This is a genomic window from Nocardioides sp. BGA-UO-ETr-FS32, assembly GCF_059567905.1.
Map to the genome: position 1 here is coordinate 279,723 of NZ_JCAQOX010000017.1, position 113,811 is coordinate 393,533.

Here is a 113,811-nt window from a genome sequence, read left to right on the forward strand (position 1 = left end):
GGAGAGGATGACGGTCGCGGGACCGGTGAGCGAGGTCTTGCCGACGTCCTTGACGGGGCGGTACTCGGTGCCGGTGTAGTAGCCGGTGAGGGCGAGGATGCCCGCCGCCATGACGATGCCGATGACGACCGCGGCGCTGGCGATGAAGCGCGGGTCGCCTTCGATGCCGGCGAAGGACTCGCCGAACTCGGCGAAGTCGCCGGGCAGGTAGACGTAGGAGAGGATCACCGACGCCACGGCGCCGACGGCGGCCGAGATGTAGAACGCGCGGTTGATGGTCGTGAGGCCGTTCTCCTCGGGCCTCGGCTTGGTGATGTAGATGCCGAGGACCGCGGTCAGCGCGCCGATGGCGGGGATGAGCAGCGGGAAGACGAGGCCCTTGTCGCCGAAGGCGGCCGCGCCGAGGATCAGCGCGGCGACCAGCGTGACGGCGTACGACTCGAACAGGTCGGCGGCCATGCCGGCGCAGTCGCCGACGTTGTCACCCACGTTGTCCGCGATGGTCGCGGCGTTGCGGGGGTCGTCCTCGGGGATGCCCTGCTCGACCTTGCCGACGAGGTCGGCGCCGACGTCGGCGGCCTTGGTGAAGATGCCGCCACCGACACGCATGAACATGGCGAGCAGAGCGGCACCGAAGCCGAAGCCCTCGAGCACGACCGGCGCCTCGTCCTTGAAGAGCAGGACGACGACGCTCGCGCCGAGCAGGCCCAGGCCGACGGTCGCCATGCCGACGAAGGCGCCCGTACGGAAGCCGATCGTCATGGCGGGGTCGCGGCCCTCGGACTCGGCCGCCGCGGCCACGCGCAGGTTGGCGCGCACCGCCAGGCTCATGCCGAGGTAGCCGATCGCGGCGGAGAAACCCGCGCCGACGAGGAAGAAGATGGAGCGACCGATGCGGACGGTGAGGTCGTCGGCGGGCAGCGCGAACAGGACCACGAACGCCACCGCGGCGAAGATCCCGAGAGTGCGGAACTGCCGCTGCAGGTAGGCGTTGGCGCCCTCCTGGACGGCCTGGGCGATGGTCTTCATGTTGTCGGTGCCCTCGCCCGCGGCGAGCACCTGCGACCTGAACATCGCGGCCATCCCGAGCGCGCCGAGCGCGATCAGGGCGACGACGACGACCAGGACGAGGTTGCCACCTTCGAGCTCCGGTTTCGCGACGACCGCGGGCAAGATCCCCGTCATGCGTGTCCTCCTCGGACTTGAGCCAAGCACTGGAAACATCCGTGAACGCGCCGGAGTCTACGCAGACGTGACCCAGATCACCGGGCAGGGTGACCGACACCACACCGGGTATCTGGTCCACCTCCGGATTCGAACGTGAAAAACCCCTCCGGACACGTCCGGAGGGGTGATCGGCGGGGCCGGGTGGGTGCCGGGGGGATTAGGCCCCGGGGGTCAGGCCGACGGCGTCGTGGATGGTGAAGACCTTGGCCAGACCGGTGATGCGGAAGATCTTGAGCAGCCGCTCCTGGGTGCACACGAGGTCGAGCGAGCCGTCGTGGGCGCGCACCTTCTTGAGCCCGCCGACAAGCACGCCGAGGCCGGTGGAGTCGAGGAACTCGACTGCCTCGAGGTCGATGACGATGTCGTAGGTGCCGGCGCTCACCAGGTCGGTGATGCAGTCACGCAGCTTGGGGGCGGTGTAGACGTCGATCTCCCCGCCGACGGCCACGACGGCACGACCGTCCACCTCGCGTGTCGCAAGGGTGAGATCCACGACTGCTCCCCGGTCCCCGAACTCGTTCGGACAGTGCGGTGCGGGCACACCTGTGCCCCTGTTCCATTCCGGGTGGTATCAAACCACGAGTCACAAGGGTTCCGCAGGACTCCTCTCCACATCCCGGGCCGATGCCCGGTGGGCGCCCCCTCCGCCGACGTCCCCGGCCTTTGCCAGACTGCGCCCGGTGAGCCCCTCCCGTCCCGGCCCCGCGCCTGCGGTGGACGCCCTGGTCCGTCGCCTCGTCGGCGTGCCCGGGCGCGAGGACCGGCTGCGGCACCTGGAGGTGCTGCCGGCCCGGGAGGCGGTCCACGAGGACTGGCCGGCCTGGGTGCCCGACGACGTCCGCGGGGCGTACGCCGCCCAGGGCGTGGCGCGTCCGTGGCGGCACCAGGTGGTGGCCGCCGACGCGGCCCACGCGGGCGACCACGTGATCGTGGCGACCGGCACGGCGTCCGGGAAGTCGCTGGCCTACCAGCTGCCGGCGCTGTCCGCGATCCGCGCGGCCCGAGGACCCCGGGGTGAGCGTGGTGCCTCGGTGCTCTACCTCGCGCCGACGAAGGCGCTCGCCCACGACCAGCTCGCCGGGCTCGAGTCGCTCGGGCTCGACGTACGCCTCGCCGCGCACGACGGCGATTCCTCGCGCGAGGAGCGGGACTGGACGCGCGACTTCGGGGAGTACGTCCTCACCAACCCCGACATGCTGCACCGCTCGCTGCTGCCGTCGCACCACCGGTGGGCGCGGCTGCTCGGCTCGGTGCAGTACGTCGTGGTCGACGAGTGCCACCACTACCGCGGGGTCTTCGGGGCGCACGTCTCCCACGTGCTGCGCCGGCTGCGGCGGGTGTGCGCGATGTACGGCGCGCACCCGACCTTCGTGCTCGCCTCGGCGACCGTCGCCGAGCCCGAGGTCACCGCAGCCCGGCTCACGGGGCTCGACGTGGTCGCCCTGACCCGCGACGACTCGCCGCGCGGCGAGGTCTCGCTGCTGCTCTGGGAGCCTCCCTTCACCTCGCACGCGGGGGAGAACGGCGCGCCCGTGCGGCGAGCGGCGTCGTCCGAGGTCGCCGACCTGCTGGCCGACCTGGTGGCCGAGGACGTACGCACGCTCGCCTTCGTCCGGTCCCGACGCGGGGCCGAGCAGGTGGCCCTGACCGCCGCCGACCTGCTCGCCGAGGTCGACCCGTCGCTGCCCGGGCGGATCGCGGCCTACCGCGGGGGCTACCTGCCGGAGGAGCGACGAGCGCTCGAGGCGGCGCTGCGGCGCGGGGACCTCATCGGGCTGGCGGCCACCAACGCGCTCGAGCTCGGCATCGACATCAGCGGTCTCGACGCCGTCCTCATCGCCGGGTTCCCCGGGACCCGCGCGGCCTTCTGGCAACAGGTCGGGCGCGCCGGGCGCGGTGCGCAGGACGCGCTCGGGATCCTGGTCGCCAAGGACGACCCGCTCGACACCTATCTGGTGACCCACCCGGAGATGCTCATCGGGGCCCCCGTCGAGGCGTCCGTCTTCGACCCGTCGAACCCCCACGTCATGGGCCCGCACCTGTGCGCGGCCGCGCAGGAGCAGCCGCTCACCGAGGCCGACCTGCCGCTCTTCGGGCCGACCGCCCGCGAGGTCGTCGACGAGCTGGTCTCCCTCGGCCTCCTGCGACGGCGACCACGCGGCTGGTTCTGGACGGACCGGTCGCGAGCAGCCGACCTCGCCGACATCCGCTCGGCCGGCGGCTCGCCGGTGCAGCTCATCGAGACCGGCACCGGGCGCGTGGTCGGCACCGTCGACGCCAGCGGAGCCCACAACCAGGCCCACCCTGGGGCGGTGTACGTCCACCAGGGCGAGACCTGGCTCGTCGAGGAGCTCGACCTCGAGCACCACGTCGCGGTCATGCGCCGCGACGAGCCGGCGTACAGCACCACCGCCCGCGAGGTCACCGACATCAGCGTCGTGTCCACCCGCGAGCGGCAGTCGTGGGCGGGCTGCGAGCTCGCGCTCGGCGAGGTGGACGTGTCGCACCAGGTCGTCTCCTTCCTCAAGCGGCGCCAGCCCGGCGGCGAGGTGCTGTCGGAGGACCCGCTCGACCTTCCCGAGCGGACGCTGCGCACCACGGCCGTGTGGTGGACCGTGCCGGACGACGTGGTCGCCGAGGCCGGACTGGCCGCGCTCGACGTGCCGGGCGCGGCCCACGCCGCGGAGCACTGCTCGATCGGCCTGCTCCCCCTCTTCGCGACGTGCGACCGCTGGGACATCGGCGGCGTCTCGACCGCCCGGCACGCCGACACCGGACTGCTGACGGTCTTCGTCTACGACGGACACCCGGGCGGGGCCGGCTTCTCCGAGCGGGGCTTCCGCACGGCCGCCACCTGGTTGTCGGCCACCCGTGAGGCCATCGCGAGCTGCGAGTGCGCGAACGGGTGCCCGTCGTGCATCCAGTCGCCCAAGTGCGGCAACCAGAACAACCCCCTCGACAAGGCCGGCGCCATCACTTTGCTCGACGCCCTCCTCGCGGGTGCACCCCGAGACGAGGGATGGGGCTAGATTCGGCCCCATGGTGATCCTCGGACTCGGCCTCATGATCCTCGGCGCGATCGCCGTGCTGTCCGCCCTCTTCGTCAGCGAGCCCGGCACCGGCGGCGAGCTCCTCGGCTTCGAGGTCACGACGTTCGAGTCCTTCCTCGTGGGTGTGGCCGCGGGCGCCGCGATCCTGTGGGGCTTCGCGCTCCTCAAGTGGGGCACCCGGCGCACCCTGGCCCACCGCAAGGAGCGCAAGGAGCTCACCAAGCTCAACGAGAAGCTCGAGCGGGTCGAGGCCGAGCGCCGCGAGGACGACCCCGAGCGCCGCGACCCGGCCTGACCCACCCCGGCCCGACTCACCCCGGCCTGACGCTCACCCGGGCCCGGCACGCGCCTCGGCCGTCACCCGGACCTGCGACCACCTCGACGCCCACGGGAGCTCGGGACCGGGCACCGACACCTCGACGCTGACCTCGTCGCCGTCGAGCCGGCACTGGTCGAGCGCGGCGTCGTTGGCTGCGGCGACGCGGCCCGCCTCGGTGCAGGCGTCGCCAGCGGCCGTCGCACCGGCGAGCGCCGAGAGGTCGGCGGCCGCCTGGGCGCGCCGCTGGGCCACGACCAGTCCGCCGGCCGCGCCGAGGCCGACCATCACGAACATCAGCACGCCGGCCATCGCCACCACCACCACGGTCGCCGCCCCCGTGTCGTCGCGCCGGCTCACGACTGCTCCACCACCGCGACGGACTCCGACGAGACCGTGACGCCCGGCAGCGACCCCATCAGACCGCCCGGCCCGGATACTCGCGCGGAGGTCGTCACCACGACCTCCGCGTCGCCCACGTGGATGGTGACCTCGGCGGACTCGGGAGCGATCCGCAGGGCCACCGCCTCGGCCGAGGCGACGTCGTCGCCCCGGGCCACGATCCGGGCGGCCTCGCGGGAGGCGTCGACGACGCGGACCTGGGCCGCACCGACCGCCAGCATCCAGACGAGGCCGGCGGTCAGCGCGACCAGCAGCGGGATCCCCAGCGCGAGCTCGGCGGTCGCCGCACCCCGCTCCTGCCGAGCACGCGTGACCATCAGCCGATGCCGAGCAGACCCATGACGTGCTTGAACAACCGCTCCAGCAGCTGGTCGCCGAACGCCCCGGTGAGCAGCGTGTAGAGGAGGCCGGCGAAGCCCGCCCCCGCTGCGGTGCCCACGGCGTACTCGGCGGTGGTGATGCCGGCCTCCGACCTGTCGTGACGCTGGACCTTCATCGATTCCCCTGTCGTCGCGGGGCTCCCGATGAACCCCGACCGGGACCCAGCCTGCGAGCACCCGACTCCTCCTGCACGACCCCGCCGTCGAGGCTGTGGAGGACGCCCGTAAAGGCCTCCCTGTGGACGTCCTGCGGCCCGTCACGGCGCCACCGCACCGAAGAGCGAGGCCACCGTCGGCACCACGCCGAGCAGCATGAAGGCCGGCAGCAGGCACACGCCCAGCGGGACGGCGGCCGCCACGCCGACCCGCCGCGCCGCGTCCTCCGCACGGGCCAGCGACTCCCGCTCGAGCTCGTCGGCGAGGCGCTCGACGGCCTGGACGACGGAGGCGCCGAACACCTGCGAGCGGACGAGGGCTCGTGCGAGCGGTGCCAGGGCGTCGTCGTCGTCGATCGCCGACCAGGCGTCGACCCCGGCTCCCCAGCGGGCGCGCTCGACCACCGGGGCCAGCCGGTCGGCCGCCGGGCCCGGCAGTGCCGCACAGACCTGCGCCAGCCCCGCGACCGGCTCGGCACCGGCACGCAGCGTCGAGGCGAACAGGTCGACGAGGTGGGGCAGGGTCCTCTCGACCTCCGCGCGCTCGCGCCGGTCCGGTGCGTGCTCCGCACCTGCGAGCACCTGACGGGCCGCCACGGCCGCGACCAGGCCCACGACGACACCGGCCAACCCGCCGACGAGCAGCCACGCGCCGATCGCGACCCCGACGACCGCCACCGGACGCAGCCCGGGGCCCGACGAGCTGGCGGCGCGGACGGACCGGGGCGGCGGCGAAAACATCGCGGCGACCGCGGCCGAGGCGAGGGCCGCGCACACCCAGGTCACGGCGCGGCCGCCCGGTCGGCCATCCGCTCGATCCACCAGAGCCCGACGCCGATGAGGCTCACCCCCACAGCAGCGCAGGCCCATCCGACCGGCGTGCCGAGCAGGAAGGACCACGGGGCGGACCCGGCGCCGGACCCCATCACCAGCACGGCCAGGGGCAGGCAGGCGACCAGGCGGGCGGTCGCCCGGGCGGACGCCAGCTCGGAGTCGACGAGACGGCGCGTGCGTCGTCTCCCCCGGAGGCCCCGGGCCGTGCGCTCGAGCGCAGCTGCCAGTCCGTGCCCCGAGTGCTGGGAGACCTGCCACGCGCCGGCGACCCACCGGAGGTCCGCGGCACCCCGCCGCTCGGCCGCGACGCGTCGCATGGCCTCGGGCACGTCGGCGCCCAGCCGGAGCGCGTCGACCACCCGACCGAGCGGTGGCCACCGCTCGGCAGCGGCGGACAGCGCGGCCTCGGGCGGACGCCCGGCCGCGAGGTCGGCGGCCAGGAGGTCGCACACCTCGAGCACCGCGGCCTGGTCGGCGGCGGTGCGGCGCCGGGCGGCGTAGGGGGAGGGTGGCCGCCGCGGTGGTGCAGGAGCGCGGCGCGCGGAGCCGGACCGGATCGGTGGCACGAGGGTCGCGACCGCCGCACCGGCGAGCAGCGCGGCGAGCACCGTCGCGAGCCAGGCGGTCACCACGCCCCCGAGCCGAGGCGCGCGGCCAGGGTGCCGGCTGCCGGCCCCCGCACCACGCGGTCGGGCTCGAAGGTGGCCGCCGTCCGCAGCACGACGAGGCCCGAGTCGTTCCGCTCGGGGACGCCGAGCTCCAGGACGCGTCGGCGCCCGTCGCGACCGCGGCCGAGGTGGATCACCACGTCGAGCGCCGAGGCGAGCTGGCTGTGCGCGGCCGCCCGTGGGAGGCCCGCGGCGAGGGCGAGCGCCTCGATCCGCGCCGGGACGTCGGCGGCCGAGTTGGCGTGGAGCGTGCCGCAGCCGCCGCCGTGGCCGGTGTTGAGGGCGGCGAGCAGGTCGACCACCTCCGCGCCGCGCACCTCGCCGACGACCAGGCGGTCGGGTCGCATCCGCAGGGCCTGCCGCACCAGCGTCTGCAGCGAGATCTCACCGGCCCCCTCGATGTTGGCCGGACGACCCTCGAGGGCCACGACGTGGGCGTGCTCGGGCCGCAGCTCGCTGGCGTCCTCGACCACCACGATCCGCTCACCGGGGTCGACGAGCGACAGCAGCGCGGAGAGCACCGAGGTCTTGCCGGTGCCGGTGCCGCCGGTGACGAGGAACGCGCAGCGCGAGTCGACGACCTCCTCCAGCAGGAAGGCGCCGTCCGGAGGCACCGCCCCCGCGGCCACCAGCTCGGGCAGCGTCCACACCCGGCCCCGCGGCACCCGCAGCGAGAGCACCGTCCCGGAGCGGGCCACCGGAGCCAGCACGGCGTGGAACCGGGTGCCGTCGGGGAGGCGTACGTCGGCGTGCGGGGTGGCGTCGTCGAGCCGTCGCCCGGCGGAGGCGGCCAGCCGCTGCGCGAGGCGGCGTACGGAGGTGTCGTCGGGGAAGGTCACCGAGACCCGCTCGAGGCCGGCGCCGCGGTCGATCCAGACCTCGTCGGGGCCGTTGACCAGCACGTCGGTGACGTCGGGCAGCCGGAGCAGGTCCTCCAGCGGACCCGCGCCGAGCACGTCGCGCCGGAGCAGGTCGTGGACCGCGAGCACGGTCGCGTCGCCGACCGGGGAACCGGACGCCCGCAACGCCTCCGCCACCCGGTGCGGGGTCAGCTCGCCCGCTGAACCGGACAGGCGGCGACGCACGTCGTCGAGGACCGCCGGCGGGACGGGGATGGGCACGGGGACCGCGCAGGCGGAGGTCGGCGCGCTCATGCCGCCTCCGCCAGGAGGTCGCGGGCGGCCCTCGCGAGCGGACCTCGCACTGCGAGTGGGCCGAGGCCGCGGTCGACCGCGGCGGCGAGGCCGCGCTGGTCGGCGACGGCGGCGACGACCGGCAGCCCCGTCACGCGCTCGGCGTCGGCGTCACCCAGCCCGCCGGGGCGCACGACCAGCCCCGCCCGGCCGGCTCGGCCGAGGGCGGCGACCAGGCGGGCGGTGGCCGCCAGGCCCGGCACCGTGGCGGGGGTGACCACGAGGAGGTCGTCGCACCGGTCGGCCAGCTCGGCGAGGTCAGCACCGCCCTGGCGGGCGAGGTCGAGCACGACCAGGCCGTGCCCGCGCACGGCAGCGGGCAGGATCCTGCGGGCAGTGGGCACGTCGAGCCGCCGCCTCAGGCCCGACCAGGTGAGGACGCCGAGGTGGTCCCGGCGGGGAACGCCCTCCCGCAGCGCCCCGGCGCCCAGCCGCCCCGACGTCTCCGCCAGCACCTCCCACCCCACCCCGGGCACGTCCTCCATCCCGAGCAGCCGGTCGACACCCGGCCCCAGCGGATCACCGTCCACCAGCAGCGTCGGTGCCCGGCGCGCGTGCCACTGCGCCAGCGCGCACGCCAGCGTGGTCGCGCCGGCACCTCCCGTGCCGCCGACGACCCCCACGAGGCGGCCCGGGGAGCCCCGCTCGCCCACGTCGGCGAGCGCGTCGGACAACCACGGCGCCCCCTCGGGCAGCTCGACCACCGAGTCGGCACCGAGCGCCACGGCGTGGCGGAAGGCGGCGTCGTCGGGCGGCATCCCGACGAGGTGCACCCCCGGCCGTCTCGGGGGAGCGAGCGCGACGACGAGCTCGGCGAGGTCGGACCCCACGAGGACCAGGTCGGCCTCGCGCCACGTCGCGAGCGACGGGCCGGGGTCGGCGCAGACGTCGGCGCCGATGCCCGCCGCCGCGCAGAGCGGGACGACGGACTCGTGGACGGACGGGGAGCGGGTGATCAGCAGCACGGGCATGCGAGGAGCGTCCGCGCCGGCACCGACGCCGGTCAGCACGAACGCCCCGGGCCTGTGGAGGGGCGCCGTTCGCGAGGACCTGTGGACGGTCGATGGCCCACGATCGCGGTCGTACGGCCCCTACGATGGCCGCATGACCCGCCCGACAGCGGCCTTCTTCGACCTCGACAAGACGATCATCGCCAAGTCGAGCACGTTGGCCTTCAGCCGCGAGTTCCAGGCGGGCGGGCTCATCTCGAGGCGGGCGATGCTGCGCTCGGCGTACGCCCAGTTCATGTTCTTCACCGGCGGCGCCGACCACGACCAGATGGACAAGATGCGCGAGTTCATGTCGCAGCTGTGCGCCGGCTGGGACGTGGCGACGGTGCGCGAGATCGTCCACGAGACCATCGACAACATCGTGGAGCCGCTGGTCTACGACGAGGCGGTGACCCTCATCGAGGAGCACCGCGCCGCCGGTCGCGACATCGTCATCGTGTCCGCGTCGGGAGCCGAGGTCGTCGAGCCGATCGGGCAGCTGCTCGGCGCGGACCGGGTCATCGCGACGCGGATGGAGATCGTCGACGGCAAGTACACCGGCACCATCGACTACTACGCCTACGCCGAGGAGAAGGCGCGCGCCATCGAGCACCTGGCCGAGACCGTCGGCTACGACCTCGACGCCTGCTACGCCTACAGCGACTCGGTCACCGACGTGCACATGCTCGAGGTCGTCGGGCACCCGTTCGCGGTGAACCCCGACAAGGAGCTGCGCCGCATCGCGGGTGCACGCGAGTGGCCCGTCCTGCTGTTCGTACGACCGGTGGCCCTGCGCCGTCGGCTGCTGGCGCCGGCCACCCGACCGACGCTCGCCGCCCTGGCCGTCGGGGGCGCCATGGCAGCTGGCGGCGTCCTGTGGGCGAACCGGCGCCGACGGATCACCGAGGCCTGAGCGGAACCCACCGAGGCCCGCCAAAGTCAAGGCTTGAAGGTGGCCGGAGACCGGGATAGAACTGAAGCAGAACTACACAGCAGCACGTGGTCCAGGTACCCACGCGGCGATCCACCCATCCGATGGGGTGCTGGCCGATCGGGATCTGCCCGAGGCAGCAATTAGACAATGCACGCTTGGTAGCCACGGCATCACGTGTCAGCGGCGGCACCCGATCCATGTGAACGGGTGCCGCTCGCATGTGCGGGGTCAGACGGTGCGCAGGGGCGACGCCTCGGCCCCCGCCGCGAACGCCTCGGCGCCGTAGAGCGCCCAGGCGTGCACCCCGCTCGGCCCGCCGTTGCCGTAGGCGCGCAGGTTCGACTCGTACGCCGCACGCTGGGCCAGGTGCCCGGCCTCGGGCACCACGAGCGACTTGGCGTCCACGCCGCGGGAGACGAGCACGAGCCGCTCCAGGGCGCGGGCGACGATGCCGTTGTGCGAGGCGAAGGGCGCCGCTGTCGCGACGTCGGCGTGGGCGATCGCGGCCACGAGCAGGGCCGGCGCCTCCGTTCCGGACAACAGCAGCTCGGAGACCCCGCGCAGCCGGTCGGCTGAGGCCGCGTCACGCGGGCGGCCGAGGTCCTCGGGGGACAGCGACGAGGACGCGACCACCGTGTGCAGCCGCGCGATCGCCTGCAGGGGCGCGGTCTTGAGCAGCGGCGCCAGCGCGAGCATCGAGGCGGACAGCCGGACGGCGTCGGCGGCGATCTCGTCGGCCTCCCCCGCCCGTACCTGCTCCAGCGTCGACGCCGATCCCTCGAGCACGGCGCTCGCGTGGGCGCCGCGCAGCAGCGACTCGGCGGTCAGCTCGGGGGACGTACGCCGCAGGCCACGGTCGCGCAGCATCACGTCGATCCCGTCGCGGGTGCCGGCGTAGGCCGAGCGGACGCCCTCGAGGTCGGTGAGCCAGGCGAGCGGGTCGGTCATGGGGAGGACGGTAACCGTGTGACAACCGAACGGCTCCGGCGGGCGTCAGACCAGTAGAACCGCCAACCGACCGAAGGACACACCGTGCGACGTCTCGTTCCCCTGCTCACGACCGCGTCGCTCGCGGTGGCCCTCACGGCCACCACCTCGACCGCGGCTGCCGCTGCCGGCACCTGCCAGGGCGTGCCCGCGACGCTGATCGGCACCCCCGGACAGGCACTGACCGGCACCGACGGCCCCGACGTCGTCCTCACCGACGGGGCGAGCCTGGTGAAGACCCTCGGTGGCAACGACCTGATCTGCGTCACCGGCGGGCCCTCCCAGGTGTACGCCGGCGAGGGCGACGACGTCGTCGACGCGTCCACCTCCACGAGGTTCGGCGCGCAGGTGCGGCTCGGCGCGGGCAGCGACCTGTTCACGGGATCGACCGCCTTCGACGTGGTCTACGCCGGCGAGGAGCCGATCCCGGGCGTCGCCCCGGCTGCGGACGCGGAGCGGGACGTCATCCACACGGGAGCGGCCGGCCGGGTCCGCGACACGGTCACCTCGGGCCAGCCGGGAACGCCCAACGACGACTACGTCCGGATGGGCAGTGGACAGCTCATCTGGGCGGGGATCCCGACCGCGGCCACAGAGATCCGCGGCGGCGGCAGCAGCAGCCTCAACATCGAGCCCGCCGCGGGCGAGCTCGTCACGCTCGACGGTCGTGCCGGCACCCTTGCGGTCTATGCGCAGCCCGTCCTGCACTTCGACGGCTTCGCCGAGTACCGGGTGTACGCGCCCACCGGCCTGGGGTACTTCGCCTTCCGTGGCGACAGCCGCACGGAGACCCTGAACCTCCACCTGGGTGCCGAGACCCCCCACCGCGTCATGATGGGCGCCGGGAACGACCACCTCCGCTTCATCCGGACCGACGCCCTGCCCGCGGGCGGGACGTACGACGGCGGCCGCGGACGCGACCAGCTCACCCTCGCCCTGCCCGACGAGGGGGACCTCGACCTCGACCTGCGCAAGGGCAGGCTGACCACCGGCCAGCGGTCCGCCGAGGTCACGGTCCCGGCACGACGGTTCGAGGACGCCCTGGTCATGGCCCGCGACGTCGAGATCGTCGGCACCTCGGCCCGCAACGACCTCGTCGTCGGCGCGTGCCGGTCGCGGGTGGAGGGTCGTGGCGGACGCGACGTGCTCTCGACGTTCGAGCAGTTCGACGAGGACGCCGAGCTGGAGTGCAAGCCGCGCGCCCGGCTGCTCGGCGGGAGCGGCAACGACCGGCTCACCGGCAGCCGCGGACCCGACGTGCTCCTCGGCGGCCCCGGCCGCGACCGCGCCGACGGCGCCGAGGGCCGCGACGTGTGCCAGGCAGAGGTGCGCAAGCGGTGCGAGGTGCGGCGCTGAGCCACCGGCGGCGGGCCCGCTTGTAGCCTGACCCCGATGAGCGACGACCCCACCTCCAGCCCCGCCCCCGTCGACCGCGCGCGGTCCTTCGGGTCCGTCGCCGAGGCGTACGACCGCGGCCGGCCGGCCTACCCCGCCGACGCGGTCACGTGGCTGACCGGCGGCGAGGCGCGGGTCGTCCTCGAGCTCGGCGCGGGCACCGGCAAGCTGACCCGCCAGCTCGTCGACCAGGGGCACGCGGTGTTCGCCACCGACCCCGACGAGGCGATGCTGGCGGTGCTGCGCGAGCGGGTCCCCGAGGTGAGCGCCAAGGTCGCCACCGCGGAGGAGATCCCGGCCAACGACCGCTCGGTCGACGTGGTGGTGGTCGCGCAGGCGTTCCACTGGTTCGACCACGAGGTCGCGCTCCCCGAGATCGCGCGCGTGCTCAAGCCGGGCGGCCACGTGGCCCTGGTGTGGAACAGCCGCGACGAGCGGATCCCGTGGGTGCGGCGGATGGGCGCCATCCTGGGGCGCCAGGACCTCGACACGTCGTCGTCGGAGCACCTCGTGCACAGCGACCTCTTCGGCTTCATGGAGGACGCGAGCTTCAAGCACTGGCAGGAGATCGACCGCGAGACGATCCTCGACATGGCGCGCTCGCGCTCGAGCTTCGCCGTGATGGACGACGAGGAGCGGGAGACCCACCTCGCCGAGGTGCTGGCGTTCTACGACGACTTCGGCCGGGGCATGGACGGCATGCAGATCCCCTACGTCACGCGCTGCTACCGCGCGGTGGTGGTCGACCGCGACGAGCCCGGGACCTCCCCGACCGACGAGCAGCCCGAGGGGCCGGTCGTGAGCGACGGCACCGACACCGACATGCTGCTCATCGACTTCCGCTGACGTCCGAGCGGGTGTCCGCAACCTTCGGGGCCCCGCGCGCATCACACCTCCGGAAGCACGAAAACACGAGACCTCGGGGGATCCCATGCGACGTACGACGCCACTCACCGCCGCCGGCCTGCTCGGCCTGGCCCTGCTCGCGCCGACCACCTGGGTCGGCCCCGCCTCCGCCGCGGGCGAGACCTGTCGCGGGGAGGCGGCGACCATCGTCGGCGTTCCGCGGCGCGACATCGTCGGGACCGAGGGCCGCGACGTCATCGTGACCAACCGGAGCCAGGACGTGGAGGCGCTCGGCGGCGACGACCTGATCTGCATCACCGGACCGGACCAGCGATCCGGCTACCGCCCGGTCGACATCGACGCCGGCGCGGGTGACGACGTCGTCGACGGCACCGCCGCCGCGGACTGGCCGATGTCCGGCAGCCTCGGGCCGGGAGCCGACACGCTCCACGGAGGTGCAGGCTCCGAGTACGTCGACACCGGGGCGCGCTCGGCCGACTACTCGCACGTCGACACCGACCACGACGTGGTGCTCGGCGGGGGCGGCGGCGACAGCTTCACCAGCGGCCAGGCCGGTGCGGCGAACACCGACGTGATCGACCTGGGCGACGGCGGTGACTACCTCAGCTATCGCGGGACGGCCACCGGCGGCAGCACCGTCACCGGCGGTCCGGGCGACGACGTGCTCTCGGTCGTCACAGCAGTCCACGCCCTCACCATCGACAACGGGATGGGCCGGCAGACGGAGGACGGCCTGCCCACCCTCACCTGGACCGGGCTCGAGGGCTTCACCGTGTGGGCGACGCACGAGGACCGGATCGACCTCGACCTCCAGGGCACCGAGGCGGACGAGAGCTTCACCGTCTACAGCGAGCGCGGCGTCGTCCGGGCGTCGATGCGCGGCGGCAGCGACACCTTCACCACCAGCTCGACCCTCCTCGACGGGAGCGTCGTCGACGCCGGAGCCCAGCGGGACCTGTTCTACGCCATGGACCGCGAATCCAGCCTCGACCTCGACCTGGCGGACCAGCGGCTCGTCACCAGCGACGGCACATCGTCGTCGGGGGCGGACGTCGAGGCCTTCGAGGACGCCGAGCTGCACGCCCGGACCGTCACGCTCTCGGGGGACACGGGCCACAACGACCTCGGCGTCTCGGCCTGCGAGGGCACCGTACGGGGTCGCGCCGGCCGCGACAGCCTGCGGCGTTCGTACGACTCCTGGTTCGAGACGTCGCCGGGTTGCGACGAGCGCTACACGATGAACGGTGGCGCAGGCGCCGACCGGATCAAGGGCCACGGCGGGGCCGACCGGCTCGTGGGCGGCTCGGGCAACGACGTGCTCGAGGGGTCCAACGGCGCCGACACGCTCATCGGCGGCACGGGGCGCGACCGGGCCGACGGCGGCCAGGGACGACCGGACCGCTGCGTCGCCGAGCGCAAGGAACGGTGCGAGCGATGAGGCGTACGACCTCCCTCACCGCTGCAGCGGTGATCAGCCTGACCGCCCCTGCCCTGGCCCTGCTCGGCCCGAGCGCCAGCGGTGCCGCCGAGACCTGCCAGAGCAGGACCCCGACCATCGTCGGCTCCGGACATGCCGTCAACGGCACGGAGGGGCCCGACGTGATCCTCACCAACGGCGCCCGCTCCGTCTACGCCAAGGGCGGCGACGACCTCGTCTGCATCACCGGGCCCTACACCGGGAAGTACTTCCCCGTGAACGTCCGCGCCGGTGACGGCAACGACGTGGTCGACGGGACGGGCGCACCGCGGCAGGAGGTCCACGCCTCCCTCGCCTCGGGCGTGGACACCTTCCTGGGCGGCGATGCGGGCGACGCGGTCGAGCTCGACTACCCCGATGCCGCTGGCGGCGTCGACACCGTGGACGGCGGGGGCGGCTCCGACTCGATCGCCATCCAGACCGGCCCCGGCGACGTGGTCGTCGACAACGCCGTCGGACGCCTCACCTCCGCCGCCGAGGTCCGCACGACGTGGGCGAACGTCGAGGGCTTCTCGATCGTCCAGTCCGCGGGGTCGCAGCGGATGACCTTCGTCGGCACGGACGCCGACGAGTCCGTCAGCTGGTGGTCCTACGACGACGCGACGGTCGACGTCACGCTCGGCCGTGGGGACGACCGGTGGTCCAGCCCGACGCCGCCGACCCCGTCGAGCCGGCTCCTCGGCGGCCCCGGTCGCGACCGCATCTACCTCGCCTCGGAGGAGGCCGGCATCGACCTCGACATGCCCGCCGGCACGATGGGCGTCGCGGCCTCCGCGCCCTACGTCGTGACGGCCTCGGACTTCGAGGACGCCGACCTCTTCGCCCCGAGCGTCACCGTGCGTGGCACCGACGGCCGCAACGACATCGGCCTCACCGCCTGCACCGGCGTCGTACGCCTCGGCGGCGGCGACGACTCGGTCCGCCGGCAGTACGACGCCAACTTCGAGACCGACATCCGGTGCGCGGAGACCCTCACCGCCAACGGCGGCTCCGGTGACGACAAGCTCTCCGGCACCCGCGGTGACGACACGCTCAAGGGCGGCTCCGGCAAGGACGTGCTGAAGGGCGGCTTCGGCAAGGACCGCCTCGTCGGCGGCGGCGGCCACGACCGGCTCGTCGGCCAGGCCGACGCGGACGTGCTGCTCGGAGGCAAGGGTCGCGACCGGGCCGACGGCGGCACCGGGCGCGACCGCTGCAAGGCTGAGCGCAAGCAGCGCTGCGAGCGCTGACCACCCTGACCCGCCGAGGAACGCACTGATGCGCACGACGACCTTGACCACCGCAGCCCTGCTGGGCCTGGGCCTGCTCACCCCGACGCAGGCAGCCACCGCCGCCGGCGAGACCTGCCGGGGCGTGCCTGCCACGATCGTCGGCGCGCCCGGCACCCGCGTCGTCGGCACCGAGGGACCGGACGTCATCGTCACCGACGGCGCCCTGTCGGTCGACGCCCTCGGCGGCGACGACCTGATCTGCGTCAGCTTCGAGACCGGCCTCCCCTACGACCGCGTCGAGGTGTTGGCCGGCGCCGGCGACGACGTCGTCGACGGCACCGCCTCGATCGACCGGGTCGCGGCCCACCTGGGGACCGGCGCGGACACCTTCGCCGGCGGTGACGCCGGCGGCGTCCTCGGGGATCGCATCACCCTCGTCCCCGACTCCTCCGCACCCGACGTCCTGCACGGCGGAGGTGGCACCGACGTCCTGACGTTCGACTCCGGAGCCGCGGACGTCGTCGTCGACAACGTCGCCGGCAGCGCCTCGGTCGGCGGCGCCACGGTCGCCACCTGGACGGGGCTCGAGCAGTTCTGGCTGACCCGCACGGGCAGTCGGTCGCTCACCTTCGTCGGGACCGACGTCGACGAGAAGGTGGTCGACAGCGGCACCGGGAGCAGCCTGCTCACAGTCGACCTCGCCGGGGGCGACGACTCGTTCTCGACCAGCGGCTCGCCCGCCCCGGGAAGCCGCGTCGGTGGCGGCGACGGCACCGACCGGCTCGAGGTCGCCTCCGCCGACGCGAGGTTCGCGCTCGACCTGGGCGGCGGGGTGCTCGTCGTCCGCGGTGACGCCGGCCACGACGTCGCGACGCCGGGCTTCGAGGACGCGAGCCTCACCGCCCGCCGCGTGGTCGTCGACGGCACGAACGGCCCGAACCGTGTCCGGGTCGACTCCTGCGACGCCGTGCTCCGCGGCTACGACGGGGCCGACGTGCTCCGGTCCCGCTACGCCAGCGCCCTCGAGGCCGAGGTGGACTGCCGACGACGCACGGCCGAGATCACCGGCGGACGCGGCAACGACCGCCTGGTCGGCACCGCGGGGCGCGACCAGCTCGCCGGCGACGAGGGACGCGACGACCTGCGCGGCGGCGGCGGTCCCGACCTGCTGCGCGGTGACCCGGGGCGGGACGTGCTCCTCGGGCAGGGCGGACGCGACCGGCTGGTCGGCAACAGCGACGCCGACACGCTCGAGGGCGGTTCGGGTCGCGACATCGGGGTCGGTGGCAACGGACGCGACACGTGCCGCACCGAGGTCCGGCGGTCCTGCGAGCGCTGACCCACCCGCGTCGGGGGTTAGTCTCCGGCCATGGCGTGGAGATGGCGGCGTACGTCGCTGGGAGGCGAGGCGGACCGCGCCGCCTTCCGCGCGCTGCACAACGCCTCGCTCGCGAGCCCGGCGCTGCGGGAGGGCCTGACCACCGCCAGCGCCGAGAAGTCGGTGGGCCACCTGCGCGCGCTGCTCGGCACGCCGGCAGCCGGGCTGGGTGACACCAGCGGGCTGCTCGCGTGGGACGGGCTCGGCGCGCACCACCGCTCACAGCTCGCCGCCACGATCCGGCAGGTCGCCGAGACCGGGCGCACGATGATCGTCGACGAGCGGACCCTGGTCTGCGACAACAGCGGCTGCGAGGTGCGGCAGGCGATCGTGAGCCCGCTCGTCGTGGAGGACACGCTCGTCGGAGCGCTCGTGGTCGGCGCGCCGCACACCACCGGCGGGCTGGTGCGCGCCGCCGACGAGGTCGCCTCCTGGGTGAGCGGGCAGCTCGAGCTCGCCGAGCTCGACGCGTCGCGGACCCGGCTGATGGAGGCCGAGGTCCGCGCGCTCCGGGCCCAGATCAGCCCGCACTTCATCTACAACTCCCTCGGCGCGATCGCCAGCTTCGTGCGTACGGACCCCGACCGCGCCCGCGAGCTGCTGCTGGAGTTCGCCGACTTCACGCGGTACTCCTTCCGCCGCCACGGCGAGTACACGACGCTCGCCGAGGAGCTGCGCTCCGTGGAGCGCTACCTCCTGCTCGAGCAGGCGCGCTTCGGCGAGCGCCTCCAGGTGACGCTCCAGATCGCGCCCGAGGTGCTGCCGGTGGCGGTGCCGTTCCTGTGCATCCAGCCGCTCGTCGAGAACGCCGTGCGCCACGGCCTCGAGGCCAGCGCCGACAAGGCCGACGGCGTCGGACGGCTCTCCATCACGGCACGCGATCTCGACCAGGAGTGCGTGCTCGAGGTCGAGGACGACGGCACCGGGGAGGACCCCGAGCGGGTGCGCCAGGCGCTGGCCGGTGACGCCTCGATGGACTCCGTCGGCCTCGGCAACGTGGACGCTCGGCTGCGCAACGCGTACGGCGACGACTACGGTCTGGTCGTCGAGACCGCACCCGGCGCCGGCACCAAGGTGATCGTGCGGGTGCCCAAGTTCGCCCCGGGGGTCCAGGTATGACACAGCTCAAGGTCCTCGTCATCGACGACGAGCGCCCCGCCCTCGACGAGCTCACCTTCCTGCTCGGCCGCGACCCGCGCATCGGTGAGGTCCGCGGCACCGACTCCGCCACCGAGGCGCTGCGGGTGCTGCAGGCCGAGGAGGTCGACGCGGTCTTCCTCGACATCCAGATGCCCGGCCTGACCGGGCTCGACCTCGCACAGGTGCTGTCGCGCTTCAAGACCCCGCCGCCGGTGGTGTTCGTGACCGCACATGAGGAGCACGCCGTCGCGGCCTTCGAGCTGCGCGCCGTCGACTACGTCCTCAAGCCGGTGCGCGAGGAGCGGCTCGCCGAGGCCGTACGCCGCGTCGTCGAGGCCGGCGGCCCCGCGCCGTCCGGCGACGTCCAGATCCCCGTCGAGCGCGGCGGCGTGACCCGCTTCATCAACCGCTCCGAGATCACCCACGTCGAGGCGCAGGGCGACTACGCCCGCCTGCACACCGCCGAGGGCTCGCACCTGGTCCGGACGCCCCTCTCCTCGCTCGCCGAGCAGTGGGCGCCCGCCGGCTTCGTGCGGATCCACCGCTCCGTCCTGGTCGCGCTCCCCCACGTCGAGGAGGTGCGCAGCGAGGGCGGTCGCGTCAGCGTCGTGATCGGCGGCGTCGAGCTGCCGGTGAGCCGCCGCCACACGCGCGAGCTGCGCTCGGTGCTGACGAGGCGCGAGACGTGACGGCCGCACCGTGAGCGACCAGCCGCCACCCCGCGTACGCGTCACCGGTCCCCCGCGGCGCCGCGCCCACGCCGTACGCTCCGCAGGCACCCGCGAGATCGACGCGGAGACCGCGCTGGGCGAGGTGTTCATGCGCTCCCTTCTGCGCGAGCAGCTGTTCCTCGCGCTGCGGGTCCTCGCGGCGCTGGCCGCGACGGTGGGGATGCTGCCGCTGCTGTTCCACCTGTTCCCGTCGCTCGGCGACGAGCGGATCGGGCAGATGCCGCTCGCCTGGGCGCTGCTGGGCGTGCTGACCTATCCGTGGCTGGTGCTGCTCGGCTGGTTCTACATCCGGCGCTCGGAGGACCACGAGCGCGACTTCGCCGACCTCGTCGGGTCGGTGGACGAGCCGGACGCGGTGGACCCGCGGTGACGACCGACGTCGTGCCCGGCCTCGTCGCCGTCACCCTCGTGTCGCTGGCCACCCTGGTCATCGGCACCTGGGGGCTGCGCATCTCGCGCACGACGAGCGACTTCTTCGTCGCCTCGCGCACCGTGCGTCCGCGGCTCAACGCGAGCGCGATCGGCGGGGAGTACCTCTCCGCCGCCTCCTTCCTCGGCGTCGCCGGGCTGCTGCTGACGTTCGGGGCCGAGATGCTCTGGTACCCCGTCGGCTGGACCGCGGGCTACCTCGTCCTTTTGGTCCTCGTCGCAGCCCCGCTGCGGCGCTCCGGGGCGTACACGCTCCCCGACTTCGCCGAGGCGCGGCTCGGCTCGCGCGGCGTGCGCAAGCTCTGCTCGGTGCTGGTCGTCGGGATCGGCTGGCTCTACCTGCTGCCGCAGTTCCAGGGGGCGGGCGTCACCCTGCGCTCGACGATCGGGGCCCCGCCGTGGGCCGGCTCGCTGGTGGTGGCGGTGGTGGTGCTGGCGTCGGTGAGCCCGGGCGGGATGCGCTCGATCACCTTCGTGCAGGCCTTCCAGTACTGGCTCAAGCTCACCGCCCTCCTCATCCCGGTGTTCGTGCTGCTCGCCGTCTGGCTGGCCGACGGCGCGGCCGACCCCACGACCGCCGCGCCGAGCTCGTGGTCGGTCCCGCTCGCCTCGCCGGGCGGGGGCATCGGCCTCTACACGACGTACTCCCTCATCGTCGCGACGTTCCTCGGCACGATGGGGCTGCCGCACGTCGTCGTGCGGTTCTACACCAACCCCGACGGCCGCGCGGCCCGCCGTACGACGCTCGCGGTGCTGGCGCTGCTGGGCATCTTCTACGTCCTGCCACCTGTGTACGCCGCCCTCGGCCGCATCTATGCACCCGATCTCGTCGAGGGGCGCTCCGACGTGCTGGTGCTCGAGCTCCCGAACCTGATGGTCGGCGGGGCCGTGGGTGCCGTGCTGACCGGGCTCGTGACCGCGGGCGCGTTCGCGGCGTTCCTGTCGACCAGCTCGGGGCTCACCATTGCCGTGGCCGGCGTGCTGTCGCAGGACGTGACGGGGCGGCGGTGGGGGTCCTTCCGCCTCGGCGGGGTCGCGGCCTTCCGCGTGGCCGCGGCGATCGCGGTGGTGGTGCCGCTGCTGATGTCGCTGCCCGCCCAGGACGTCGCGGTCGCGCGGACCGTCGGCCTGGCCTTCGCCGTGACGGCCTCGACCTTCGCCCCGCTGCTGATGCTGGGGATCTGGTGGCGCGGCCTGACGCCCGCGGGTGCGGTCGCCGGGCTGCTGGTCGGGGGGCTGGGGTCGGGCGTCGCCGTCGCCTGGACCCTCGCCACCTCGGCGTCCTCGGGCTGGACGTCGGCCCTGCTCGGGCAGCCGGCCGCGTGGTCCGTCCCGGCGGCGATCCTGACCATGGTCGTGGTCTCGCGACTGACCCGCGCCTCGGTCCCCGCCCACGCGGGCCGGTTCATGGTGCGTTTGCACACGCCCGAGGCGGTCGACCTCCAGCGCTGAGCCGTCACCAAGGAGCACCGTGCAGGCAGTTCGCGCCCGGGACCACGGCCGCCACGCTCAGCCAGCCGCAGCGGGCCACGAACTGCCTGCATGGTGTTCACGTTCGCGGCGCGTCTCCTCGGCCTCGACCTGCGACCGCTCGGGCGGGGCCTCCTGCACCGCCTCCGCGCCGCCGCGATCGGCGGTGAAGGCCGACGTCACGGTCCGCATCGCCTCGCTGAGCTCCCCGGGGATCACGAAGTAGCCGTTGCCGTTCTCCGCCAGGCGGGGAAGCATCTCGAGGTACTTGTAGGCCAGCACCTGGGGGTCGGCATCGTTGGCATGTACCGCTTGGAAGACCCGCTCCAGCGCCCGTGCCTCGCCGTCGGCGTCCAACACCTTCGCCTGCTGACGTCCCTCCGCCTCGAGGATGAGCTTGTTGCGGGTGCCTTCGGCAGTGAGGATCAGCGCTTGCCGCTGTCCCTCGGCCTGGAGGATCACCGCCCGCTTGTCCCGCTCGGCGCGCATCTGCTTCTCCATCGCTTCCTGGATGCTCCGTGGCGGATCGATCGCCTTGATCTCCACCCGGTTCACCCGGATCCCCCACTTCCCCGTCGCGTCGTCCAACACCTCACGCAGCCGCACGTTGATGGTCTCCCGGGAGGTGAGGGTGCTCTCGAGGTCCATCGACCCGATGAGGTTTCGCAGCGTGGTCACGGTGAGCTGGTCGATCGCCTGGAGGTAGTTGGTCACCTCGTAGGCAGCGGCCCGCGGATCGGTGATCTGGTAGTAGAGGACCGTGTCGATGGCGACCACCAGGTTGTCCTCCGTGATGACCGGCTTGGGGTCCGAGGAGTAGACGTGCTCGCGCACGTCGAGCTTCGTGTTCACCCGGTCGACCAGCGGGATGATCAGGTTCAGGCCCGGCTGGAGAGTCCTCTGGTAACGGCCGAATCTCTCGATGTTGTAGCGCCTCGCCTGCGGCACGATCCGGATCGACGAGGCCACCAGGAAGGCGACCAACGCGGCCAGGACCGCCAGTGGCACCAACACCTCCATCTCGCTCACTCCTCTCGGGTTCGGGGGTCGGGCAGGGGGACGCGCGGGTGCACCAGCGCGGTCGCACCCTGGATCTCGAAGACGTCGACCCGCACCCCTGGCGGGATCACCATGTCCTCGTCGTACGGTCGGGCGGACCAGTCCTCACCGGAGACGTGCACCACCCCTCCGGTCGCGCTCACCTCGCGGGTGACCACGGCCGACCGCCCGACCAGGGCGTCACTGCCCTCGCGGGTCACCGGTGGCAGCGCCAGGTGCCGCTTGGCAACGGGACGGACCGCCACGAGCCCGACCCCGCCCGCCACGGCGAAGACGAGCAGCTGGACCGGGACCGATGCGCCGAGCGCTGCGGCCACCGCGGCGAGGAGGGCCGAGCCAGCCAGCAGGCCGAACGCCAGCGTCAGCGTGAGGAACTCCACCACGCCGAGGAGAAGGGCTGCGATCAGCCAGGCAATCCACCACATTGACGTCGACCTCGAGGGACGCCTTCCAGCGTACTGCGTCCTTCGCGGGAAGGAGCTGCCGATGGACGTCCGTTCCCATTCGTGCCACGGTGGAGAGCACCGCCGCTCGGAGGGAGCTCGCAATGGAGCAGCCATCACCGTCGATGTCCTGTCCCGACTGCCACGCCTTGACCGACGACCTCGCGGCCCATGAGCGCTGGCACTCGCGCCTGGTCCACGACATCGCCGTCGCCGTCGACAACGAGAACCAGCGCCGCGACGCGGCCGGCTAGCGCCGAATCCGCCGCACGTGCGGAGCCCGAGCCTCAACGGCGGAGGCGGAACTCGTTCCCGTCCGGGTCGGCCATCTCGACGTCGTCACCGCGCGACACGACCGTGGCCCCGAGCCCGACCAGCCGCTCGACCTCGGCCTCGATGTCGTCCGCCACGAGGTCGAGGTGCATCCGGTCGCGGCCGTGGCGCTCGTCGAGCGGCGGCCCGCCCCATGCGATCTTCGGCCCGCCGCCGGGTGGCTGGATCGCCGTCTCACCGTCCTCGTCGTGCACGAGCGGCCAGCCGAGCGCCTCGCTCCAGAACACCCCGGTCTCCCGGGTCCCGTCGCAGGCCAGCTCGCCGAGGAACGGCGTACCGGCGAGCCAGTTGTTGCCCGCCTCTATCACGCAGAACGGATTGCCCTCGGGGTCGGTCAGCACGACGTGGTCCTCGTCGGGCTGCTGCCCGACGTCGACGTGCGACGCGCCGAGCGCCAGCGCGCGGGCGACCGTCTCCTCCTGGGTCGAGTCGTTGCTCGTGAGGTGGAGGTGGGCCTGATGGGGCAGGACGACCGGCTCGTCCGACCGGACGAAGGTGATGCCGAAGAGGGCCGAGGCCAGTTCCGTCCCGGTACGCGGCCAGCCGAGCAGGTCGCCCCAGAAGGACGCCGCCGCCTCGGGGTCGGCGGCGAGGATGGTCAGCGCGTGCAAGCGGACAGCCATCCGGGCAGCGTAGGCAGGTCAGGCTGCCGGCGCGAACCAGTCCACGGCCAGGTCGGCGACCTCGCCGGGTCGCGGCACACGCGCGAGAGCAGGTCCTCGGTCGTCGGCCGGTCGCGGCGACCGAACACGACGAGGGTCGGGACCATGAGCCGCTTGCGCCGGTAGACCCCCGCGGGCCATGCGCATCGCCTCGGGCAGCCCATCGCACGACGGAACTACACCTATAGTAGATCCGTGCGTGGGCGGTGTCCACGCCTCAGAACACGGTCCAGTCGGAGTACGTCGTGAACGCGTCGAGCGCAGCCAGCCCGGCGGCGGAGCTGCCGGACGGGCCGAGGGCAGGACTCCACACGCAGGCGACGCCGCGGTCGGGGATGACGGCGAGGATGCCGCCGCCGACACCGCTCTTGGCCGGGAGCCCCACGCGGTAGGCGAACTCCCCGGCCGAGTCGTACGTGCCGCACGTGAGCATCACCGCATTGATCCTCTTCGCCTCCCGCGGGCTCAGCAGCTGGCTCCCGTCCGACAGGACGCCGTCGCGGGCGAGGAACAGCCCGGCGAGTGCCAGCTCGCGGCACGTCATCGACAGCGCGCACTGCGTGACGTACTGGTCGATGACCTGCTCCACGGAGCACTCCAGGTTGCCGTAGCTGGCCAGCAGGTGGGCGACTGCCATCGTGCGGTGGCCGGCGTCGAGCTCCGAACGCGCCACCTCGAGGTCGCTGTCCACGTCCGTCCGGCCGCTCTCCCGCCTCATCAGGTCACGGAGGGTGCCGCTCGCATCGCCCGTCAGCGAGTGCAGCCGGTCGGTCACGACCAGGGCGCCGGCATTGATGAACGGGTTGCGCGGCTTCCCCTCCTCCTGGTCGAGCTGGAGGAAGGAGTTGAACGGGTTGCCCGAAGGCTCTCGGGAGACCCGTTTCCAGATCTCCTCGCCCTCGGCAGCCACCGCCAGCGCGAGCATGAAGACCTTGCTGATGCTCTGCACCGAGAAGCGCACGTCCGCGTCCCCGATGACGTGCACCTGACCGTCGAGCGAGGCGATCGCCATCCCGAACTGCTGCGGATCCACCGCGGCCAGGCTGGGGATGTACTCCGCCAGCCGGCCTCGGCCGACCTCGGGAGCGGCGGCCTGTTGCGCGCGCAGCAGCGCGTCCTCGATCCTCACGCCGCCATCCTCGCGCAGCGATCGGTGGGCGGCATTTCAGGAGCACCATGAAGGCAGTTCGCGTGTCGGACCACGATGGCCACGCTCAGCAAGCCGCCGCGCGCCGCGAACTGCCTGCATGGTGTTCACGCCTGACGGAGCCGGAGTCCGCGCGTTCACCCCACCGCCAGCCGGTATCCCCGCTTCACGACCGTGAGCACGGCCTTCGTACCGATCGCCGCCCGCAGCCGCGCGACCGCCATCTCCACCGCGTGCTCCGAACCGGCCTGCCCGGATGGCAAGGCGGCCAGGAGGGCGCGGCGGGACACGACGTGACCGGGGTTGACCAGCAGGGCGAGGAGCACGGACAGCGGCGCGGGCGAGAGCTCGACCGGTACGCCGTCGAGGAGCAGCGAGTCGGAGTGGACGATGAGGGTGCGTCCGTCCGCGAGGCGTACGTCGACCCCGTCGCGCCGCGTCGGCAGCTCGGTCTCGAGCTGCTTGACCATCCCGGCCAGGCGCGAACGCTCGGGGACGATCGTCGGGACGCCCCACATCTCGAAGGCCGCCGCGGTGACCGGCCCGACGCAGGAGGCGACGACGTCGGACTGGAAGGCGGAGACGACGTCGTCGCGACGGCCGACGGAGTACGCCGCCTCCATCAGCGCGCCGACGGCCGGTGCGGAGGTGAAGGTGACGGCGTCGAGCTCGCGGTCGGCGATGAGGTCGATCATGTGGAACATCGGCGACGGGTCGTCCGCCGACGCGACCCGGTAGATCGGCACGGTGATGACGGAGGCCCCCTGCCGGCGCAGGGCGTGCGCGGCCATCGACAGCGACTGGCCGTGCTCCTGCACGACGATCCGCTTACCGGTGAGGTCGCGGCCGCGCAGGTGGGCCAGGACGTCCTCGAAGCACTCCGACTCTGGCGCCCACAGCTCGCGCAGGCCGTTGGCCCGCAGCACGCCGACGCTCTTCGGGCCGCGCGCGAGGATCTCCGCGGCGCCGAGCGCGGCGACCAGCTCGTCGTACAGCCCGGCCTCGGACGCAGCCGTGAGCCAGGTCTTCATGCCGATGCCCGTGGTCGCCAGGAACAGGTCGACCGGCCCGACGAGGACCTCCTTGGTCGCGGCGAGGAGCTCGGCGAGGTCGACGTGGTTGGGCTCGAGCGACAGCGCCGCGGCCCACTCGACGGTCGCACCGCGACGCTCCAGCAGGGCCACCTGCTCCTCGGCCTTGCGAGCGGCGGTGACCCCGATCCGGAAGCCCTCGAGCGGGCGGGTGCTCACGTGACGCCCCCGACGTGCACGACGCCGTCGACGACTGAGACGGCGTACGCCGCCACCCGCGCGCTGTCGTCGTCGAGGCACTGCCCCGTGCGGAGGTCGAAGGCCTGCTTGTACATCGGCGAGCTGACCACCGGAGCGTCGCCGCGGTTGCCCACGATCCCGCGCGAGAGCACCGAGGCCCCGCTGAACGGGTCGACGTTGCCGATCGCGAACACCGAGCCGTCGTACGTCCGGAAGACCGCCACCGCCGAGCCGTCGACGAGTGCCGCCACCCCGCCCTCCAGCGGGATCGCCTCGACGGCGCAGACGGGGGTGAGGGACACGGGGGCCATCGACTCGGAACTCCTGGACTCTGTCACGGTGCTCACGCGGGCGCTCCGACCGGGATCAGGGCCGGCGCGATCGGCTGGATCTGGTCGCGCTCGGTGGTGAAGGCGATCGACGGGTCGGGGGTGCCGGGAGCGTTCACGAAGGACACGAAGCGCTCGAGCTTGGTCGGGTCCTCCAGCGTCGCGCGCCACTCGTCCTCGTAGCCGCCGACGTGCCGCGCCATCTCCGCCTCCAGCTCGGCACCGAGGCCGAGGGAGTCCTCGACGACGACCTCGCGCACCCGGTCGAGGCCGCCCTCGAGCTGCTCGATCCAGGTCGACGTGCGCTGGAGGCGGTCGGCGGTGCGGATGTAGTACATGAGGAAGCGGTCGAGGTAGGCCACCAGCGTGGCCGTGTCGAGGTCGCCGGCGAGCAGTCGCGCGTGGGCCGGGGTCGCGCCGCCGTTGCCGCCGACGTAGAGGTTCCACCCCTTCTCGGTGGCGATGACGCCGAAGTCCTTGCCGCGGGCCTCGGCGCACTCGCGCGCGCACCCGCTGACGCCGCCCTTGAGCTTGTGGGGGCTGCGCAGGCCGCGGTAGCGCAGCTCCAGCGCGATCGCGAGGCCGACGGAGTCCTGCACGCCGTAGCGGCACCAGGTCGAGCCGACGCACGACTTCACGGTGCGCAGCGACTTGCCGTAGGCGTGCCCGGACTCGAAGCCGGCGTCGACGAGCCGCCGCCAGATCACGGGAAGCTGCTCCAGCCGGGCGCCGAAGAGGTCGATCCGCTGGCCGCCGGTGATCTTGGTGTAGAGCCCGAAGTCGCGCGCCACCTCGCCGATGACGATGAGCTTCTCCGGGGTGATCTCGCCGCCGGGGATGCGCGGGACGACGGAGTAGGTGCCGTTGCGCTGGATGTTGCCGAGGTACTTGTCGTTGGTGTCCTGCAGCTCGGCGGTCGCCGGCTCGAGGATGTGGGTGCTGGTCTGGCTGGCCAGGATGCTGGCGATCGCGGGCTTGCAGATGTCGCAGCCGCGACCGGTGCCGTGGGCCTCGACGATGTCGTCGAAGCGCCGGTAGCCGTGCACCGCGACGACGTCGAAGAGCTCCTGCCGGGTGAGCCGGAAGTGCTCGCACAGGCCCTTGTCGACGACCTTGCCGACGCTCGCGAAGTGGTCCTCGATGATGTTCTTGACCGTCGAGACGCACGACCCGCACGTCGATCCGGCCCGCGTGCACTGCTTGACGTCGGCGACGCTCTCGCAGCCCTCGTCCGTCAGCGCGTGCAGGATGTCGGCCTTGGTCACGTCGTTGCACGAGCAGACCTGCGCCTCGTCGGGCATCCCGAGCTGCACGCCGCTCGAGGCCGGGAGGATCAGCTGCTCGGGGTTGTCGGGCAGCGCCATCCCGCTGCTGACCATCGGCCGCAGCACGCCGTACGCCGACGCGTCGCCGACGAGGATCCCGCCGAGGAGCCGGGTTCCGTCCTCGCTCACGACCAGCTTCTTGTAGACGCCGGCCACCGCGTCGGAGTAGGTCAGCTCGAGCGCGCCGTCGGTCGTCGCGAACGCGTCGCCGAAGCTCGCCACGTCGACGCCGAGGAGCTTGAGCTTGGTGGACATGTCGGCACCGGTGAAGGCGCCTGGCCCGTCGAGGAGGGCGTCGACGACGACCTCGGCCATGGTGTAGCCCGGTGCGACGAGGCCGTACATCGTGCCGCCCGGCGCTGCACACTCGCCGATCGCGAAGATGCGGGGGTCGGCGCTCCGGCACTGCTCGTCGACCAGCACGCCGCCGCGCGGTGCGACCTCGAGGTCGCACTCGCGGGCCAGCGCGTCGCGGGGGCGGATGCCCGCGGAGAACACGACGACCTGTGCGTCGACGACCTCGGTCGGGGCACCCTCCTCGGTGCCGGCCTGCCTCACACGCAGGCCGGTGACCGCCTCGCCACCCTCGCCGTGCTCCCAGAGAATGGCCTCGGTGAGGACACCGGTGTGCACCTTCACGCCGAGCTTCTCGATGTGACGCACCAACGTCGAACCGGCCGAGCCGTCGAGCTGGACGGGCATCAGTCGCGGCGCCATCTCGACGACGTTGGTCTCGAGCCCGAGCTGCACGAGCGCGTTGGCCGCCTCGAGGCCGAGGAGCCCGCCGCCGATGACGACACCGCTGGTCGCTCTCTCGCTGGCGGCCTTGATGGCCTCGAGGTCCTCGATCGTGCGATAGACGAAGCAGCCGTCCTTGCCGCGGCCCTCGACGGGCGGGACGAAGGGGGCCGCGCCGGTGGCCAGCACCAGGACGTCGTACTCGTGCACGGTGACGGCGCCCGGGTTCGACAGCAGGTCGGGCACCGCCGACGGCGGGGAGACGACGGTGACGGTCTGCTCGACACGGTCGACCTCCGTCACCACGCTGTCGAGGACCAGCCGCACCCGCGGGTCGTCGTACGCACCCCCGGGCAGCAGCGACAGCGCGTCGGAGCCCTGGCCGAACCAGCTGGTGAGCGCGACCCGGTCGTACGCCTCGCGCGGCTCCTCGCCGAAGATCACGATGTCGTGGGTCTCGGTGAGGCCGCGCTCGACGGCGGCCTGGGCGAACCGGTGGCCCACCATGCCGTGCCCGACGACGACGATCCGCTGACGCTTGCCTGTAGCCATGCCGAGGACGGTAGGAAGCGGATGTTGTCTGCGCCTTCCCGGAATGTTTCGGGCGTGAAAACTGGCCGGCACGACCTCACACGGGCTCGGCCAGCTCCGGGCAGAGGAGAGCCAGTGCGCGCAGCTGGTCGCGGGTGACGTAGGACGGGTTGCTGCCGGCGGGCATCCGGATCACCTCCAGACCGGCGAGGTCGCCGTGCCCGGTGAGCTCCGAGCGCAGCAGCGGCGGGTCGAGCGGGGCGAGGGCGACGGGCACCACGCCGTCGCGTGCAGGACCGGTCGTGCGCCCGTGGGCGTAGACACCGGCCGCCGTCCCGCTCACCCATAGCAGCACCCGCTGCCCGGCGTCCACCAGGTCGGTGCGGTACGTCGGTCGCACGCACCAGGACTCCGCGTCGGCGAAGCCGGTTCGCAGGTGCGCCTGCGTCGAGGGTTCCGAGCCGGTGGCCTTGAACAGCCACGCACCGAGCGTGTCGGTGGTGAGGGCACGGGTTCCAGCCACTCCCTGAGGGTGGCACACCGTCGACATGCGGGCCGCGCGGGTGCGAGCGTGGGCGGGTGAGCGAGTGGTTCCTGCCGGAGACGGAGCGGCCCTGGACCCGCGGCAACCTGGTGGTTCCGCGCGTGGACGGCGCTGCCTACTTCGCCCGGCTGGTCGAGCTCGTCGAGGCGACGGAGGCCGGCGACCGCATCTTCTTCACCGACTGGCGCGGCGACTCCGACGAGCGGCTCACCGAGGACGGGCCGACCGTCGCCGAGCTGCTGCGGGCGGCGGCGGCGCGCGACGTGGAGGTGCGGGCGCTGATGTGGCGCTCCCACCCGGGACGCCTCAACAGCGAGGAGAACAGCCACCTCGGCCGGATCATCAACGAGTGCGGGGGCGAGGCCCTCCTCGACGAACGCGTGCGCAAGGGCGGCTCCCACCACCAGAAGCTGTTCGTCGTGCGCCGCAGGGGCAAGCCCGATGAGGACGTCGCGTTCGTCGGCGGGATCGACCTCTGCTACAGCCGGCGCGACGACGCCACGCATGCCGGTGACCCGCAAGCTGCGCCGCTGGACGACCGCTACGGCGACGCGCCGCCCTGGCACGACGCGATGGCCGAGATCCGCGGACCGGCGGTCGCGCACGTGCTCGACACCTTCGCCGAGCGGTGGGACGACCCGACGCCGCTCGACCACCGCAACCCCTACCGCGCCGCCGCTCACCGGATCGCCCGGATGCCGCGCCGCCCCGAGCGGCTGCCCGAGCGGTGGGACCCTCCGCCCCCTGCCGGCCGGCACCAGGTCCAGATCCTGCGCACCTACCCGTTCAAGCGGCCCCGCTACCCGTTCGCGCCCGACGGGGAGCGGTCGATCGCGCGGGCGTACTCACGGGCCTTCGACCGCGCCCGGCGGCTGGTCTACGTGGAGGACCAGTACTTCTGGTCCGACGTCGTCGCCACGACCCTCGCCGACGCGCTGCGCCGCGAGCCCGGCCTCCAGGTCATCGCCGTCGTGCCGCGCTTCCCCGAGGAGGACGGCAGGGTCGCCGGTCCCCCGATGAAGCACGGTCAGCGCATCGCGTGGGAGCGGATGAAGGAGGCCGGCGGCGACCGCTTCGCGATGTTCGACCTGCACAACGACGCGGGCACGCCGGTCTACGTCCACGCCAAGGTCTGCGTGGTCGACGACGAGTGGATGACGATCGGCTCCGACAACCTCAACCTCCGCTCGTGGACCCACGACTCCGAGCTCACCTGCGCCGTCGTCGACCCCGACGGCGTGCTGCCGCGCGACCTCCGCGCGTCACTGTGGGCCGAGCACCTCGGCCTGCCGGAGGACGATGCGCGGCTCACCGACCTCGACGACCCGTTGAGCCTCTGGGCCTCGCGTGCCGGCGCGGACGGGAGCCGCATCGAGGTGCACGAGCCGCCCCGGCTGTCGCGGCGTACGACGCTGTGGGCGCGGCCCGTCTACCGCCTCGCGTACGACCCCGACGGCCGCCCGCGGCGGTTGCGGGGCACGACGGAGTTCTGAGCCCAGCTGCCGACCCGCGCCCTCGGGCCGTCATCGGCTCACTGGCTCAGCGCCGTGATGCGATGGCTGTTCGTCGAAGAGCGTGTCGTGGCCGCGAAGACCCGTCCACTGGCGAGGTGCACTGCGATGTCCTCCAACCAGATGTCCTTCCTGCGATCGACGAGGGGGCGCGAGATCTGTCTGCCACCGAACGTGAACGACCGGACCCGCGCCGTGTCGTCCGGGTAGCCGTTACCGGCCAGCACGTGGGCACGTCGGCGACGCGGGTCGATGACGACCTCCTGCAGGGTCCCATCGTTGTCGCCCTCGACGAGCCGGACGACGGCTGCGTCGAGGAGGCCACCCCGCGGACTCAGGGAGCGCAGCGACGCGCGGCGGTCGGTGACCGACGCGGCCAGGATTCCGCCGGTGGACGTCACCGCGAGCACCGCGTCGAAGCCCGTGCCCTGGTCCTGCCAGCCGGTCCTGAACCTCTTGCGGCCCTCGGCGTCGAAGGAGAACAGCCGCATCGCCCAGCCGTCGTAGGCAGGCTTGCCCAGCAGGTGGATGCGTCCGCGACCCGGGTCCAGGGACATTTCTACGTAGCTCGGGAACACCGCTCCTGAGCTGCTGCCCTGCCAGAGCAGCGTGCCCTCGGCATCGTGCGCGAGCAGCACGACCTCCTCGCGGCGCCCGGTGTACTCCCCGAACGGCCTGGACGTGCCTGCCGCGTAGACGCGATGGCTGATGGGGTCGATGGCGAGTGCACTGGGCTGCGACTGGCCGTCCGGAGGGGACCACGCATGGGAGAAGACCGGCGCACCCTGACTCGTCCAGCACGAGGTGACCCAGGTCTTCCCAGTGGTGCTGACACCCTTCGGCCCCAGCGTGCACACCTGACCGGAGGACGCATCGACCTCGAGCTCCAGCACTCGGGCGGTCACATCGGTGACCACATCCCGAAGGACAGCACCTTCGCCCGAGACGAACACCAGCCGCTGCACCCCATCGTCGAAGCCGGCCAGCACGACGCGGCCGGAGGACTGGTCGAGGGCCAGGTAGGTCATCGCCCCTGACAGCTCCACCACCCACTCGACAGACCCGGTGCGCCCATCGAGGCGGCGTACGACCTGGCCGGCGCTCCAGGCCGTGGAAAGGGCTAGGACGTCACCTGAGGCGGGGTCGACGGCGAGGCGTTGACCGTCTCCCATGATCGTGGCCTCATCTCGCCAGTCCACCTCGTAAGGGCGGGCAGCTGCGTGAGCAGCAATGGGGATCTCAGTGGCGAAGCCCGCAGCAGGCAGTGCTGTCGCGACCAGCAGGACTGTCAGCGGGACACGGACGAGCAGGCGAACAACAGGGCTCATGCTCCGACGGTAGGAACTGCTCGCGGACCCGGTCAGGGTCGAAGGTCCCGCCCGCAACCGGAACAGGTCAGTGCGAGGCCAGCATGGCCCCCGACGTGGTGGTGTCAGCTACTGGCTGGCCGCATCGAGGTGTACGACCCGGACGGCCGACCCCGGCGGTTGCGGGGCGCGGCGGAGTCCTACCGGAGCGCGGTGATCCGCTGGGTCTGTTCGGGCAACGGGGTGGTACCGGCGTAGACGCGGCCGCTGGCCTCGTGGACCGCGAGCGTGGCGCCGAGGACAGCACGGTCGTCGACCTCCACGCGTGACACCAGACGCCCTCGGGACGTGAGGGTCGCGACCGCCGATGCGGGGTAGTCGCCTCCGTCGCCAGCGAGCACGTGCACGAGCCCGCGACGCGTGTCGACCGCGACGTCGTCGACCCACCTTTGCTCGCTCGGGACCCACAGTCGCACGAGCTTCTTGCGGATGAGTCGACCCGAAGGACGGTAGGACCGCACCTCCGCGTGTTGGTAGGCGGCCGATGCGACGAGCACCTCGCCCTTCGAGGTCAGCCCGAGTCGCGACTTGAGCCAGGACTGACGACCTACCCATGACCTCGCGAACCTCTTTCGCCCGTCGGCGCCGAACGAGAAGAGCGTCATCGGGGCTTGATACCTCGTTGTTTCGCCGAGGAGGTGCACCCGCCGCCGCGCAGGGTCCACCAGGATGTGGAAGCCAACCGGGGAGGTCGCACCCGCGCTCCGCGACTGCCACAAGGGACGGCCGCCGGCCGTGTAGGCGAGCAGGATGGCGTCTTGGCGCGCGACCTTGTGCGAGGCGTACGGGGCCGACGCACCGACCACGTAGACGCGGTGGCTGCGCGGGTCGATGGCGAGCGCGTGGGGTCGGGAGTTCCCGCCTTCGGGCTTCCAGGCGCGAGAGAAGATCAGCGTCCCGTCAGCCGCCCAGCACGACGTCACCCAGAACCGTCCCGTGTCGCGGCGCCGGCGGGCGCCGAGGCTGCAGGCGCGCCGCGTCCCGGGATCCACCACCAGGTCGTAGACCTCGGCGTCGACCTGCGAGTCGACCGCGTCGAGCACTGCCCCTTCAGCGGAGACGAACAGGAGGGTCTGACCCTGCGCGCTCTGCCCCGCCAGCACAGCAACACCCGCACCATCACTGGCGACCCGGCTCATCCGAGTCGCCTCGACGGCCCACTCGACGGCACCGGTCCGGCCGTCGAGACGTCGGAGCAGGCTGGAGTCCCAGGAACTGGTGAGGGCCAGCACGTCCCCCGAGCGAGCGTCCACGACGAGCCTCTGGAAATCGCCGCCACGCTCGTCGTCCACCTGCCAGACGATCTCGAGGGGACGAGGGGCGTCGGAGCCGGCGGGGGCAGCGGCGACGGCAAGGAGCGGCGCCGGCACGACGAGAAGGCCGATCACGGCGGCCCTGGGCCAGATGCGTGCCCACGACATGACGACTCCCTCCTGCCCAGGTCGATTGTCCTCCACCACACCCGTCTTGCGGAAGGAGGTCGGCTCGGCTCGGCGAGACGTGGGCGGACAGTTCCGGCGGCACGAGGTGCCGGTTGGATGCAGGGCGGCGAACCTGCAGCCCCTTGACAGTGGTCAGTTCAACTGACCATTATGGTCAGATAAACTGACCACCTGGGGGAGTCGTCATGACCCGACCTCGTTCCGTGCGCGTGGCGTGATGGACGTCCTCGCGCAGGTCTGCACCGCCGTGGCGTCGCTGGTGCTGATCGCCGTCTTCCCGCTCGAGGCGTTCCTGGTCGACCGGCCGTGGGTGCAGCGATTCCTCGGCATCGAGCCGCACGGCATCGCCCATGTGCACCTGTGGTCGTTCTGCATCGGCGCCCGCAACGCGCTGGCCGGCGTCGGCGGGCTGGTCGGGCTCTGGATCGTCAACCGCGGCGACGAGACCGTCGGCACCGCCGTGGTGGTCACCGTGCTGGCCTACATGCTGCTGTCGTCGCTCGCGATGGCGGTGGCCGACCTGCTCGGCTACTGGCTTCCCCGCGGCGGCAGCGTCCGCGGGACGATCGCATCGTCGGTGCTCCCGGCGGTCGCCCTCGTCGCGCTGGCCGTCTGATCAGCCGTTCAGCCCCGAACGGAGCTCCTCCAGCGCGGTCGGCAGGTCGACCCGCGGCCGCCAGCCCCACCCCTCGGCACGGTCCGCGAGGATCCGCCCCGTCCACGCCGGTCCCTCGTCCCAGGTCGGCTCGAAGTCGAGCGCCTCGCCCAGCGCCGCGAGGTAGTCGCGTTGCGTCGCCGGGCCCGCCGCAATGTTGACGGGCGTGCACCCGCCCGCGACGGGTCCGGCGGACGGGTCGTCGGCCACGGCGATGGCGCCTGTCGCGAGGTCGGCCGCCACGCTCGCCAGGTCGTCGACGTGCACCCACGCGAAGGACTGCTCGGGGTTGGCGTGGCGCTGCGACTCGTCGTCGCGGAGGTGACCGGGGCGCACCGTGTTCCACACCGACGTGCCGCCCGCACCGAGGATCGCCGGAGGCCGGAGCAGCACCCGGGTCGTGCCGTGCAGCCGCTCCAGAGCGGCGTCGATGTCGCGCTTGACCACGTCGTACGCCGGCGAGTCGTCCGCCACCAGCGCGCCCGACTCGTCGACGTCGCCGGTCCCGGGGCTGCGGTCGTAGACGGCGGCGGTGGACACGTGGACCAGCAGGGGGACGCCGGCACCAACCGCGGCCTCGGCGACCACCATCGTGCCGTCGAGCCCGACCCGGCGCTGACTCTCCGCGTCGCCGCCGAGCGGGTGCACCGTGGTGACGAGCGCGTCAGCACCGGCCACCACGGTGGCGGCGAAGGCCGGATCGGCGAAGTCGCCGACGTGCTCCTCCACGCCCGGCAGCCGTGCCGCGGTGCCGGGTCGGCGTACGACGGCGCGCACCGTCGCGCCACGCTCGCCCAGCGCGGACACGACGTGGCTGCCCACGAACCCGTTGGCACCGGTCACGACGACGACGGGAGAAGTCATGTCCCCACCTTGGCAGGTGCCCCCTCAGCGCGCCGGTCCGGCCGCGGCACGAGGAGCACGCGGCTCACCACGACGAGCCAGGTGGTCGCGAAGACCACGCTGGCGAGGACGTCGGTGAGGTGGTGCGCACCCTGGTAGAGCCGCGAGGGGGCGACGACCAGCGGCACCACGAACAGCGGCCAGGTCCACCGCCGCCACCCCGGCCGCACCCAGCCGACCCAGAGCGCGATGCCGCCGTAGACCAGGATCGCGGTCGCCATGTGGCCGGACGGATAGCTGTGGTCGGGGACCAGGCCCGGGTCGAGGATCTCCACCGGCGGACGGTCGCGCGGGACGAGGTGGGTGACGACGAGGTAGAGCACGAGGTAGCCGACGACCAGCACGGTGAAGTAGACGACCGGGCGCCACGACCGCCTCGCCCTCGCGGCGACGAGCGCGACCACGAGCGCCAGTCCCACGCCGACGATCGTGTCCGCGACGTGGCTGCCCGCCGCCGCGGCCGTGTCGAGGGCGGGCGTGCGGTGGGAGGCCAGCCACCGCACGAACCGGTCGTCGGGGGGCTCGACCACCGACGACAACGGTCCGGTGATGAGCCGGCCCAGGGCCAGGGCGGCCGCGACGAGGACGACCCAGGTGAGGGCCAGGATGCGTGCGGCCGTACGGCGGCTCGGTCCGGTCAGGGTGGTCACCACGGCCTGCCGGGGCTCCTCCGCTCGGTGCGCGGCCCCGCGTCGTACTCGAGGGCGCAGAACCGTTCCACGGCGGTCTTGGGGCCCGAGACGATGATCTCGGCGCCCTCGCGCAGGACCGTGCTGGGGGTGGCATAGGTGAAGTCCTCGCCGAACGGCTTCACCCCGACCACCGTGATGCCGTACGCCTGCCTGACGCCGTAGCCGCCCAGGCTCCGGCCGATGAGGGCGCGCGGCGGCCGCGTCTTGGCGAAGGCGTAGCCGTCGTCGAACTCGATGTACTCGATCATCCGGCCGGTGACCAGGTGCGCGACGCGCTTGCCCATGTCGTGCTCGGGCCGGACGACGTGGTGGACGCCGATCTGGTCGAGGATGCGCGCGTGCGACTGGCTGATCGCCTTGGCCCACACGTTGCCGACGCCGAGCTCGAGGACCACCGAGGCCGACAGGATGCTCGCCTCGAGGTTGGTGCCGACGCCCACGACGGCCCGGTCGAACTCCGCCACGCCCAGCTCGCGCATCGCATCGAGGTCCGTGGAGTCGGCCTCCACGACGTGGGTCAGCCGGCCGGCGAGCGAACGGACGACGCGGGGGTCGGCGTCGACGCCGAGGACCTCGACGCCCTCCTTGGTGAGCTCGAGCGCCAGCGAGCGGCCGAAGCGGCCGAGACCGACCACGACGACGCCCTGGGAGTCGTTCCTAGCCAATGAGGGGCCTTCCTTCGGGGAGTCGGTGCAGGTGCGAGCGGTCCCGCATCGCGAGCGCCGACACCAGTGTGATCGGTCCCAGGCGCCCGACGAACATGAGGACGACGAGGACGAGGTGCGCCGCCGTCGGGAGGTCGGCGGTGATGCCGGTCGAGAGCCCGACCGTGGCGAACGCGGACACCACCTCGAACAGCGCGTCCTCCGTCGACACCGCGGCCAGCTGGAGGAGGAGCAGCGTCGAGGCGACCACGGCGCCCACCGCGAGCAGCGCCACGGTCAACGCTTGGCGTACGGCGCGCGGGTCGATCCGACGGCCGAAGGCCGTGGCGTCGGACTCCCCGCGCACCTCGGCGAGGATCGCGAAGAACAGCAGGACGAAGGTCGTCACCTTGATGCCGCCGGCCGTGCCCGCCGAGCCGCCGCCGATGAACATGAGGATCACCGTGCCCAGCAGCGTGCCCTCGTGCATCTGGCCGTAGTCGAGGCTGTTGAAGCCGGCCGTGCGTGGCATCACGGCCTGGAAGAAGCCGGCCAGCAACCGGTCCGGGGTGCTCAGTGCCCCGAGGGTGGCGGGGTTGTCCCACTCGCTGGCCGTCACGAAGACGGTGCCGAGGACGAGCAGGACGGCCGTGGCGCCGAGCGTCATCCGGGTGTGCATGCTCCACGCCCACGTCGGGTGGAAGCGGCGGTAGAGCTCGAGCCACACCGGGAAGCCGAGCCCGCCGGCGATCACCGCGAAGGCGATGGGCAGGCTGATCCACGGGTCCGACACGAACCCCATCAGGCTGTCGCTGTAGAGCGCGAACCCGGCGTTGTTGAAGGCCGAGACCGAGTGGAACACGCCGAGGTAGGCCGCGCGGCCCCACTCCTCGTCGTACCCCCAGGCGAACCGGAGCGTGAGGAACACCGCCGTGACGGCCTCGAAGAGGAGGCTGATCGCCACGACGCCCTTCACCACCGTCCGTACGTCGCCCAGGCCGGTCGCCTTGGTCTCGGTCGCCGCGGTCAGCCGCGAGCGCAGGCCGAGGCGGCGGAAGACCAGCAGTCCCAGGAGGGACGCCAGCGTCATGATCCCGAAGCCGCCGACCTGGATCAGGCCGAGGATGACGACCTCACCGAAGGTCGACCAGTAGGACGGCGTGTCCACGACGACCAGGCCCGTGACGCACACGGCGCTCGTGGAGGTGAAGAGCGCGACGACGAACGGCGCGCCGACCTGCTCGGTCCGCGCCTGCGGCAGCATCAGCAGGGCCGTGCCGACCAGGACGGCCAGCGCGAAGGCGACCACGACGACCTGCGCGGGGTGTCGCAGCCACGGCCCGCCGTCGCGGCGCCGGACCCGTACGAGCAAACCCGTCACAGGCCGAGGCTAGGGCACGCCCGGCGGCGCCCGGCACCGGGCACGCCCGTCGGAAAACCTGACCGAACCTCCGGCGGGACTGGTCTCGACCACCCTGTCGGCGACGCCCGCACGGCAGTAGCGTCCGAGGACGGCGACGCTCTGCCGGTGTCGAGTGCGGGAGGTGCCGATGGCGAAGCCAGCCATCCTCGCGGTCGACGACGACGCGGCCGTGGTGGCCGCCGTGGTGCGCGACCTGCGCCATCGCTACGGCGAGGACTACCGCGTCCTGCGCGCCACGTCCGGGCCGGAGGCGCTCGAGGTCCTGGCCGACCAGCTGCTCAAGGACCGGCCCGTGGCCGCGGTCCTCTCCGACCAGCGGATGCCCGGGATGACCGGCATCGAGGTGCTGCAGGCGGTGCGGCAGCAGTCGCCCGACTCCAAGCTGCTGCTCCTGACGGCGTACGCCGACACCGACGTCGCCATCCGCGCGATCAACGACATCGCACTCGACTACTACCTGATGAAGCCGTGGGACCCGCCCGAGGACCGGCTCTACCCCGTCCTCGACGACCTCCTGCGCGACTGGGCCAACGACCACCCCGACCGCGACTCCGAGGTGCGGGTCGTGGGGCACCGGTGGTCCGAGCGGACCATCGAGGTCAAGACCTTCCTCACCCACAACCACGTGCCCTACCGCTGGCTCGAGGTCGACGGTGGCGACGCGGACAGTGAGGCCGCCCGGCTGCTCGAGCTCGCGGGTGCCGGCGCCGACGACGTGCCGGTGGTCGCCCTGCCCGACGGCCAGGCGCTCCGCTCCCCCACCACCGTCGAGCTCGCCGACGCGCTGGGCCTGCGCACCCGGGCGGAGCGGCCGCTCTACGACCTGTGCATCGTCGGTGCCGGTCCGGCCGGTCTCGCGGCAGCGGTGTACGCCGCGAGCGAGGGGTTGTCGACGGTGGTCGTCGAGCGGGACGCGCCCGGCGGCCAGGCCGCCCAGAGCGCGTCGATAGAGAACTACCTGGGCTTCCCCAAGGGCCTGTCGGGTGCCGACCTCACGCACCGCGCGGTCGCGCAGGCGGCGCGGTTCGGCGCGGAGATGGTGCTGGCGCGCGACGTCGTCGGCTTCGAGACCCGCGGCCCGGTGCGAGCGGTGCTGCTCGACGGCTCCACCGACATCGAGGCCCGCGCGGTCCTCGTCGCCAGCGGGGTGTCGTACCGCCGGCTCGGTGCACCCGGCCTCGACGAGGTCGTCGGTCGCGGCCTCTACTACGGCGCCAGCGCGAGCGAGGCGCCGCAGACCGCCGGGGAGGACGTGTACGTCGTCGGCGCGGCCAACTCGGCCGGGCAGGCCGCGCTCAACTTCGCCCGCTACGCCCGCCGGGTCGTGCTCGTGGTGCGCGGCGACTCGCTGGAGTCGTCGATGTCGCAGTACCTCGTCGGGCGGATCGCGGCCGCGCCCAACGTCGAGGTACGGCTGCGCACCGAGGTCGTCGGCGCCCGCGGCGACGGACACCTCGAGGCGATCTCCCTGTGCGACCGGGGCGCCGGCACGGTCGAGGAGGTCGAGACCGGCTGGGTCTTCGTCTTCATCGGGGCGGCGCCGCGCACCGACTGGCTGGCCGACGTCGTCTCCCGCGACGAACGTGGCTTCGTCCTCACCGGGCCGGACCTCCCGGCCGACGACGGGTGGCCGCTGGAGCGAGGACCGTTCGCGCTGGAGACCAGCGTGCCCGGCGTCTTCGCCGCGGGCGACGTACGCCGCGACTCGATGAAGCGCGTCGCCTCCGCCGTCGGCGAGGGCGCGATGTCGGTCTACCTCGTCCACCGCTACCTGGCCACGACATGACCCCCGACCCGACCCCCGAGCTGACGCTGGCCGACGAGCTGCGCGCCGTCCCGATCCTCGACGGCTTCACCGACGTCCAGGTGGCCGAGCTCGCGGCCGCCGGGCGCGAGGAGTCGTACGAGCCGGGCGCCCGCCTCTTCGACGAGGGCCGACCCGCCGACGACTGGTGGGTGCTGCTGTCCGGCCGCATCGACCTCGTCCGCCGGATCGGCCACGAGGAGGCGATCATGGCGACCATGGACGACGCCGGCCAGTGGGCGGGCGGCTTCCGCGCCTGGGACGAGCACGGCATCTACATGGGCTCGGCGCGGGTGATGGAGCAGAGCAGGGTCTTCCGGCTGCCGGCGTCCGAGCTGGGTCGCGTCGGACAGGACTGGTTCCCCTTCGCCGTCCACCTCCTCCGTGGCCTCATCGGCACCGCGAGACGCATCGAGAGCAACGCCCGCCAGCGCGAGGCGCTCGTCGCGCTGGGCACCCTCGCCGCCGGCCTCGCGCACGAGATCAACAACCCGGCCTCGGCAGCGGTCCGCTCGGTCGGAGCGCTCCAGCAGTCGAGCGACGACGTCTTCGCCTCGCTCCAGCGGCTCGCCGGGGAGGGGATCTCGGCGGCACAGTTCGTCGCCCTGGACGAGCTCCGGCGCTCGATCGACCCCACCTCGGCGCCCACCGGCGTCGCCCTCGCCGACCTCGAGGACCGGCTCACCGACTGGCTCGACGAGCACGACATCGACCGGGGATGGGTGATCGCACCGGCCCTCGCCGGCGCCGGGGTCTCGCCCGAGTGGCTCGACCGCGCCGCCTCCTCACTGCCGGGTGCCCCGCTCCAGGCCGGGCTCGAGTGGGTGGCGAGCTCGGTGACGACGACCGTGCTCATCGCGGAGGCGCAGAACGCCACCCGCCGCATCTCCGACCTCGTCTCCGCCGTGAAGTCCTACTCCCAGCTCGACCGCGCCGCCGTGCAGGACGTGCGTGTGGTCGACGGCCTGGAGAGCACGCTGATCATGCTCGGCCACAAGCTGCGCGACGGCGTCACCGTCGTGCGGGAGTACGACGACTCGGTGCCAGCCGTGACCGCCAACCCGGGCGAGCTCAACCAGGTCTGGACGAACCTCGTCGACAACGCCGTCGACGCCATGGACGGCTCAGGCACGCTCACCGTGCGGACGTACGCCGCCGCGCACCACCTGGTCGTCGAGATCGGCGACACCGGTCACGGCATGACCGAGGAGGTCGCCGCCCACGCCTTCGAGCCGTTCTTCACGACCAAGGAGGTCGGCAGGGGGACGGGACTGGGGCTCGACATCTCCCGGCGGATCGTGGTCGAGCGGCACGGGGGCGAGATCGAGGTCGACTCGCGACCGGGCAGGACGGCCGTGCAGGTGCGCCTGCCGCTCCGGCCGCAGCGCGACCCCGGGGAGCAGGACGGCGGCGCCGGGTGAACGGCGCCGGGAGCGGCTGGAGTCTAGATCTGGGTACTGGGCGCGTGACCGAGCGCCACACCAGACTCCGACCGGAGGCCCGATGCCACAGCACGACCAGTCCACCCAGCTGATCCTCGTCCGCCACGGCCAGTCGGAGGGCAACGTCGCCGCCGAGGCCGCTCAGCGCGACGGCCTCGAGCGGATCGACGTACCCGCCCGCGACCCGGACGTCACCCTGTCCGAGACCGGCCGCGAGCAGGCGACGGCCGTGGGTCGGTGGCTGGCCGCGCTGGCCGAGGACGAGCGGCCTGAGGTGGTGTGGACCAGTCCCTACCGGCGCGCCCGTGAGACCGCCGAGATCGCCCTCGAGGTCGGCGGCCTCGACCTCGACCAGCGCGTGGACGAGCGACTGCGCGACCGCGACATGGGGGTCACCGACATGCTGACGGCAGCCGGCATCCGGGCGGCGTACCCCGAGGAGGCCGAGCGACGCGACTGGCTCGGCAAGTTCTACTACCGCCCGCCCGGGGGCGAGTCCTGGGCGGACGTGGCCCTGCGCGTCCGCGCCGTGCTGACCGACCTGGCCACCACCGAGCACCAGCGGGTCCTGGTCACCGGGCACGACGTCGTGCTGCTGCTCTTCTGCTACGTGGCCGAGGGGCTCGACGAGGAGCAGGTGCTCGCTCGCGCACGCGACAACGCGCTCGGCAACGCGGCCATCTGCCGTCTCCGGAGCAACCCGGACTCCGCCACCGGATGGGACGTGACCGACTACAACGTCGACGACCACCTCAGGGAGGACGACGTGCGGGTGACGGACGAGCCGGGTGCCGACGCCGACGTGGAGGACGACGATGCCTGAGTCCCGCGATGCGGCCACGGCCGGCGGCAGCCTCGACTCACCGCGGCTGGTCACCGCGGACCTGCTGCGCTCCTGGCCGCTGCCCGAGCCGTCGGGCAGCAAGTACGCGCGTGGGCAGGTGCTGGTCGTCGGGGGATCCTGCACGACGCCGGGCGCGGCCATCCTCGCCGGCACGGCAGCGCTGCGGATGGGCGCGGGCCGGTTGACCGTGGCGACGGCGGAGGGGGTCGCGGTGGAGCTCGCGGTGGCCCTGCCCGTCTGCGGCACCCTTCCTCTTCCGCAGGACGAGCGGGGGTCCATCACCGGCGAACGCGCCGCAACGCTGCTCGAGGACGAGCTCGGGCGGGCGGACGCCGTCCTCGTGGGTCCGGGCCTCCTGAGCGGCGGTGGAACCGTGCGGCTGCTGGCGGAGATCGCCGGCGTGCTGCCCGACGACGTCCCCGTCGTGCTGGACGCCGCGGCCGCCACCGCACTGCCCGACCTCGACCGTGCGGCAGCCCAGGCGCTGGGCGGCCGCCTGGTCCTGGCTCCCAACACCCGCGAGCTCGCTCGTCTCGTCGACGTGGACGAGGTCGACGGAGAGGACGTCGACCGGGCCACGGTCCGGGTCTCCCGAGCCTTCGACGCCGTCGTCACGTGTGGTTCCTGGGTCGCAGCAGACGGCGGTCTGTGGCAGGTCTCGACGGGAGACACCGGCCTGGGCACCTCGGGCAGCGGGGACGTGCTCTCCGGGGCGCTGGTAGGACTCGTCGCCCGCGGGGCGAGCCCCGTGCAGGCGACGGTCTGGGCGACCCACGTCCACGCGGCGGCCGGCGACGTGCTGGCAGCTCGGTGGGGTCGCATCGGCTACCTCGCCGACGAGATCACGGCCGAGCTTCCACACGTGCTGCGGTCGCTCGGCGGAGACTGAGACCCGCGCGTCGCCTCCCCCGCCCTGCCCTACCGTGTCGGCATGAAGGCTTTGGTCCTGGAGAACATCCATCCGACGGCTGCGGACGTCCTGAGGTCCCGTGGCTACGAGGTGGAGGTGCGCTCGGGAGCCTTGCGCGAGGCTGAGCTGATCGAGTCGCTCGACGACGTCCAGCTTCTCGGGATCCGGTCCAACACGACGGTGACCAGGCGGGTCCTGGAGGCAGCTCCCGCGCTCGAGGCGATCGGCTGCTTCTGCATCGGCACCAACCAGGTCGACCTGGTCGCGGCCGCGGAGCGGGGCGTCGGTGTGTTCAATGCGCCGTACTCGAACACGCGGAGCGTGGTCGAGCTGGTGATCGGCGAGATCATCGCGCTGGCCCGGCGGCTGCCGGAGAAGACCCAGCGGATGCACGACGGCGTGTGGGACAAGTCGGCACGAGGGAGCCACGAGGTACGGGGCCGCACGCTGGGGATCGTGGGCTACGGCAACATCGGCACCCAGCTGTCCAACGTCGCTGAAGCGCTCGGGATGCGGGTGATCTTCTACGACAAGGCGGATCGTCCGGCCCACGGGAATGCTCGCCGCATGGCGTCGCTCGCAGAGCTGCTCCACACCGCCGACGTGGTCAGCCTCCATGTCGACGGCCGGCCCGGGAACGCAGGCCTGTTCGGCGCCGATGAGTTCGCGGCCATGAAGCCACGATCCCTGTTCATCAACGCCTCGCGCGGCATGGTGGTCGACTACGACTCGCTGCGAAGCCATGTCGTGTCCGGGCACATCGCGGGCGCGGCGGTCGACGTGTTCCCGGTCGAGCCGAAGGCTCAGGGCGACGAGTTCGAGTCCGTGCTGCGCGGCCTCGACAACGTCATCCTGACCCCTCACGTCGGTGGATCGACGCAGGAGGCGCAGGAGGAGATCGGTTGGTTCGTGGCGGAGAAGCTCGCCGGTTTCACCCTCCAGGGGAGCACGGCGTTGTCGGTCAATCTCCCGCAGGTCCTCCCGCCCTCGCTGATCGAAGGGCACCGGCTGGGCGTCCTCCACCACAACGTTCCTGGTGTGCTCGCCAGGCTCAACGCAGTGTTCGCCGACGCCGGCGACAACGTGATCGACCAGCACCTGTCGACCCGGGATCATCTCGGCTACGTGATCACCGACGCGTCGGAGCCCCTGCCGGCCGAGGCCATCGAGGACCTGCGGCGCTCGGAGCACTGCGTGTGGGTGCGCTCCTGGTGACGGCCCTCAGCCACCCATGAGGGCGTCGACGTCGGGCAGGCGCTCGAAACGCGAGAACGTCCCCGCGTCCGCGATCTCGCCGGCGGCCTTCAGGAATCCGTCCCACGCGGTGCGCGCGAGCGTGCCCCCCACGCTGATCCGGCGTACGCCCAGCTGCGCCGCTTCCGCGACGGTGATGAACGGAGCATTGATCAGCAGGTTCACGGGTCTCGGTGCGACCGCCTCCACGATCGCCGAGATGTGCTCGCGGTCATCGATCCGAGGAGCGTAGAGGCAGTCCGCGCCCGCCTCGGCATAGGCGACGAGCCGGCGAATGGTCTCGTCGATGTCAGGGCGGCCACACACGAAGCCCTCGGAGCGTCCCGTGAGGACGATGTTCGTGCCGCTCCTGTCGATGGCTGCTCGCGCGGCGGCCACACGGCGCACGGCCAGGTCGAGGTCGAGGAGGGGGTCGGCCTCGTCGCCCGAGGCATCCTCGATCGAGAGCCCCGCGATTCCCGTGTCCGCAGCCATCGACACGTTGGTCGCGACCTCGGCCGGCTCGACCGCGTAGCCGCCCTCGAAGTCAGCATTCACCGGCACCGTCACCGCCCCGACGATGAGACGGAGATGGTCGAGAACCTGGTCGCGAGTGACCTGGGTGTCCGCGCGACCCAAGGTCCACGCCAGTCCGGCACTCGTCGTGGCCAGCGCCTCGAACCCCATCTCCTCGAGCGCCCGCGCGCTCCCCGCGTCCCACGGGTTCGGCATGACGAAGCAGCCCGCCGCGTGCAGCCGGCGGAACTCTGCGATCCGATTCGCCTGCATGTCCATGACACACCCCTTCAACGGGTCCAGACCTGGGCTCCCCTCCGGTTCAGGAGACCGCCGGCGAGCCCGACTCGTCAAGGTGCCCGTCCTGCGACCAGCTGCCTGCTCGCCCTTGCCTCGCGAGATCGATCGGGTGAACAGTGAGCGGACACCTCGCAGTGTCGGACCAAGGGGGAGGAGTCGTCGCGGTGAGCAAGGACGCGGGCGGCAGTGTCAACCAGGCCGGTCCTCCGGTCGCGACCGGGCCGGAGGCGATCCGCAACGTCCTGGTCGTGGGTGCGGCGGGCGCGGGGAAGACCACCCTCGTCGAGCGGCTGCTGGTCGAGGCCGGCGTGCTGAACCGCGCCGGCAGCACCGAAGAGGGCACCACGGTCTGCGACTCCGACGACATCGAGCACCGTCAGCGGCGCTCCGTCGCGCTCGCCCTCGCACCGTTGGTGCATGCCGGCGTGAAGGTGAACCTGCTCGACGCGCCGGGGTACGTCGACTTCGTGGGCGAGGTGCGGGCGGGGCTGCGGGCCGCGGACTGTGCGCTCTTCGCCATCGCCGCCAACGAGGGCGTCGACGAGCCGACTCGGGCGCTGTGGCGCGAGTGCGCCGACGTGGCCATGCCCCGCGTGGTCGTCGTCACCAAGCTCGACCACGCCCGCGCGGACCTCGACGGCGTGGTGGCCCAGGCGCGCAGCGCCTTCGGTGACCGGGTGCTGCCGGTGCACCTGCACGAGGGTGGCCGTGCCGTCGATCTGCTCACCGATGACCACGGGCACGCAGAGCAGCGAGCAGCGCTCGTCGAGGCGATCATCGAGGAGTCCGAGGACGAGACCCTGATGGAGCGCTACCTGGGCGGCGAGCAGGTCGACAGCGAGCTGCTCGTCCGGGACCTCGAGCTCGCTGTCGCCAGGGGATCTCTGCACCCGGTCATCCCGGTCGACTCGACCAGCGGAGTGGGGGCCAGGGAGCTGCTCGACCTCATCGTGTCCGCCTTCCCCTCGCCGCTCGAGCACCCGGTGCCGACGGTCTACACCCCCGCCGGCGGCCCGGGCCCGACGATCGAGTGCGACCCGGCCGGCCCACTGCTCGCGGAGGTGGTCAAGACGACCACCGATCCCTACCTGGGGCGGGTCAGCCTGGTCCGGGTGTTCTCCGGCACCCTGCTGCCGGACGCCACCGTCCACGTGTCCGGGCACCGCTCGGTCTGGGCCGTGGAGGGCGACACGGCGTCGAGCCACCCGGACCACGACGAGGTGGAGCGGATCGGGACGCTCTCGGTGCCGCTGGGGAACACCCAGCGACCGGCGCAAGCGGTGACGGCGGGCGACATCTGCGCCATCGGCCGGCTGAGACGAGCCGAGACGAGCGACACCCTTGCCTCGGTCGACACGCCGCTTGTGCTGCAGCCGTGGCAGATGCCCGACCCGTCGCTGCCGGTGGCGATCGAGGTCCTGACCAGGAGCGACGAGGACAAGCTCGGCCCGGGACTCCAGCGCCTTGCTGCCGAGGACCCCACCCTGCGTGTCGAGCACCACCCCGAGACCCACCAGATCGTGCTCTGGACGATGGGCGAGGCCCACGCCGACGTGCTGCTCGATCGGCTCGCGAACCGGTACGGCGTGGCAGTCGAGGAGGTCGAGCTCCTCGTGCCCCTGCGAGAGACGTTCGCGCGGCCCGCCACCGGCCACGGGCGGCACGTCAAGCAGAGCGGAGGGCACGGTCAGTACGCGGTGTGCACCATCGAGGTCGAGCCGCTCCCGCCGGGCAGCGGGTTCGAGTTCGTCGACCGCGTGGTCGGCGGTGCGGTCCCCCGGCAGTTCATCCCCTCGGTCGAGAAGGGTGTCCGGTCCCAGATGGATCGCGGGGTCGAGACCGGCTACCCGGTGGTCGACCTCAGGGTGACCCTGACCGACGGCAAGGCCCACAGCGTCGACTCCTCCGACATGGCGTTCCAGACGGCCGGCGGGCTGGCGCTGCGCGACGCTGCGACGCGTGGCGGGACGTGCCTCCTCGAGCCGGTCGACGAGGTGGAGGTGCTGGTCGCCGACTCCCTGGTCGGCACGGTCATGGGCGACCTGTCCGCACGTCGGGGACGAGTCCTCGGCAGCGAGTCCGCCGACCAACCCGGCATGGTGGTGGTCAGGGCGCACGTGCCGCAGCTCGAGCTGCGCCGCTACGCCGTCGAGCTGCGCTCCCTCAGCCACGGGTCAGCCTCCTTCACGCGCGCGTTCGCTCACTACGAGCGGGCCCCGGACGGTGTCGGCTGATCCCCGTCCGGGGGGCCACGGTCGCTCAGCGCCGCAGGAGCAGCGCCGAGTCCCCGAACTCGTGCCAGAGGTAACCCTCGGCCACCGCCGCGTCGTACGCCGCCTGGGTCAGGCGGGTGCCGGCGACCGACTCGACGAGGAGGAGGTGCGAGGCCATCGGGTCGTGCCAGCCCGTGATCAGGCCGTCGACGACGCGTGGCGGCTGGGCCGGGGAGACCACCCGCGAGGTCCACCCGCGGCTCGCGACGACGTGCCGACCTAGGACGGACGACTCGACCGCGCGGGTGGCGGTCGTGCCGACGGCGACGACACGGCCGCCGTTGTCCCGCGCCTGGTTGATCACCCGCGCGCTCGTCGCGGGCACCTCGAACCACTCCGGTCCCGGCGCCTCACCGGCCTCCTGCGAGGAGACGCCGGTGTGCAGCGTGACCGGCGCGAGCTGCACGCCGGCGGCCACCAGACGGGTCACCAGCGAGGTGGTGAAGGGGCGTCCCGCCGAGGCCATCTCGGCGCTGCCCGGGCGGGTGCCGAAGACGGTCTGGTAGTCCGCGAGCGGGTAGCGGTGGTCGAGGTAGCCGTACGCGATCGGCCGCCCGTTCCACGCGAGCTGCCGGTCCAGGTCGCCGCGCACCGAGGCGCGCCAGAGCCGGTTGCCCTCACCCGTCGGCGACGACGCCTCGCCCGGCCACGGCGAGCGGAGGGTCAGGCGTACGTCGCCCACGCGGACGACCGCCCCCGCGCTCGCGTCGAGCACGGACCGCGCCGCGTCGGGAGCCGTACGCAGCTCCACGACGCTGTCGCCGTCGTCGAGGCGGTGGGCGACGTGCAGCACGACCGGGCGCCCGGCGAGGTCGGCGTCGACCTCGGCTGCGACGGTGGCGGAGGTGTTCACGACCAGTATGTCCCCCGCACGCAGGTGGTCGGGCAGGTCGCGGAACTGCCCGTGGGAGAGGCCGTCCGGCGTCGCGACCAGCAGCCGCACCTCGTCTCGGGCGAGCCCGCGCGCCTCGGGCGGCTGCGGCGCGAAGGACGACGCCTCGAAATGGGTGTGCGGGGTCTCGTGGAGCAGCGTCATCGGACGTCACCGCCGAGGTCCGCCGCCCGGTAGCGGCCCGACGCGGGTCGCGCGTCCAGCAGCGCCACGAGGCGCGGCACGACAGTCTCGGGCAGCGGCCGGTCGGAGATGTCCTCCCCCGGGAAGGCGTCCTGGTGCATCGCCGTCCGCATGTCGCCGGGGTCGACCGCGTAGGCCCGCAGCCCGGTCTCGGCACCGTAGGTCAGCGTCACGTGGTCGAGCGCGGCCTTGCTCGCGCCGTAGAGGCCCCACCCCTCGTAGTGGTGGACCGCGGCGTCCGAGCTGATCGAGAGGAGCACGCCGTCCGCCTCTCGCAGCCAGGGCAGGAGGGCTGAGGTGAGGACCAGCGGTCCGCCGATGTTGGTCCGCCAGACCTGCTGGAGGTCGGCGATGTCGACCTCGGCCAACGACCGCATCGGCAGTGGACCGAGCGTGCTCGCGTTGTGCACCAGCAGGTCGAGCCCGCCGTGCGCCGACACCTCGCCGACCAGTGCCTGCCGGTGGTCGGCGTCGGTGAGGTCTCCCACCACGACGGTTACCCCGGCCGGCAGATCGGCCTCCTTGAACTTCTCCTCGCTCCTTCCGTCCGTGATCACCCTCCAGCCCCGGCCCGCGAGCCCCCTGCTCAGGGCCAGCCCGAGGCCGGCCGATCCCCCGGTGACCAGGGCCACCCGTGCACTCGTCTCGTCAGTCATGGCACCATGGTTCAAGTTGAAGTGAACTTGAGTTCAAGAGGTGAAGCCGGATGGATGCCAAGGATCTGCTGTCCATGGGTGAGATCACGCGGCGCAGCGGCTTCGCAGCGTCCGCGATCCGCTACTACGAGGCCGAGGGGCTCATCGAGGCGCACCGCTCCGGCGGCGGCCAGCGGCGGTTCGAGCGCAGCGTGCTGCGCCGCCTCGCCTTCATCCGGGCAGCGTCCAACGTCGGGCTCAGCATCGAGGAGATCCGCGACGAGCTCGGACGACTGCCCGGCAGCCGTACGCCGACCAAGGCCGACTGGCACCGCATCTCGCGGCACTGGGGACGTCGCCTCGACGAGCAGATCGCCGCGCTCCAGCGGCTCAAGGGCGGCCTCGACGGCTGCATCGGCTGCGGGTGCCTGAGCCTGCGGTCGTGCGCCTTCTCCAACCCCGCCGACGTCCACGGCGAGGCCGGCGCCGGGGCGCGGCTGCTGCCGGACTCGCTGCGGCGACCGCACCCGACGAAGCGGACCTCCGGCTAGCTCGCGCCAGGCTCGAACGACCTGACCAGCGCCTCGAGAGTCGCCGTCCGTTCACGCCGCGCGAAGACCCGCAGCAGCGGCGTGGCGAGCGCGTACACCCCGTTGGCGCGCAGCCGCGCGTCGTGGCGGACGAGGGTCTCCCTCTCCCCCAGGGCCTCAAGGGTGTACCCCGGCCAGCCCTCCATCTTCACGCGGCCGGACGAGGCGGCGTCCCACCAGTGGTAGACGAGGCGGCGGGGCGCGTCGTGCTCCACCACCTCGCCGGGCATCCGGCCCATGCGGGTGTCGTCCTCGTAGGTCGTGCCGACCCCGACGGGGCCGGGCGACGTCTGACGCGTCCTCCGGAACATGCTGCCCCTGCCCGGAACCCAGCGGTTGTGGCCCTCGATGTCGGCCAGGCGGGCGAAGACCTCGGCGACGGGCGCCGGCACCGTGCGCTGGATCTCGAGCTCGATCTCGGCCATCTCCCCATGATCGGCCCGCTCCGGGCGTGCGACAAGGCCGGTCCAGCCCGTCGGCGATGATGCCCCAGTGAACGACGACCACGAGATCCGCACCGAGCTGGCCGACATGGACCTCGACCTCGTCCACGAGTGGCTCAGCACCGACGCGTACTGGTCGCTCGGCCGCACCCGTGAGGCCGTCGGCACGGCCGCTGAGCACTCGCTGAACTTCGGCGCGTTCACCGGCGACGGGCGGCAGGTGGCGTACGCGCGCGTCGTGACGGACCACGCCAACTTCGCCTGGCTGTGCGACGTGTACGTCGACCGCGACCACCGCGGTCGCGGTCTGGGCACGCGACTGGTCGCGGCCGTCACCGAAGCGATGGACGCGCTCGGAGTCGGACGGACGTTGCTGGCGACCCGGGACGCGCACGAGGTCTATGCGGGCTTCGGCTTCGAGCCGCTGCCCGACCCGACCATGTGGATGATCAGGACTCCGTGAGGGCTGGCCGCTCGAAGCAGGCACCATGCAGGCAGTTCGCGACGCCGACGGCTGCGCTGAGCGTGGACACCGGGCTCGGACGCGCGAACTGCCTGCATGGTGTCGCCGACATCACGGTTTCGAGGCTCGCTGCGCTCGCACCTCAACCAGCGTCGGGAAGGGTGAACAGCGTCAGCTGCATCCCGTCGGGTGCGGCGACGCGGGCGTTGCGGTCGCCCCAGGGCGTGTCGACGGGGGGCGCGACCGGGGTGGCGCCGGCCGCGACGAGGGAGGTGGCGGCCGCGTCCGCGTCCGGCACCTGGAGCGCGAAGCGCACCTTGCCCGAGACCCGGTGCCCGACCTCGAGGTCGTCGACCATCGCAGCCTGCGCCTCGTCGAAGAGCTCGAGGGTCGCGCGGCCCGCGTCGAGCAGCAGCACGCGCCCCTGGTCGCTGCTCCAGTCGGCGACCTCGGGCAGGCCGAGCGCGTCACGGTAGAGGCGTACGGCGGCGTCGAAGTCGTCGACGGTCAGCGTGATCCGGAACTCCTGGACGTCGGTCATGGAGATGATCGTGCTGGGTCAGGTGCACGTGAGGTCAAGACCTATCCGCTGCGGAAGGTGCCGATCACCGTCACCCCGTCCTGCGCGTAGAGCGGGACGTCCCGGCCTTCCGGGGTGGGGTTCGCCAGCGCCTGGGCGAGCGTCCTGGCCGGCTGGGGGCGGTCAGTGGCGCGGACGAAGCCGCACCTGCCGTTGGTGCCGTACGCCGCGACGAGGTCCGGCCCCGGGTCGTCCTCGTCGATCCCGGCACCGGAGCCGTAGGTCATCCCGTTGTCGTTGACCGGGTAGGGCGGCGCGGCGGGGAGGCGCGGGCAGTCCTCGAAGACGACCTCGTCGGCGTGGGCACTCGGGTCGATCGCCCGGGCCACTGGCTCGGGCTCCCCGGACGCGGCCACCACCTGCTGCAGCTGCACCCCGCCGAGGAACCCGAGCACGACCGTGGCGACGCCGAGCACGACCCTGGTGAGCACGATCCTGGCGAGCATGGGGGTGGGACGAGGCCGGGCGCCCGGAAGTTGTCGGCCTCGAGGCTCGCTCCGCTCGCGCCTCAACCACCGAGCAGTGCGGCGACCGGCGTCGGGCTGCTCTCGATCAGGCGGCGCACGACGTCGGCGCAGCCGCCGCACCCGGTCGTCGCACGCGTCCGGTCGACGCACTCCCCCACCGTGCCGCAGGCGCGGATCTCGCCAGCGCTCACGCCGGCGCAGGCGCAGACCTCGGCCTCGTCGGGCAGTGGTGTCGGGGCGTCCGCCGCCTCGGGCAGGAGGAGCTGGCCGGGCTCGTCGGGACCGAGCAGGGTTCCGCGGTCGTAGAGCTGCGTGATCAGCCCGACGCGCGAGAGGTCGCCGACGAGCGCTGCCGCGACGATCCGCCCGCCGTGCACCACGAGCCGGCGGTGCGAGCCGGTGATCGGGTTGGACATCTCGACGACCTCGCCCTCGGCGTGCTCGGGGTCGCCGAGCACGGCGACCTCCAGCCCGGTGGCCCGCAGCCGCGCCACGCTGCGCCGGCCGTCGTACGCGGCGTCCTCGCCGCGCAGCACGCGGGCGAGCACCTCCGCCTGCTCCCACGCCGGCGGGACGAACCCGGTCGTACGCCGGCGGTGCTCCGCGCAGTCGCCGATCGCGTGGATGCGGTCGTCGGTGACGCTGGTGAGGGTGGCGTCGACGACCACGCCCCGTCCGACCATCAGCCCCGCGCGACGAGCGAGCGCGGTTGACGGGCGGCCACCGGCGGTGAGGACGACGAGGTCCGTCGGGAGGACGTAGCCGTTGTCGAGGCGCAGTCCGTCGTCGGTGAGGCGTACGGCGCGGGCGCCGGTGTAGACCTCGGTGCCGAGGCGCCGGAGGTCGCGCGCGAGGATCCGACCCGCCCCGGGGCCGACCTGGCTGGCGAGCAGGTGGTCCGCTCCCTCGACGACCTCGGTCCGCAGGCCGCGGACCGACAGCGCGCGGGCGACCTGGAGCCCGAGCAGGCCGCCGCCGACGACGACCGCGCGAGTGCCCGGCGTGAGGGCCTCGTCGAGCCGCTGACAGTCGGCGAGCGAGCGGAAGGCGTGGACCTGGGGGTGCAGCGTGCCGTCGCGGCGTACGAGACCGCGGATCGGGGGCAGGGTGGGGATCGATCCACATGCCAGGACGAGCCTGTCGAATGCGATTCGTTCCCCGTCGACCAGGACGACCTCGGAGGACTCGCGGTCGATCTCGAGCACGCGCGCACCGAGGCGCAGCTCGACGCCTTGGTCGGCGAACCAGGCCTCGGAGCGCAGGGTCAGCGCGGACGGGGAGTGGGTCCCCTCGAGGACGGCCGAGAGCAGGATCCGGTTGTACGGCGCGTGCGGCTCGTCAGCCAGGACGGTCACCGCGAAGCGGTCGTCGTCCGCGAGGTGCTCGGCGAGGCGGACCGCGGCCATGCCGCCGCCGACCACCAGGATGCGCTCAGCCATGGCCGACCAGGGAGAGGCGAGCCGCGCAGACCTTGAACTCCGGCATCCGCGAGGCCGGGTCGAGGGCGTCGTTGGTGAGCCGGTTGGCGCCGATCCAGTGGAACGGCACGAACACTGTGTCGGGCCGGATCGTGGCCACCACCCTCGCCGGGGCGGTCATCTGGCCGCGGCGGGTCGCGACGCGTACGGCCTCCCCCGTCGCCACGCCGAGGCGCCCGGCCAGCAGCGGGTGCATCTCCACGAACGGCCCGTCGTCGGGCAGCGAGCGCACGCGCCGGGTCTGCGCGCCGGACTGGTACTGCGCGAGCACCCGACCGGTCGTGAGGTGGACCGGGTAGTCCGCGCACGGCTGCTCCGCGGCACCGCGGTGCTCGACGGCCAGCATCCGCGCGCGCCCGTCGGGGTGGGCGAAGGACTCACCGAAGAGCCGCTCGCCGCCCCAGAACACGCCCTGCTCGGCGCGGATCCGGTCATAGGTGATCGAGGAGTAGTCGGCGGGCCCGCCCGCCGACGCCCGGCCGAGCTCGGCGAAGACCTCCTCCGGGTCGGTCGGGAAGGAGGCCGTCGACCCCAGCCGCTCGGCGATCCCGGCGATCACGTCGAGGTCCGACCGCACGCCCGATGGGGGCGTGATCGCCTTCTGCCGCAGCACCACCCGGCCCTCGAGGTTGGTCATCGTCCCGGTCTCCTCGGCCCACTGCGTCACGGGCAGCACCACGTCGGCGAGCGCCGCGGTCTCGGACATCACGATGTCGCACACCACCAGCAGGTCGAGCGACTCCAGCCGCGACGTGACGTGGGTGGCGTTGGGCGCGCTGACGACGATGTTGGAGCCCAGGACCAGCAGCGCCGAGGGCCCGTCGGGCGTGCCGAGGGCGTCGAGGAGCTCGTACGCCGACCGGCCGGGGCCGGGCAGCGAGTCGGGCTCCACCCCCCACACCCCCGCCACGTGGGCACGGGCGGCGGGGTCGTCGATGCGGCGGTAGCCGGGCAGCTGGTCGGCCTTCTGGCCGTGCTCGCGACCGCCCTGGCCGTTGCCCTGCCCGGTGAGGCAGCCGTAGCCGGCGCCGCGCCTGCCGACCATGCCCAGCGCCAGCGCGACGTTGATCCATGCGAGCACGGTGTCGGAGCCGGTGGAGTGCTGCTCGGCGCCGCGGGCGGTGAGGACCATGACGCGCGGCGAGCCGGCGAGCATCGCGGCGAGGGCGCGCACCTCGTGCGCCTCGAGCCCGGTCACCCGCTCGACCCTCTCGGGCCACCAGGCCGCGGCGGAGTCGCGGACCTGCTCCCAGCCGGTCGTCCGCTCGGCGAGGTACGCCTCGTCGACCGCGCCGCCGGCGACGAGAAGGTGCAGCAGCCCGAGCGCCAGCGCGAGGTCGGTGCCCGGCACCGGCTGGAGGTGGAGGTCGGCCCGGTCCGCGGTCGGCGTACGCCGCGGGTCGACCACCACGACGCGACCGCCGCGCTCCCGCAGCCGGTCGAGGTGCCGGGCGGCGGGGGGCATCGTCTCGGCGAGGTTGGAGCCGACGAGCACGAGGACGTCGGTCTCCTCCACGTCGGCCAGCGGGAACGGCAGCCCGCGGTCGAGGCCGAAGGCGCGGATGCCCGCGGACGCGGCCGACGACATGCACCAGCGGCCGTTGTAGTCGATCTGCGAGGTGCCGAGCGCGACCCGGGCGAGCTTGCCGAGGGCGTACGCCTTCTCGTTGGTCAGCCCGCCACCGCCGAAGACTGCGACACCGTCCGACCCCTTCGCCGCCTGCGCCGCCCGGATCCCGGCGACGACCCGGTCGAGCGCGTCGTCCCACGTCACCGCGGACCACTCGCCGGTCTCCCGGTCGCGCACCAGCGGCGACGTGAGCCGCTCGCGCCCGCCGTACAGCCCGGCCGCCGACCAGCCCTTGCGGCACAGCGCGCCCTGGTTGACGGGGAACTCCTCCCACGCCGACACCTCGGGTGCACGCCGGCCGGTGAGCCGCATCCCGCACTGCAGCGAGCAGTAGGGGCAGTGGGTGTCGGTCATGCTCGCCAGTCTCCGCTCAGATCCCGGCGCCGGCCAGGCTCTGGGCGCGGACCTCGGCGGGCCGCCGCAGGTAGACCGCCCAGGTCACCGCGCCGCAGACGACGTAGAACGCGGTGAAGACCAGGAAGGCGCCCTTGGTGGCGGACATGGGGTCGGCCACCCACGGTGCGCTGAAGGCCATCGGGATGAGGAACCCGCCGATGGCGCCCACCGCGCCGATCACGCCGATCGCGGCGGAGGCCTGCTTGGTGCCGGCCAGCAGGGCGGCGGCGCGCTCGGGGGTGCCGGGCGTCGTGGCGCGCTCGGCCTCGGTGCGCCAGATCGCCGGGATCATCTTGTACGTCGAGCCGTTGCCGATGCCGGTGGCGGCGAAGACACACAGGAAGAAGCCCAGGAACCACGGGAACCACGACTGGTTGGCGGACGCGATCGCCGGGTCCGCGGTCGGGTTGGGGGTGAGCTGCACGAGCGTCCAGAGCACGGCCAGGGTGAAGACGACCATCGCGCCGAACGCGCCCAGCGTCACCTTCGCGCCGCCAAGGCGGTCGGCCAGCCAGCCGCCGAACGGCCGGGTCGCCGACCCGACGAGGGCGCCGAGGAACGCGAAGTAGGCGAAGTAGATGCCGGTCCCCAGCGGCGCCGGCTCCGGCACCCAGAAGTTCAGCTTGATGAGCAGCGGCATGGCGGCGGAGTAGCCGATGAACGAGCCGAAGGTGCCGATGTAGAGGAACGCCATGATCCAGGTCTGCCGCTTGCGCACGACCTGCAGCTGCTCGCGGGGGGAGGACTTCGCGGTGCTCAGGTTGTCCATGAAGAAGTACGCCGCGAGCGTCGCGACGACCGCGAGGCCGGCGTACACCCAGGCCGCGCGCTGCAGGTCGATCCCGCCCTCCGACGCCTTGACCAGGCCGAAGATCCCGGCGCCGCCGACGATGACGGGCAGGAGGAGCTGGATCAGTGCGACTCCGACGTTGCCGCCCGCGGCGTTGAGGCCCAGCGCCGCGCCCTTCTTGGCCGCGGGGTAGAAGAAGTTGATGTTGGCCATCGAGCTGGCGAAGTTGCCGCCGCCGAGGCCGGCCGTGGCGGCGATGAGGCAGAACACCCAGTACGGCGTCTCCGGCCGCTGCACGGCGTACGCGAACCCGAGCGTGGGGATGAGCAGCAGCGCCGCGCTCGCCATCGTCCAGTTGCGGCCACCGAACTTCGGCACCGCGAAGGTGTACGGCAGCCGCAGCATCGAGCCGACGAGGTTGGGCAGGGCCACCAGCAGGAAGAGCTGCTGCGGCGTGTAGTCGAACCCGGTCGCCACCAGGAAGGCCGAGCTCACGCTCCAGATCAGCCACACGGAGAAGCCGAGGTGCTCGGCGAAGATCGACCAGATCAGGTTGCGCCGGGCGACCTGGCGGCCGGTGGACTCCCAGAAGTCGGGGTCCTCGGGACGCCAGTCCTCGATCCAGCGGCGGCTACGACGGGTGGGGGTCTGCATGCTCATGACAGGAGGGTGGCCACCGACTGTGACGAGCGAACTGCCGTTGCGGTGGCAGCACCGTCACATTCTCCTCACGACCTCACGAGGCGCGGGCCCGTTCGTGGTCTGGTCCGCCGGGAAGGTCTGTTGACGCCGCGCACGGGCGGGAGTAGAGCTCGTACGAGGTCGGGAAACGCACCACGTTCGTCACGCGCACACGCAGGCGCGATCCGCTACGAGCACGGGAGTTTCCTATGCATGCAAGAAGGCTGTCCAGGGTCACAGGGGCCCTGCTGGCGGCGGGAGTGCTGTTCGTGGCACCCGCCGCCGTCGGCGCGCAGGCAGGCTGGCCGAGCGCCGGTCACGACCTGGCGAACACGAGGAACGGTGACAGCACGATCGGCGTCGGAGGCGCCGCGAAGCTGGCGCTGAAGTGGAAGGTGGCGACCGCCGGCAACGTCTCGGCGACCCCCGCCGTGGAGGACGGCGTCGTCTACGTGCCCGACGACAAGGGCAACCTGTACGCCGTGGACGCCGCGACCGGCGCGATCATCTGGCAGACCAACCTGAGCACCGACTACGGGGCGCCCCTCGGGGACTACTCCCGGGCGACGCCGGCCATCTCCGGAAACACGCTGGTCTTCGGCGACCAGGCCGGCAAGGTCCTCAGCCCGGACGGCTGGGTGTTCGCCGTCGACAAGCGCGACGGCTCCCTGCTGTGGAGGACCACGGTGGAGGGCGGCTACCCGATCCTCACGCAGTCGGCGACCATCGCCGACGGCACGGTCTACATCGGCGCGGCCTCCAACGAGGAGGTGCTCGTGCGGTTCGGCTTCCCGCTGACCTTCCGCGGCTTCTTCATGGCGCTGGACCTCGCGACCGGCCAGGTGAAGTGGAAGACCTTCATGACCCCGCCCGGGTACACCGGCGCGGCCGTGTGGGGCAGCGCTCCGGCCGTGGACGCCAAGCGCGGGACCGTCTACATCGCCACCGGCAACAACTACTCGATCCCCGACTCGGTGACCGCCTGCGTCGCGGCGGCGACCACGGACGAGGACCGCGCGGCCTGCGTGCCCGCCGACAACATGTTCGACGCCATCGTGGCGCTCGACACGACCACCGGTGCGGTGAAGTGGTCCACGCGGGCGCTGCCCGTCGACGCCTGGAACGTCGCCTGTGGCATCCCCGTCCCGGGGTACGACGACCCGGTCGAGGGCTGCCCCGAGAACGCCGGACCCGACTACGACTTCGCACAGGCCCCGATGCTGTGGCGGACGGGCGGCAGGGACTTCGTGGGCGCGGGCCAGAAGTCGGGCATCTTCTGGGCCCTGGACCCCGACACGGGGGCGGTGGCCTGGAAGACCCAGGCCGCTCCCGGGGGGCTGGCGGGCGGTCTGCAGTGGGGCTCGGCCACCGACGGGTCGCGGATCTACGTGGCCTCGGCCAACACCGACCAGAAGTCGTGGACGCTGAGCGACGGGACCACGATCACCCAGGGCCACTGGGCGGCGCTCGACGCGGCCACCGGCCGGCTGGTCTGGGACCGTGCCAACCCGGCGGCGGCCACCGCCTCGGGCGCGGTGACCGTGGCGCGAGGCGTGGTCTATGCGTGCTCCGGTGACACGGCGGGCCACATGTACGCCCTCAAGGCCAGCGACGGCAGCCAGCTGTGGGACTACCCGTCAGGCGACTTCTGCTACAGCGGCGCGGCCGCCGTGGACGGGGCGCTCTACTGGGGCAGCGGCTACAACCTGGGCGTCGAGCTGCCCGGGCAGGCGATCCACGCCTTCACCGTGAACGGGAGGTAGGACCGCCTGTCGCTACCCAACCTGGGGACTACGTACGCACCGCGCCCGCGCGTAGCGTGGCACGGGTGGATCGTCGCGCCTGACGCTGCGCGACCCGACCTTTCGTCAGGCGCGACCACCTGCCCCGAACAACGAGGAGCCCCGACCGCAGCTGCGGTCGGGGCTCCTCAGAAGTGCGTACGTCAGACGACGCGGACGTTCTCGGCCTGCGGGCCCTTGGGGCCGGCGGTCACGTCGAACTCGACCTTCTGGTTGTCCTCGAGCGACTTGTAGCCGCTGGACTGGATCGCGGAGAAGTGGACGAACACGTCCTCGCCGCCGCCGTCCTGCGCGATGAAGCCGAAGCCCTTGTCAGCGTTGAACCACTTGACGGTGCCCTGAGCCATGATGATTTCCTTTGTTTCGTGTCGGGGCTGTCTGCCCCTGAACTGCTGAAGACATCCATGCGTACTGATGTCCAGCGAACCGAAACCAGGAGTACGAGATACGAGCCACGCATCGTGCGCGGCCAGGACGGCTGGGTGCTCCGTCCCTTCAACACCCTCGACTCTACGGCACGGGGCCCCAACCGGCGACTCCTCGGCCGCCGGAGACGCCCAACTCACCCTCACGACCGCCCGGGATGGGCGAGGATGCCGTCATGATCGTCGAAGCCCGCGTGGTCGGGGGCCGGGACCGGCTCGAGGACACCCACGTCCCCGTCGAGCCGGGCACGCACCGCCTCGAGGACGTGCTCCGGGCCCTCGTCCGCGCCGAGCTCGCCGCCTTCGACGAGCGGCAGCGTGAGCGCAGCCTGCTACGGGTGCTGACACCGGCCGACCTGGTCCGCGGCGTGGAGACCGGGACGTACGCCGCCGGGACCCGTGCGCGCCAGCAGGCCCCGGCCTTCGACGACGCGTGGGCGCGAGCCCGGGAGGCGTTCGAGGACGACCTCTACGTCGTGTTCCTCGACGACCGGCAGCTGGAGGACCTCGACACCCCGGTCGTCGTCACCGCCGACACCCGGCTGCGCCTCGTGCGCCTGGTCGCCCTCGCCGGGGGCTGAGGCGTGATCTCGGGGGAGGAGGCGCGGGGTCGCCTCGAGGAGTTCCGGCGACCGCAGTCGCGGCGACTGCGCGAGCTCGCCGACCAGGCCCGGCTCTCGGCGGACGGCCGCCGGGTCGTGTCGTGGCTGGGCGCCTGGGCGACGGCGGGACCGAACGAGACGGCGTCGATCGGCCTCACGCTCGCAGGGATGTCGGACCGCGAGCGGTCGCGGCTCTTCCGCATGGTGTCGCCGCAGCTGGCCGAGGGCCTCACGCACTGGTGGGACGCCGGTCCCCAGCAGCCCTACCAGCGCGGGTGGGGGCGCCGGGGGTTCCGCAGCAGCCGCCCCGAGGACTCGGCGGCACGGCTGGCCGCCGAGCTGAGCGACATCTCTCGCCTCGCCAGCTCCTACGACCAGCCGGCCGCGTGGTGGGCACGCTGGTCGGGTCACGTCTCGCACGGCCACCTCGCCTCCCTGCTGGCGGCCGCGGTCGACCAGGGCGACGCGGAGGTGCGCGGCATCCTGCTCGACGCCGTCTCCGGACGCGACGAGGTCGCCGGGATGAGCCACGACGTCGTCGGCGCCCTGGCCAGGTGTGCCGACCCGGAGGCCTGGCAGGCGCTCGACCGTCTGCTCCGCACGGCGGGCCGCCAGGAGGGCCTGCGCCAGTCGATCCTCGAGGCGACCGACGTCGCCCACCCGGGTGCCCGGCGTCTGTTCGTCGCCACGGTGGTCGAGGAGGGCTACACCCGGTTCGCCTCCGCGATCCGTGCGGTCGGAACCTGGTGGGGCGAGGAGCTCGAGGTGCGGCAGGACAAGCAGGCCCGCGCCCACCTCGAGGTGTGGCTGCCGATGCTCGACGCACCGCCCGCCGACGCCGGCTCGCTCGCCGCGCCGGAGGCGTACCTCGCCCTCCACGCCACCAGCCTCCGCGACGCCCACGCCGGCGTCGCCGCCGCGCGCGGCCTGCTCGGGCACGACTCGGCCGAGCACCGCCTGGCCGCCGTACGCGTGCTGGCCGAGATCCGCCTGCCGGCGTCACGCGCGGCGGCCCTTCCCGCCGTCACGGACGCCGACCCTCGGGTGGCCGCCGTCGCCGTCGAGGCGACCATCCCCCAGCCGGGCGATAGAGAACCCACGCTGGACGTCGAGACCGCACGGGTGCTCGTGGCAGCGCTGCCCGACCTGCCGAAGAAGACGCAGACCCTGCCCACCGGCCTGATCGGCAGGCGCGAGTCCAGGCACGGCCGCGCCCACCTCGCCGACGAGATCCTGCGCGCGACCGGACCCGAGCTCGACCACGTCGTCGCGCCCGCCCACGAGCTGGCGAGCGCACGGGGCCGCTCCGCGCGGCTGCACGACCTGTGTCGCGACCCCGAGACCCACCGTGCGGCCCTGATGGCCGCGCTCACCGACCTGTCGAGCTGGAACCGCGGGGAGGCGGCGAAGGCGCTCGCGGCCGTCGAGCAGGTCACCGAGCCCGAAGCCCTCACCCTCGAGGCCGCGCTGACCCGCAAGGCCGCCGACCAGCGCACCATCGCACTCCGCTTCCTCGCCCGGCAGGCACCCGAGGGCATCGCCGCGAGCGTCGAGCGCCTGCGCGCCGGGACGGCCGAGCAGCAGCGCGGCGCCGAGGAGCTGGCAGCCGCGACCGGCACGAGCCCGACGGTCCCGGACGGGACCGGACCCGCCCCGGACCAGGCTAGCGCCGCGGGCGTGCTCGTCGTCCGCGGTGCGGACCGTACGCCCCCACGACGCCCGTCCCCGCCGGGATTCGCCGCGGCCCACCCTGCCGTGGCCGCCAACGTCCAGCACCTCGTGGACTCCCTGGCCGAGCACCTCGAGCGGCACCAGCGCACCGAGGTCGTGGTGCACACCGAGCCCCAGCCCCTCGGCACCGTGCAGTGGCTGCCGCACGTCGGCGAGGACCAGCTGCCCCTGTGGGAGGTGTTCGGGCCGTGGTGGGAGGCCACCTCCGCCGGACTCACCGATGGCGGCCTGGAGGCCCTCCTGCTCGCCGACTTCCGGCCCCAGGGCGCGACCGACGACAAGGGCTGGGCCGCGGAGCGCTCCCGGCGGGTGCTCGGCACGGTCCGGTGGCCGCGAGCCTTCCGCGCGGAGCAGGCCCTCGCCTTCGAGGTGGTCGCGGCGCTGGCCCGTACGTCCCTGCGACCGTCGTGGGCCGGCCCCTACGTGGACGCGGTGCGCGAGGTCGCGTCCGACCTGGACACCGGCTGGCTCCAGCGGCCGCTCGCCGTGCACGCCCAGCGCGGGGACACGGTGACCAGCTCGATGTGGGGCCGCGGCGACCACGACTGCCGCGACCTGCTCCCCGCCCTCGGGGCCGAGCGACTGCACGACTTCCACCGGCGCGGGATGCTGCCGGCCCCGCTGCTCCCCGACGTGTGGGGACTCCTGCGCTGGATCGACGAGCCCGAGGGGGCCTTCGACCCGGTGGACGGGGAGTACGTCGCCGCACCCGAGCGCGAGCAGGGGCTCTACTCCTACGGCGCGGACCGGGTGCCGGTCGCTCCCTACCGCCGGCGGCCCTCGACCCGTCTCGTGCTGGCGGCGTACGAGGCCGGTCACGCCACCCGCGGCGACGTGGTCGACTCGCTGCTCGGCGGGTCGTACCACCGCGACGGCTCGCTCGACGAGGCCACGGCACGGCGCGTGCCTGCGTGGGTGCAGCAGGCGGGCATCGGCGGGCTCGTCGACGAGGTCCGGGACGCGCTCGTCGCGTCCGAGCTCGAGCGTGGCGACCTGCCGACACCCTTCAGCCAGGTCGCCCGCCAGGTGAGCAGCGTGCCCGGCGCCCACCGCCTGCGCAGGCTCCTCGACTCCCTGGGCAAGCGCCCGTTCGCCCGCGGGTACGCCTGGGGCGAGGGGCGTGAGGCCTCGCTGTCGCGCCTCGTCCGCGCCTGCTGGCCGGCCCCGGAGGACGACGACACGACCGTCGACGCCGCCCTCGCCGGCGTGCCGCAGAAGCGACTCGTCGAGGTCGCGGTCTACGCCCCGCAGTGGGCCGGTCACGTCGAGCGCGTGCTCGGCTGGCCGGGTCTGGAGTCGGCCGTGTGGTGGCTGCACGCGCACACCAAGGACGACTCGTGGACCGTCCCGCGGGAGACGCGCGACGAGTGGGCTGCCGAGGTCAGCCGCCACACGCCCCTCGAGGCCGACGACCTGGTCCGCGGGGCGACCGACGTCGCGTGGTTCACCGCCGTGCTGGGCGAGCTCGGCGTCGAGCGGTTCGAGACCCTCCTCGCTGCCAGCAAGTACGCCTCCTCCTCGGGTGGGCACAAGCGCGCCGAGCTGTTCTCGCGCGCCCTGCTCGGCGCGGTCGACGAGTCAGACCTGCGCGAGCGCATCGAGGTCAGGCGCCACCAGGACTCCGTCCGCGCGCTCGGGCTGCTGCCGGTCGGCGACGAGTCGGTCGTGCTGCGGCGCTACGAGTTCCTCCGCGGCTGGGTGGCCGGCGACCGGTCCTCCGGGTCGCAGCGACGGACCTCGGAGTCGACGGCCGTCGAGGTCGCCATGGACAACCTCGCCCGTGCCGCCGGCTACCGCGATCCCCAACGCCTCGTCTGGGCGATGGAGGCCCATGCGGTCGCCGACCTCGCCGCCGGGTCCCTGAGCGCGCACGACGGCGACCTCACCGTCACGCTGCGCGTCGACGAGGACGGGCGCCCGGTGCTGGACGTACGACGCGGCGAGAAGGAGCTGGCGTCGGTGCCGGCCGCGTCGGCGAAGCGGGTCCCGGAGATCGCCGCACTCAAGGCCCGGGTCAGCGCGCTGCGCAAGCAGGGTGCCCGGATGCGGGCATCGCTGGAGGCGGCGTGCGTGGCCGGTGACGCCTTCAGCACCGCCGAGCTCGCCGACCTCTTCGGCCACCCGATGCTCGCTCCCCTGCTGCGCGGCCTCGTCGTCGTCAGCGAGGAGGGCGTCCTCGGCCTGGCCCACGACGCCCACCACGTCCTCACCGGCGACGATGAGGTCGTCGCACTCGACGGATCTCCCGTCCGTGTCGCGCACCCCGTCGACCTGCTCGCCTCCGGCGCGTGGCCCGACCTCCAGCACCGGGTCTTCACCGATCGCCGCCGCCAGCCCTTCAAGCAGGTGTTCCGCGAGCTCTACACCGTCACCGACGCCGAACGGTCCGTCGTCGACAGGTCCCGCCGCTACTCCGGGCACCAGGTGCAGGCGCGTCAGGCGGCCGGCCTGTTCCGGTCCCGCGGCTGGGTCACCGACTTCGAGGTCGGCTTCATCAAGACCTTCCACGCCGAGCGGCTCACCGTCTTCTGCAGCGTGCTCGACGGCTGGGGCTCCCCCGCCGAGGTGGAGGACGCGACCGTCCAGGACGTCTGGTTCGTCGGACGTGACGGCCCCGTGCCGCTCACCGAGGTCCCGCCGCGACTCTTCTCTGAGGTGATGCGCGACCTCGACCTCGTCGTCTCCGTCGCCCACTCCGGTGGCGTCGATCCCGAGACCTCCGAGTCGTCGGTCGAGCTGCGGCGTCGCCTCGTCGAGGAGACCGCGCAGATGCTGGCGCTGGGCAACGTCGAGGTCAGCGGCCACCACGCGTTCGTCGAGGGCACGCTCGGCTCCTACTCCGTGCAGCTCGGGTCGGGCACCGTGCACCGGCTGCCGGGCGGCTCGGTGTGCATCGTCCCGGTCAGCGCTCAGCACCGCGGCCGGATCTTCCTGCCGTTCGCCGACGACGACCCGCGCACGGCGGAGGTCGTGTCCAAGGTCGTGCTCCTCGCCCGCGACCACGCCATCAAGGACCCGACGATCCTGGCCCAGTTGCGCTGACCGCTCGTCGTACCCCGCCGACCGCTGGGCGACCGGCCGCACCCACCGGTCGCCCGGGCCGTACGCGACCCTCCCGGACGGGAGGTGAGCGGTGTCACGGTGACCGCGGTCACACAGAGGTGGCCGCCAGCCGCAGTGCGAGAGGACGAACCCGTGACCATCGAGGCACCCGACCAGGCCGCGCGCCACGATCCGGTCTATGACCGGCTGCACGCATCCAGTGAGTACACCGAGCTGAGGAAGCGCTACCGCGGCTTCGTCATCCCGGCCACCGCCGCCTTCCTGGCGTGGTACCTGCTCTACGTGATCATGTCGAACTGGGCCGGCGGCTTCATGGCCACCAAGATCGTCGGCAACATCAACGTCGCCCTGATCTTCGGGCTCCTCCAGTTCGTCACGACCTTCGGGCTGGCCTGGACGTACAGCCGCTACTCCAACGCCAAGCTCGACCCGCTGGCCCGCAGCCTCGAGCAGTCCTACCGCGACCAGGCCGGCACCGACGCGAAGCGGGGCCAGGCATGAGCGACCAGTTCCTCACCACGTTCCTGTTCCTCTCCGTCGTCGCGCTGACGGTCGGCATCACCTTCTGGGCCAGCCGCCAGACCAAGACGGCCACCGACTTCTACTCCGGCGGCCGCTCCTTCTCCGGCTTCCAGAACGGCCTGGCCATCGGCGGCGACTACATGTCGGCCGCCTCCTTCCTCGGCATCTCCGGTGCCATCGCCGTCTACGGCTACGACGGGTTCCTCTACTCCATCGGCTTCCTCGTCGCGTGGCTCGTCGCGCTGCTCCTCGTCGCCGAGATGCTCCGCAACGCGGGCCGCTACACGATGGCCGACCAGCTCGCCTTCCGGATGAACCAGCGCAAGGTCCGCACCGCGGCGTCGGTCTCGACCGTCGTGGTCTCGATCTTCTACCTGCTCGCCCAGATGGTCGGTGCCGGCACGCTCGTGGCGCTGCTCCTCGGCGTCGAGAGCGAGGCGATCAAGAACATCACCATCATCGGCGTCGGCATCCTGATGATCTTCTACGTCGTCGTCGGCGGGATGAAGGGCACGACGTACGTCCAGATCGTCAAGGCCGTGCTCCTCATGCTCGGCTCGGCGCTGATCGTGCTGCTGGTGCTCGCGGAGTTCAACTTCAACCTGTCCTCGCTGCTCGGCGCCGCTGCCGAGAACTCGGGCAAGGGCGACGCCTTCCTGCAGCCCGGCCTCCAGTACGGCAGCACGCTGACGTCGCAGATCGACTTCCTGTCGCTCGGCCTGGCCCTGGTGCTCGGCACCGCCGGACTGCCGCACATCCTGATCCGCTTCTACACCGTCCCGACCGCGCGTGATGCGCGCAAGTCGGTCCTGTGGGCGATCGGCCTGATCGGCGCCTTCTACCTGATGACGCTGATCCTCGGCTTCGGTGCGGCTGCACTGCTCGACCGTGAGGTCGTCGACCCGGCAGCGGGCGGCAACCAGAACCTGGCGTCCCCGCTCCTCGCCGAGGCCGTCGGCGGCGGCGACGGGTCCACCGGTGGCGCGATCCTGCTCGCCCTCATCGCGGCGGTCGCCTTCGCGACCATCCTGGCCGTGGTGGCCGGTCTCACCCTGGCCAGCTCCTCGTCGGTGGCGCACGACCTCTACAAGGGGGTCCTCAAGAAGGACCAGCCGGTCAGCGAGAAGGACGAGGTGCGGGTCGCCCGCATCGCGGCCTTCGGGATCGGTGCCATCGCGATCGTGCTGTCCATCCCGGCGCAGCGCCTCAACATCGCGTTCCTCGTGGCGCTGGCCTTCGCGGTGGCCGCCTCGGCCAACCTGCCGGCGATCATCTACAACATGTTCTGGCGCCGCTTCAACACCCGCGGTGCGACGTGGAGCATCTACGGCGGTCTGCTCTCCGCGGTGGGCCTGGTGCTGCTCTCGCCGGTGATGTCGGGGCTGCCCACCTCGATGTTCCCCGACTCCGACTGGGCGATCTTCCCGCTCAACAACCCCGGCATCGTCTCGATCCCGCTGGGCTTCCTGCTCGGCTACATCGGCACGATCACCAGCCAGGAGCCGACGGCGGAGGACCGCTTCACCGAGCTGGAGGTCCGCGCCCTGACCGGCGCGGGCGCCGAGGGCGCCACGCACCACTGATCGAGCACCACCATCGGGACGGTTCACCCGTGACCCCCTCGCCGAGCCGGAGTAGGTTCGGCGAGGGGGGCGGCCACCGCCCCGCACCCCCCACCTTCATCCCAGAGCCGATCCCGCACCTGATCCCGCACGAGCCCCGCACGAGTCCCGCCCGAGGAGAGAGCCTTGTCCGAGCAGACCCTGTCGAACCTGATGCACGAGGACCGTCGATTCGAGCCGCCGGCCGACCTGGCGGCCGACGCCAACGTCAAGGAGGAGGCGTACGCACGTGCCGACTCCGACCGCGAGGCCTTCTGGGCCGAGGCCGCCGAGCGCCTGGACTGGGGGCAGAAGTGGGACCAGGTCCTCGACTGGTCGAACCCGCCGTTCGCCAAGTGGTTCGTCGGCGGCACCCTCAACGCCTCGGTCAACTGCGTCGACCGGCACGTCGAGGCCGGCAACGGCGACAAGGTCGCGATCCACTGGGTCGGCGAGCCCGACGACGACACGCGCGACATCACCTACGCCCAGCTCAAGGACGAGGTGTCCCGGGCGGCCAACGCGCTGACCGAGCTCGGGGTCGAGAAGGGCGACCGGGTCGCGATCTACATGCCGATGATCCCCGAGGTCGTCGTCGCGATGCTCGCCTGCGCCCGCCTCGGCGCCCCGCACACCGTGGTGTTCGGCGGCTTCTCCGCCGACGCCCTCGCCTCGCGCATCACCGACTGCGAGGCGCACGTGGTGATCACCTCCGACGGCGGCTACCGCCGCGGCGCGGCAAGCGCGCTGAAGCCGGCGGTCGACGAGGCCGTCGGGAAGACCGGCGACCTCGTGCGCCACGTGCTCGTCGTGCGGCGTACGGGTCAGGACGTCGACTGGCACGAGGACCGCGACGTGTGGTGGCACGACGCCGTCGACGGCGCCTCCGCCGAGCACGAGGCCGAGATGCACGACTCCGAGCACCCGCTCTACGTCATGTACACCTCCGGCACGACCGGCAAGCCCAAGGGCATCCTGCACACCACGGGCGGCTACCTCACCGGCACGTCGTACACCCACTGGGCGGTCTTCGACCTCAAGGACGACGACGTCTACTGGTGCACCGCCGACGTGGGCTGGGTGACCGGGCACTCCTACATGGCCTACGGGCCGCTGGCCAACGGCGCGACCCAGGTGATGTACGAGGGCACGCCCGAGAAGGGCCGCTGGTGGCAGATCGTCCAGGACTACAAGGTCAGCATCCTCTACACCGCACCCACCGCGATCCGCACCTTCATGAAGCAGGGCCGCGAGATCCCCGACGGCTACGACATGTCGTCGCTGCGGCTGCTCGGCTCGGTCGGCGAGCCGATCAACCCCGAGGCCTACGTCTGGTACCGCGAGGTCATCGGCGGCGACCGGTGCCCGGTCGTCGACACCTGGTGGCAGACCGAGACCGGACAGATCCTGATCAGCCCCCTGCCCGGCGTCACCGCCGGCAAGCCCGGCTCGGCGATGAAGGCGCTGCCCGGCATCTCCGCCGACGTCGTCGACGACGACGCGACGTCCGTCGGCAACGGCAACGGCGGCTACCTCGTGCTCAAGGAGCCGTGGCCGGCCATGCTCCGTACGCTCTGGGGCGACGACCAGCGGTTCAAGGACACCTACTGGTCGCGCTGGCCGGGCCTCTACTTCGCCGGTGACGGCGCCAAGCTCGACGAGGACGGCGACATCTGGCTGCTCGGCCGCGTCGACGACGTGATGAACGTGTCGGGCCACCGGCTGTCCACCACCGAGATCGAGTCGGCGCTCGTCTCGCACCCCAAGGTCGCGGAGGCGGCCGTCGTGGGTGCCGCCGACGAGACCACCGGTCAGGCCGTGTGCGCCTTCGTCATCCTGCGCGACTCCGCGGGCGACGGCGGCGATGACATCGTCGAGGAGCTGCGCAAGCACGTCGGCAAGGAGATCGGCGCGATCGCGAAGCCGCGCCAGATCATGGTCGTGCCCGAGCTGCCCAAGACCCGCTCCGGCAAGATCATGCGCCGCCTGCTCAAGGACGTCGCCGAGCACCGCGAGGTCGGCGACGTCACCACCCTCGCCGACTCGACGGTGATGGACCTCATCAAGACCAAGGAGGGCTCGGCCTCGTCCGAGGACTGACCTCCAGGAGATGTCTGAGGACGTGGTGGACGCATCCGACCCGTGATTCCGTTCATGGCGTCCTCAGATATCGGGGTTCGGGCGGCTCACTAGGGTGGGTCGGGTGAGCGCACCCAGCGCCGAGGTCGCCGTCATCGGCGGCTCCGGCTTCTACTCGTTCCTGCCCCACGCGACCGAGCACGCGGTCACCACGCCGTACGGCGACCCCTCCGCCCCGATCGCGGTCGGCGAGGTGGCGGGCCGGTCCGTCGCCTTCCTCCCCCGGCACGGCCGCCACCACGACCACCCGCCGCACGGCATCCCCTACCGCGCCAACGCGTGGGCGCTGCGCTCGCTCGGCGTACGCCAGGTGCTGGCGCCCTGCGCCGTCGGCGGGCTCCGCGACACCGTGGCCCCCGGCGACCTCGTCGTGCCGGACCAGCTCGTCGACCGCACCCACCGCCGCGTCGGCTCGTTCGTGGAGTCCGGGGCGGTGCACCTGCCCTTCGCCGACCCCTACTGCCCGGGCGTCTCCGCGGCGCTCGCCGGCGCGGACGCAGACGTACGGGCCGGCGGGACCATGGTCGTGGTCGAGGGGCCGCGCTTCTCCACCCGCGCCGAGTCGCGCCACTACGCCGACCAGGGCTGGGACCTCATCAACATGACCGGCGCCCCCGAGGCGGCCCTGGCTCGCGAGATGGGCCAGTGCTACGCCCCGCTCGCCCTGGTGACCGACATGGACGCCGGCGCGGAGTCCGGCGAGGGCGTCGGGCAGGAGGAGGTCTTCGCCCTCTTCCGCGCCAACCTCGAGCGGCTCACCGGGCTCCTCGGCTCGGCCATCGAGACCCTGCCCGATCCCGACGGCTGCGCCTGCGGCACCTGGTGGGACGGCGTCGACCTGACCTACGAGGTGCCGAACCGGTGAAGGTGCTGCTGACCGGGGCCGCCGGCTTCATCGGCACGGCCGTCGGCGACCAGCTCGTCCAGGCAGGGCACGAGGTCGTCGGCGTCGACCTGATGCTGGACAGTGCCCACGGCAGCAGCACACCTCCCGACGGGGTGCACCAGCTCGACGTCCGCGACGCCGGCTCCCCCGCGTGGGCCGGGCTGCTGCGCGGGACCGACGTGGTGTGCCACCAGGCCGCGCTGGTCGGCGCGGGCGTCCGCGTCGGCGACCTCCCGGCGTACGCCTCCCACAACGACCTCGGCACCGCGGCGCTGCTCGCAGCGATGCACGAGGCCGGGGTGGACCGGCTCGTCCTCGCCTCGTCGATGGTGGTCTACGGCGAGGGCCGCTACACCTGCCCCGAGCACGGCGACCAGCTGCCGCCGCAGCGGGAGGTGGCCGCCCTGGAGGCGGGTGACTTCGAGAACCACTGCCCCGCCTGCGGCCGCGCCCTCTCCTGGGACCTCGTCCCCGAGGACGCCCGGCTCGACCCGCGCAGCACCTACGCCGCGAGCAAGCTCGCCCAGGAGCACTACGCCTCCTCGTGGGTGCGCCAGGCGGGAGCGGGTGCGGTCGCGCTGCGGTACCACAACGTCTACGGCCCGGGCATGCCGCGCGACACTCCCTACTCGGGTGTCGCGGCCATGTTCCGGTCCTCCCTCGAGCGGGGCGAGCGGCCCCGGGTCTTCGAGGACGGCGGCCAGGCGCGCGACTTCGTCCACGTCGACGACGTGGCCCGCGCCAACGTGCTCGCGATCGAGCAGGTCGCCGCGGAGCCGGTGCCCCGCTTCGCGGCGTACAACGTGTGCTCCGGCACCCCGGTGACGATCCTCGACGTGGCGCGCCGGGTCAGCGCGGGGAGCGCGAGCCGGCTCGAGCCCGAGGTGACCGGCGGCTTCCGCCCCGGCGACGTGCGGCACGTCGTCGCGTCGCCCGAGCTGGCGCGACGCGACCTCGGCTTCACCGCCTCGGTGCTCCCCGACACCGGCCTCGCCGACTTCGCGACGGCGCCGCTGCGGGCGTGAGGGATCACCAGGTCGTGTAGAGCAGGTGCTGCACCAGCAGCGCGGCGACGACCTGGAGGCCGAGGCCCCAGCGCCGCCACCCGCCGGGCAGCAGCGCCAGCGACAGCGTCAGCCACGGCACGAACGGCAGCCAGATCCGCTCCACCTCCGCCTTCGACATCCGGCTCAGGTCGGCGATCGTGACCGCGACGAGGGCGGCGAGCGCGAGCACGGCGACGGTCCTCGCCCCGCCGGTGTGGCGCCGCGCCGCGACGGCGACACCGGCGCCGAGCAACGGGCCCGCCGAGACCAGGAGCGCGCCGACGTTGCCCCACATCCAGTACGCCGCGGGGCGGGTCGCCGCGATGCCGTCCCAGTAGCGCTCGACCAGCACCGGGTAGGCCTCCCACCACGCAAAGCCGAGCACGGCGAAGGCCAGCACGACGACCATCGCCGCGGCGGCCGCGACCGGCAGCGGCCACCAGGACCGCGCCAGCCACAGCACCGCCAGGGCGATCACGCCCAGGAGCGGCAGGCCGTACGAGCTCATCACGCACCAGCCGAGCAGCAGGCCCGCCAGCACGCCCCACCCGACCATCGATCGTCGGCGTCCGGCCGTCGCGGAGGCCGCGAGCGCCGCGAGACCCCAGCCCGTGACGGAGGTGAACACCGCGTCGCCCGACACGGCGAGGTAGACCGCGGCGGGGCTGAGCACGAGGAACGGCGCCGCCAGCCGGCCGTGGTGCTCGGCTCCCAGCGAGCGCGCGGTCAGCAGGACCGCCACCGGGATGCCGGCCGCGACGACGCACACCGCGAGAGCAGCGGCCAGGTCCCCGCCGAGCCCGACCCCCACCAGCGCGACGAAGAACAGCAGCGCGCCGGGCGGGTGGCCGGCCACGTGCGTGGGCCAGTTGTCCGGGTGCGCTGCGGGGATCCGGTCGACGTACTCCCGCAGCATCGCCGGGACGTCGCTCACCTGGCGCGCGGTGATCAGGTACTCGTGGTGGTTGGTCATGACCCTGGTCAGGCCCGAGGTGCCGTCGACCAGCGCGAGCGCGAGCAGCCAGGCCAACGACGCGGCGTACGCCACCACGAGCAGCCGGCGCCACGACCAGGTCCGCGCCCACGCCTCGGCCCGCCACACGCCCACCGCCGCGAGGAGGAGTGCCGGCAGGGTGCCGGGTCCCACCTTGGCGCGCCACAGGCCGTGGGTCGGCGGCGCACCCAGCGAGTCGCTGCGGGCGTCGACGTCCCAGCCGGCGAGGACCGGCACCGTGAACGACGCGAGCAGCACCAGCACCGCCAGCCCCAGCCCCGCCCACGCGCGGGTGGACGTGCTCGGGGCGGTCATGGCGTCGAGCCTAGGTGCGCCGGGCCGAGCGTCCGGGCCCGCCTGCGAGCCGTCACAGTCACGTAATCCCTGAGGGGGTCCTCCGCACCGCGCGGCTGGCTAGGTTCGCTTGCATGACCAGCGCCACCGCCGTGTGCGACCTCGTCCTGCCGTGCCGCGACGAGGGACCGGCGCTCCCCGCGCTGCTCTCCCGAGTGCCCGGGGAGTTCTCCGTCGTCGTGGTCGACAACGGCTCGCGTGACGACACCGCCGAGGTGGCCGAGCGCCTGGGCGCCCGCGTCGTCGTGGAGCCCGTGCCGGGGTACGGCTCCGCCGTGCACGCGGGCCTGCTGGCCGCCACCCACGACTTCGTCGCCGTGATGGACGGAGACGGGTCGTTCGACCCCGCCGACCTGCTGGCCCTGCTCGCCGACGTGTGCGAGGGCCGCGCGGACCTCGCGGTCGGGCGCCGCCGGCCAACCCGGCGCGGGACCTGGCCCTGGCACGCCCGCGCCGGCAACGCGCTGATCGTGGCGTGGCTGCGACGGACCATCGGCATGACGGCCCACGACATCGCGCCGATGCGGGTGTGCCGGCGGCAGGCGATGCTCGACCTCGGGCTGCGCGACCGTCGCTTCGGCTACCCGGTCGAGCTGCTCCAGGCGGTGACCCGGGCCGGCTGGCGCGTGGTCGAGCACGACGTCGACTACCACCCCCGCGCCGAGGGCACCCGCTCCAAGGTCTCCGGCTCGGTCAGCGGCACCGTCCGTACGGCCCGCGACTTCTGGCGCGTGCTGTCGTGACCGGCCCGACCGTGCTGGTGATGGCCAAGGCGCCCGTGCCGGGGCGGGCCAAGACCCGCCTCGCCGTCGCGACCGGTGACGAGGTCGCCGCCGACCTCGCCGCGGCCGCGCTCCTCGACACCATCGCCGCCGTCGCCGCGCTTCCGGGTGCCCGCGGGCACCTGGCGCTGGCCGGCGACCTGCCCACCGCCAGCCGCGGCCCCGAGCTGGTGGCGGCGGTCGAGGGCTGGCGGGTCACCGCGCAGCGCGGCCCCTCGTTCGCCGACCGGCTCGCGGCCGCGCACCTCGACGCCGGCCCCGGCCCGGTCGTGCAGGTCGGCATGGACACGCCCCAGCTGACCGCGCAGCTGCTCGCGGGGGTGCTCGACGACCTGGCCGACCACGACGCGTGCCTGGGACCGGCCCCCGACGGGGGGTGGTGGGCGCTCGCCCGGCACGACCCCGCCGTGGCGGCACCGCTGGCCCGGGTGGCGATGTCGACGCCGACGACGTACGCCGACACCCACGCCGCTCTCGTCGGCGCCGGGCACCGGGTCTCCTCGACGACGCCGCTCGGGGACGTCGACACGGTCGAGGACGCAGCCGAGGTGGCGCGGCTGGCGCCGCACACGCGGTTCGCCGCGGCCTTCCGGGCCTGGGAGGAGCGGTCGTGACGGCCGAGCTGTCCTTCACCGAGGCGTTCACGTGGGCGCTGCGGGGCGCCCCGACGCGGGTCGCGCACTCCTCCGGCGAGTCCACGGTGCTGCCCGTCGAGTCGTGGACCGGCCACGCCGACCCGGCCGACCACGCCCTGCTGGACCTGTGCGAGGGCGACACCCTCGACATCGGGTGCGGCCCCGGTCGGCTCACCCACGAGCTGACCCGGCGCGGCCACCAGGCGCTCGGTGTCGACGTGGTCGAGGAGGCCGTCCAGCTGACGCGCCGCCGCGGCGCCCCGGCCGTGGTCGCGGACGTCTTCGACGCGGTGCCGGAGGAGGGCCGGTGGGGCACCGCCCTGCTCGCCGACGGCAACGTCGGTATCTCCGGCGACCCCACCCACCTGCTGCGCCGGGTCCGGGAGCTCCTGCGGCCCGGCGGCCGCGCCGTGGTCGAGGTCTCCCGTCCCGGCACCGGGTCGTCCGCCGGCTGGTCGCGGCTCGAGCTCCCGCACGGCCGCAGCCGGCCGTTCCGGTGGGCCTTCCTCGCCGTGGACGACGTCGCGACCGTCGCGGTCGCCGCGGGGCTGCTGGTGGCCTCGGTCCACCGGCTCACTCCGCACGACGACGGCCGCTGGGCGGCCGTGCTGGACAGGCCGTGATGAGGGTCCCGCACCCCGACGACTTCTCCTCGAGGCTGCGCAGCCCCGCGGTCGCGGCACGGGTCGGCGTGTGGCTGGGCGTCTCGTTCGTCCTCTGCTTCCTCACCGGCCTGGTCAGCCACTGGGCCCAGCTGCCGTCCCCGGCGATCCCCTTCCCGACGCGCCCGTCCTGGGGCTACCGGGCGACCCAGGGGCTGCACGTCGTCACCGGGTGCGCCGCCGTCCCGCTGCTGCTGGTCAAGCTCTGGGCGGTGTACCCGCGGCTGTTCGAGCGGGTCGACCTGCGGGCGGGACGGCAGGCCCTGGTCGTCGGGCTCGAGCGGGCCTCGATCGGCGTGCTGGTGGCCTCGGCGATCTTCCAGCTGGCGACCGGTCTCGCCAACGCCGCCCAGTGGTACCCGTGGCGCGAGTTCTCCTTCCGCACCTCCCACTACGCGCTCGCCTGGGTCGCGATCGGCGCGCTCGTGCTGCACGTCGCGGTCAAGCTGCCGGTCATCCGGGCCGCACTGGGCGCGGACGTCGACGACACGTCGCTCGACCGCCCGAGCACCCGCGATGCGGGGGCGGTGTCGAGGCGGGTGCTGCTGCGCGCCACCTGGGCTGCCGCCGGGGTCGCCGTGCTCGCGACGGCCGGTGGCACCGTGCCGTGGCTGCGCCGGGTCAGCGTGCTCGCCGTCCGGACCGGCGAGGGCCCCGGCGGCGTACCGATCAACAAGACGGCCGCCTCCGCCGGCGTGCTCACCACCGCCGTGGACCCCGGCTGGGCGCTGGACGTACGCGTCGACGGCGCGGTGGCGGCCCGGCTGTCCCTGGCCGACCTGCGGGCGCTGCCCCAGCACACGGTCGACCTTCCGATCGCCTGCGTGGAGGGGTGGAGCGCGCAGGGGCGCTGGTCCGGTGTCCGGGTGCGCGACGTCCTGGTCGCGGCAGGCGCGGCGGGTGGCACCGACGTCGTTGTCACCTCGCTGCAGGAGCGCGGCCCCTTCATCCGTACGGTGCTGCCGGCCGCGTTCGCCGACGACGAGCGCAGCCTGCTCGCCCTCGACCTGGCCGGCGAGCCGCTGGACCTCGACCACGGCTTCCCGTGCCGCGTGATCGCTCCCAACCGGCCCGGCGTGCTCCAGACCAAGTGGGTCTCCTCGCTGGAGGTGTCGACGTGAGCGCGGCGCGCTGGCTGCTGGGCGGCCTCGGCGTGGCGCTCGGCGCGTACGGCGCGTGGCTGGCGCTGACCCGCCAGGACGCCGGACAGCTCGTCGAGATCGCCGCCTGGCTCGCCGCGGGCGTGGTGCTGCACGACGTCGTGGTCGCCGGGGTGGTGCTCGCCGGCGTCGCCCTCGGGCGCCGTACGCTCCCCCGGCCGTGGCACGCACCTGCCACACTCGCCCTCGTGGTGTGGGGTGGGCTGACGCTGATGGCGGTCCCTGTGCTGGGCAGGTTCGGCGCGCGGCCCGACAACCCGACCCTGCTCGACCGCCCCTACCTCGCCACGTGGGCCGGGCTGAGCGTCGTGACCCTGGTCGTCGTCGCCGTCGCCGGGCTGGTGCGCGCGCGTCGCGGACGGGAGGCCTGAGATGTCGCGGGTGCTGGTCGTCGACGACGACGAGACGGTGCGCGAGGTGGTCGTGTCCTACCTGCGTGCCGCCGGGCACGAGGTCGCCGAGGCCTCCGACGGCGCGTCCGGCCTCGCGGCCCACCAGGACCGCCGCGCCGACCTGGTGGTGCTCGACGTGATGATGCCCGGCCTCGACGGGCTCGAGGTGTGCCGCCGCCTCCGGCTGGCCGGGGACGTGCCGGTCATCCTGCTCACCGCTCTCGGCGCGGAGCAGGACCGGGTCGTCGGCCTGGAGACCGGCGCCGACGACTACGTCACCAAGCCGTTCAGCCCCCGCGAGCTGGTCCTGCGGGTCGAGTCGGTGCTGCGCCGCAGCGGCAGCGACCCTGCGGCGGCGATGCCCGACACCACCACCGACGGCGACCTCGTCGTCGACCACCGCCGCCGCACCGTCACGGTGGGCGGGACCCGGCGCTCCTTCACCGCGCGCGAGTTCGACCTGCTCGCCCACCTGGTCACCCACCCCGGGCAGGCGTTCAGCCGCGAGGAGCTGATGAGCCAGGTGTGGGGGTGGTCGTTCGGCGACTCCTCGACCGTGACCGTCCACGTGCGCCGGGTCCGCGCCAAGGTCGAGGCCGACCCCACCGAGCCCGTCCGCCTGGTCACCGTGTGGGGCATCGGCTACCGGTGGGAGCCCGCGTCGTGAGCGAGCAGGTGCAGGTCGTGCTGGTCGCCGTGGCGGGCGGCGCGGTCGTCGGCGCGCTCGGCCTGCTGGCGGGCTGGCTGCTGCGCAGCAGGTCGCTGCGGTGGCAGCTCGCCCTCGTCGCGGTCGTCTCCGTGACCACCGTGCTGGTGGGGGTCGTCGCGATCGCCCAGCTGATGTTCCTCTCCCGCCACGACCTCCAGGTCGTCATGCTCGTGACGCTCGCCGGCGCCGTGGTGTCGCTCGGGGTGGCCGCGATCCTCTCCGAGGCGCTCGTGCGGTGGTCGCGCCGGCTGCGGGAGCACGTACGCCGCATGGGGGGCGGCCTGCCCGACGAGCCGGCCCCGCAGGCGCCGGCCGAGCTCAGCGAGCTCGCCCGCGAGCTGGCGGCGGCGCGCGAGCGGCTGGAGGAGGCCGCGGCGCGCGAGCAGCGGCTCGAGGAGTCCCGCCGCGAGCTGGTCTCGTGGGTCTCCCACGACCTCCGGACACCGCTGGCGGGCATCCGCGCGATGGCCGAGGCGCTGGAGGACGGCCTGGCCAACGACCCCGCGCGCTACCACCGCCAGATCCGCGGGGAGGTCGACCGCATGGTGAGCATGGTCGACGACCTCTTCGAGCTGTCCCGCATCCACGCAGGCGTCCTGCGGCTCCAGCCCGAGCTCGTCCTGCTCGGCGACCTCGTGAGCGAGGCGGTCGCGGCCGCGGACCCGGTCGCCCGGATGCACCGCGTTCAGGTCGGCGGCGAGGTCCAGTCGGGCCTCGAGGTCACGGTCGACCCGGCCGGCCTCAGCCGCGTGCTCGGCAACCTGATCGTCAACGGCGTACGGCACACGCCGGCCGACGGCTCGGTCCACGTCAGCGCCCGGGTGGTGGGCGACGAGGTCGAGCTCGCGGTCGCGGACCAGTGCGGCGGCATCGAGCCCGGCACCATCGACCGGGTCTTCGAGGTCGCCTTCCGCGGCGCGGAGGCGCGCACGCCCGAGGACCCCGACGACTCCTCGGCCGCGTCCCGCGCGGGCCTCGGCCTCGCCATCGTCAAGGGCATCGTCGAGGCGCACCGCGGCCGGGTCGAGGTGACCAACACCGGTCCCGACGGTGCGGTGACCGGCTGCCGCTTCGTCGTACGGCTCCCGCTCGGCCAGTCGGCCGGCTGACCGCGGCCCTCAGCTCTCGAGGGCCTCGCGCACCGGGTCGGGCTCGGCGTCGGACTCGTGGTGGTCGTCGTAGGTGCGGCCGCGCGTGCTCACCAGCAGCATGACCACCCCGAGCACGGCGGCGAGGAGCGAGGCCATGAGGATCGCGATCTTCGCCTCCTCGGTGAGCAGGTCGGAGCCCGGGAACGACAGCCCGGCGATGAAGATCGAGACGGTGAAGCCGATGCCGGCGACCGCGCCGAGGCCGAGCACCATCGACCACGAGGTGTTCTCCGGCAGCTTCGCGATGCCGAGGCGTACGGCCAGGAAGGACGTCACGAAGATGCCGACCGGCTTGCCGACGACCAGGCCGAGGATGATGCCGAGGCCCACCGGCTCGGTGAAGACCTCGCTGATCGCGCCCAGCTCGACGCCGGCGTTGGCAAGCGCGAAGATCGGCAGCACGACGTACGCCGAGAGCGGGTGCAGCGAGCTGATGAGCCGCTCGACCACCGACACGGACTCCTTGAGCAGGAACCGCAGCCGGGCCAGCTCGTCGGGGTTGAGGTGGCGGTCGCGCAGCGCCCGGGTGGCGTACTCGCGGGCCACCTCCTCGTTGAGCAGCGGCCTCGCGGGGGCGAGCAGGCCGATCGCGACGCCGGCCAGGGTGGCATGCACCCCGGACTCGAGCAGGGCGAACCAGACGCCGACGCCGAGGATCGCGTAGACGACGACCGTCCAGATCCGCAGCACCCGGGCCACGACGATCGCGCCGAGCAGACCGATCGCGATCGCCAGCCAGGTCAGCGACAGGTCGCTGGTGTAGAACACCGCGATCACGAGGATCGCGCCGATGTCGTCGACGATCGCCAACGTCAGCAGGAAGAGCCGTGCGGCCGACGGGATCCGGCGCCCGAGGACGCCGAGGACGCCGACCGCGAACGCGATGTCGGTGGCCATCGGGATGCCCCACCCGGCGCCGCCGTCACTGCCCGGCGGGTTGAGCGCGAGGTAGAGGCCGGCCGGCAGGACCATGCCGCCGACGGCGGCGACGATCGGCAGGGCCGCCGTCTTGGGGTCGCGCAGGTCGCCGTTGACCAGCTCGTACTTGATCTCCAGGCCGACGACGAAGAAGAAGATCACCATCAGGGCGTCGTTGACCCAGTGCTGGAGCGACTCGTCGAGGTGCAGCGGACCGACGTCGAGCGTCAGGTGGGCGTGCCAGAGCGCGTCGTAGGACTCGGCCCACGGGCTGTTGGCCCACAGCAGTGCGGCGGCCGCGGCGACGAGGAGCAGGATCGATCCGGCCGCCTCCACCCGGAGGAACTCGCGCATCGGTCGCGCGATCAGACGGGCCAGCGGCTTGTCGCTCGCGATGTAGACCGGGCCGGTCTGCCACACGTCGTCGTCGGGTCGGGGGTCCTGGGGCTTGCGGGCTGAGGCCATGCGGCGGCGCATCCTTCGGGGGTCGTCGGGGAACCGTCACCGCGGATGAATCACCACGGGCCGACCAGACTTCCCGGCTCACCTGAACCTCAGTCTAGACGGAGCGGTGATGCGCGCAGACCCGTTGGTAGGGTCGCAGCGTCAGCTCCCCCGGCGTACACCGAAGGACCGCACCATGTCCCACCAGATGTCCCACGAACCGGTCAAGGACGACGATCCGACGCTCGGCAAGCTCGTCATGGACGCGCAACGGGACATCTCGAGCCTGATCTCCAAGGAGATCCAGCTCGCGAAGAGCGAGATCAAGGTCAGCGTCAAGCACGGCGGGGTCGGCATCGGCCTGTTCGCGGGGGCGGCGTTCATCGGCCTGCTCGCGATCATCATGCTCTCGGTCGCGATCGCCTACTTCATCCACTGGAACGGCCAGGGCCTCGACCTGCACTGGGCCTTCCTGATCGTCTTCGCGCTCTACCTCCTCATCGCCGGGCTGCTCGGGCTGGTCGGCCTCAAGCAGGTCAAGCAGGTCAAGGCGCCCGAGCGCGCGATCGAGCAGGGCAAGCAGATCCCGCAGGCCCTCAAGGGCCGGGGCTGACCCAGGCCGTACGGCCCGGCGCCGCTCAGCGCACGCAGGTGCCGGTGTCGACCGGTGAGCCCCGGGTCAGGCCCGCGGCCGCGGACTCGGCGACCTGCTCGGCCGTCAGCGCGTAGCCGGTCTCGGGGTCGCTGACCGAGGCGGCGAAGACCATCCCGGCGACGTCGCCGGCGGAGGTCACGATCGGTCCGCCGGAGTTGCCCGGGCGGATGAGCGCGCGCAGCGAGAAGACCTGCCGGATGACCGTCCCGTCTCCGTAGATGTCGGGCGAGCGCAGCCGCTGTTCGGCGCGGATGCGCCCGGACTCGACGGAGTAGGGCCCGTCCTCGGGGTAGCCGAGGACCGCGACCGGGTCGCGCGGCTCGGCCTCGGTGTCGAACGCGAGCTGCGGCACCCCGGTGTCGGGCAGCGCCAGCACGGCGATGTCGAGCGCGGCGTCGTAGAGCACGACCGACGCGGTGACCGACGTCCCGCCGACCTCCACCTCGGGGCGGGTCACGCCCGCCACGACGTGGGCGTTGGTCATCAGGCGGCCGGGGGCGTAGAAGAAGCCGGTGCCCTCCACGCCGCTGCCGCAGCCGTTGGTGCCGCGGACCTTGACGACGCTGGACTCGGCGGCGAGCACGTCGGGGTCGGTGAGCATCCGCGGGTCGCCGCGCCGGACCGCCACGATCCGCTCGGGCGCGAAGGGCTCGAGGTAGCGCGGGAAGAAGGTCGTCCCGACGACGTTGTTGAAGGTCTGCAGCACCTTGTCGGAGTCGGTCGGGAGCGTCTGGTCGACCTTGGCGAGGATCGCGGAGTCGCGCACCATCGGCGTGATCGCGCCGATGCGGGTGCCGGAGACCGCGACGCCGAGGGCCCACGCGACGAGCAGCACGGCCACGGCGCTGAGGGCCGAGCCGCCCACGGCGTCGACGGCGCGGATCGGCTGCCAGGTGATGCTGTCGCGGATCCGCGCGCCGACGAACTGGAAGAGCGCCTGGCCGAGCGAGGCGGAGACGATGACGATGAACAGCGCACCCAGCGAGACCCACAGCGACGGGGCCGCGTCACCGAGCGCGACCGGGGCCACCCAGATGCCGGCCAGGCCGCCGAGCAGCAGGCCGGCGGTCGCGCTCGCGCCGGTGATGAAGCCCTGCCAGTAGCCCGAGAGCGCGTAGATCCCCACGAGTGCGACGAGGCACCAGTCGAGGACGTTCATGGCCTACTCCTCGAGCCTGGTGTTCTGCGGCGTGTTGGGAGCGAGGTCCGTTCCCCTGGGGACACCTTGCAGCATGTGGTCGGGCAGGTCACGGACCCGCGCCCGGTCCCAGTCCTCCGCCCAGCCGAGGTAGCTGAACAACCGCGCGATGATCCCCGCGGTGAAGCCCCACAGGATGACGTCCTTGTCGGGCCCGATCAGGAAGCCCGGTCCCATCCAGCCGCTGGGGTGCCGGACGTTGATCCGGTGCTCCGGGTCGAGCAGCTCGGCGATCGCCACGTGGTGGATCTCGTGGACCTCCTCGGGGCTCTCGATCCGCACCTCGCCGCGGTCGCGCCAGTAGCCGAGGATCGGCGTCACCGCGAAGTTGCTCGGCGGCAGCCACAGCTCGGGCAGCTGGCCGAAGACCTCGACCTCGGCGGGCTCGAGGCCGATCTCCTCGTACGCCTCGCGCAGCGCCGCCTCCTCCGGGGTCTCCCCCTCGTCGAGCGAGCCGCCCGGGAAGGACACCTGCCCGGGGTGGGAGCGCATGTGGTGGTTGCGCTCGGTGAGCAGCAGCTCGCCGCGGTGGGCGAGGTCGTCCGGGGTGGTGGGGTCGGACTCCCGGTCGGCGAACACCATCAGCACTGCGCCGCGCCGCGGGTCGCTGTCCTCGGGCGGCATGAACCGCGTCAGCTCGTGGACGGAGATCGTGGAGGCCGCCTCGACCACCGGGGCCAGCCAGCCCGGCAGCGAGCTGCTCACAGCGTGATCCCGAGGTGCTCGGCGACCTTGGCCTTGATCTCCGCCACGGACTCCACGCCGCCGGAGTCCTGCGCCACGACCTGGCCGTCGGCGTCGACGAAGACGAAGGCCGGCAGCCCGCGCCGCGCCACCGCGAAGGTGTCCTCGGCCATCAGCTCGCCGCCGGGGTCGGCGATCGAGGGATAGGTCGCCCCCGTCTCCTCGGCCAGCGCGAGCGCGCCGTCGGGGTGCACGTCGTTGAAGTCGATGCCGAGCACCGGCACCTGCTCGCCGTACTGCTGGTGGAACTCCTCCAGCGCCGGCATCTCCTCGCGGCACGGCTCGCAGAAGGCCTGCCAGAGGTTGATCACGACGGGACCGCGCAGCGACGAGAGCTCGACGTCGGGACCGCCGCCGAGGCACGGCAGGGTCAGCTCCGGCAGCCCGCCCTCGACGGGCTCGCCGGTGCCGGGCTGGCAGTCCTCCATGCCGATGCGTGCCTTGACCTCCCGCAGCGCGGGCGTGTCGACGTCGACGTCGGGAGGGCGTACGTCGATGCGTCCGTCGCCGTCGGAGGTGCACGCGGTCAGCGACGCGGCGACCAGCAGCGCGAGGAGTGCCTTCCTCATGCGGGGCCCTGCGTGGTGACGAGCTTCTCCGCCTCGACCGGGTCGGTGGGGCCGGCGCCGTAGGACGGGCACAGCCGAGCGACCGGGCAGGCTCCGCAGGCGGGCTTCTTGGCGTGGCAGCGGCGACGGCCGTGCCAGATGAGGTGGTGCGACAGCATCGTCCAGTCGCGCCGGGGGAACAGCGCGCCGACCGCGTGCTCGACCTTGACCGGGTCGGTCTCCTCGGTCCAGCCGAGGCGGCGCGCGAGGCGACCGAAGTGGGTGTCGACGGTGATGCCCGGCTTGTCGAAGGCATTGCCGAGGACGACGTTGGCGGTCTTGCGACCGACGCCGGGGAGCGTGACGAGGTCCTCGAGCCGGTCGGGCACGTGGCCGTCGTAGCGCTCCACGAGCGCCTGGCTGAGCTTGAGCAGCGAGTCGGTCTTGGCGCGGAAGAAGCCGAGCGGGCCGAGCAGCTGCTCCATGTGCTCGCGCGGAGCGGCCGCCATCGCCTCGGGCGTGGGATAGGCGGCGAAGAGCGCCGGGCTGGCGGCGTTGACGCGGCGGTCGGTGGTCTGCGCGGAGACGACGGTGACCACCAGGCACTCGAACGGGTTGGTGAAGTCGAGCTCGGCCGCGGCGTCGGGATAGGTCTCGGCGAGGATCCGGTCGACCTTGCGTGCGCGCCGCACCAGTGACGTGTCGGGCTTGGCGATCGCGACCTGGGCGGCCTTCTTGGCGGGGGCGGGCACGCGCCCAGCGTACGGTCCGGCTCCGACACCGCCGAAGCCGGCAAACCGCGCACATGTGGCGCGGAGTCGCGGTTGTGAGCCGGACCACGGCTAGGATCGTGCCGGATCCCGAGCACCACTGGACGGGACGCACCCCAATGGGAGGAATGACGTGGACAACGACGTGCTCCGGCAGGCACCGCTGTTCAGCTCGCTCGACGACGAGGCGGCGACTGCGCTGGGCGGCTCGATGGCCGAGACCAAGCTCCGCCGTGGCGACGTGCTCTTCCACGAGGGCGACTCGGGCGACAAGCTCTACATCGTCACCGAGGGCAAGGTGAAGCTCGGCCGCTCCTCCTCCGACGGCCGCGAGAACCTGCTCGCCATCATGGGCCCCGGCCAGATGTTCGGCGAGCTCTCCCTCTTCGACCCGGGCCCGCGCTCGGCGACGGTCACCGCGGTCACCGACGCCTCCTTCGGCTCGCTGTCCCACGACGACCTGCTGCGCTGGCTCGACGGCCGCCCGCAGGTGGCCCGCGGCCTGCTGTCGCAGCTCGCCTCGCGGCTGCGCAAGTCCAACGACGTCGTCGCCGACCTCGTCTTCTCCGACGTGCCGGGCCGCGTCGCCAAGGCACTGCTCGACCTCGCCGACCGCTTCGGCCGCACCGCCGACGACGGCGTCCACGTCCACCACGACCTCACCCAGGAGGAGCTCGCCCAGCTGGTCGGCGCCTCCCGCGAGACGGTCAACAAGGCGCTCGCCGACTTCGCCTCGCGCGGCTGGCTGCGCCTGGAGCCCCGCTCCGTGGTGATCATGGACCTCGAGCGCCTCTCCCGCCGCGCCCGCTGAAGGTTCCTCGCCGCACCTGACCTCCGACACGGCGCGTGTCACCGGCACGTCGTACGGACCGAACACCGCCGGGCCGCCGTGTCGCACGGGCAGCCGCCGACGCCGGCGGCCGTTCGGTCCGTACGGCGGTCAGGCGCGCGATGCAGAGGCGGTCGAGAACTTTCCGGGATCACTGCCACCCGGCACGACGCCCGGCTGCGTCGTACGTCGTGAAGGGGGTTCGACGTGATCACAGGGGACGAGGCGGGCTTCGACGCCTTCGTGGCGGGACGCCAAGCGTCGCTGTCACGGACGGCGTACCTGCTGACGGGTGACCACCACCTCGCCCAGGACCTCGTGCAGGCGGCCCTGTTGCAGGCGGCGCGGCACTGGAAGCGGATCCACACCTCGCCCGAGGCGTACGTCCGGCGCGCGATGTACCACCAGAACATCTCGTGGTGGCGCCGCCGACGGATCGCCGAGTCGCCGCTCCTCGGCCACGACGGCGCGGTCGATGCCGTCGACACCGACCTGCGGCTCTCGCTGGACCAGGCGCTCGCCCGCCTCACCGCCAAGCAGCGGACCGTGCTGGTGCTGCGCTTCTACGAGGACCTCACCGAGGTCGAGACCGCACGTGCGCTCAACCTCTCGACGAGCACCGTGAAGTCCACGACCCGGCAGGCCCTGGCGCGACTACGGACGCTGGCCCCCGAGCTGGCCGACCTGATCGGAGCAGACGCATGACCGACGACCTGCGCACCCGGATGCACCGCGTGGCCGACGAGGTCACCCCGCTCCCCGTGTCCGACGACCTCTGGCGTCGCGGACAGGCCGCGCGCCACCGCGGCCAGGCGCTGGTGGTGGCTGCGGTCATCGTGGTCCTGACGTCCGTCGGCGGCGGCGTCGCACTCTGGTCCGCGCCGGACCGGGAGGTGCGTACGGCATCGTCCGAGGTCCCGCAGGGCGGCGCGATCCCCAGCCGGATCGAGGACCCGGGCGACGCGGAGGTGACCACCGACCTCGCGGTGGGGCCGGCGTCCGTCGCGTTCGTCGGGTCGGACGGTCAACCCCTGCTCGTCACGGCCGCGGACGGGCGCTACCACGCTCTCGACCTGGCGGGCTGGGACGGCGGGCTGCTGTCACTCAACCCCGACGGGACCTTCCTCGCCTGGACGATCGAGTCCGACGCCGAGGGGCGGCCGCGTGACGGGTTCGCGCTCGTGGACCTCGTCAGCGGCGAAACCCGGCTCATGTCCAGCGGTTCAGCAGGCTCGATCACTCCCGAGGACATCTCGTGGTCGTCCTCGGGCCAGTGGCTCACCTGGTTCGCCGACGATGCCGTGAGCCGGATGCCTGTCGATCCCGTCGGCGTCCTCTCACAGGAGACGACCACGACCGGCAAGCAGGTGGAGTGGTCGGCCGTCGACGACGAGGGCAACGTGACGTTCTTTGCCCAGGGGCCGCGCCAGTGGTCGCGCGTCGGGGCCTACGGGCGGATGAGGATGTCGGAGCAGACGGCGTTCGACGCCGGGCGACGCGGTCGCAACCACGCCGCCACCGCCTCGCCCGCCGGGGACACCATCGCGCTCGCCTCGAGCGCGGACGCCGCGGCGGTCGACTTCCTGACCGGCGGACGGTTCACCGAACGCGCCCTCGCCAGCGACCTCTACCCCGACGGCGCGACCGTACGGCCACTGGGCTGGGCGACCGACACGCTCGTCGTGGCACGCGTCGACGCGCCGGACGGCTCCTACGTCGAGGGGCCGCACCTCGCGCTCCTCACCGCCCCCAACGCCCCCGAGTCGCAGTGGACCTATCGCATCGTGTCGCGCGACATCCCCGCCGCCGCACTGAGCCTCGCTGTAGACCTCATCCCCGACCTCGACGGCACCTCGGCGCAACCGCTGACCCACGACTTCGGCGACGCGACCGACGACCCGCCGACGCCGCTGGGGATCGAGCTCTCGCTGTTCATCGGGCTGGGCGTGGCCGCGGCCATCGCAGTGCTGCTCGGGCTCCGCCTGCTGTGGCGCCGCTGGGCGTAGACGCGCGGACATAACCTCGCAGACCACCGTGCCGCCGAGCGTGGCCCGGCACCGGTTGGCCGACTTCTGTCCGCGCGTCTCCGACGGTCAGGCCCGCGGGTCCCGGCCCGCGAACGCCACCAAACGCTCGTACGCGGACGCGTCGTCGGGCACGGACACCGCCGGGCCGAAGGCGCCGCCGCGGTTCTCCTCGGTCAACCCCTGCTGCATGAAGGCGAGGCCGCGCTCGGCCACCTCCTCGTCGAGCGGCATCGTGCGGCCGGTCGCGCGCAGCAGGTCCCACGTGTGGACACCGAGCTCGGCGCTCTGCCAGTCGGCCTGGCCGGCCTGCTCGTCGGACTGGCCGTGCCAGTGGTGGATGAGGTCGTCGGCGTGCGTTCGGAAGTGCGCGGTCAGGGCATCGGGCTCGACGCCGGTGCCGGCCGTCCAGTCGACCTCCTCCCCGCGCGCCATCTGCAGGAAGTGCTCGGGCGCGGCCGCCAGGTGGTCGGCGAGCTCACGCACGGTCCATCCGTGGCACGGTGTCGGCTTGTCGAGGTCCTCGGCGCGTACGGCGGCGAGGGCGTCGCCGGCCTGGTCGAGGGCGCGGGACAGGACGACGACGGGCTGGTGCGGACTGCTCATGGCTCCACCTCACTCCTCCGGTGGGGCCGGCGCAAGGGTCAATCGCCCTTGAGGTAGGCCAGCTGGGCGCGCACCGACAGCTCGGCGGCCCCCCACAGCACGGGGTCGACGTCGGCGTAGACGATCTCGACGATCGCGCGCGGCAGCGTCTCGTGGGGGAAGCTGCCGCCCTCCCGGGCGATCGCGTGCAGGTCGCGCAGCGCGTCGCGGACCTGGTCGAGCCGCTGCTGGCGGTGGGCGAGGTAGAAGTCGAGCGCACCGAGCGCGTCGTCGATGACCGGACCGTGCCCGGGCCAGACCGTGCTGATGCCCTGCTCGCCGCAGAGCGCGTGTAGCCGCTGGAGGGAGGAAAGGTACGCGCCGAGCTGGCCGTCGGGGTGCGCGACGACGGTGGTGCCGCGGCCCAGGACGGTGTCGCCGGTCAGCACGGCTCGGTCCTGCGGCACCACGAAGGACAGCGAGTCGGCGGTGTGGCCCGGCGTCGCCACGACGTGCAGCTCGAGGCCGCCGACGGCGACGACGTCGCCCTCGCCGAGGCCCTCGGAGCCGAGCCGGTAGGCCGGGTCGAGGGCGCGTACGCCGCATCCGTGCCGCTCGGCGTACTCCCGGGCGGCCTCGCTGTGGTCGGCGTGGTGGTGGGTCAGCAGCACCACGGACACGTCGCCGGCGGCTGCGTCGATCGCGTCGAGGTGCGAGGCGATCGAGGGACCGGGGTCGACGACGACCGAGCGCGAGGAGTCGGGGTCGCGCAGCACCCACGTGTTGGTGCCGTCGAGGGTCATCACGTCGGCGTTGGGGGCCAGCACGCAGGTGCCGGTGTCGCCGAAGGAGCCCCCGCTCCACGTCATTCGGGGTCCCCGGGGCGTTGTTCGGGGGAGCGCAGCGGAGGAGAAGAACGTCGTGGGGTGAAGCTCATCGTGCGGCCATCAACTCGGTGTAGTGCGGCGGCGTGGAGAGGATGAACTCGTCACCGTCGGCGACCACCTCGGGCATGAACATGTCGACAGTGCGGTCCTGCGCCGCGGCCAGCACGGAGTCGGGGTCGGCGTGCTGGCCGACCTCGAGGCAGGTCAGCCAGGTCGGGGGCAGCATGAGGATCTGCTGCTGCTCGACCTGCTCGACGGCGTCGAGCGCCCCGGTCCACGTGACCGACGACGACTCCGACGACACGTCGCGGGTGACCTGGCCCTCGGGCAGCCGGGCGACGAAGAACCACGTGCGGTAGCGGCGGGGCTCGAAGACCGGCGTGAGCCAGCCGGACCACGCGCCGAGCAGGTCGGTGCGCAGCACGAGCGAGCGCTTCTCGAGGAACTCGGTCAACGACGTCTCGCGCGACTCCAGGGCGACCCGGTCGGCCTCCCAGTCGTCACCGGTGGTGTCGGCCACGACGGAGTCGGCGTGCGCACCGGCGAGCAGGACACCCGACTCCTCGTACGTCTCCCGCACGGCCGCGCACACCAAGGCACGGGCCTTCGCCTCGTCGCAGCCGAGGCGGGACGCCCACTCGGCCGGGGACGGGCCGGCCCACAGCCCGCGGTCGAGCAGCTCGTCGTCGAAGTCGCGCGGGTCGACCCCGCCGCCGGGGAACACGCACATCCCGCCGGCGAAGGCCATCGACGTCTGCCGGCGCAGGAGGTAGACCTCCGGCCCGGCCTGCGCACGGACAGTGCCGGGGCGCAGCAGCACCACCGTGGCGGCGTCCCGCGGCTCCGCGGGCGCGGCCTCGCCCGAGGCGTACGAGCGGGCCTGCGCCACGAGGGCGTCCGGGAGCGGGAGTCGCTGCACGGAGGGTCAGACCTCGACGACGATCTCGACCTCGACCGGCACGTCGAGCGGGAGCACCGAGACGCCCACGGCGGAGCGGGCGTGCTTGCCGGCGTCGCCGAAGACCTCGCCGAGCAGCTCGGACGCGCCGTTGGCGACCTTGGGCTGGCCGGTGAAGTCCGGCGTGGAGGCGACGAAGACGACGACCTTGACCACGCGCTTGACGTCGTCGAGCGAGCCGATCTCGGCCTTCACCGCGGCGAGCGCGTTGAGGGCGCACTGCCGAGCGCACTCGTAGCCCTGCTCCTCGCTGACCTCGCCACCGAGCTTGCCGACCGCGATCATCTCGCCGTCGCGCGCGGGCAGCTGGCCTGCGGTGAAGACGAGGTTCCCGGTGCGGGCGGTGGGCTGGTAGGCCGCGACAGGAGGCACGACCTCCGGGACGGTGATCCCCAGCTCGGCGAGGCGGGCCTCGGCCGACACGTCAGGCCGCCTTCGCACGCTTGAGGAAGGCCACCAGGCCGCCCTGGGCGTTGGTGTGGATGGCCACCAGCTCCCAGCCGTCCTGGCCGAAGTTGTTGAGCATCAGGGCCTCGTTGTGGAGCGGAATCGGCGCCACCTGGTATTCCCACTGGGTCATGTCGGCACCCTACTCGGGCGCCACCAGGGTCGCACCGGCGTCCTCCCGTGGGCTGACGTACGCCGCCGCACCCGGCGTCTAGGGTCCGCACCATGGACTCCCACCCCTGGCGGCTCGGCCCACGCGGCCGGTGGTGGTTCGACGCGTCCCTCACCCTCGGACTGCTCGTCCCGGGCTTCATGGGGCACCTGCTGACCGGGCAGCCGCTCGCCGCCCTCCTGACGGCAGCGCAGGTGGCGCCGCTGTGGTGGCGCCGCGCCCACCCGAGCGCGGTCTTCGCGGCGGTCGCCCTCGCGAGTGCCGCCCAGGCACCCCTCCACGACCTGCCGATCCTCGGCCAGCTGGCCTTCCCGGTCGCGACCTACTCCGTGGCCAGGTGGGGCCCCCGACCGCACGGTGTGGCGGCGCTGCTCGTCGGCTACGTCGGGGCGGTCGTGGCCGCCTGGAGCTGGATCGGCGGCTTCGGCGCCCCGACGATCACCCTCTCCGCCGTCACGCCCTACGTCGTCACCATCAGCGCGATCGTCACCGCCGCGTGGGCGCTCGGGTTCGCCGCGCAGCAACGCGAGAGGTTCGTCGCCTCGCTGGTCGCGCGGGCCGAGCAGGCAGAACGGATCGCCGAGCGCGAGGTGGAGCTGGCGGCGCGCGACGAGCGCGCGCGCATCGCCCGCGAGATGCACGACGTGGTCGCGCACGGCCTGTCGGTGATGGTGGTGCAGGCGGACGGCGCCCGGTACGCCGCCGCCAAGGACCCCGACGTCGCGGTGGGCACGCTGGAGACCATCTCGACCACCGGGCGTGAGGCACTGACGGAGATGCGTCGGCTGCTGGGGCTGCTGCGCGACGGCGACACCGGAGTGGCGCCGCAGCCCGGCCTCGACGACGTACGCCACCTCGTCGACGAGGCCCGCGCGGCCGGGATGCGGGTTGAGGCCGACCTCCCGGAGGCGGCCCCGGACGTCCCGGACGGCGTCGGGCTGGCGGCGTACCGCATCGTCCAGGAGTCCCTCACCAACGTCCGCAAGCACGCCGGCCCCGGAGCCGTGGTGGCGCTGCGGGTCACCGTCGGTCGAGCGGTCGAGGTGGAGGTGCGCGACGACGGGCGCGGTGCGGCCGCGGCCTCGGACGGACGCGGCCTGGGCCTGACCGGGATGCGCGAGCGGGCCGCGGTGCACGGCGGCACGCTGGAGGCCGGCCCCGCCCCCGGCGGCGGGTTCGCGGTGTCTGCGAGGCTGCCGCTGTGAGCGAGCACGACGTGACGACACCGATCCGCGTCTTCCTGGTCGACGACCAGCAGATGGTGCGCGCCGGCTTCCGGATGCTCGTCGAGAGCCAGGACGACATGGTCGTCGTGGGCGAGGCGGGGGACGGCGGCGAGGCGCTCGAGCGGCTCGCGGTCACCGCTGCCGACGTCGTGCTGATGGACGTCCGGATGCCGCGTCTCGACGGCGTCGAGGCCACCCGGCGGTTGCTGGCGGTGCCCGGCGCGCCGCGCGTCATCGTGCTGACCACCTTCGACCTCGACGAGCACGCCTTCGCAGCGATCCGCGCCGGCGCCTCCGCCTTCCTGCTCAAGGACGCCGCCCCGCCCGACCTGCTGGGCGCGATCCGGTCGGTGGTGGCCGGCGACTCCGTCGTCGCTCCGAGCACCACCCGCCGGTTGCTCGACCACTTCGCCGCCCTGCCGGACCCCGCCGTGCCCGCGGTGGCCGACGACCGGCTCGACCCGCTCACCGAGCGCGAGGTCGAGGTGCTCACCCTCATCGCGCGCGGCCGCACCAACACCGAGATCGCCGCCGACCTCGTCGTCGCCGAGACGACCGTGAAGACGCACGTCGGCCGGATCCTGGCCAAGACCGGTTCGCGCGACCGCGTCCAGCTCGTGGTGCTGGGCTACGAGTCCGGTCTCGTCCGGGCGTGAGGCGCGGTGGGGGCTGGAGTCACCGGATATCCGGTGACCGCCCTGCTTATCGGTAGAGATCTCTACCGATAAGCACGAAACCCGGGTGCAAACCCCGCCGTCCGCCGTCCTCCCCAGGTCGTACGCCGGACCGCGGCGTACGACCGCGGACCGACCGCAGGTCCGTGCCCCGGGCCGACGATCGGGAGGCCGCCGACGACGAGCGTTGTCCCCATGACGACGACACTCGACACCGGCACCACAACCCCGACCGGCACCGCCACCGCGGCGAGCGCCCGCGGACTGACCCGCACCTACGGCGACGGCGACAGCACCGTCCATGCCCTGCGTGGCGTCGACCTCGACCTGCCGGCCGGCCGCTTCACCGCGATCATGGGCCCGAGCGGCTCCGGCAAGTCGACCCTCATGCACTGCCTCGCGGGCCTCGACGCGGCCACCTCCGGCACCGTCACCGTCGCCGGCCGCGACCTCGCCGGGCTCGACGACACCGCGCTGACCCTCTTCCGCCGCGAGCACATCGGCTTCGTCTTCCAGGCCTTCAACCTGCTCCCGATGCTGACCGCCGGGCAGAACATCCTGCTCCCCCTCGAGCTCGCCGGCCGAGCCGTCGACCGGGACCGCTACGACCAGGTGGTCGGGGTCCTCGGCCTCGCCGACCGGCTCGGCCACCTGCCCAGCCAGCTCTCCGGCGGCCAGCAGCAGCGCGTCGCGATCGCCCGCGCGCTGGTCACCCAGCCCGACATCGTGTTCGCCGACGAGCCCACCGGCAACCTCGACAGCGAGGCCAGCGCCGAGGTGCTCGGCCACCTGCGCCGCTCGGTCCGCGAGCTCGGCATGACCGTGGTGATGGTGACCCACGAGCTCGATGCCGCGGCGTACGCCGACGACGTCGTCGTCATCCACGACGGCGCCGTCACCGCCCACCTCACCGACCCCGGCCAGGACCAGCTGGTCGCCGCGCTGCGCGGGCGGATCGCCTGATGCGCACCGTGCTCGTGGCGTCGATGCGCCACCACACCCGCCGGTACGTCGCCGCATCCGTCGCGGTGGCGATCGGCGTGGCCTTCATCGTGGTCGTCGGGATGCTCACCGGCGCCACCCGCTCCGGCCTGACCGCCGACGTCGGCGCGCCCGTGCGGGGTGTCGACCACGTCGTGACGACGTCCACCACCGAGGACGTGACCAGCCTCGTCGAGGCGGCCGCCGACACCGGCGTCCCGGCGCTGACCCTCGGCTTCGCCATGGAGCCGGTCACCCGCGACGGCGTCCAGCTCGCCGCGAGCGTCGACGTCGCGGAGGCGGCGCTCGACCCGCGCATGCAGTGGCAGGACCTGGAGGACGGACGGTTCCCCGCCGCGGCCGGCGAGGCCCTGGCCGACGTCAACCGCGCCAAGAGCAACGACGTCCGGCTCGGCGACGTCGTGCGGGTCGGCACCGGGGACGCTGCGGTCGACGTGGAGGTCGTCGGCATGGTCGACAGCCCGGCCGCGATGGGCGCCGCGCTCTACGTGCCGTGGGACGACCTGCGCCGCCTCGAGGACACCCTCTGGGTCCACGCGGTCGCCTGGGGCGGGTCGGCCGAGCAGGCCCGTACGGCCGCCCCCGACGCCACCGTCGAGCCCGCCGCCGACTGGGTCGCCGCCCGCCAGGCGGAGATCTCGCGCGGCGTCGACGTCATCGCGATCATGGCGCTGCTCTTCGTCGCGATCGCGCTCTTCGTCGGCGTGCTGGTCATCACCAACACCTTCGCCATCCTCTTCGCCCAGCGGATGCGTGACTTCGCACTGCTGCGCTGCGTCGGGGTGACCCGCCGGCAGCTGCGCCGCGCGATCCGGCTCGAGGCGCTCGCACTCGGCCTGGTGGCGGCCGCCGTCGGGGTCGTCCTCGGCGCGCTGGCCGGCACCGGGCTGGTGGCCCTCGTCCGGCGCTGGTTCACCGACATGGGTCCGGCCGCGCTCGATCCCGTGTGGACCGGTACGGCCTTCGCGGTCGGCACGCTCGTCACGCTCGGGGCCGCCTGGCTCCCGACGCGTACGGCGACGCGGGTCGCCCCGCTGGCCGCGCTCCGACCGGACACGGGGGTCGACGTCCGCTCCGCCGCGGGGCGCTGGCGCCTCGGCCTCGCCGCGCTCTGCCTCACGGGCGGCAGCGCCCTGCTCGCCCTCGCCGTGGCCGCCAGCTCGCTGCCTGCGATGCTCGCGGGCGGCGTCGTGTCCTTCGTCGGCGTGCTGCTCGTGGGACCGGTGCTGGTGCCGCGGTTGATCCGGCTCGCGGACCGCCTGCCCGCGGCCGGTCCCGTACGCCGGCTCGCCACCGGCAACGCCGTGCGCAACCCGCGGCGTACGGCGACCACCGCGGCGTCGCTGCTCGTCGGCGTCACCCTCACCACGGCCATCCTGACCGGGCTGGCGTCGTCGCGGACCGCGATCGACCGCGACATGGACGAGTCCTACCCCCTCGACGCCACGATCACCGCCGTCGATGCGCCGCTCGAGGTGGCCCTCGTCGACCGGGTGGCCGGGACGACCGGGGTCACCGACGCGCGCAGCCTCGACGGCACCGTGGCCACGGCCGGTGGGGTGGAGATCCCGCTGCTGGGTGCCGGCGCCGACACCGGAGTCGTGCGCGGCCCGGCCGATCTAGCCCCCGCGGACGGGGTCGTGCTGCTGCCGTACGCGGTCGTCGAGGAGCTGCCGACCCGCGCGGCCGACCGGGTGTGGGAGGACGCCGAGCTCACCGTCGTGGTCGCCGGTCGCGAGCGCACCCTGCAGGTCGAGACCGGCAGCGGCTGGGGCCGGGCGGGCCTGGTCTCGCCGGCCACGCTCGCGGCGCTCGACCCCGACCCGCGCCCGATGGCGGTCTGGGCGCGGGCCGGCGACGGCACGGACGCCGAGGACCTCTCCGGCGACCTCGCGGCGCTCGCCGGGGCGGCCGGCGCCGAGCTGGGCGGCGGCTTCGGCAACCGCACCTGGGTCGACCTGCAGGTCGACATCCTGACCGGGGCTGTCGTCGGGCTGATGGCCGTCGCGATCGTGATCGCCCTGGTCGGCATCGCCAACACCCTCGGCCTCTCCGTGCTCGAGCGGGCCCGGGAGAACGCGCTGCTGCGGGCGATGGGCCTGACCCGCCGGCAGCTGCGGCGGGCGATGGCCGTCGAGGGCCTGCTGCTGTCGTCCGTCGCGACCGTCCTCGGCACCGCCATCGGTCTCGTGTTCGCGTGGGTGGGCGTGCAGGTCATGGTGGCCGGCGTCGTGGACGGAGCCGGGTTCACGGTGCCGGTGTGGCAGATCGGCGCGGTCGCCGCCTTCGCCGGGCTCGCCGGCCTGGCCGCGTGCGTCGTGCCCGCCCGCCGGGCGGCACGGGTGACGCCGGCGGCCGGGCTCGCGCTGGAGTGAGCGTGGCCGCTCCCGGTGGTCGAGGTGCGAGCGCAGCGAGCCTCGAAACCACGGCGGACCGTGGTTTCGAGGCTCGTCGCTTGCGCTCGGGGTCAGTGCGTCTTCCGGCTGACCAGCACGCCGAGCACCGTGTAGCCGACGAGCAGGTGGACGCAGGCCACGACGAGGCCGACCGTCTCGCCGAGGAGGACGAGCGACGGGACCGAGACGACCGCCCAGCTCTCGGCGACCATCGGCCACCAGCGCGAGGCCCCCTGCCAGCGTCCGGCGATCGCGATCCGGATTCCGATGAGGAACATGCCGAGCATCGACAGCGGCCAGAAGGCGTCGAGCGCCGCCCAGTAGGGCTTGCTCAGGTCGGAGACGGCGATCGCGTCGACGAAGGTCGAGCAGACGGCGAGCGCGATGAACGCCGCCTCCAGCCTCAGGACGACCCGCGCGAGCCTGCCCTCTCCGAGCGCCCGGGTCCTCCAGAGCACCCGCAGCAGGAAGAACAGCCCGAGCTGGAAGAGCGCGGCGCCGGCTCCGTGCAGGGCCAGCGGCACGGTCTCGGTGGGGTCGAAGCCGAAGAAGGCCATGCCGAGCGACCAGGCGACGGCACCGAGGCTGAGCATCCGGCCGTGGACGAGGTAGGGACGGGACGGGGTCCCGGTCTCCGCCGCGGGGATGGCGACGTCGGAGCGGGCCGGAGTGGGGGTGTGCGAGACGGTCACGGTCGTGACTCCTGTTCGTTCGGGTGTCGGGACGCCGCGGGAGCGGCATGCCGGAACACTGGCCGTCCGGTCGACCCGGACGGCAGGGAGCGCGGTCCCGACGTCGGCCCGTTCGGCCGTCCCTGCGCGAGGGGACCCTGGTCCCGGGACACCGGGACCTGCCCGCGGTGATACTGCTGCCCGTGACGACCCAGACGACCGCGCGCACGATCCTCGTCGCCCGACGCCTGCGGCCGGGCTCGGTGCTGCTCGGCCTCGTCGCAGTCGGGACGCTGGTCGTCTCGGTCTGGCTGGACCTGTCCACCACCGCGGCCGAGCGCGCGGCCTCGGAGACGGGGAGCGCGTCGGGCACGGTCCTGCCCGGGGTGCTGCTGGCGCTCTCGGCCGCGATCGTCCTGCACGCCCGGCCCGGCCACACCGTCGGACGCGTGCTGGCCGCGGTGGGCCTCGTCTGGGCGATCGACGGCGTGCTGTCCGGATGGGCGACCTACGCCTACGCCCACGACTTCCCGGGCACGGCCTTCGCCCTCTGGTACGTCGCCCGGTTCGGCGCCACGCTGCTGTCCGGCCTGGTGTGGCTGCTCGCGCTCTACCCCACGGGACGGCTGCTTCCCGGCCGAGCCCGGCCCTGGGGGGTCGCGGTGCTCGTCGCGGCGCTCGCCCTGCCACTCATGCTCGTCCTGGCCCCCGACGCCGTGGTCTTCGCCGACACCGGCCCCTCCGACGTGTCGACCCAGCTGGTGTCGCTGCCCCTGTCGGACGCCGTCTGGGCGGGGCTGCTCGTCGTGGCGCAGGCATTGACGCTCGGGTCGGTGGTCGCGGCCGTCGCGCTGCTCTGGGTGCGCCACCGGCAGGCGTCGGCGACGGAGCGCACGCAGCTGAAGTGGCTGCTGTGGGCCGGGATCATGTGCGTGCTGATGGTGCTGGCGGCCGTCAGGCTGTCCGTCGGCGGCATAGTGACCTCGATCCTCCTCGGCACGGCCGTCGCGGCGCTGGCCGTGTCGGTGACGATCGGGCTGGTGCGGCCCGACGTGGGGGACGTGGACGCGCTCGTGGCATGGACGCTGACGACCGCCGTGGTGGCCGCGTTCGTCGTCGCGGTCGACCTCGCCGTGCTGGCCGTCGGCACCGCGCTCCTCGGGGAGCGGCTCGACGAGCGCGACGTCGCCCTGGTGGTGCTGGTGCTGGCGGTCGTCGTCTACGGCCCCCTCCGCAGCTGGCTCGGCGGGCTGGTGCACCGGCTGCTGCTGGGCCGTCGCGGCGACCGCTACGGCGCGGTGTCGTCGCTCGCCGCCCGGCTCGAGACGACCGGCAGCGTGGACGAGCAGCTGCCGGCCCTCGCCGGGGCGGTCGCCGACACGTTCAAGGTGGGCTACGTGCGCGTGGAGGTGCTCACCCACGACGGCGGCCGCCTGTCCGCCGCGCACGGCGCCGAGCCTGCCGAGGTGCAGGAGATCGACATCGCCTACCGCGACGAGCGCATCGGCCGCCTCGTCCTGCCCGTGCAGGGGTTCCGGTCGATGCTGTCGCACCGCGACCAGGGGCTGCTCGTCGACCTCGTCCGCCAGGCGGCCGTCGCGATCCGCGCCCGGCTCCTCGCCTCCGAGCTGCAGGAGAGCCGCGAGCGACTGGTGATCGGTCGCGAGGACGACCGTCGTCGGATCCGCCGCGACCTGCACGACGGCCTCGGTCCGGCGCTGGGCGGTGTCGCCCTCCGGCTCCAGGCCGCCGGCAACGCGATCGACGCCGATCCCGCCCGCGCCCGCGACCTGGTGGCGCTGGCCCGCACCGAGGTGAGCGAGGCGCTCGACGACGTACGGCGCCTCGTGCACGACCTGCGCCCTCCGGCCCTCGACGACCTCGGGCTGGAGGCCGCCGTGCGGCAGCAGGCCGAGCGGGTGCGGTCCGAGGTCGAGGTGACGGTCGTCGCCGAGGACCTGTCCGGCCTGCCCGCCGCCGTCGAGGTGGCGGCCTACCGCATCGTGGCCGAGGCCCTGACCAACGTGGTCAGGCACGCCGGCGCCCGCCGGGCCGACGTACGCCTCGAGGCCGGGGCGTCAGCGCTCACGGTCACCGTCGCCGACGACGGTCGCGGCATCGCCGAGGACGTCAACGCCGGGGTGGGACTGCTGTCGCTGCGCGAGCGGGCCGAGGAGCTCGGCGGGCGGTGCGAGGTGCGGTGCCCCGAGGGCGGGGGCACGACCGTGCGCGCGGTGCTCCCGTACGGCGCCGGGGTCGTCCACACTGAGGTCCCCACCGATCGCCACTCCGGGGTGGAGAGGAGCGCCCGATGACCGCACCGATCCGGCTGCTGATCGCCGACGACCACCCGGTCTACCGCGACGGCCTGGCCTCGCTGCTCGACCCGCTGCCGGGGATCGAGGTGGTCGCCCGCGCCTCCGACGGGGCCGAGGCGGTCGCGCTGGCCGCAGAGCACCGGCCCGACGTGGTGGTGATGGACGTGCAGATGCCGGTGATGAACGGCATCGAGGCCACCCGCGAGGTCGTCGCCGCGCACCCCGGCGTCGGCGTGCTCGTGCTGACGATGGGCGAGGACGACGGCACCGTGCTGTCGGCCCTGCGGGCCGGGGCGCGAGGCTACCTCCGCAAGGGCGCCGAGCAGGACGAGATCGTCCGGGCGATCTCCACGGTCCACGGCGGCGGCGTCGTCTTCGGCGCCTCCCTGGCGGCACGGATCGCGGAGGTGCTGACCCCGCCCGCCCGTCCCGAGCGGCCGTTCCCCGAGCTGACCGAGCGGGAGACCGAGGTGCTCGACCTGATCGCCGCGGGGCGCTCCAACCCGCAGATCGCGCAGCAGCTGTTCCTGTCCCCCAAGACGATCCGCAACAACATCACCAGCATCCTCGCCAAGCTCCAGGCGACCGACCGGGCCGACGTGATCATCCGGGCGAGGGACGCCGGCCTCGGCAGGCACTAGATTCCGGACATGGAGCGCACCGACGCGGCCGAGAGCCGCGAGAAGAGCAGCGGGCTCGACCCGTTCGAGAGGTTCGTCGAGCTGTCGACCAAGGCGATCAGCCGGGCGCCGTTCTTCGCGGTCGTGGTCGCGGTGCTGGTCATCTGGGCGGCGAGCTACCCCCTGTGGAAGTCCACCACCAAGTGGGAGCTGGCGATCCACACCTTCGCCGCGGTGCTGTCGCTGCTGCTGCTCGTGCTGCTCGAGAACGCCGGGCGCCGCAACACCGAGGCGATGCAGGAGAAGCTCAACGTCCTCGCCGAGGCCCTCGCCGCGCTGATGGAGTCACGCGGCGCCGACGACCCCGCACTCCTCGAGGCCGCCGAGGAGCTCCGCCAGGCGGTGGGTCTCGAGGAGCGCCACTAGCCCGCCAGCAGGCGCAGCGTCTCCTCGCGGGCCGGCGAGGTGCGTACGTCGGCCCCGAGCGCCGCACCCGCGACGGGGTGCACCATCACCTCGTCGACGCCGTACTGCTGGGCGAGCTCCTCGAGGCGCGTACGCGCCTGGTCGGGCGAGCCGACGATCCAGCGCGCGGCCATGGCGCGGCCCAGCGAGCGCTGGTCGGGGGTCATCTCGACGGCCTCGGCGTCCTCGACGAGGCGCTGCGGGTGGAGCGGGGCGCCGGTGCGGAGCGCGATCATCTGCTGCACGTTGGGGAGCGCCCGGCGGTGCGCCTCCTCCTCGGTCTCGGCCACGACGGCGTTGACGGTGAGGAAGGTGCGCGGCTCGGGGTGCTCGGGCGAGGGCCGGTAGGACGAGCGGTAGAGGTCGAGCGCGACGGCGGTGCCCTCGCCGGAGAAGTGGTGCGCGAAGACGTACGGCAGCCCCTTCTCCGCGGCCAGCCGGGCGGAGTAGTCGGACGACCCGAGGAGCCACATCTCGGCGACCGATCGGGCCGACGGCGTCGCGCGCAGGGGCTGCCGGCGCGGGCCGACCTGGAGCTCGACACCCTCGGTCGTCATCAGCGTCCGGACGTCCTCGACGTAGTCGGCGAACTTCGCCACCGCCTCGTCCGCGGACTCCGCGCTGCCGCCGCGCAGGACGTACCTGGTGAGGGGGTCGGTGCCGGGCGCGCGGCCGATGCCGAGGTCGATGCGGCCGGGGTGCGCCGCCTCCAGCAGCGCGAACTGCTCGGCCACCACGAGCGGTGCGTGGTTGGGGAGCATCACGCCTCCGGAGCCGACCCTGATCCGCTCGGTCGCCGCGGCCAGCATCGCGATCAGGACCGGCGGGTTGGTGGCAGCGACGGCCGGCATGTTGTGGTGCTCGGCGACCCAGTAGCGGCGGTAGCCGAGCTCGTCGGCCACCTGGGCAAGGCAGCGGGACGCGGCGATCGCGTCGCCGGTGGTCTGGTCGCTGCGGACGGGCACGAGGTCGAGCACGGAGAGGGCAGTCACTGTCTGCCCAGCGCCACCGAGGGTGCGGATATTCCGATTGACCTCACGTGCACCTGAGGTCCTACCGTCCTGAACGTGAGCACGACCACCACCACCGAGCCGCGGGAGCGGATCCTCTCCCCCGCCTACGCCGCGACGACGGTCGCGATGTTCGCCCTGATCGCGTTCGTCGCCTTCGAGGCGATGGCCGTCACGACGGTGATGCCGACCGTCGCGCGCGACCTCGGCGGGCTCGAGCTGTACGCCCTCGCGTTCGCCGCGCCGCTCGCGAGCGGGGTCGTCGGGATGGTCGCCGCCGGCATGTGGAGCGACCGTACCGGCCCGGTGGTGCCGCTGCTGGCGTCGCTGGCGCTGTTCTCGGCCGGCCTGCTCGTGTGCGGCCTGGCTCCGTCGATGGAGGTCCTCCTCGCCGGCCGGGTGCTGCAGGGGCTCGGCGGCGGCGCGCTCACCGTGGGGCTCTACGTCGTCGTCGGGCTGGTCTTCCCCGCCGCGATGCGACCCGCGGTCTTCGCGTCGTTCGCGGCCGCCTGGGTGCTGCCGGCGCTGTTCGGCCCGGGGCTCGCGGCACTGGTCGCGGACGTCTGGTCGTGGCGCTGGGTCTTCCTCGGCACCGTCGGCTTCGTGGCCGTCGCGCTGGTGCTGCTCGCCCCGGCGCTGCGCGGGCTCGAGCCGCACGCCGAGGGCGTGACGACCCCGTCCGTACGCCTCTGGTGGGCCGGGCTCGGCGCCGTGGCGGTGCTCGTGCTGGAGCTGGCCGGCTCGGCCCGCGGCGTCGCCGCCCTCGGCGGGCTTGCTGCGCTGGCGGGGGTCTGGGTCTCGCTCGGCCGCCTGCTGCCGCCCGGCAGCCGTACGCTCCGCCGCGGGCTGCCGGCGGTGGTCGCCACCCGCGGCCTGTTGGCCGCGACCTTCTTCTGCGCCGAGGCCTACATCGTCTACGTCCTGCAGGAGCACTGGGACCTGTCGCCGGGCCGCGCCGGCATCGCGCTGACCTGCGTCGGGATCGTGTGGGCCGCCGCCAGCCAGGTGCAGTCCCGCCTTGGCGAACGCGTCTCGCACACCCGCGCGATGGTGGTCGGCACGGGCCTCGTGCTCGCCGGCCTGACCGCGCTCGCGCTGTCCGTGCTCGCGCACGACGCCGGCGCCCGCCCGACCGCCGTCCTGCCGGCAGCGGCGTACGTCCTCGCCGGCGCGGGCATGGGGTTCGCCTATCCGCGCACCGGGGTGGCGATGCTGGAGGCGTCGACCGACCGCGACCGGGGCTTCAACTCCTCGGCCCTGTCGGTGGCCGACTCCCTCGGCGCCGCGCTGGCGCTGTCGGTGGCCGGTGCCGCGTTCGCGGCGGCCGAGCGGCAGGGCCTCGACCCGTTCCTGACGGTCTTCGCCTTCGCGGCCGTCGCGGCGGTGCTCGGGGTGCTGGCGGCGTCGCGGACGCGTACGGCCTGAGTCCGGCCGGCCCCACGGGGGCTGGGGCCGACCGGACGGATCGCGGGAGCGGTCAGCTCCGGGTTCAGGAGGCCTGCTCGAGGGTGGGGTAGTCGGTGTAGCCCTCGGCGCCGCCGCCGTAGAAGGTGTCGGGGTTCGGCGCGTTGAGCTCCGCTCCCGCCCGCCAGCGCTCGGCGAGGTCGGGGTTGGCGAGGAACTGCCGACCCACGACCACCGCGTCGGCGAGCCCGGTCTCGAGGAGCTGCTCGACCGACTCGAGCGTGGTGAGGTCGCCGAAACCGTCGTTGAGGAGCACGACGCCGTCGAAGCGCTCGCGCAGGTCGCGGACCAGCGACTCGAGCGGCTCCAGGGGGCTGGCCAGCAGGCTCAGGTAGGCGAGGCCGAGCGGGGCGACGGCGTCGACCACGGCGCGGTAGGTGGCGGTCAGGTCGGTGCCGATCTCCTCGCCGATGCCGTTGAACTGGTGCGCCGGGCTCAGGCGCAGCCCGACCCGCTCGGCGCCGATCGCGTCGGCGACGGCCGTGACGACCTCGATGACGAAGCGCGCGCGGTTCTCCGGCGAGCCGCCGTAGACGTCGTCGCGCAGGTTGACCGTCGGGTCGAGGAACTGGTGCAGCAGGTAGCCGTTGGCGGCGTGCACCTCGACGCCGTCGAGGCCGGCCGCGACGGCGTTGCGGGCCGCGGTGACGAAGTCGGCGACCAGGCCGGCGACCTCGTCGGTCTCGGGGGCGCGCGGGACGTCGTGGGGCTGGGGACCGGACGCGGTCACCATCTCGCCCGGCGCCTGCACCGCGCTCGGGGCGACCGTCTCGACGCCGTCCTTGTTGTCGGCGTGGGCGATACGACCGGCATGCATGAGCTGCGCGACGATCACGCCGTCGCGGGCGTGCACGGCGTCGGCGACGAGGCGCCAACCGGCGACCTGCTCGTCGGTGTAGAGGCCCGGCACGTTCAGGTAGCCCTGGCCGACGTGGCTGGGGGCGGTCCCCTCGGTGACGATCAGCCCGGCGCCGGCACGCTGCGCGTAGTACTCCGCGTTGAGCTCGGTCGGGGCGTTGCCCTCACCGGCGCGGTTGCGGGTCAGCGGGGCCATCACGAAGCGCTGCGGGAGCTTCCAGGGGCCGACGGCGAGGGGCTCGAATGCACGGGACATGAAGGACTGCCTCCAGAGGGGGTTGAGGACGGTACGACTCCCTCAGCCACCCGGCGCCGGTCGATGTTCCCCGACGAGAGCAGGCTCACACGCCTGCGCGGCCCCCGATCCGGTGGGCCTTGCGGACATCAGGTGACCTGAATCGCCCCTACGGTCGGGTCATGGACATGAAGCTCGAGCTGGTGATGGTGCCCGTGACCGACGTCGACCGGGCCAAGGAGTTCTACGAGAAGGTCGGCTTCCACGTCGACCACGACCAGACGGTCAGCGACGAGGTGCGGTTCGTGCAGATGACCCCGCCGGGCTCGGCCTGCTCCATCGCCTTCGGCAAGGGATTGACGCGCCTCGCGCCCGGCTCGCTCGACAACCTGCAGATGGTGGTGGCGGACGCCGACGCCGTACGCGCCGAGCTGCTCGAGCGCGGCATCGAGGTCAGCGACGTCGACGAGCTCGCCTGGGGCCGGTTCGTCTTCTTCGCCGACCCCGACGGCAACGGCTGGTCGCTCCAGCAGCTCCCGGACCGCGCCTCCTCCTCGGTGGGTTGAGTAGCACCCTCCGCGGCGGTTGAGGTGCGAGCGCAGCGAGCCTCGAAACCACTTCCGAGGTCGCTGGCCAGCACCCATCAACAGCCGTGGCCACTGTTCATGGGCACTGTCGGTTGGTGTCCGTAGACTCGAACACATGATCGATACGCTGGCAGCGGAGGCACGAGGGGTCGCAGACGACCTCTCGGCCGCCGACGTGCTGTCAGCGATCCGCGACCGCAAGGCGGACGAGGACCGGGCCGCGGCCGACCAGCTCGTGCTTGCCGCCCGGTGGGCGGACCTGCACCCGCCGGAGTCGATCCACGACGCGGCCTCGTTCACCGTCCCTGGGTGTGAGCACGAGGAGCCCATCGCCGGCGAAGGTGCCCCGCTGGTGGCGGAGTTCTGCGTCGCCGAGCTCGGCACCACCCTCGGCATCTCCACCATGGCGGCGAAGAAGCTCATCGGCCACGCCCTCGAGCTCCGCCACCGCCTGCCCCGGCTGTGGGACCAGGTCCACGCCGGGCGAGTACCGGCGTGGCGGGCGCGCGCGGTCGCGGAGGTCACCATCCACTCCTCGCCCGCACTCACGGCCGAGGCGGCGGGTTTCGTCGACTCCCAGGTCGCCGCCGTCGCAGGGAGGATCGGGTCGGCGCAGCTCGACCGGCTGGTGGCGGAGACGATCAAGCGGTACGACCTCGCGACCGCCGACCCGTCGAAGGATCCGGAGGACGGGTGGCAGCACGTCGACCCGCGTCATGTCACCGCGAACAAGGACGACGTCCACTACGCCGGGACGATACGCATCGAGGCGGAGGTCGACCTCGCCGACGCCCTCGACCTCGACCGAGCCGTGGCCCACGGTGCGGAGGTCCAGAAGGCTCTCGGATCCGAGCTGTCGCTCGACGCACGACGCGCCAAGGCCCTCGGTGAGCTCGCCCGGACGCAGACCGCGCTCGACCTCGCCTTCCAGGACGGTGCAGTCAAGGGCGATGGCGACGACGAGAGCAACGACAATCTGCCGGCCGCTCGCGAGGTTGTGATCCACGCCCATTTCGACGCCAGCTTCTCCGGCGACACCACGGTGTTCGGGCCCACCGGGCGGATGGAGAACGGGCAGCGCCTCGTCCTGCTCGACCAGATCAAGTCGTGGTGCGCCGACTCGCGCACCGAGGTCACCATCAAGCCGGTCATCGACCTCAACGCCCAGCTCACCGCCCCGGGCTACGAGATCCCCGACCGCATGCGCGAGCAGATCCAGCTCCGGGATCGCACGTGCGTTTTCCCGTGGTGCACCCGCCCGGCCCGGGCCTGCGACGTCGACCACCTCGTCGCCTACGACCCCGACGCCGAAGCCGAGGGCAGACCACAGCCCGGACCCACGCAGACCGACAATCTCGCCTGCCTGTGCCGCTTCCACCACCGCCTCAAGACCCACTCGCCCTGGCGCTACGAGATGACCGCGCCCGGAGAGTTCGAGTGGACCTCGCCCCACGGCCACCGCTACCGACGCGACCGCACCGGCACCACCGACCGCGAACCACCCGCACCGCCCGGCATCCCGCGACCACGCCGACGATGAACCCGCCCCACACCCCGCCGATCCGAGAACGGCGGGGGTGCAGGCGCGCCACGGAAAGGGACTGAAGGCAAAGGTCCTCTTCAGGCTCAGTGGTCGGGCACGAGCAGGTTGACGGTGGTGATCCGTCCCTCGTCGTCGATCCACAACCAGACCGCCCAGTCGTCGTCGCAGGATCTCAGCTCGGCGGGGTACATCACGATCTGACGTTCGACGGGGAGACCGCTGGGGAGAGCGCCGCGGTCGATGAGCTCGCAGCTCTGGCCGTCGGGAAGACGAGTCACATCGCTGAACTCACCGGTCTCGACCTGACCGTCGCGTCCAGCGACGACCCAGGGCGAAACTTCGCAGTCATCCGGCGCGCCCGCGGAGCAGAGCGACCACGTGGCCGGATCGTCCGCGGCAGTCGCGGTGACCGTGGCCCACGGGGCGTAGCCGAGCAGCTGCTGGACCTCGGGTGCCCAGGCCGGTGGCGGCCCGCCCCGGGCGAAGCGCAGGAACGCGCGCGCGGCCGCGTCGAGCCCGGCGCAGTCGCGGACGGCGTGTGGGACCTCCACGACGAGAGTGACCGCCCCGTACCAGTCAGGTTGGTCCTCGCGGTCCGTCTCCACGGCCCGCTGGCTCGGCGCCTGCTCCACCACGTCGCGGCGCGGGTGACACGTTTCCTGTTCCTCGACCAGGGTGGGGTACCCGGCAGCCGTGACTTCGTCCCGTGCCTCGGTCAGGGGAAGGCCGACCACGTCGGGGATCGGTTCCAGGTCACTCCCGTGCGCACTCTCGGACCAAGCGACCACGGTGTCGATGGCGCCGGCAGTCTCGTACAACGCGACCCGGGCGGGGCAACGCGACCTCGTGGCGCCTTCCGCGAAGTCGACGCTGAGGGTGAGCGCCTCGCGATCTGCGACGTCTCGCGGCCGCGCAACTCCGCACCAGGTGTCGGGCGGAGTGCCTGCGGTGACCTGCAGCTGGGGCGTGCGGTAGGAGTCGCCGACGCGCAACACCTGCTCGCTGCCACGACGAAGGATGTCCAGCGCGGAGTCTTCTCCCCAAGCGCCGCGAGCGGCGTCCGCTGCGGACATCGTCCCAGTCCGCACACCGTCCACGAAGAGGCGAACCTCGTCGGTGAAACGCGGAGCCGGGCCCCGGCCGGTGGCGAAGTCGACGAACCGCCAGGGCCGCCGAGCATCAGCTGCGCAGTCGGTGTTGGCAGCCTGGTGGGACAACAGGACCGTCACCGCTGCTCCCGGCGACACCGACGCCCCGGCGGCGGGCTCGGTCCCTACCGGACGACCCGCCGGGTCACAGCTGATCTGCTCGCCGTAGCGCACTTCCAGACCTCGCTCACCAAGCAGGATGCCGGCCGACTCGCGGGTGTGTCCGAAGACTGACGGCACGGTGCCCTCGGGAGTGCCGGCGAGGATGACTGGGACCGCCTTGACGCCGGCCCCTGCGACGGTGGGGTTGCTCGACGTGTCGTCGCTGCACCCCGTCAAGGCGGCGACCAGGAGTGCGCACCCCACGGTGACCGCTCGGCGCCACCGCATGCTCATGGCCTCGATGATGGCGCAACCGGCGGACCGCAGGTTGTCGAATCGCGCAGTCCGACGGTCCCTGAGCGACAGCCAGCGCCCCCGAGCAGTGGTGCCGGCCGTCAGACCAGCTCCGGCTCCGTCTTCTCCCGCACCTCGTCCTCGGTGACCCCGGGGGCGAGCTCGACGAGCTTCAGCGCCCGGTCGCCGAGAGTCCCCGACGGGGCGACCTCACCCGTGGCGGGGTCGATCACGTCGATGACGGCGAGGTCGGTGATGATCCGCTGCACCACGCGCTTGCCGGTGTAGGGCAGGTCGCACTCGTTCAGGATCTTCAGCGAGCCGTCCTTGGCGGTGTGCTCCATCAGCACGATCACCCGCTTGGCTCCGTGGACCAGGTCCATCGCGCCGCCCATGCCCTTGACCATCTTGCCGGGGATCATCCAGTTCGCGATGTCACCGACCGCGGAGACCTGCATCGCCCCGAGGATCGCGGCGTCGATCTTGCCGCCGCGGATCATCCCGAACGACTGCGCGGAGTCGAAGAACGACGCGCCCTTGCGCAGCGTCACCGTCTCCTTGCCCGCGTTGATCAGGTCGGGGTCCTCCTCGCCCTCGAAGGGGTACGCCCCCACGCCGAGGATGCCGTTCTCGCTCTGCAGCACCAGCTCCACGTCGTCGGCGACGTAGTTGGGCACCAGCGTCGGCAGCCCGATCCCGAGGTTGACGTACGACCCGTCCTTGAGCTCCGAGGCCGCCCGCGCGGCCATCTCCTCACGCGTCCAGCTCATGTCAGCCTCCCAGTCCGTGCGTCGCGGCGTCGTCAGCGGGAGCGGCACCCGTCGGCCGTGGCCGCGTCGTGACCCGCTCGATCCTCTTGTCCGCCGCCTGCTCCGGGGTCAGCGCGACCACGCGCTGCACGTAGACACCCGGGGTGTGGATGTCGTTGGGGTCCAGCTCACCGGGCTCGACGAGCTCCTCGACCTCCGCGATCGTCACCCGGCCGCACATCGCGGCGAGCGGGTTGAAGTTGCGCGCGGACTGCCGGTAGATCAGGTTGCCGTGCCGGTCGCCCTTCCAGGCGCGTACGAGCCCGAAGTCGGCCACGATCGCCTCCTCGAGGACGTACTCCTTGTCGCCTTCGGCGGTGGAGAAGACCTTGGTCTCCTTCGGCGGCGAGGCGACGAGCACGTTGCCCTCGGAGTCGTACTTCCACGGCAGGCCGCCCTCGGCGACCTGGGTGCCGACACCGGTCGCGGTGTAGAAGCCCGGGATCCCCGAACCACCCGCGCGCATCCGCTCGGCCAGCGTGCCCTGAGGCGTCAGCTCGACCTCGAGCTCGCCGGAGAGGTACTGACGCGCGAACTCCTTGTTCTCCCCGACGTAGGAGGAGATCATCCGCCGGATCCGCTTCGCGAACAGGAGCCTGCCCAGCCCCCACTCGTCCACACCGCAGTTGTTCGAGACCGCCTCGAGGTCGGTCGTGCCGGCCTCGAGCAGCGCGTCGATGAGCACCGACGGGATGCCGGAGAGGCCGAAACCGCCGACCGCGAGGGTCGCACCGTCCGGGATGTCAGCGACCGCCTCGGCCGCGGAAGAGACCACTTTGTCCATGCCCGAGACCCTAGCGGCCGTGTGACCGACGCCACCGTGTGGGCACGGACCACAATCCAGGGTCCCGGTGTGTGGATCAGCCGGGCCCGGGGGGAGGCACCTCCCCCGGACCCGGCTGAGTCTCGGTGCCGGCCGTGCTGCGCCGGCGGGCCGTGTCAGCGCTTCGCCAGGCGCTCCCTCACCTGGGCCAGCAGGGCCGCGCGCAGCTCCCCGTCCAGCTTGGTGCGGACCAGCTTGCGCAGCTGCTTCAGCTCCTTCTTCGCCGCCTTGCGGTCGCCGGAGCGCTCGGCCCTGCGGGCGTCCTTGTCGGCCTGGAGCAGCTTGTTGGCGAGCTTCGGCCCGACCTCGTCGTCGGCGGCCAACGCCTTCACCACCTTGGTGATCGACTTCCCGGTCGCCTGCACGGTGAAGACCACCGTCTGCGAGCGGGTGTTGCCGGCCACGTCCGTCGCGGTGACGGTCAGGACGTGGCGACCGGTGGAGAGCAGCCACATGGACCACTCGCCTGCCTCGACCGCCTCGCCGTCGAGCGTCGCCCGTACGCCGCGGACCCCGGACGTCGCGTCCGTCGCCGTCCACGCCACCGTCGCCTGCTGGTGGCTGGGGTAGGTGCGTGCCCGGATCCCGGAGATCGCGACCTCCGGCTCACCGGTGTCGACCGCGACCTCGCGCGACTGAGCCGTCTCGACGTTGCCGGCCTCGTCGACCGACCGCACCTCCAGGACCTGGCGGCCCTGCGCGGTGATGGCGAACGGAGCGGTGTACGCCGTCCACGCGCCGCTGCCGATGCGGTACTCGGTGCGTGCCACCCCGGACCCGGCGTCGGTCGCGCTGAGCGTGACCCGCGGAGCCGTGGTGAACCAGCCGGCGCTGCCGTCGGGCGAGGCCGGGTCGGTCCGCACGGTGGTCACCGGCGCCGTGGTGTCGGCGGGCGGACCGTCGACGGTGACGTCGATGGACTGCGCCTCCTCCACGTTGCCCGCGACGTCGGTCGAGCGGAACCCGACCGTGTGCTCGCCTGCGCCGGTCACGACGACCGGGTCGGCGTACGCCTTCCAGTCGCCACCGTCGACGCGGTACTCCGTGACGGCCACACCGGAGGTGGCGTCGGTCGCCTCGAGCACGACCCGTACGCCGTCGCCGGCCTTCTCCTGCGTCGCGCCCGTCGCCGGGGTCACGGTGTCGACCGCGACCTCCGAGGACTGCACCGCCTCCTGGTTGCCCGCCTCGTCGGTCGAGCGGAACTCGACGGTGTGCTCCCCGTCGGGGACCTCCACCGCGGACTCGTACGTCGTCCACGCGCCGCCGTTGATGCGGTACTCGGTCGACGCGACGCCCGAGCCGTCGTCCTCGGCGGCGAGGGTGAAGCTCGGACCGGTGACGTACCAGCCCTCCTCACCGTCGGCCTCGGCCGGCGACCAGGTGATGGTCGTGGTCGGCGCGTCCGCGTCGGCAGACTCGACGACGACCTCGATGCTCTTCGTCGCCTCCTCGTTGCCGGCCACGTCGGTCGAGCGGAACTCGACCGTGTGGGTGCCGGCCTCGGTGACGGTGAACGGACCGGTGTAGGCGGTCCACGCACCCTCGTCGACGCGGTACTCGGTGGAGGCGACGCCCGACCCGCCGGACTCGTCGGTCGCGGTCAACGTGACCTGCACGCCGCCCTCGACCACGGCCTGGCCGGCGGTGGTGACCGGCGCGGTCGTGTCGGCCGGCGGCTCCTCCCCGCCGTCGAGGTGGAAGTGGTCGAACTCGACCGTGACCGGCTCCTCCTGGTCGGGACCGATCGCCATCAGGCCGATGGAGTTGAGCGGTCCGTCATAGGTGATGCCGTCACCGAGGGGCGTCCACGAGGCACCCGCGGTCGACTTCACCGCGGCGGTGTAGGTCGTGCCGACCTTGGTCACCTGCACCCACCAGTAGCCGCTCTCGGTGGTGTCGGGGATGTTGACCTGCTCGCCACCCGCGACGCCGGTGCCGCCCTTCTCCGCGGCCAGCTCGGCCCGCAGGTCGAGCGCAGCGCCCGGCGCGTTGTAGGCGACGATGTCGGCCTTGGCGTAGTTGTCGTCATCGCCGTACATCAGCAGTCCGGCCAGCTGCCAGCGGTGCTTGAGCGGGGCCTTGAGCTTGGTCTCGGCCACCCAGTCACCCGCGGGCGCGTCCTGCAGGATGAAGTTGCGCGGCTGGATCGGGTTGTTGCCGTTGATGTCGCCCGGCTCCGTCTCGATCTTGAGGTGACCGTCCGCCACCGACTCGGTGTTGGAGTTGTAGCGCACCGACTCCGCCCAGCGGCAGCCGTCCAGCGCGCTGCCGTCGAACTCGTCGTCGGCCACGACCGCGGGAGCCGTACGGTCCGGGGTCACCCGGAACCAGTCGACCTCCGCGACCCGCGGCGTGGTGCCGAGGTCACCGGCCGCCATCAGCCCGATCCGCGCGCCCGACCCGGTCTTGAGGTCGAGCGTGCCGGTCAGCGCGGTCCAGGCGGACCCGTCGGCGGAGTACGCCCCGCTGAGCTTGCCCGCGACGTTGGTGAGCCGCAGGTGGATCGTGCTCGGGAAGTCCGCCGCCAGGACGGGCGCGGCAGGCGTGGTGCGCGAGCCGTTGGTCTCGGACTGGAACTCCACGAACCGGGTGCCGTTCTGGTGCCGCACGAACCCGATCTTGTTGTACTCGTTGTCCGACTGGTGCACGACCAGGCCGGCCCACTGCCAGTGCGAGCTGTGGTCCAGCGTGATCTTCGTGGTCGCGGTCCAGTCGCCGGCGGGCACCGGCTGGCCGGCGAAGCTCACCGGTCCGGGGCTCGCCTCGTTGATGTCACCGGCCGTGACGGGCAGGCGGAGCGAGCCGCCGGCCTGCGTGATCGGTGCACCGGGAGCGTTGCGCATCGCCCACTTGGGCAGCAGCGCCGGGGAGTCGAACTCGTCGGAGATCGATCCGGTGACGCAGCTCAGCGGCTCGCTCGGGGTCTCCGGCTCGGGCTCCGGCTCCTGCGGGTCGCTGTCGATCGCGAACTGCGAGAAGTCGGCCGTCCGGACGCCTGTCTCGTGGGCCATGATGAACATGCCGACGTCCTGCGTGCTGCCGATGCCGGCCAGGGTGACCGCGGCGCCGACCTGGGTCCAGGCCGTGCCGTTGTTGGACCAGTACGCCGACACCTCGTTGCCGCGGCGGCTGAGCTTCAGCCACTTGGGCACCGTGCTGGTGCCGCCGGCGACGGACGCGTTGAGCTGGCCGTTGCCGTCGGGGTCGGTGAGGAACTCCATCCCGTTGGCGCGGCGCCACGCGAGCATGGCGTAGCCGGGCGAGACGCCGGGCTGGGTCATGTCGTTGCGGATGAGGAGTCCCGCCTTGCCGGAGTTGTTGAGCAGCGTGCTGGCGTCGACCCGCACGATCGCGTCGTACTCGTCGTCACCGCCGCCGGGCTTGAACAGCGTCGTGTACTGGTCGACCCCCTGCCAGGCGTTGTTGCCCGCACCGGAGATCCGGAACGCGCCGGCGCCGAGGCGCTCGAACTCGCCGTTGACGTTGCTGAAGGGGATCAGGTCGCCGAACAGCTCGCCCACCTGCACCTGCACGAGCCGCGAGGTGGTGACGTTCCCCTCGTCGTCGGTCGCCTTCGCGGTCAGCTCGTAGAGCCCCTCCTCGGCGGGAGCGGTCCACGTCACGGCGTACGGCGCGGTGTCGTCCTCGCCGACCTTGGTCTCGCCGGCGAAGAACTCGACCTTCGCGAGCGAGCCGTCGGCGTCGGACGCGTCGGCGGCCACGGCCACCTCGGCGCCGGGGTCGAGCTTGGCGCCGTCGACCGGCTCGGTGATGGAGACGACCGGCTTGGCGGTGGGCGAGATGCCCTGGCCGACGGCCTCGAAGAAGTTGAGCTTGATGTCGCCCGCCCCGGTGAAGACCAGGTAGAGGTCCATCGTCTCGTCGCCGAGCCCGCTCACGTCGACCGCGACGTCGCGGAACTGCTGGCCGGTGGCCGGGACCTCTGCGGTCCCGACGACCTCACCGGTCGGGCTGCCCTTGCGCAGCTCGATGGTGCCGCCGGCCGCCGCTGCCTGGACGCGCAGGTGGAAGGCGTCGATCCGGTAGAAGCTCACCGGCTCGAACCTGACCCACGCGCCGTCCTTGCCGACCACGACCTGGCCGCCGCCGGCCGGGTCGCGTCCGGGTGCCACCGTGGCGGTGTCCGACTTGCCGTCGAACCACTCGGCCTGGCGCAGCTTGGGGAAGATCACCGACGTGTCGGAGCCCAGGAGCGGGTTCTCACCGCCGGCTCCCCCGGTGTCGGTGTAGCGGGCGTCGATGGCGTAGAAGATGTTCTCGTCCGCCGCGTGGCCGCCGACGCTGGTCTGGGTGCTGCCGGTCAGGCCGCGGGAGGCGACCAGCGGGTGCGCGTGGTCGTCATGGCCGAGGGCGGGCTGCACCTCGACGGCCTGCGGGTCGATCGACTCCTCCTCCGGGTCGGTCACCTGGACCTGCCAGCTGACCTCGTCGCCGAAGTCGAAGAACGAGCCGTCGGGCGGGGTCTCGAGCTCGACCACCGGCCGGGTGTTGCCGACCGTGATCGGCGCCGTCGTCGTACCGGTCTTGCCGGCCGGGTCGGTGACGGTCAGGCGGGCGTCGAAGACACCCTCCGAGGTGTAGGTGTGGGAGGCCGTCGCACCGGTGGCGTCGGTGGTGCCGTCACCGTCGAAGTCCCACTCGTAGGTGAGTGCCTCGTCCTCGGGGTCGGTCGAGCCGCTGCCGTCGAAGGTCACCTCGAGCGGAGCCTGGCCGGAGTCGGGCGCGGCGTCGATGCGGGCGACCGGCGAGCGGGAGCCGCTGATGTAGTCGATGCGGTAGAGGCCGGACGTGGGGTTGTCGCGTCCGTAGCCGCCGCCCCAGTCGAGGACGTACATCGAGCCGTCGGGGCCGAACTTGGAGTCGATCGGCGCCAGGAACGGCACGTCGGGCAGGAACGGGTTGACCTTCTCCACCTGCGAGCCCTGCTCGGCGGCGGGGCTCTTCAGCTGGATGTTGTACATCTTGTTGCGGGCCCAGTCGTAGAAGAACGGCTTGCCGTCGAACGACTCGGGGAACTTGGTGTCGGACTCCAGCGCCTCGTCGTAGCGGTAGATCGGGCCACCCATCGGCGCCAGGCCGCCGCCCTGCGGGATCGCGCCGACCGAGGACCGGCGGTAGCCGTAGTACATGTCCGCGGCGCGAGCCGGGGGCAGGTTGGTCAGGCCGGTGTTGCGCACCGAGTCGTTGACCGGGTTGGCGCAGTCGAAGTAGGCGCCCACGACCGGCGGGTTGAGCGGCGTGGTGCTGCCGTAGTCGACGTCACGGAACGGCTCGCCGTTGGGGTTCTGGCCGTTGTGGTTGCCGCCCATGCAGAGCGGCCAGCCGTAGTTGCCCGCGCTCTTGATGAGGTTCCACTCCGCGATGCCCGCGGGGCCCCGGGTGTCGGGGGCGTCGGTGCCGTTGTCGGGCGAGTAGTCGGCCATGCTCAGCCAGCCGGTCTCGCTGTCGATGGAGAACCGGAACGGGTTGCGGAAGCCCATCGCGTAGATCTCGGGGAGCGTCTTGTCGCGCCCGACGTCCTCGGACTCGGGGAACAGGTTGCCCTCGGGGATGGTGTAGCTCGAGCCGGCGCCGGGCTCGCCCGGCTCGTCGAGCGGGGTGATCCGCAGGATCTTGCCGCGCAGGTCGTTGGTGTTGGCCGAGGTCTCGCGGGCGTCGTGGAACGTGCCGGCGCGCTCGGACAGCGGGGCGTATCCGCCCGACGGCTCGGAGTGCGGGTTGACGTCGTCACCCACACCGATGAAGAGGGTGCCGGCGTCGTCGATGTCGAGACCGCCACCGGTGTGGCCGGGCTCGTCGGGCAGGCGCCGCGCGGGGATCCGGATGATCACCTTCTCCGTGGCGGGGTCGACGGACCCGTTCTCGAAGGTGAAGCGGGAGACTGTCGACCAGAAGTTGTCCGGGGAGGAGTCGTTGGGCGAGGCCGCCGAGCGGTAGAGGAAGATGTGGCCGTTGGTCGCGAAGTCCGGGTCGAGCGCGACGCCGAGGAGGCCGTCCTCACCACCGGAGTAGACCGGCAGCGACAGCACGGTCGTGACCGCCTGGCTGACCGGGTCGTACATGCGCAGCTGGCCGCGGACGAGCTCGGTGTAGAAGACCTTGCCGTCGTCGGCGACGTCGATGGCGAAGGGCGCCGAGGTGTTCTGGTCGAGCGGGATGCGCTCGTAGTTGCTCCACACGGTGCCGCCGCAGTCGCCGTCGTCGATGCCCGCGACGTACTTCACGCCGCCGATGATCATGTCCATGAACTCGGGCTCGTCGTAGTTCTTGGGGAAGTGGCCCAGCGCGGTGCTCCAGAAGCGACCGCCGTCGTAGGGCTTGCACCAGGTGATCGGGTGGTCGTAGCCCTGGGCGTTGGAGCCGGGGTTGTAGGTCGACTCGTCCATCGTCTGCAGGACGTGGGCCTCACCGCGGACGTTGCGGTCGAAGTTGTACCACTCGTCGTTGCGCATCCACCGCGTCACCTTGTCGGTGCCCAGGAAGTGCTCGGTGGAGGGGTGCGTGACGTCCTCGTTGCGGACCACAGCGGGGATGTCCTGCGCCGAGTGGCCGGGCATCAGCGCGCCGATCATGCCGTCCCACCACGGGTAGTTGCCACGCATGTCGGTGGCGTTGTGGATCGCCGCGATGCCGCCGCCCGCCTGCATCCACCGCTCCATCGCGGCCTTCTCCGACGCGGTCCACGGGTCACCGTTGATCTGGAAGGCGATCATCGCGTCGAACTGCGCGAGGTTCTCGTCGGTGAAGACCGAGGAGTCTGAGGAGACCGTGACGGTCATCCCCTCCGCCTCCAGCGCCGCCTTGATCTTGGGCGTGCCATAGGCGATCGCCTCGTCGTGCCACGGCCCGGCGGGCGCCTCGTTGAAGAGCAGCACGTGGCCGTGGCCCTCGTGCGCCTGCGCCGG

Annotated in this window: 103 protein-coding genes (2 of these 103 running past the window's edge); 51 read left to right on the forward strand and 52 right to left on the reverse strand. The window is 72.9% G+C overall.

Annotated elements, in window-relative coordinates; all coding sequences use genetic code 11:
* Together AC57BS_RS21535 and AC57BS_RS21540 are read right to left on the reverse strand one after the other, a co-directional pair.
* Positions 1-1,185 carry the 5' portion of a sodium-translocating pyrophosphatase gene (locus AC57BS_RS21535; protein WP_496413499.1) on the reverse strand. 1,131 nt of this gene lie to the left of the window's left edge, so 1,185 of the gene's 2,316 nt are visible here — the first part of the coding sequence; its start codon is at positions 1,183-1,185; the stop codon falls past the left edge of the window.
* A gap of 199 nt (positions 1,186-1,384) precedes the next feature.
* Positions 1,385-1,720 carry an STAS domain-containing protein gene (locus tag AC57BS_RS21540; RefSeq protein ID WP_496413500.1) on the reverse strand — a complete coding sequence of 112 codons (336 nt, stop codon included), beginning with the start codon at positions 1,718-1,720 and terminating at the stop codon, positions 1,385-1,387.
* Positions 1,721-1,907: 187 nt separating this feature from the next.
* On the opposite strand from AC57BS_RS21540, the gene AC57BS_RS21545 reads away from it, so the two are divergent.
* Both AC57BS_RS21545 and AC57BS_RS21550 read left to right on the forward strand, forming a co-directional pair.
* Complete coding sequence (locus tag AC57BS_RS21545) at positions 1,908-4,256, forward strand: DEAD/DEAH box helicase (RefSeq protein WP_496413501.1); 2,349 nt, start codon at positions 1,908-1,910, stop codon at positions 4,254-4,256.
* Positions 4,257-4,266: 10 nt separating this feature from the next.
* On the forward strand, positions 4,267-4,572 hold the full coding sequence (locus AC57BS_RS21550) for a hypothetical protein (RefSeq protein ID WP_129454225.1): 306 nt from the start codon (positions 4,267-4,269) through the stop codon (positions 4,570-4,572).
* A gap of 33 nt (positions 4,573-4,605) precedes the next feature.
* Here AC57BS_RS21550 and AC57BS_RS21555 read toward each other — a convergent pair whose 3' ends face one another.
* The 7 genes from AC57BS_RS21555 to ssd form a co-directional block, all read right to left on the reverse strand.
* Complete coding sequence (locus AC57BS_RS21555) at positions 4,606-4,953, reverse strand: Rv3654c family TadE-like protein (protein ID WP_496413502.1); 348 nt, start codon at positions 4,951-4,953, stop codon at positions 4,606-4,608.
* Complete coding sequence (locus tag AC57BS_RS21560; protein WP_496413503.1) at positions 4,950-5,312, reverse strand: TadE family type IV pilus minor pilin; 363 nt, start codon at positions 5,310-5,312, stop codon at positions 4,950-4,952. Before AC57BS_RS21560 ends, AC57BS_RS21555 begins: the two co-directional genes overlap by 4 nt.
* A complete protein-coding gene (locus AC57BS_RS21565; RefSeq protein WP_496413504.1) occupies positions 5,312-5,491 on the reverse strand; it encodes a DUF4244 domain-containing protein in 180 nt (59 codons plus the stop codon). The genes AC57BS_RS21560 and AC57BS_RS21565 overlap by 1 nt, the downstream gene beginning before the upstream one ends.
* Positions 5,492-5,632: 141 nt before the next feature.
* A complete protein-coding gene (locus AC57BS_RS21570) occupies positions 5,633-6,316 on the reverse strand; it encodes a type II secretion system F family protein (RefSeq protein ID WP_496413505.1) in 684 nt (227 codons plus the stop codon).
* Positions 6,313-6,996, reverse strand: a complete 684-nt coding sequence (locus AC57BS_RS21575) for a type II secretion system F family protein (protein ID WP_496413506.1) — start codon at positions 6,994-6,996, stop codon at positions 6,313-6,315. The genes AC57BS_RS21570 and AC57BS_RS21575 overlap by 4 nt, the downstream gene beginning before the upstream one ends.
* Positions 6,990-8,186: a TadA family conjugal transfer-associated ATPase gene (locus tag AC57BS_RS21580; RefSeq protein ID WP_496413507.1), complete on the reverse strand. Its 1,197-nt coding sequence runs from the start codon at positions 8,184-8,186 to the stop codon at positions 6,990-6,992. The genes AC57BS_RS21575 and AC57BS_RS21580 overlap by 7 nt, the downstream gene beginning before the upstream one ends.
* Entirely contained in the window at positions 8,183-9,196 is a 1,014-nt protein-coding gene (gene ssd, locus AC57BS_RS21585) for a septum site-determining protein Ssd (protein WP_496413508.1), read from the reverse strand. Before ssd ends, AC57BS_RS21580 begins: the two co-directional genes overlap by 4 nt.
* A gap of 133 nt (positions 9,197-9,329) precedes the next feature.
* Between ssd and AC57BS_RS21590 the strand changes: the two genes are divergently transcribed.
* A complete protein-coding gene (locus AC57BS_RS21590; RefSeq protein ID WP_496413509.1) occupies positions 9,330-10,127 on the forward strand; it encodes an HAD family hydrolase in 798 nt (265 codons plus the stop codon).
* 249 nt (positions 10,128-10,376) lie between these two features.
* On the opposite strand, the gene AC57BS_RS21595 is transcribed toward AC57BS_RS21590, so the two are convergent.
* Positions 10,377-11,096, reverse strand: coding sequence for a Fic family protein (locus AC57BS_RS21595; RefSeq protein WP_496413510.1), 720 nt, complete (start codon positions 11,094-11,096; stop codon positions 10,377-10,379).
* An 84-nt stretch (positions 11,097-11,180) separates the two neighbouring features.
* Here AC57BS_RS21595 and AC57BS_RS21600 point away from each other — a divergent pair, with 84 nt between their 5' ends.
* The 9 genes from AC57BS_RS21600 (at position 11,181) to AC57BS_RS21640 (ending at position 21,215) form a co-directional block, all read left to right on the forward strand.
* Positions 11,181-12,491, forward strand: coding sequence for a hypothetical protein (locus AC57BS_RS21600; RefSeq protein WP_496413511.1), 1,311 nt, complete (start codon positions 11,181-11,183; stop codon positions 12,489-12,491).
* Between the two features lie 36 nt (positions 12,492-12,527).
* Positions 12,528-13,376 (forward strand): class I SAM-dependent methyltransferase, encoded by an 849-nt coding sequence (locus tag AC57BS_RS21605; protein ID WP_496413512.1) that lies wholly within the window; start codon positions 12,528-12,530, stop codon positions 13,374-13,376.
* Between the two features lie 85 nt (positions 13,377-13,461).
* Positions 13,462-14,835 (forward strand): calcium-binding protein, encoded by a 1,374-nt coding sequence (locus tag AC57BS_RS21610; RefSeq protein WP_496413513.1) that lies wholly within the window; start codon positions 13,462-13,464, stop codon positions 14,833-14,835.
* The gene (locus AC57BS_RS21615) at positions 14,832-16,103 is read left to right on the forward strand and encodes a calcium-binding protein (protein ID WP_496413514.1); all 1,272 of its coding nucleotides are present in this window, start codon (positions 14,832-14,834) and stop codon (positions 16,101-16,103) included. Before AC57BS_RS21610 ends, AC57BS_RS21615 begins: the two co-directional genes overlap by 4 nt.
* A 28-nt stretch (positions 16,104-16,131) precedes the next feature.
* Positions 16,132-17,424, forward strand: coding sequence for a calcium-binding protein (locus tag AC57BS_RS21620; protein ID WP_496413515.1), 1,293 nt, complete (start codon positions 16,132-16,134; stop codon positions 17,422-17,424).
* A gap of 30 nt (positions 17,425-17,454) precedes the next feature.
* On the forward strand, positions 17,455-18,582 hold the full coding sequence (locus AC57BS_RS21625; RefSeq protein WP_496413516.1) for a sensor histidine kinase: 1,128 nt from the start codon (positions 17,455-17,457) through the stop codon (positions 18,580-18,582).
* On the forward strand, positions 18,579-19,292 hold the full coding sequence (locus AC57BS_RS21630) for a LytR/AlgR family response regulator transcription factor (RefSeq protein WP_496413517.1): 714 nt from the start codon (positions 18,579-18,581) through the stop codon (positions 19,290-19,292). Before AC57BS_RS21625 ends, AC57BS_RS21630 begins: the two co-directional genes overlap by 4 nt.
* Before the next feature lie 10 nt (positions 19,293-19,302).
* Positions 19,303-19,704: a hypothetical protein gene (locus tag AC57BS_RS21635; protein WP_496413518.1), complete on the forward strand. Its 402-nt coding sequence runs from the start codon at positions 19,303-19,305 to the stop codon at positions 19,702-19,704.
* Positions 19,701-21,215, forward strand: coding sequence for a sodium/solute symporter (locus AC57BS_RS21640; protein ID WP_496413519.1), 1,515 nt, complete (start codon positions 19,701-19,703; stop codon positions 21,213-21,215). The genes AC57BS_RS21635 and AC57BS_RS21640 overlap by 4 nt, the downstream gene beginning before the upstream one ends.
* Positions 21,216-21,272: 57 nt before the next feature.
* On the opposite strand, the gene AC57BS_RS21645 is transcribed toward AC57BS_RS21640, so the two are convergent.
* The 8 genes from AC57BS_RS21645 to AC57BS_RS21680 all read right to left on the reverse strand — a co-directional run bounded on the left by AC57BS_RS21645 (position 21,273) and on the right by AC57BS_RS21680 (position 29,594).
* Positions 21,273-22,253 carry an SPFH domain-containing protein gene (locus AC57BS_RS21645; protein WP_496413520.1) on the reverse strand — a complete coding sequence of 327 codons (981 nt, stop codon included), beginning with the start codon at positions 22,251-22,253 and terminating at the stop codon, positions 21,273-21,275.
* A gap of 5 nt (positions 22,254-22,258) precedes the next feature.
* On the reverse strand, positions 22,259-22,717 hold the full coding sequence (locus AC57BS_RS21650; RefSeq protein WP_496413521.1) for an NfeD family protein: 459 nt from the start codon (positions 22,715-22,717) through the stop codon (positions 22,259-22,261).
* A gap of 305 nt (positions 22,718-23,022) precedes the next feature.
* Positions 23,023-23,691, reverse strand: a complete 669-nt coding sequence (locus AC57BS_RS21655) for a VOC family protein (protein ID WP_496413522.1) — start codon at positions 23,689-23,691, stop codon at positions 23,023-23,025.
* Positions 23,692-23,947: 256 nt separating this feature from the next.
* Positions 23,948-24,859: a glutaminase gene (locus AC57BS_RS21660; RefSeq protein WP_496413523.1), complete on the reverse strand. Its 912-nt coding sequence runs from the start codon at positions 24,857-24,859 to the stop codon at positions 23,948-23,950.
* A 155-nt stretch (positions 24,860-25,014) separates the two neighbouring features.
* Entirely contained in the window at positions 25,015-26,127 is a 1,113-nt protein-coding gene (locus tag AC57BS_RS21665; RefSeq protein ID WP_496413524.1) for a uroporphyrinogen-III synthase, read from the reverse strand.
* Complete coding sequence (nirD, locus tag AC57BS_RS21670) at positions 26,124-26,495, reverse strand: nitrite reductase small subunit NirD (protein ID WP_496413525.1); 372 nt, start codon at positions 26,493-26,495, stop codon at positions 26,124-26,126. The genes AC57BS_RS21665 and nirD overlap by 4 nt, the downstream gene beginning before the upstream one ends.
* On the reverse strand, positions 26,492-29,092 hold the full coding sequence (nirB, locus tag AC57BS_RS21675) for a nitrite reductase large subunit NirB (protein ID WP_496413526.1): 2,601 nt from the start codon (positions 29,090-29,092) through the stop codon (positions 26,492-26,494). The genes nirD and nirB overlap by 4 nt, the downstream gene beginning before the upstream one ends.
* Before the next feature lie 76 nt (positions 29,093-29,168).
* Positions 29,169-29,594: a hypothetical protein gene (locus AC57BS_RS21680; protein ID WP_496413527.1), complete on the reverse strand. Its 426-nt coding sequence runs from the start codon at positions 29,592-29,594 to the stop codon at positions 29,169-29,171.
* A gap of 56 nt (positions 29,595-29,650) precedes the next feature.
* Here AC57BS_RS21680 and AC57BS_RS21685 point away from each other — a divergent pair, with 56 nt between their 5' ends.
* Complete coding sequence (locus tag AC57BS_RS21685; RefSeq protein WP_496413528.1) at positions 29,651-31,108, forward strand: phospholipase D family protein; 1,458 nt, start codon at positions 29,651-29,653, stop codon at positions 31,106-31,108.
* 38 nt (positions 31,109-31,146) lie between these two features.
* On the opposite strand, the gene AC57BS_RS21690 is transcribed toward AC57BS_RS21685, so the two are convergent.
* Positions 31,147-32,454, reverse strand: coding sequence for a hypothetical protein (locus AC57BS_RS21690; RefSeq protein WP_496413529.1), 1,308 nt, complete (start codon positions 32,452-32,454; stop codon positions 31,147-31,149).
* Positions 32,455-32,633: 179 nt separating this feature from the next.
* Positions 32,634-33,914 (reverse strand): hypothetical protein, encoded by a 1,281-nt coding sequence (locus tag AC57BS_RS21695; RefSeq protein WP_496413530.1) that lies wholly within the window; start codon positions 33,912-33,914, stop codon positions 32,634-32,636.
* A 238-nt stretch (positions 33,915-34,152) separates the two neighbouring features.
* On the opposite strand from AC57BS_RS21695, the gene AC57BS_RS21700 reads away from it, so the two are divergent.
* Entirely contained in the window at positions 34,153-34,551 is a 399-nt protein-coding gene (locus AC57BS_RS21700) for a DUF1304 family protein (protein ID WP_496414215.1), read from the forward strand.
* On the opposite strand, the gene AC57BS_RS21705 is transcribed toward AC57BS_RS21700, so the two are convergent.
* Genes AC57BS_RS21705 through AC57BS_RS21720 form a run of 4 tightly spaced genes read right to left on the reverse strand, consistent with a single transcriptional unit; the run spans position 34,552 to position 38,210 of the window.
* Entirely contained in the window at positions 34,552-35,454 is a 903-nt protein-coding gene (locus AC57BS_RS21705) for an NAD-dependent epimerase/dehydratase family protein (protein WP_496413531.1), read from the reverse strand. It lies immediately after the preceding gene.
* Complete coding sequence (locus tag AC57BS_RS21710; RefSeq protein ID WP_496413532.1) at positions 35,451-36,146, reverse strand: phosphatase PAP2 family protein; 696 nt, start codon at positions 36,144-36,146, stop codon at positions 35,451-35,453. The genes AC57BS_RS21705 and AC57BS_RS21710 overlap by 4 nt, the downstream gene beginning before the upstream one ends.
* The gene (locus tag AC57BS_RS21715; protein WP_496413533.1) at positions 36,140-36,850 is read right to left on the reverse strand and encodes a potassium channel family protein; all 711 of its coding nucleotides are present in this window, start codon (positions 36,848-36,850) and stop codon (positions 36,140-36,142) included. The genes AC57BS_RS21710 and AC57BS_RS21715 overlap by 7 nt, the downstream gene beginning before the upstream one ends.
* The gene (locus tag AC57BS_RS21720; protein ID WP_496413534.1) at positions 36,843-38,210 is read right to left on the reverse strand and encodes a TrkH family potassium uptake protein; all 1,368 of its coding nucleotides are present in this window, start codon (positions 38,208-38,210) and stop codon (positions 36,843-36,845) included. The genes AC57BS_RS21715 and AC57BS_RS21720 overlap by 8 nt, the downstream gene beginning before the upstream one ends.
* A gap of 169 nt (positions 38,211-38,379) precedes the next feature.
* On the opposite strand from AC57BS_RS21720, the gene AC57BS_RS21725 reads away from it, so the two are divergent.
* From AC57BS_RS21725 to serA, 5 genes are all read left to right on the forward strand, one after another.
* On the forward strand, positions 38,380-40,038 hold the full coding sequence (locus tag AC57BS_RS21725; RefSeq protein WP_496413535.1) for an NAD(P)/FAD-dependent oxidoreductase: 1,659 nt from the start codon (positions 38,380-38,382) through the stop codon (positions 40,036-40,038).
* Entirely contained in the window at positions 40,035-41,477 is a 1,443-nt protein-coding gene (locus AC57BS_RS21730; RefSeq protein WP_496413536.1) for a sensor histidine kinase, read from the forward strand. The genes AC57BS_RS21725 and AC57BS_RS21730 overlap by 4 nt, the downstream gene beginning before the upstream one ends.
* A gap of 82 nt (positions 41,478-41,559) precedes the next feature.
* Positions 41,560-42,321 (forward strand): histidine phosphatase family protein, encoded by a 762-nt coding sequence (locus AC57BS_RS21735; protein WP_496413537.1) that lies wholly within the window; start codon positions 41,560-41,562, stop codon positions 42,319-42,321.
* On the forward strand, positions 42,314-43,231 hold the full coding sequence (locus AC57BS_RS21740; RefSeq protein ID WP_496413538.1) for an NAD(P)H-hydrate dehydratase: 918 nt from the start codon (positions 42,314-42,316) through the stop codon (positions 43,229-43,231). The genes AC57BS_RS21735 and AC57BS_RS21740 overlap by 8 nt, the downstream gene beginning before the upstream one ends.
* A 42-nt stretch (positions 43,232-43,273) precedes the next feature.
* Positions 43,274-44,467, forward strand: a complete 1,194-nt coding sequence (serA, locus tag AC57BS_RS21745) for a phosphoglycerate dehydrogenase (protein ID WP_496413539.1) — start codon at positions 43,274-43,276, stop codon at positions 44,465-44,467.
* Positions 44,468-44,473: 6 nt separating this feature from the next.
* On the opposite strand, the gene AC57BS_RS21750 is transcribed toward serA, so the two are convergent.
* Positions 44,474-45,280: an isocitrate lyase/PEP mutase family protein gene (locus tag AC57BS_RS21750; protein WP_496413540.1), complete on the reverse strand. Its 807-nt coding sequence runs from the start codon at positions 45,278-45,280 to the stop codon at positions 44,474-44,476.
* A 185-nt stretch (positions 45,281-45,465) separates the two neighbouring features.
* Here AC57BS_RS21750 and AC57BS_RS21755 point away from each other — a divergent pair, with 185 nt between their 5' ends.
* A complete protein-coding gene (locus AC57BS_RS21755) occupies positions 45,466-47,535 on the forward strand; it encodes an elongation factor G-like protein EF-G2 (protein WP_496413541.1) in 2,070 nt (689 codons plus the stop codon).
* Positions 47,536-47,560: 25 nt separating this feature from the next.
* Here the strand turns inward: AC57BS_RS21755 and AC57BS_RS21760 are convergent, their stop codons facing one another.
* Together AC57BS_RS21760 and AC57BS_RS21765 are read right to left on the reverse strand one after the other, a co-directional pair.
* A complete protein-coding gene (locus AC57BS_RS21760) occupies positions 47,561-48,610 on the reverse strand; it encodes an S-adenosylmethionine:tRNA ribosyltransferase-isomerase (RefSeq protein ID WP_496413542.1) in 1,050 nt (349 codons plus the stop codon).
* Positions 48,607-49,305 carry an SDR family NAD(P)-dependent oxidoreductase gene (locus AC57BS_RS21765; RefSeq protein ID WP_496413543.1) on the reverse strand — a complete coding sequence of 233 codons (699 nt, stop codon included), beginning with the start codon at positions 49,303-49,305 and terminating at the stop codon, positions 48,607-48,609. The genes AC57BS_RS21760 and AC57BS_RS21765 overlap by 4 nt, the downstream gene beginning before the upstream one ends.
* Positions 49,306-49,379: 74 nt before the next feature.
* Between AC57BS_RS21765 and soxR the strand changes: the two genes are divergently transcribed.
* Entirely contained in the window at positions 49,380-49,835 is a 456-nt protein-coding gene (gene soxR, locus AC57BS_RS21770; RefSeq protein ID WP_496413544.1) for a redox-sensitive transcriptional activator SoxR, read from the forward strand.
* Here the strand turns inward: soxR and AC57BS_RS21775 are convergent.
* On the reverse strand, positions 49,832-50,299 hold the full coding sequence (locus AC57BS_RS21775) for an SRPBCC family protein (protein ID WP_496413545.1): 468 nt from the start codon (positions 50,297-50,299) through the stop codon (positions 49,832-49,834). The two genes, soxR and AC57BS_RS21775, sit on opposite strands and share 4 nt — an antisense overlap.
* A gap of 67 nt (positions 50,300-50,366) precedes the next feature.
* Between AC57BS_RS21775 and AC57BS_RS21780 the strand changes: the two genes are divergently transcribed.
* Positions 50,367-50,780, forward strand: a complete 414-nt coding sequence (locus tag AC57BS_RS21780; RefSeq protein WP_496413546.1) for a GNAT family N-acetyltransferase — start codon at positions 50,367-50,369, stop codon at positions 50,778-50,780.
* A 142-nt stretch (positions 50,781-50,922) separates the two neighbouring features.
* On the opposite strand, the gene AC57BS_RS21785 is transcribed toward AC57BS_RS21780, so the two are convergent.
* The 5 genes from AC57BS_RS21785 to AC57BS_RS21805 all read right to left on the reverse strand — a co-directional run bounded on the left by AC57BS_RS21785 (position 50,923) and on the right by AC57BS_RS21805 (position 56,781).
* Positions 50,923-51,321 carry a VOC family protein gene (locus AC57BS_RS21785; RefSeq protein WP_496413547.1) on the reverse strand — a complete coding sequence of 133 codons (399 nt, stop codon included), beginning with the start codon at positions 51,319-51,321 and terminating at the stop codon, positions 50,923-50,925.
* 41 nt (positions 51,322-51,362) lie between these two features.
* On the reverse strand, positions 51,363-51,806 hold the full coding sequence (locus tag AC57BS_RS21790) for a hypothetical protein (RefSeq protein WP_496413548.1): 444 nt from the start codon (positions 51,804-51,806) through the stop codon (positions 51,363-51,365).
* 62 nt (positions 51,807-51,868) lie between these two features.
* Entirely contained in the window at positions 51,869-53,266 is a 1,398-nt protein-coding gene (locus tag AC57BS_RS21795) for an FAD-dependent oxidoreductase (protein ID WP_496413549.1), read from the reverse strand.
* Entirely contained in the window at positions 53,259-55,289 is a 2,031-nt protein-coding gene (locus AC57BS_RS21800; RefSeq protein WP_496413550.1) for a molybdopterin oxidoreductase family protein, read from the reverse strand. The genes AC57BS_RS21795 and AC57BS_RS21800 overlap by 8 nt, the downstream gene beginning before the upstream one ends.
* Before the next feature lie 16 nt (positions 55,290-55,305).
* Positions 55,306-56,781, reverse strand: coding sequence for an MFS transporter (locus AC57BS_RS21805; RefSeq protein WP_496413551.1), 1,476 nt, complete (start codon positions 56,779-56,781; stop codon positions 55,306-55,308).
* A 290-nt stretch (positions 56,782-57,071) separates the two neighbouring features.
* Here AC57BS_RS21805 and AC57BS_RS21810 point away from each other — a divergent pair, with 290 nt between their 5' ends.
* Positions 57,072-58,565: an outer membrane protein assembly factor BamB family protein gene (locus AC57BS_RS21810; RefSeq protein ID WP_496413552.1), complete on the forward strand. Its 1,494-nt coding sequence runs from the start codon at positions 57,072-57,074 to the stop codon at positions 58,563-58,565.
* A gap of 182 nt (positions 58,566-58,747) precedes the next feature.
* Here the strand turns inward: AC57BS_RS21810 and AC57BS_RS21815 are convergent, their stop codons facing one another.
* Positions 58,748-58,951 (reverse strand): cold-shock protein, encoded by a 204-nt coding sequence (locus AC57BS_RS21815; protein ID WP_496413553.1) that lies wholly within the window; start codon positions 58,949-58,951, stop codon positions 58,748-58,750.
* Between the two features lie 254 nt (positions 58,952-59,205).
* Here AC57BS_RS21815 and AC57BS_RS21820 point away from each other — a divergent pair, with 254 nt between their 5' ends.
* From AC57BS_RS21820 to AC57BS_RS21850, 7 genes are all read left to right on the forward strand, one after another.
* Positions 59,206-59,610, forward strand: a complete 405-nt coding sequence (locus AC57BS_RS21820) for a hypothetical protein (RefSeq protein ID WP_496413554.1) — start codon at positions 59,206-59,208, stop codon at positions 59,608-59,610.
* 3 nt (positions 59,611-59,613) lie between these two features.
* Positions 59,614-64,404 carry a DUF5724 domain-containing protein gene (locus AC57BS_RS21825; protein WP_496413555.1) on the forward strand — a complete coding sequence of 1,597 codons (4,791 nt, stop codon included), beginning with the start codon at positions 59,614-59,616 and terminating at the stop codon, positions 64,402-64,404.
* 153 nt (positions 64,405-64,557) lie between these two features.
* Positions 64,558-64,926, forward strand: a complete 369-nt coding sequence (locus AC57BS_RS21830; RefSeq protein WP_496413556.1) for a DUF485 domain-containing protein — start codon at positions 64,558-64,560, stop codon at positions 64,924-64,926.
* Positions 64,923-66,530, forward strand: coding sequence for a monocarboxylic acid transporter (locus AC57BS_RS21835; RefSeq protein WP_496413557.1), 1,608 nt, complete (start codon positions 64,923-64,925; stop codon positions 66,528-66,530). Before AC57BS_RS21830 ends, AC57BS_RS21835 begins: the two co-directional genes overlap by 4 nt.
* A 192-nt stretch (positions 66,531-66,722) precedes the next feature.
* Positions 66,723-68,648: an acetate--CoA ligase gene (gene acs / locus AC57BS_RS21840; protein ID WP_496414216.1), complete on the forward strand. Its 1,926-nt coding sequence runs from the start codon at positions 66,723-66,725 to the stop codon at positions 68,646-68,648.
* Between the two features lie 103 nt (positions 68,649-68,751).
* Positions 68,752-69,552: an S-methyl-5'-thioadenosine phosphorylase gene (locus tag AC57BS_RS21845; protein ID WP_496413558.1), complete on the forward strand. Its 801-nt coding sequence runs from the start codon at positions 68,752-68,754 to the stop codon at positions 69,550-69,552.
* On the forward strand, positions 69,549-70,598 hold the full coding sequence (locus tag AC57BS_RS21850; protein ID WP_496413559.1) for an NAD-dependent epimerase/dehydratase family protein: 1,050 nt from the start codon (positions 69,549-69,551) through the stop codon (positions 70,596-70,598). Before AC57BS_RS21845 ends, AC57BS_RS21850 begins: the two co-directional genes overlap by 4 nt.
* 4 nt (positions 70,599-70,602) lie before the next feature.
* Here the strand turns inward: AC57BS_RS21850 and AC57BS_RS21855 are convergent, their stop codons facing one another.
* Entirely contained in the window at positions 70,603-71,928 is a 1,326-nt protein-coding gene (locus AC57BS_RS21855) for a hypothetical protein (RefSeq protein ID WP_496413560.1), read from the reverse strand.
* Between the two features lie 113 nt (positions 71,929-72,041).
* Here AC57BS_RS21855 and AC57BS_RS21860 point away from each other — a divergent pair, with 113 nt between their 5' ends.
* From AC57BS_RS21860 to AC57BS_RS21890, 7 genes are read left to right on the forward strand one after another with little or no spacing between them, the layout of a single operon-like run.
* The gene (locus tag AC57BS_RS21860) at positions 72,042-72,710 is read left to right on the forward strand and encodes a glycosyltransferase family 2 protein (protein ID WP_496413561.1); all 669 of its coding nucleotides are present in this window, start codon (positions 72,042-72,044) and stop codon (positions 72,708-72,710) included.
* Positions 72,707-73,363 carry a TIGR04282 family arsenosugar biosynthesis glycosyltransferase gene (locus AC57BS_RS21865; protein WP_496413562.1) on the forward strand — a complete coding sequence of 219 codons (657 nt, stop codon included), beginning with the start codon at positions 72,707-72,709 and terminating at the stop codon, positions 73,361-73,363. The genes AC57BS_RS21860 and AC57BS_RS21865 overlap by 4 nt, the downstream gene beginning before the upstream one ends.
* A complete protein-coding gene (locus tag AC57BS_RS21870) occupies positions 73,360-74,007 on the forward strand; it encodes a class I SAM-dependent methyltransferase (RefSeq protein ID WP_496413563.1) in 648 nt (215 codons plus the stop codon). Before AC57BS_RS21865 ends, AC57BS_RS21870 begins: the two co-directional genes overlap by 4 nt.
* The gene (locus tag AC57BS_RS21875; protein ID WP_496413564.1) at positions 74,007-75,167 is read left to right on the forward strand and encodes a molybdopterin-dependent oxidoreductase; all 1,161 of its coding nucleotides are present in this window, start codon (positions 74,007-74,009) and stop codon (positions 75,165-75,167) included. Before AC57BS_RS21870 ends, AC57BS_RS21875 begins: the two co-directional genes overlap by 1 nt.
* Positions 75,164-75,577 (forward strand): hypothetical protein, encoded by a 414-nt coding sequence (locus tag AC57BS_RS21880; protein WP_496413565.1) that lies wholly within the window; start codon positions 75,164-75,166, stop codon positions 75,575-75,577. Before AC57BS_RS21875 ends, AC57BS_RS21880 begins: the two co-directional genes overlap by 4 nt.
* A gap of 1 nt (position 75,578) precedes the next feature.
* A complete protein-coding gene (locus AC57BS_RS21885; RefSeq protein WP_496413566.1) occupies positions 75,579-76,265 on the forward strand; it encodes a response regulator transcription factor in 687 nt (228 codons plus the stop codon).
* Positions 76,262-77,416, forward strand: a complete 1,155-nt coding sequence (locus AC57BS_RS21890) for a sensor histidine kinase (RefSeq protein ID WP_496413567.1) — start codon at positions 76,262-76,264, stop codon at positions 77,414-77,416. Before AC57BS_RS21885 ends, AC57BS_RS21890 begins: the two co-directional genes overlap by 4 nt.
* Positions 77,417-77,425: 9 nt before the next feature.
* Here the strand turns inward: AC57BS_RS21890 and nhaA are convergent, their stop codons facing one another.
* The gene (gene nhaA, locus AC57BS_RS21895) at positions 77,426-78,841 is read right to left on the reverse strand and encodes a Na+/H+ antiporter NhaA (RefSeq protein WP_496413568.1); all 1,416 of its coding nucleotides are present in this window, start codon (positions 78,839-78,841) and stop codon (positions 77,426-77,428) included.
* 175 nt (positions 78,842-79,016) lie between these two features.
* Here nhaA and AC57BS_RS21900 point away from each other — a divergent pair, with 175 nt between their 5' ends.
* Positions 79,017-79,433: a phage holin family protein gene (locus AC57BS_RS21900; protein WP_496413569.1), complete on the forward strand. Its 417-nt coding sequence runs from the start codon at positions 79,017-79,019 to the stop codon at positions 79,431-79,433.
* 25 nt (positions 79,434-79,458) lie between these two features.
* Here AC57BS_RS21900 and AC57BS_RS21905 read toward each other — a convergent pair whose 3' ends face one another.
* The 4 genes from AC57BS_RS21905 to nth are packed head-to-tail and all read right to left on the reverse strand — an operon-like array spanning position 79,459 to position 82,717.
* A complete protein-coding gene (locus AC57BS_RS21905) occupies positions 79,459-80,634 on the reverse strand; it encodes a MarP family serine protease (RefSeq protein ID WP_496413570.1) in 1,176 nt (391 codons plus the stop codon).
* A 3-nt stretch (positions 80,635-80,637) separates the two neighbouring features.
* A complete protein-coding gene (locus tag AC57BS_RS21910; RefSeq protein ID WP_496413571.1) occupies positions 80,638-81,378 on the reverse strand; it encodes an NUDIX hydrolase in 741 nt (246 codons plus the stop codon).
* A complete protein-coding gene (locus AC57BS_RS21915) occupies positions 81,375-81,986 on the reverse strand; it encodes a TlpA family protein disulfide reductase (protein ID WP_496413572.1) in 612 nt (203 codons plus the stop codon). Before AC57BS_RS21915 ends, AC57BS_RS21910 begins: the two co-directional genes overlap by 4 nt.
* Positions 81,983-82,717 carry an endonuclease III gene (nth, locus tag AC57BS_RS21920; RefSeq protein ID WP_496413573.1) on the reverse strand — a complete coding sequence of 245 codons (735 nt, stop codon included), beginning with the start codon at positions 82,715-82,717 and terminating at the stop codon, positions 81,983-81,985. Before nth ends, AC57BS_RS21915 begins: the two co-directional genes overlap by 4 nt.
* A 151-nt stretch (positions 82,718-82,868) precedes the next feature.
* Here nth and AC57BS_RS21925 point away from each other — a divergent pair, with 151 nt between their 5' ends.
* The 3 genes from AC57BS_RS21925 to AC57BS_RS21935 all read left to right on the forward strand — a co-directional run bounded on the left by AC57BS_RS21925 (position 82,869) and on the right by AC57BS_RS21935 (position 85,570).
* Positions 82,869-83,546 carry a Crp/Fnr family transcriptional regulator gene (locus AC57BS_RS21925; RefSeq protein WP_299931229.1) on the forward strand — a complete coding sequence of 226 codons (678 nt, stop codon included), beginning with the start codon at positions 82,869-82,871 and terminating at the stop codon, positions 83,544-83,546.
* A gap of 225 nt (positions 83,547-83,771) precedes the next feature.
* Positions 83,772-84,269: a SigE family RNA polymerase sigma factor gene (locus AC57BS_RS21930; protein ID WP_496413574.1), complete on the forward strand. Its 498-nt coding sequence runs from the start codon at positions 83,772-83,774 to the stop codon at positions 84,267-84,269.
* On the forward strand, positions 84,266-85,570 hold the full coding sequence (locus AC57BS_RS21935; protein ID WP_496413575.1) for a hypothetical protein: 1,305 nt from the start codon (positions 84,266-84,268) through the stop codon (positions 85,568-85,570). Before AC57BS_RS21930 ends, AC57BS_RS21935 begins: the two co-directional genes overlap by 4 nt.
* An 87-nt stretch (positions 85,571-85,657) precedes the next feature.
* Here AC57BS_RS21935 and AC57BS_RS21940 read toward each other — a convergent pair whose 3' ends face one another.
* The 5 genes from AC57BS_RS21940 to sp36 all read right to left on the reverse strand — a co-directional run bounded on the left by AC57BS_RS21940 (position 85,658) and on the right by sp36 (position 88,598).
* A complete protein-coding gene (locus AC57BS_RS21940) occupies positions 85,658-86,194 on the reverse strand; it encodes a TIGR03086 family metal-binding protein (RefSeq protein ID WP_496413576.1) in 537 nt (178 codons plus the stop codon).
* Between the two features lie 38 nt (positions 86,195-86,232).
* Positions 86,233-87,042, reverse strand: a complete 810-nt coding sequence (locus AC57BS_RS21945; RefSeq protein ID WP_496413577.1) for an MBL fold metallo-hydrolase — start codon at positions 87,040-87,042, stop codon at positions 86,233-86,235.
* 64 nt (positions 87,043-87,106) lie between these two features.
* A complete protein-coding gene (locus AC57BS_RS21950; protein ID WP_496413578.1) occupies positions 87,107-87,979 on the reverse strand; it encodes an NUDIX hydrolase in 873 nt (290 codons plus the stop codon).
* Positions 87,980-87,985: 6 nt separating this feature from the next.
* Positions 87,986-88,441 carry a RidA family protein gene (locus AC57BS_RS21955; protein WP_496413579.1) on the reverse strand — a complete coding sequence of 152 codons (456 nt, stop codon included), beginning with the start codon at positions 88,439-88,441 and terminating at the stop codon, positions 87,986-87,988.
* A 1-nt stretch (position 88,442) separates the two neighbouring features.
* A complete protein-coding gene (gene sp36 / locus AC57BS_RS21960; RefSeq protein WP_191194160.1) occupies positions 88,443-88,598 on the reverse strand; it encodes a Sp36 family protein in 156 nt (51 codons plus the stop codon).
* A gap of 92 nt (positions 88,599-88,690) precedes the next feature.
* Between sp36 and AC57BS_RS21965 the strand changes: the two genes are divergently transcribed.
* The 4 genes from AC57BS_RS21965 (at position 88,691) to AC57BS_RS21980 (ending at position 93,914) form a co-directional block, all read left to right on the forward strand.
* Complete coding sequence (locus AC57BS_RS21965; RefSeq protein WP_496413580.1) at positions 88,691-89,842, forward strand: sensor histidine kinase; 1,152 nt, start codon at positions 88,691-88,693, stop codon at positions 89,840-89,842.
* An 11-nt stretch (positions 89,843-89,853) separates the two neighbouring features.
* Positions 89,854-90,519, forward strand: a complete 666-nt coding sequence (locus AC57BS_RS21970) for a response regulator (protein WP_496414217.1) — start codon at positions 89,854-89,856, stop codon at positions 90,517-90,519.
* A 213-nt stretch (positions 90,520-90,732) separates the two neighbouring features.
* Positions 90,733-91,500, forward strand: a complete 768-nt coding sequence (locus AC57BS_RS21975) for an ABC transporter ATP-binding protein (RefSeq protein ID WP_496413581.1) — start codon at positions 90,733-90,735, stop codon at positions 91,498-91,500.
* Positions 91,500-93,914, forward strand: a complete 2,415-nt coding sequence (locus tag AC57BS_RS21980; RefSeq protein ID WP_496413582.1) for an ABC transporter permease — start codon at positions 91,500-91,502, stop codon at positions 93,912-93,914. The genes AC57BS_RS21975 and AC57BS_RS21980 overlap by 1 nt, the downstream gene beginning before the upstream one ends.
* A gap of 92 nt (positions 93,915-94,006) precedes the next feature.
* Here AC57BS_RS21980 and AC57BS_RS21985 read toward each other — a convergent pair whose 3' ends face one another.
* Entirely contained in the window at positions 94,007-94,627 is a 621-nt protein-coding gene (locus tag AC57BS_RS21985; RefSeq protein ID WP_496413583.1) for a hypothetical protein, read from the reverse strand.
* 182 nt (positions 94,628-94,809) lie between these two features.
* Between AC57BS_RS21985 and AC57BS_RS21990 the strand changes: the two genes are divergently transcribed.
* From AC57BS_RS21990 to AC57BS_RS22000, 3 genes are read left to right on the forward strand one after another with little or no spacing between them, the layout of a single operon-like run.
* Positions 94,810-96,921: a sensor histidine kinase gene (locus AC57BS_RS21990; RefSeq protein WP_496413584.1), complete on the forward strand. Its 2,112-nt coding sequence runs from the start codon at positions 94,810-94,812 to the stop codon at positions 96,919-96,921.
* Positions 96,918-97,565: a response regulator transcription factor gene (locus AC57BS_RS21995; RefSeq protein ID WP_496413585.1), complete on the forward strand. Its 648-nt coding sequence runs from the start codon at positions 96,918-96,920 to the stop codon at positions 97,563-97,565. Before AC57BS_RS21990 ends, AC57BS_RS21995 begins: the two co-directional genes overlap by 4 nt.
* A 9-nt stretch (positions 97,566-97,574) precedes the next feature.
* Positions 97,575-97,970: a low affinity iron permease family protein gene (locus AC57BS_RS22000; RefSeq protein ID WP_496413586.1), complete on the forward strand. Its 396-nt coding sequence runs from the start codon at positions 97,575-97,577 to the stop codon at positions 97,968-97,970.
* On the opposite strand, the gene AC57BS_RS22005 is transcribed toward AC57BS_RS22000, so the two are convergent.
* Positions 97,967-99,001: an LLM class flavin-dependent oxidoreductase gene (locus tag AC57BS_RS22005; RefSeq protein WP_496413587.1), complete on the reverse strand. Its 1,035-nt coding sequence runs from the start codon at positions 98,999-99,001 to the stop codon at positions 97,967-97,969. The genes AC57BS_RS22000 and AC57BS_RS22005 overlap by 4 nt on opposite strands.
* 75 nt (positions 99,002-99,076) lie before the next feature.
* On the opposite strand from AC57BS_RS22005, the gene AC57BS_RS22010 reads away from it, so the two are divergent.
* Positions 99,077-100,444, forward strand: coding sequence for an MFS transporter (locus AC57BS_RS22010; protein WP_496413588.1), 1,368 nt, complete (start codon positions 99,077-99,079; stop codon positions 100,442-100,444).
* Between the two features lie 64 nt (positions 100,445-100,508).
* Here AC57BS_RS22010 and AC57BS_RS22015 read toward each other — a convergent pair whose 3' ends face one another.
* Entirely contained in the window at positions 100,509-101,597 is a 1,089-nt protein-coding gene (locus AC57BS_RS22015) for an alkene reductase (protein ID WP_496413589.1), read from the reverse strand.
* 161 nt (positions 101,598-101,758) lie between these two features.
* Between AC57BS_RS22015 and AC57BS_RS22020 the strand changes: the two genes are divergently transcribed.
* Both AC57BS_RS22020 and AC57BS_RS22025 read left to right on the forward strand, forming a co-directional pair.
* Complete coding sequence (locus AC57BS_RS22020; protein ID WP_496413590.1) at positions 101,759-102,142, forward strand: VOC family protein; 384 nt, start codon at positions 101,759-101,761, stop codon at positions 102,140-102,142.
* Between the two features lie 136 nt (positions 102,143-102,278).
* Positions 102,279-103,703 (forward strand): HNH endonuclease signature motif containing protein, encoded by a 1,425-nt coding sequence (locus AC57BS_RS22025; protein ID WP_496413591.1) that lies wholly within the window; start codon positions 102,279-102,281, stop codon positions 103,701-103,703.
* Positions 103,704-103,789: 86 nt separating this feature from the next.
* Here AC57BS_RS22025 and AC57BS_RS22030 read toward each other — a convergent pair whose 3' ends face one another.
* From AC57BS_RS22030 to AC57BS_RS22045, 4 genes are all read right to left on the reverse strand, one after another.
* The gene (locus AC57BS_RS22030; protein WP_496413592.1) at positions 103,790-105,250 is read right to left on the reverse strand and encodes a hypothetical protein; all 1,461 of its coding nucleotides are present in this window, start codon (positions 105,248-105,250) and stop codon (positions 103,790-103,792) included.
* Positions 105,251-105,351: 101 nt separating this feature from the next.
* Complete coding sequence (locus tag AC57BS_RS22035; protein ID WP_496413593.1) at positions 105,352-106,020, reverse strand: 3-oxoacid CoA-transferase subunit B; 669 nt, start codon at positions 106,018-106,020, stop codon at positions 105,352-105,354.
* Between the two features lies 1 nt (position 106,021).
* Positions 106,022-106,843, reverse strand: a complete 822-nt coding sequence (locus AC57BS_RS22040; RefSeq protein ID WP_496413594.1) for a CoA transferase subunit A — start codon at positions 106,841-106,843, stop codon at positions 106,022-106,024.
* Positions 106,844-106,998: 155 nt separating this feature from the next.
* Positions 106,999-113,811, reverse strand: the 3' portion of a protein-coding gene (locus tag AC57BS_RS22045; RefSeq protein ID WP_496413595.1) for an OmpL47-type beta-barrel domain-containing protein. It continues 123 nt past the right edge of the window; the window shows 6,813 of its 6,936 coding nt (coding positions 124-6,936); the start codon falls outside the window, past its right edge; the stop codon is at positions 106,999-107,001.

What these genes read in the sequence shown, in the direction of transcription:
- AC57BS_RS21550 (WP_129454225.1), top strand. Translation starts at nt 4,267, where the DNA reads ATGGTGATCCTCGGACTCGGCCTCATGATCCTCGGCGCGATCGCCGTG.
- AC57BS_RS21560 (WP_496413503.1), bottom strand. Translation starts at nt 5,312, where the DNA reads ATGGTCACGCGTGCTCGGCAGGAGCGGGGTGCGGCGACCGCCGAGCTC.
- AC57BS_RS21565 (WP_496413504.1), bottom strand. Translation starts at nt 5,491, where the DNA reads ATGAAGGTCCAGCGTCACGACAGGTCGGAGGCCGGCATCACCACCGCC.
- AC57BS_RS21580 (WP_496413507.1), bottom strand. Translation starts at nt 8,186, where the DNA reads ATGAGCGCGCCGACCTCCGCCTGCGCGGTCCCCGTGCCCATCCCCGTC.
- ssd (WP_496413508.1), bottom strand. Translation starts at nt 9,196, where the DNA reads ATGCCCGTGCTGCTGATCACCCGCTCCCCGTCCGTCCACGAGTCCGTC.
- AC57BS_RS21590 (WP_496413509.1), top strand. Translation starts at nt 9,330, where the DNA reads ATGACCCGCCCGACAGCGGCCTTCTTCGACCTCGACAAGACGATCATC.
- AC57BS_RS21595 (WP_496413510.1), bottom strand. Translation starts at nt 11,096, where the DNA reads ATGACCGACCCGCTCGCCTGGCTCACCGACCTCGAGGGCGTCCGCTCG.
- AC57BS_RS21605 (WP_496413512.1), top strand. Translation starts at nt 12,528, where the DNA reads ATGAGCGACGACCCCACCTCCAGCCCCGCCCCCGTCGACCGCGCGCGG.
- AC57BS_RS21610 (WP_496413513.1), top strand. Translation starts at nt 13,462, where the DNA reads ATGCGACGTACGACGCCACTCACCGCCGCCGGCCTGCTCGGCCTGGCC.
- AC57BS_RS21615 (WP_496413514.1), top strand. Translation starts at nt 14,832, where the DNA reads ATGAGGCGTACGACCTCCCTCACCGCTGCAGCGGTGATCAGCCTGACC.
- AC57BS_RS21620 (WP_496413515.1), top strand. Translation starts at nt 16,132, where the DNA reads ATGCGCACGACGACCTTGACCACCGCAGCCCTGCTGGGCCTGGGCCTG.
- AC57BS_RS21625 (WP_496413516.1), top strand. Translation starts at nt 17,455, where the DNA reads ATGGCGTGGAGATGGCGGCGTACGTCGCTGGGAGGCGAGGCGGACCGC.
- AC57BS_RS21630 (WP_496413517.1), top strand. Translation starts at nt 18,579, where the DNA reads ATGACACAGCTCAAGGTCCTCGTCATCGACGACGAGCGCCCCGCCCTC.
- AC57BS_RS21645 (WP_496413520.1), bottom strand. Translation starts at nt 22,253, where the DNA reads ATGGAGGTGTTGGTGCCACTGGCGGTCCTGGCCGCGTTGGTCGCCTTC.
- AC57BS_RS21650 (WP_496413521.1), bottom strand. Translation starts at nt 22,717, where the DNA reads ATGTGGTGGATTGCCTGGCTGATCGCAGCCCTTCTCCTCGGCGTGGTG.
- AC57BS_RS21655 (WP_496413522.1), bottom strand. Translation starts at nt 23,691, where the DNA reads ATGGCTGTCCGCTTGCACGCGCTGACCATCCTCGCCGCCGACCCCGAG.
- nirB (WP_496413526.1), bottom strand. Translation starts at nt 29,092, where the DNA reads ATGGCTACAGGCAAGCGTCAGCGGATCGTCGTCGTCGGGCACGGCATG.
- AC57BS_RS21690 (WP_496413529.1), bottom strand. Translation starts at nt 32,454, where the DNA reads ATGAGCCCTGTTGTTCGCCTGCTCGTCCGTGTCCCGCTGACAGTCCTG.
- AC57BS_RS21695 (WP_496413530.1), bottom strand. Translation starts at nt 33,914, where the DNA reads ATGTCGTGGGCACGCATCTGGCCCAGGGCCGCCGTGATCGGCCTTCTC.
- AC57BS_RS21700 (WP_496414215.1), top strand. Translation starts at nt 34,153, where the DNA reads ATGGACGTCCTCGCGCAGGTCTGCACCGCCGTGGCGTCGCTGGTGCTG.
- AC57BS_RS21705 (WP_496413531.1), bottom strand. Translation starts at nt 35,454, where the DNA reads ATGACTTCTCCCGTCGTCGTCGTGACCGGTGCCAACGGGTTCGTGGGC.
- AC57BS_RS21725 (WP_496413535.1), top strand. Translation starts at nt 38,380, where the DNA reads ATGGCGAAGCCAGCCATCCTCGCGGTCGACGACGACGCGGCCGTGGTG.
- AC57BS_RS21730 (WP_496413536.1), top strand. Translation starts at nt 40,035, where the DNA reads ATGACCCCCGACCCGACCCCCGAGCTGACGCTGGCCGACGAGCTGCGC.
- AC57BS_RS21735 (WP_496413537.1), top strand. Translation starts at nt 41,560, where the DNA reads ATGCCACAGCACGACCAGTCCACCCAGCTGATCCTCGTCCGCCACGGC.
- AC57BS_RS21740 (WP_496413538.1), top strand. Translation starts at nt 42,314, where the DNA reads ATGCCTGAGTCCCGCGATGCGGCCACGGCCGGCGGCAGCCTCGACTCA.
- serA (WP_496413539.1), top strand. Translation starts at nt 43,274, where the DNA reads ATGAAGGCTTTGGTCCTGGAGAACATCCATCCGACGGCTGCGGACGTC.
- AC57BS_RS21750 (WP_496413540.1), bottom strand. Translation starts at nt 45,280, where the DNA reads ATGGACATGCAGGCGAATCGGATCGCAGAGTTCCGCCGGCTGCACGCG.
- AC57BS_RS21760 (WP_496413542.1), bottom strand. Translation starts at nt 48,610, where the DNA reads ATGACGCTGCTCCACGAGACCCCGCACACCCATTTCGAGGCGTCGTCC.
- AC57BS_RS21765 (WP_496413543.1), bottom strand. Translation starts at nt 49,305, where the DNA reads ATGACTGACGAGACGAGTGCACGGGTGGCCCTGGTCACCGGGGGATCG.
- soxR (WP_496413544.1), top strand. Translation starts at nt 49,380, where the DNA reads ATGGGTGAGATCACGCGGCGCAGCGGCTTCGCAGCGTCCGCGATCCGC.
- AC57BS_RS21775 (WP_496413545.1), bottom strand. Translation starts at nt 50,299, where the DNA reads ATGGCCGAGATCGAGCTCGAGATCCAGCGCACGGTGCCGGCGCCCGTC.
- AC57BS_RS21785 (WP_496413547.1), bottom strand. Translation starts at nt 51,321, where the DNA reads ATGACCGACGTCCAGGAGTTCCGGATCACGCTGACCGTCGACGACTTC.
- AC57BS_RS21790 (WP_496413548.1), bottom strand. Translation starts at nt 51,806, where the DNA reads ATGCTCGCCAGGATCGTGCTCACCAGGGTCGTGCTCGGCGTCGCCACG.
- AC57BS_RS21795 (WP_496413549.1), bottom strand. Translation starts at nt 53,266, where the DNA reads ATGGCTGAGCGCATCCTGGTGGTCGGCGGCGGCATGGCCGCGGTCCGC.
- AC57BS_RS21800 (WP_496413550.1), bottom strand. Translation starts at nt 55,289, where the DNA reads ATGACCGACACCCACTGCCCCTACTGCTCGCTGCAGTGCGGGATGCGG.
- AC57BS_RS21805 (WP_496413551.1), bottom strand. Translation starts at nt 56,781, where the DNA reads ATGAGCATGCAGACCCCCACCCGTCGTAGCCGCCGCTGGATCGAGGAC.
- AC57BS_RS21815 (WP_496413553.1), bottom strand. Translation starts at nt 58,951, where the DNA reads ATGGCTCAGGGCACCGTCAAGTGGTTCAACGCTGACAAGGGCTTCGGC.
- AC57BS_RS21820 (WP_496413554.1), top strand. Translation starts at nt 59,206, where the DNA reads ATGATCGTCGAAGCCCGCGTGGTCGGGGGCCGGGACCGGCTCGAGGAC.
- AC57BS_RS21835 (WP_496413557.1), top strand. Translation starts at nt 64,923, where the DNA reads ATGAGCGACCAGTTCCTCACCACGTTCCTGTTCCTCTCCGTCGTCGCG.
- acs (WP_496414216.1), top strand. Translation starts at nt 66,723, where the DNA reads ATGCACGAGGACCGTCGATTCGAGCCGCCGGCCGACCTGGCGGCCGAC.
- AC57BS_RS21855 (WP_496413560.1), bottom strand. Translation starts at nt 71,928, where the DNA reads ATGACCGCCCCGAGCACGTCCACCCGCGCGTGGGCGGGGCTGGGGCTG.
- AC57BS_RS21860 (WP_496413561.1), top strand. Translation starts at nt 72,042, where the DNA reads ATGACCAGCGCCACCGCCGTGTGCGACCTCGTCCTGCCGTGCCGCGAC.
- AC57BS_RS21875 (WP_496413564.1), top strand. Translation starts at nt 74,007, where the DNA reads ATGAGGGTCCCGCACCCCGACGACTTCTCCTCGAGGCTGCGCAGCCCC.
- AC57BS_RS21885 (WP_496413566.1), top strand. Translation starts at nt 75,579, where the DNA reads ATGTCGCGGGTGCTGGTCGTCGACGACGACGAGACGGTGCGCGAGGTG.
- nhaA (WP_496413568.1), bottom strand. Translation starts at nt 78,841, where the DNA reads ATGGCCTCAGCCCGCAAGCCCCAGGACCCCCGACCCGACGACGACGTG.
- AC57BS_RS21900 (WP_496413569.1), top strand. Translation starts at nt 79,017, where the DNA reads ATGTCCCACCAGATGTCCCACGAACCGGTCAAGGACGACGATCCGACG.
- AC57BS_RS21905 (WP_496413570.1), bottom strand. Translation starts at nt 80,634, where the DNA reads ATGAACGTCCTCGACTGGTGCCTCGTCGCACTCGTGGGGATCTACGCG.
- AC57BS_RS21915 (WP_496413572.1), bottom strand. Translation starts at nt 81,986, where the DNA reads ATGAGGAAGGCACTCCTCGCGCTGCTGGTCGCCGCGTCGCTGACCGCG.
- AC57BS_RS21935 (WP_496413575.1), top strand. Translation starts at nt 84,266, where the DNA reads ATGACCGACGACCTGCGCACCCGGATGCACCGCGTGGCCGACGAGGTC.
- AC57BS_RS21940 (WP_496413576.1), bottom strand. Translation starts at nt 86,194, where the DNA reads ATGAGCAGTCCGCACCAGCCCGTCGTCGTCCTGTCCCGCGCCCTCGAC.
- AC57BS_RS21945 (WP_496413577.1), bottom strand. Translation starts at nt 87,042, where the DNA reads ATGACGTGGAGCGGGGGCTCCTTCGGCGACACCGGCACCTGCGTGCTG.
- sp36 (WP_191194160.1), bottom strand. Translation starts at nt 88,598, where the DNA reads ATGACCCAGTGGGAATACCAGGTGGCGCCGATTCCGCTCCACAACGAG.
- AC57BS_RS21965 (WP_496413580.1), top strand. Translation starts at nt 88,691, where the DNA reads ATGGACTCCCACCCCTGGCGGCTCGGCCCACGCGGCCGGTGGTGGTTC.
- AC57BS_RS21975 (WP_496413581.1), top strand. Translation starts at nt 90,733, where the DNA reads ATGACGACGACACTCGACACCGGCACCACAACCCCGACCGGCACCGCC.
- AC57BS_RS21980 (WP_496413582.1), top strand. Translation starts at nt 91,500, where the DNA reads ATGCGCACCGTGCTCGTGGCGTCGATGCGCCACCACACCCGCCGGTAC.
- AC57BS_RS21995 (WP_496413585.1), top strand. Translation starts at nt 96,918, where the DNA reads ATGACCGCACCGATCCGGCTGCTGATCGCCGACGACCACCCGGTCTAC.
- AC57BS_RS22000 (WP_496413586.1), top strand. Translation starts at nt 97,575, where the DNA reads ATGGAGCGCACCGACGCGGCCGAGAGCCGCGAGAAGAGCAGCGGGCTC.
- AC57BS_RS22015 (WP_496413589.1), bottom strand. Translation starts at nt 101,597, where the DNA reads ATGTCCCGTGCATTCGAGCCCCTCGCCGTCGGCCCCTGGAAGCTCCCG.
- AC57BS_RS22020 (WP_496413590.1), top strand. Translation starts at nt 101,759, where the DNA reads ATGGACATGAAGCTCGAGCTGGTGATGGTGCCCGTGACCGACGTCGAC.
- AC57BS_RS22025 (WP_496413591.1), top strand. Translation starts at nt 102,279, where the DNA reads ATGATCGATACGCTGGCAGCGGAGGCACGAGGGGTCGCAGACGACCTC.
- AC57BS_RS22030 (WP_496413592.1), bottom strand. Translation starts at nt 105,250, where the DNA reads ATGAGCATGCGGTGGCGCCGAGCGGTCACCGTGGGGTGCGCACTCCTG.
- AC57BS_RS22035 (WP_496413593.1), bottom strand. Translation starts at nt 106,020, where the DNA reads ATGAGCTGGACGCGTGAGGAGATGGCCGCGCGGGCGGCCTCGGAGCTC.
- AC57BS_RS22040 (WP_496413594.1), bottom strand. Translation starts at nt 106,843, where the DNA reads ATGGACAAAGTGGTCTCTTCCGCGGCCGAGGCGGTCGCTGACATCCCG.